Source organism: Streptomyces sp. NPDC021096, from assembly GCF_040641275.1.
Lineage (GTDB): Bacteria > Actinomycetota > Actinomycetes > Streptomycetales > Streptomycetaceae > Streptomyces.
The window spans coordinates 1-112,488 of sequence record NZ_JBFADG010000019.1; the positions used below are offsets into that span (position 1 = coordinate 1).

A 112,488-nucleotide genomic window follows, 5' to 3' on the forward strand; every position below is an offset into this window, starting at 1 on the left:
CCGGCGCGGGCGCCGCGCGCCCCCCTGTCCGCGGGGGTGGGGCGACCCCCCCCTCGAGGGGGACGGGCCCACACCCATATGCCCCGCAAAACGGTTCATAGGCATATTTCCTGCCATACAAGCGACACGACGGTCAATTGCTAGCTACCGGCATGAAAGCCGTGTTATTGGCAGCATGGCCCCGTGAGCCAATACGCCGATCACGGTCCGTCGACACCGTCGACGCCGACGCGCCATCGGCCCGCCGTGACCGGGCCGTCGTCCGCGACGAGCACGGTGTTCTTCGGCGGGATGCTGGCCGCCGGGCTGGGGCTGGGTGCCCTCTCCATGGTCGTACTGGCCCTGTGGATCATCTCCCCGTACCCCGACAGCGGCCCCGCGGGGGCGCTGCGCATCGCCGCCGACCTGTGGTTGCTGGCGCACGGCGCGGCGCTCATGCGCACCGAGACGCTGACGGGCGTGCCCGCGCCGATCGGGATGACGCCGCTGCTGCTGTCGGTCGTGCCCTGCACCCTGCTCTACCGCGCGGCCCGGCACGCCCTCGAGCCCCCCGAGCACGCCCCGCCGGACATGCCCGGGCCCCCGCCCCGTACCGCGTTCACCGCCATGCTCGGCGGCTATCTGCTGGTGGGGCTGGCCGCGGCGCTGTACGCGTCGTCCGGCCCGGTACGGGTGGCTCCGCTGAGCGCGCTGCTGCATGTGCCGCTGGTGGCGGCCGCCTTCATCGCCGCCGGCGTGTGGACGGCCGCCGGGCGGCCCGGCGCACCGGCGCCCGCGGCGGTGCGCCGGGTGGTGCCCGGGGTGGTGCGGCGGTGGTTCACGAAGGACCGGCTGGCCGTGGCCGTACGGGCCGGGGCGGCCGCGACCGCGATGCTGCTCGTCGGTGGGGTGCTGCTGGTGGGCGTCTCGCTGGCCCTGCACGCGGACGAGGCGCGGGAGGCGTTCGCCCAGCTGGCCCCGCGCTGGTCGGGCCGCGTGGCGGTGGGGCTGCTGAGCGCGGCCCTGCTGCCGAACGCGGTGGTGTGGGCGGCGGCGTACGGGCTGGGGCCCGGGTTCACGGTGGGGGCGAGCAGCCTCGTCGCACCGCTGGGCGTGGCGGACGGCCGCCCGATGCTGCCGCGCTTCCCGCTGCTCGCCGCGCTGCCGTCGCCCGGGCAGGCGGGACCGCTCGCCCTGGCGGGCGCGGCCGCGCTGACGGCCGGGGCGGGCATCGCGCTCGCCCGGGCCGCCGTGCCGAAGCGCTCCGAGCGGGTGGGGCGCCGGGAGGCGGTGGCCACCGCGCTGGTGGGCGCGGTGCTCTGCGGCGCGCTGCTGACCGTGCTGGCGTACGCCTGTGGGGGCGCGCTCGGCAATGCCGTGCTCGCGGACTTCGGCCCGTCGTGCTGGCGCACGGGCGCGGCGGCCGCGGGCTGGACGGCCGCGCTCGGCGTGCCGGGGGCGCTCGTGGTGCGGTGGCGGCGCGAAGTGGCGGCGCTGCGCCCGGAGCGTACGGAGGAGGGGGACGAGGGGAAGGTGCTCAAGGGGTGGCGGCGGCTGGGGTACGCGCTGGGGCTGGCGGTGGGGCCGGGGGAGGAGGCCTGTGCCTCTGCTGCGGAGGCCATCGAGGCCATCGAGGCGTCCGAGGCCACCGGGCCTGTCGGGAACCCGGAGAGGGACGGCGGACCGTCGCGGTCGTGGTGGCGTGCCGTGGCGGCGTGGTTCGGCTTCGGGGTGCGCGGGGCGGTGGGGCTGGCGCCCGAGAAGGTCGCGTACGAACCGGAGATGCTGCCCGTCATGCCGCAGCCGCACGCGTCGCCGGCTCCGGGGGCGGAGCCGGTCGTTCCGGCGCCGGGTGTGCCCGAGGGCGCGGTGCGGGGTGGCGACCGGCGTCGCCGGTGGCGGCCGCGCCGGCGCAAGGCCGCCCGCCGCGACAAGCCGCGCCACAAATCCCCGCCCCCGTCGCGGGGGCCCGCCTCGCCGGCCCCGTTCGACGCGTCGTCCACGGACGCCTGGCACGACCCGGCCTCCCGCCAGCTGCGCTGGGCCGCCCTCAAGGACTCGGGCGGCGGCCTCATGCCCGACTTCGAACCCCGCGACCTGACACTCCCGGGCGACGACCGCTGACCGTCTTCCGGGACGGGGCGCGGGAAGGGCGAACCCTCAGTCCTGCGTGCTCAGCAAGGGGCGGAGTTGCTTCGGGAGGTGGTTCTCGCAGGCCTGGCGGGAGGTTTGGGTCAGGGCGTCGTCCACGCAGACGTAGTAGTCGCGGTAGACGAGGTGGAAGGCGAACGTCGCCGCCACGATGGCCAGGGCCAGGCCGCCGGTGACCAGGCCGCTGACGGCCGCCGTCGTCTGGGGGCGGAAGCCGCCGGGAGGCGGGGTCGGGGCCGGGACGTCCGGGTCGTGCGGGCGGGGCTTCGCCTTGGCGCGCAGCGAGCTGACGCCCCAGTAGACGGACAGGGCGCCCAGGAGCAGGGCCACCTGCGGGATGCTGAAGAGGGCGAAGAAGAAGCCCCACATGCCCGCGAGCAGCGCATAACGGGCGCGGCGCTGGGCCGGGTCCGTCGGGTCCCAGCGCAGGCCGCCCGGGCCGCCGGGGCCGCCCGAGGGGTTCGGGCCGCCGCCCTGGCCGCCCCCGCCGAAGCCGCCGTCCTGCCGGCCCGGCTGCCGGCTGCTCCACTGGCTGCCCCATGCCGGGGGCTGCTCGCCCCGGCCGTCCTCGCCGCCGTCCTCGCCGTTCCCGGAAGGCCGCTGGGGCTCCTGGGGCTGCCGTGGCTGCCAGGGCCGGTCCGGCTGCCCCTCGGGCGGTGCGGCGAAGGGGTTGTCCCGCTGGTCCTCCGCGGGGGAGGACGACGGCGACCGGCGCTCGCGCAGCGCAGGGGCCGCCGCGGGCAGCGGGAGGCGGTGAGCCGCGTGGCGGCGTCGGTCCGGCATGTGGAGTGTGTCTTCCCCTTGTGTCGTCGTCCTGCACCTCGAGCCTACGGCGACGCGCCCCGAATTCCCGCGTCGTCGTCCGGTCCGGTCCCGACGCTACCTCCCGTGCGCGCCCCCGTCCCGTGGGGGCGGTTCGGTGTGCCGGTATCGTTGCTGGCGGTCGACGGGTTCGTAGAGTCCCCCGTATTCGGCGACCCCTCGGTCTCGTACGACCATACAAACCGCACCACCCGCGAGAAAGGGCCCCGCCGTGGCCGCCCCTCCCCGCCCCGCCCACCCCGCCCGCATCGTCGTGCTCGTCTCCGGCTCGGGCACCAATCTGCAGGCCCTGCTGGACGCCATCGCCGACGATCCGGACGGCTACGGCGCCCGCATCGTGGCCGTCGGCGCCGACCGGGACGCCATCGCCGGGCTGGAGCGCGCCGAGCGCGCCGGGCTGCCGACGTTCGTGTGCCGGGTCAAGGACCACGCCGACCGTGACGCCTGGGACCGCGCGCTGGCCGCGGCCACGGCCGCGTACGAGCCGGACCTGGTGGTCTCGGCGGGCTTCATGAAGATCCTGGGGAAGGAATTCCTCGCGCGGTTCGGCGGGCGGATCGTCAACACCCACCCCGCCCTGCTGCCCAGCTTTCCCGGCGCCCACGGCGTCCGCGACGCGCTCGCGTACGGCGTGAAGGTCACCGGGTGCACCGTCCATTTCGTCGACGAAGGCGTCGACACCGGCCCGATCATCGCCCAGGGAGTGGTCGAGGTCGGGGACGGGGACGACGAAGCCGCTCTGCATGAGCGGATCAAGGAAGTCGAGCGACAGCTGCTCGTCGAAGTCGTGGGGCGTCTGGCCCGGCACGGCTATCGCATTGAGGGACGAAAGGTACGGATCTCGTGACCGCCGAAGGTACGACCTCCGCAGGTACGCACTCCGAGGGCTCGCAGCGGCCCATCCGCCGGGCGCTGATCAGCGTCTACGACAAGGCGGGGCTGGAAGACCTGGCCCGTGGTCTCCACGACGCCGGCGTCGAGCTCGTCTCCACCGGTTCGACGGCCGCCCGGATCGCGGCCGCCGGCGTCCCGGTCACCAAGGTCGAGGAGCTGACCGGCTTCCCCGAGTGCCTGGACGGCCGGGTGAAGACCCTGCACCCCCGCGTGCACGCCGGCATCCTCGCCGACCAGCGGCTCGAGGCCCACCGCGCGCAGCTCGACGAGCTGGGCGTGCGCCCCTTCGAGCTCGTGATCGTCAACCTCTACCCGTTCCGGGAGACCGTCGCCTCGGGCGCCGCGCCCGACGAGTGCGTCGAGCAGATCGACATCGGCGGCCCCTCCATGGTCCGCGCCGCCGCCAAGAACCACCCCTCCGTCGCCGTGGTCGTCAACCCCGCCCGCTACGACGACGTGCTCAAGGCCGTCGCCGACGGCGGCTTCGACCTCGCCGCCCGCAAGCGGCTCGCCGCCGAGGCGTTCCAGCACACGGCCGCGTACGACGTGGCCGTCGCGAACTGGTTCGCCGCGGGCTACGGCGCGGACGAGGGCCCCTGGCCGGACTTCATCGGCGTCTCCTACGAGCGCCAGCAGGTCCTGCGCTACGGCGAGAACCCCCACCAGCCCGCCGCCCTCTACACCGACGGCACGGGCAAGGGCCTCGCCTACGCCGAGCAGCTGCACGGCAAGGAGATGTCGTACAACAACTACGTGGACACCGAGGCCGCCCGCCGCGCCGCGTACGACCACACCGACCCCTGCGTCGCCATCATCAAGCACGCCAACCCGTGCGGCATCGCGACCGGCGCCGACGTCGCCGAGGCGCACCGCAAGGCGCACGCCTGCGACCCGCTGTCCGCGTTCGGCGGCGTGATCGCCGTCAACAGCCCGGTGTCGGTGGCCATGGCCGAGCAGGTCGCCGAGATCTTCACCGAGGTCATCATCGCCCCGGCCTACGAGGACGGCGCCGTCGAGGTGCTGGCCCGCAAGAAGAACATCCGGGTGCTGCGCTGCGCCGACGCCCCCGCGGCGCACGGCGAGTCCCGGCCCGTCGAGGGCGGTCTGCTGGTCCAGGCCAAGGACCGCCTCCAGGCCGAGGGCGACGACCCGGCCAACTGGACGCTCGCCACGGGCGAGGCGCTGTCCGCCGACGAGCTGGCCGAGCTGGCGTTCGCGTGGCGGGCCTGCCGCGCCGTGAAGTCCAACGCGATCCTGCTGGCCAAGGACCGGGCGACCGTCGGCGTCGGCATGGGCCAGGTCAACCGCGTCGACTCCGCCAAGCTGGCCGTCCAGCGCGCGGGCGAGGAGCGCGCCCGGGGCTCGTACGCCGCCTCCGACGCCTTCTTCCCCTTCCCGGACGGGCTGGAGGTGCTGACCGCCGCCGGCGTCAAGGCCGTGGTCCAGCCGGGCGGTTCGGTCCGCGACGAGCAGGTCGTGGAGGCCGCGAAGGCCGCGGGCGTGACGATGTACTTCACCGGTACGCGCCACTTCTTCCACTGACGCGAAAGGGCCGCGCCCCCTCGGGGGCGCGGCCCACGCGCGATGCTCGATGGACGCGCGCGATGCTTCACACGATGCTTCAGCGGACGCGGATGACGACCGTACCGATGATCTTGTCGGCGAACGTCTGCTTCTTCTCGTCCCACAGCGGCCACAGGTAGCCGAGGTAGAAGATGCCGTCGACCATGTGGCAGAGGTTGCGGACGAACGTCATTCCGAAGCCGATCGGCAGCCCGTCCCGCTCACGGACGACGCTGATGCCCAGCGCCTTCTTGCCGGGCGTCTGACCGGTCTTGCCCTGGCGGTACATCATCCAGAAGCCCAGGAACATCGCGACGAGGAGCGAGACGCCCATGACGGCGATGCCGGGAACGAGCGCGGCCGTGTCGGTGTCGCAGACGCTCACGGCCTCGTACGAGGTCGCGGTGTCGTGCGTGGTCGTCACGCAGTCGCCCTCGTCGATCGCGGCGAACATCATCACCGCTCCGATGACCACACCGATGATCGGCAGGACCGAGCCGATCAGCATGTCCAGCAGCGTCGCGCCCACGCGCGAGCCCCAGCCCGCCAGCGGGGGCCGCTGCGCGGCGTAGGGGTCCGGCTGCCCGTAGCCGTACCCCTGCCCCGGCTGCGGGTAGCCGTACGGCTGCTGCTGCTGGGGGAACGGCGGATAGCCCGGACCGGGCTGCTGCGGGTACGCCGGGTACTGGCCGGGCGGGTTCGGATGGGTCACCTGGTGATCCTTCGAGCGGTGGCTGGAAACAAGCGGGGACGGCCGCGGCTGTCACCACGGCGGCGGTCATCGTAGGCATACGGTCGTACCGCCGAACCGCACGCATACCGGCGCGACCGTCACGGGCGCGACCTGAGTGGAACCAACGACACCCGATCCGCGAGGATGGACGACATGACCGCCCAGATTCTCGATGGCAAGGCCACCGCGGCCGCCATCAAGTCCGAACTCACCAGCCGTGTGGAGGCACTGAAGGCCAAGGGCGTCACGCCCGGCCTGGGCACCCTCCTCGTCGGCGAAGACCCCGGCAGCAAGTGGTACGTGGCCGGAAAGCACCGTGACTGTGCGCAGGTCGGCATCGGCTCGATCCAGCGCGAGCTGCCCGAGACCGCCACGCAGGAGGAGATCGAGGCGGTCGTCCGCGAGCTGAACGACAACCCCGAGTGCACGGGCTACATCGTCCAACTGCCGCTGCCCAAGGGCATCGACACCAACCGCGTCCTGGAGCTGATCGACCCGGCCAAGGACGCCGACGGTCTGCACCCGACGAACCTGGGCCGCCTCGTGCTCAACGAGAAGGCGCCGCTGCCCTGCACCCCCAACGGCATCGTCGAGCTGCTGCGCCGCCACGGCGTGCAGATCAACGGCGCGCACGTCGTGGTCGTGGGCCGCGGTGTCACCGTCGGCCGTTCGATCGGGCTGCTGCTGACCCGCAAGTCCGAGAACGCCACCGTCACCCTCTGCCACACCGGCACCCGTGACCTCTCGGCGCAGCTGCGCCAGGCGGACATCATCGTGGCGGCGGCGGGCGTCGCCCACCTGATCAAGCCGGAGGACGTGAAGCCGGGCGCGGCCGTCCTGGACGTCGGCGTCAGCCGCGACGAGAACGGCAAGATCGTCGGCGATGTCCACCCCGGTGTCGCCGAGGTCGCCGGCTGGGTCGCCCCGAACCCGGGCGGCGTGGGCCCGATGACGCGTGCGGAGCTGCTGGTGAACGTCGTGGAGGCCGCCGAGGGCGCTGCCGGAATCGGCGATGCGGGCTGAGTCCGGCACGCCGCTGGACGGCTTCGCCGCAGCGGTGAACGGTGCCCCGGGAAGCGGCGCGTCGGAGAACGGCACGCCCGGACGTGGCTCGTCCGGGGGTGACGCGCCCGGAGCCGACGCGTCCGGGCAGGGCGCTTCGAAGAACGGTGCCTCGAAGAACGGCGCGCAGGCGAACGGCGCGCAGCCGGGCGACGCGGGGCAGGACGGCGGTGCCGGTGCCGGCCCTGCGGCCGGCTCCGGTAAGCCCTCGCGGCGGCCGCCGCGGCTGACGCGGGACACCGCCCGTCCCGAGGGCGGCGGGCGCGCCGCCCCCGGCGACGCGCCGGCGCCCGCACGTCAGTGGCCGCTGCTGGCGGTCCTGGGGGCCACGGGCCTGGGCCTGCTGGTCGTGGCGTTCGACGCGTTCCGGGTGGGGACGATCCTGGTCGGCCTGGCCATGATCGGCGGTGCGGTGCTGCGCTGGGTGCTGCCGGACGTGGGCATGCTGGCCGTGCGGTCACGGTTCACCGACATGCTGACGTACGGCGGGATGGGGCTGGCGATCGTGCTGCTCGCCCTGATGGCCCAGCCGCACCCGTGGCTGAAGATTCCCTTCCTGGACGACGTCCTGCACTTCACCGTGCAGTGAAGTGCGCGGGGACGCCGCCCGGCGGGGCGCGTCCCGTGCGGCTGTCCGCCGGGACGGCCCTGGAGTAGCTTGATGTCGAGATTTCCTTCCCCGGCTCCCGGGCCGCCCACCGAGGGCGCTCCGGGCCGGGGAGGGGCCCTGCCTTCCGGTGGGGGGAGACCCCAGCTGCGCGAGAGGGACGTTCCGGCTCATGACCAAGATCAAGGTTGCCCACCCCGTCGTCGAGCTCGACGGCGACGAGATGACCCGCATCATCTGGTCCTTCATCAAGAACCAGCTGATCCTGCCGTACCTGGACGTCGAGCTGAAGTACTTCGACCTCGGCATCGAGCACCGTGACGCCACCCACGACCAGGTGACCGTCGAGGCGGCCAACGCCATCAAGGAGTACGGCGTCGGCGTCAAGTGCGCCACGATCACGCCGGACGAGGCGCGGGTGGAGGAGTTCGGCCTCAAGGCGATGTACCGCTCGCCGAACGGCACCATCCGCAACATCCTCGGCGGCGTGATCTTCCGCGAGCCGATCATCCTGGGCAATGTCCCGCGCCTGGTCCCGGGCTGGACCGAGCCCATCGTCGTCGGCCGTCACGCCTTCGGCGACCAGTACCGCGCCACCGATCTGAAGGTCCCGGGCGAGGGCACCCTGACCATGACCTTCACCCCGAAGGACGGGTCCGAACCGATCGAGCTCGAGGTCTACGAATTCCCCGGCCCGGGCGTCGCCCTGGCCATGTACAACCTGGACGAGTCCATCCGCGACTTCGCCCGCGCCTCGTTCCGGTACGGCCTGGACCGTGACTACCCCGTCTACATGTCCACCAAGAACACGATCCTCAAGAAGTACGACGGCCGCTTCAAGGACATCTTCCAGGAGGTCTTCGACGCCGAGTTCAGGACGGAGTTCGAGGCGAAGGGCCTGACGTACGAGCACCGGCTGATCGACGACATGGTCGCCTCGGCGCTGAAGTGGTCGGGCGGCTACGTCTGGGCCTGCAAGAACTACGACGGCGACGTCCAGTCCGACATCGTCGCGCAGGGCTTCGGCTCGCTGGGCCTGATGACGTCCGTGCTGATGTCCGCCGACGGCCGTACGGTCGAGGCCGAGGCCGCGCACGGCACGGTCACCCGCCACTACCGCCAGCACCAGGCCGGCAAGGCGACCTCCACCAATCCGATCGCCTCGATCTTCGCCTGGACCCGGGGCCTGGCCCACCGCGGCAAGCTGGACGGCACGCCCGAGGTCACGGCGTTCGCCCATACGCTGGAGCGGGTCTGCGTCGAGACCGTCGAGAGCGGCCGGATGACGAAGGACCTGGCGCTGCTGATCGGCCCGGACCAGCCGTGGCTGACGACGGAGCAGTTCCTGGCGGCGCTGGACGAGAACCTGCGGAAGAAGATCGCGGCGTAGGCGTACCCACATGGGTGACGGCGGCCCGTCCTCTCCCCCGAAAGAGGACGGGCCGCCGCGGTTATTTCAGAGGGTTCCGGTTACGGTGCCGTGCTTACTTGCCGCGCAGCGCCTTCCAGGTCTTCGGCCCGACCTTCCCGTCGGCCTGGCCCCCGCCGTAGTTCTTCTGGAACCACTTCACCGCGGCGAGGGTGTCCTTGCCGAAGTCCCCGTCCACGGCCAGCTTGCCCTTGTACGAGGTGGTGTACTTGATGAGGGCCTGGATCTCCTTCACCTTGGCGCCGCGGTCGCCGAAGTCGGTGTAGGCGGTGCCCTTGTAGTAGCCGCAGTACCAGCCGATGCCGGCCGTCAGGTTGCACTTCGCGGCGACGCCGGCGGACGCCGACTCCTGCGCGGCCGGCTGGGCCGCCTGTGCGGCCGGTGCGATGGCGGCCATGGTGCCGCCGACGAAGGCCGCCGAGACGATGCCCGCTGCGATGCGCTTGCGTACGTTCATGGGTTCGGGTTCCTCCCCTAGTGGTGGCGCGGCGACACGGGGTGGACCGCGTCGCCGTCCGGCTTGCAGGACTGACTTTGATGCGCCACATCCGCAACTGCCAGATATTCGCGGCCACTTGGGTCGACATGGGACGTCCCACACCCTGACCTGCGGGGACGGCGGGTCCCACGACGTCCCGGTGGGACGCCTGGGCCACGCCACGGGTGGCCGGAAGTCGCAGCCCCCGTCGTACGGTGCGGAAATCCTTACGCCCGCATCGCCATCATGTGCGGCACAGGAGGCTCGTTGCCTCGGGGGCTGTTTGACGCGTATGGGGTGGAACATGCCGCGTTGGAAGGAATTACCCGTCTCGTTGGACGAGCGAGTGCGTCAACTCGTCGTCCAGCTCAGGAGACTCAAGGACCGCAGCGGGCTGAGCCTCGCCGCGCTGGCGGCCAAGACCTCCTACAGCCGCTCCTCCTGGGAGCGGTACCTCAACGGCAAGCAGCTGCCGCCGGCCGACGCCGTCGAGCAGCTGGCACTGGTGTGCGGGGCGGACCCGGTCCGCCTGCTGGTGCTGCACGAGGTCGCGACGGACGCGTGGTCCGACGAGGCGCCCGCCGGGGAGGAGGGCGCCCCCGGCGACGAGCCGGAACGGGCGCTGCGCGGCGGGCGGTGGCGGACCCGGGTGCTCGTCGGGGCGGTGGTCGCGCTGTCGGTCGCCCTGGTCGCCACGCTGCTGCTCACGCACCCCTGGCGGGACGACGAGGAGAAGGCGCCCCGCGGCGGGGGCGGCGGCAGTTCCCAGGAGCCGTTCGTCTTCGTCAAGGGCCGCTCCCGCCCGTGCGACGTGAAGCGCCAGGCCGGCGGGCTGACCGCCGGGTACAGCTCGACCCGCGACACGCTGATGGACCTCAAGACCTCGGGCTGGGAGGTCGTGGAGGCCCAGTGCCTGCTGAAGTTCCACCACTTCGACCCCGGCATCACCGACGGCTCCTACGGCCCGCGGAGCAAGGAGGCGGCCAAGGACTTCCAGAAGGAGCGCGGGCTGGTCGTCGACGGCATCGTGGGGCCGGACACCTGGGGGGAGCTGCGCCGGTGAGCACCGCCCGTCCCCTCCCGGTGGAGTGCGGCCGGCTGGCCGCGGGGCTGCGCGAGCTGAAGGACCGTACGGGGCTGAGCCTGGCCGCGCTCGGCGGGCGCACCCCGTACAGCAAGTCGTCCTGGGAGCGCTATCTCAACGGCAAGAAGCTGCCGCCGAGGCAGGCGGTCGAGGCGCTGTGCGCCCTGGCGCACGAGCCGCCCGGGCGGCTGCTGGCGCTGTGGGAGCTGGCGGAGCAGGCGTGGAGCGGACGGTCCGCGTCGCCCGGGACCGGGGCGGCCGGGGAGGCCCCGGGGCCGGGGTCCGGCGACGCGGACGGGCCGGACCCTTCCGGTTCCGCTTCCGGCGGGGGCGGCGGCATGCGGAAGCTGCTCGGCCGGCGTTCCAGGGCGGCGTACGCCCTGTCGGGCGTCGTCACGCTCGTCGCCGCCGTCGCCGCGGCCCTGTTGCTGACGTCCGGCGATCGGGCGTCAGGGGAGCAGGAGCAGGAGCCGGACCGGCTGGCCGCCACCTCCCCGTACGCCCAGCGGTGGGAGCCGGCCTGCGCGGGGGAGCAGTGCGACGGGGAGAAGGCGAAGGACATGGGCTGCGACGTGCCGTCGCCGGCGATGATCGCCCAGCGCCTGGGGGCCGACGGGCAGCGGGTCGAGCTCCGTTACGGCGAGAGGTGTCGCACCGTGTGGGTACGGGCGTGGCACCTGCGCCTCGGCGACCGGGTCGAGCTGTCCGTGCCGGGGGCCGACGTCAAGAGGCTCGAGGCCGTGAGCCGGCAGGACACGATGGACTATCTGGTGACCGGGATGTCGGTGGCGAAGGACCCCCGCAGGGCGCGGGTCTGCCTGTTGCCCGCCGGCGGCGGCCGGCCCGAGTGCTTCACGCCGCCGCCGTCCGGAGGATGAGGCCCGCCCTGGGCCCCGCTTGTCGTATGCCTGTGTCGTATGTCTTTGTGTGTGGGCCGAGTGGGACGCGCGACATAGGGGTAAGAAAGGGGTGGAGAGAGCCGGCGGCCGGTCCTCCACCCCCGTGGGAGGACCGGCCGCCGCTCACTGCTGATGATCATGATCGCGGTGACCCGGATCAAGGGCCGGCGGGCCGCTGTGGCCCGCGTGTGACCGTTCCGGGACCAGGTCCGTTTTCTGTACCGATTTCCCTACCGAGCCGCCGCACGTGACCGGCCCGCGGCGCGGCCCGTGGGCGGACCGGCCGGGCGTGCACCAGGGGCGTGCGCCCACTTGGCTTGATCAACCCCAAGTGCCACCGTGCGCCGCCCTCTTGGGAACTGACATGCTGGTTTCGGGCATCCCCCTGGGTAGCCGAAAGCGAGGCTTTACCGACAGGGGTGGCACGGCGAAGCGCAGCGACACGGGGACGACCACCGTACGAACCGGGGGACTAGGGGGAGGCAATGCCTCGTTGGAGGGCGCTACCGGAGGAACTCGACCCGCAGGTGCGCGAGTTCGCCGAACAGCTGCGCAGACTCGTCGAGCGCAGCGGTATGAGCATCGCCGCCGTGGCCGACCGCACCGGCTACAGCAAGACGTCCTGGGAGCGGTATCTCAACGGCCGGCTGCTGCCCCCGCGCGGGGCGGCGGAGGCGCTGGCCGAGGCGACCGGCACCGACGTCGGCCACCTCGGCACGATGTGGGAGCTGGCCGAGCGCGCGTGGAGCCGCTCGGAGCTGCGGCACGACGTGACGATGGAGGCCGTCCGGGTCGCCGAGGCGCGGGCGGCCCTGGGTGAGTTCGGGCCGCCGCCGGGCGAGCGCCGCGGTGCGGGGGAGCGGGCGGCGCGGGGGGAGGGTGCGCGGGAGGAGGACGGCAAGGTCCGCACCGCGCTGCGCAGCGAGGGGGGCCCGCCGCGGACCGGCCTGCCCCGGTCGCCGGACTCCCCCGACGTACGGGACCGGGCCATCCCCTTCCGGGCGCCCGGGCAGGGCCGGTCGCGCCGCAACACCGTGCTGTTCGCGGTCGGCGCCGTGGGCGCCCTCTTCGTCGCGGTCGCGGGCGTGCTGCTGCTCGGGGCGGACGGCGAGGACGGCAAGGTTCCGCAGGGGGCCGTGGCCACGCCCAGCGTGAGCGGCCCGGCCACCGTGCCCGCCGGGGTCAAGTGCGCCGGGGGCGCGTGCTCCGGCAAGGACCCGGAGGAGATGGGCTGCGGCGGCAGCCACGCCACGACGGCCGGGTCCGCGACGGTCGGCACCTCGTATCTGGAGGTCCGCTACAGCAAGGTCTGCGGCGCCGCCTGGGCCCGCATCACCCAGGCCGTTCCCGGGGACGCGCTGCGGATAAGCGGCACGGGCGCGGGGGCCCGTGCGGAGAGCGGCACGGTCGAGCGGGGCACGGACGGCCACACCCGGATGATCGCGGTGGGGGAGCCGGGGCAGGCGTCGGCGTGCGCGACGCTGATGTCCGGCCGCAAGGGCTGCACGCTGCCGCGCGCCTCGGCCCCGGCGCAGCCGGGACCCACCGGCTGAGGGAGGGGCCCGGTGGGGCGACGGTGAGGCGTCCCACACCGGGTAGGGGCTTCGAGGGGGGCCCGGTCGGATAGCCTGACGCCGGATCTCTTGACACCAAGAGAGGTCCTCGTACATGGGCAGGGACACCCACCTCAGTTCGCAGCAGGAGATCGCCATGACCCGCACTCCCGTCAATGTCACCGTTACCGGCGCGGCCGGTCAGATCGGCTACGCGCTGCTCTTCCGCATCGCCTCCGGTCACCTCCTCGGCGCGGACGTGCCGGTCAAGCTGCGCCTGCTGGAGATCCCGCAGGGCCTGAAGGCCGCCGAGGGCACCGCCATGGAGCTCGACGACTGCGCGTTCCCGCTGCTGCGCGGCATCGAGATCACCGACAACCCGAACGTCGCGTTCGACGGTGCCAACGTCGCGCTGCTGGTCGGCGCCCGCCCGCGCACCAAGGACATGGAGCGCAGCGACCTGCTCGGTGCCAACGGCGGCATCTTCAAGCCGCAGGGCAAGGCCATCAACGACCACGCCGCGGACGACATCAAGGTCCTCGTCGTGGGCAACCCGGCCAACACCAACGCCCTCATCGCCCAGGCCGCCGCGCCGGACGTCCCGGCCGAGCGCTTCACCGCGATGACCCGCCTGGACCACAACCGCGCGATCTCGCAGCTGTCGAAGAAGACCGGTGTCGCGGTCTCCGAGATCCGCCGCCTGACGATCTGGGGCAACCACTCCGCCACCCAGTACCCGGACATCTTCCACGCCGAGGTCGCGGGCAAGAACGCCGCCGAGGTCGTGAACGACGAGCAGTGGCTGGCCGACGACTTCATCCCGACCGTCGCCAAGCGCGGTGCGGCGATCATCGAGGCCCGTGGCGCGTCCTCGGCCGCCTCGGCCGCCAACGCCGCCATCGACCACGTCCACACCTGGGTCAACGGCACCGCCGAGGGTGACTGGACCTCCATGGGCATCCCCTCGGACGGCTCCTACGGCGTCCCCGCCGGCCTCATCTCCTCCTTCCCCGTCACCTGCAAGGACGGCAAGTACGAGATCGTCCAGGGCCTGGAGATCAACGACTTCTCCCGCGCCCGCATCGACGCCTCGGTCAAGGAGCTGGCGGAGGAGCGCGACGCCGTCCGCAGCCTCGGCCTGATCTGACCCGTTTCGTCTTCTTCGGGACGCCATCCGGCCCCCTCGGCCGGTCGTCGTTCGTACGGGCGTGCTGCTGTACGCCCGTACGGGACGAATTCAGGCCCGTCATCCGCCTCCTGTCGGGGTCGGTGACGGGCCTTTCGGCTTATTCTGAGTTCTTCCGAAAGTACGTCAACTCATGTAATTCGCAGATGAGTTCGACGGATCGGGGGACCCGAAATGAGTCAGTCCGCTCAAGGGTCCCCGACAGAGGCCACCCGGTTACTCTGCGCGGGGACCTACCTCGACATCGACTTCCGCCGCCGTGTCATCGAGGAGCTGGTGGAACATGAGGAAAGACCCATCGCCCCCTCACTGGGCGTGGACGTGGTGCCGGTGCTCACCCACGCACTGCGCGCCCGCGGCCAGGACACCCTGACCGCGTTACTCCTGCTCGTCCTCTGGACGGGCTTCTTCGCCGTCGACAAGGCCTCCGCCCCCGAGGGCGCGGAAGTGCCGGTGCCGATCTGGTCGACCGCCTACGCCGTCGTCTGCTTCGTCCACTGGAGCGCACACGCCGCCGCCGGGCGCGGCTCGGCCGCCTACGTCGTCGACAAACGCACGCTCCGCCAGGCCCTGCGGGGCAGTGGCAGCCCCCGCGCCCTGCGCGTCCTGCTTCCCGTGGGCGTCCCCTTGCTGACGCTCTCCTACTGGGCGTTCACCTTCTGGGGCCTCAGCCAGGGCGCGAACAACTGGGTCGGCATCATCTTCCCGCTGCTGCTCGCGGTGCCCGTGTGGATGCACCGCGCCCGGGTGGCCGCCGTGATGCGCGCGGAGCTGGGCCAGGAGGTCTTCGCGCAGTTGCCCAGGCCCTTCCCCAACTCCCCCTACCACCTGCGGATCGCCCAGGCCATCGACCGCGAGCAGTACGCGGGCCTGACCATCTACGATCCGTCCCGGCCCTTCATCGGCATGGGCTTCCCCTACGAGCCCTGGTCCTTCGCCCTGGAGCTCAAGCGGCGCAAGGGCGCGGAGGACGACATCGGGGGCAGCCTCGCACCGTTCACCGGCCGGACGATCGTGGAGCTGATCCGCCCCCGGCTGGAGGCCCTGCGCGAGGCGGCCGCCGCGACCAGCCGGGACCGGCTGAAGGACCTGGAGATCGAGGAGTTCGTCTATCTGCCGGTCGGCCCGCAGCGGCCCATGGTCGCCTACGACGACCACACCGTCCGCCGGCACCTGGCCGAGTCCGTCAACGAGGGCGGCGAGGCGCGCCGCTACTTCCTGCGCGTGCGCGTCGGCGCCTGGGACGAGCAGGTCGTCGTCTCCGTGCTGGTCCGCGTCCACACCCAGGGCGGCATGCTGGTCCTGGAGGTCGTACCGCACGTACTGACCCCGGTCCGGCCGGAGTTCCGGGCCGTCGACGTCATCGCGGCACGCGGCGAGGACGACCTGCTGCGCGACGGCGTCCGCGCCCTGCTGACCGCGCCCGCCGCCGGGTTCGCCTCGGCGGTCTCCATGGTCCGCTCGGCCGTCTCCGGCTTCCGCACCTGGCTCGCCGACCCGCGACGGGCCGTGCCGGACGGGCCGGCCGACTCCGTACGGGAGCTGGCCGCGGCCAAGGAGGTCTCGCTTTTCCAGGAGATGGACGTCAGCCGCTATGTGAAGACGGTCCAGGACCGCATCGCCAGCGGCGTCCGGGACGCGCTGCGCTCCCAGGGCTACGAGACGGACCAGTTCGAGCAGCAGATCGTGCAGATCAACGAGGGCGGCATCTACATCGGCGCGATGAGCGGCGGCGCGGTCGCCCAGGGCGCGGGTGCCGAGGCCAAGCACCTCTCGGGAACCGGAGGCGGGGGACGATGACCGACGGACACGACGACCAGCGCGAGGACGACGCCCCACGCAAGGGCGGCGGCATGTTCATCGGCCGGATGACGGGCGGTGCGGCCACCTCCGGCAAGGGCTCCAGGGCCGAGGACCGCTCCGAGCGGGCCGGCACGCCCGCCGGGGCCGGACAGGGCGCGCCGGTGCACGTCCCGGACGGACTGCGGATGCCGGAGGACGGCATGGCCATCCTCGACATGAGCGGCGGCGCGGCCGCCGTCGGCGAGAACGCCGAGGCGGTGGACGCCTCGCGGCGGCTGCTGTCCGTCACGCCCGAGCTGCTCACGGCCGTCCGCGAGCTCAGGCTGGACCTGCCGCGCTTCGCCCGCACCGAGGAGATCGACGCCCTCGACGTGGAGCTGACCGGCCTGGAGGAGGACGCCCGGCAGGACGGGCGGACCCGCTCCGGGCGGCTGACGCGGCTGCGCGAGCTGCTCACCGGTGGCGCGACGCTCGTCGGAGGACTGGCGTCCGCCGCCGCCGTCGTCCAGGCGATCAGCCAGTTACTGGCCTGAGGCGGCGGTACGCATGCGCTACTGGGACGCCGACCTTCAGAAATGGGTGGCCGAGCCGCCACCCGGACAGCACACCCCGCCCACCCCGGACGACGGCGGCACCCCCGAGGTGGTCCTCGGGCCGCCGCCCCCGCCCGGCACACCGCCCGAAGCCCCCGCCGGGCCCTCGCACGCCTCGGTCCTCGCCGCGATCCTGACCGGCGTGGTGCTCGCGGGCGGCATCGGCACGGGCATCTGGGCGCTCGTGCAGGACGACGGGGACGACCAGGAAGGGGGCTACGGGCTGCCGAGCGCGAGCGCCCCGGCGACCCCCGGCCCCACCGCCACCCTGGGCGGCGGCACGAGCGGCTCCGGCGGCTCCGGGACCACCGGGGGCTTCACCTTCGGCCCGAGCCCCACGCCCAGCACCTTCGCGGGCACGGGCTTCCCCACCCGCTTCGTACGCACCCTGGACCCGGCGGGCTTCCGGCTGGACGTACCGGTGGGCTGGCTGCGCAGCAGCGAGCGCACCAGCGTCTTCTACCGGTCCCCGGGCGGCCGGAGCCTGATCCAGGTCTTCGCCCTCGAGCCGCCCGGGGCCACGCCGTACGACTCGCTGGTGCAGACCCAGACGTACGTCTCGCAGTACAAGGACTACCGCAGGCTGGGGCTCGCCAGGGTCCTCGGCCAGGGGGACCCCGCCGAATTCGAGTACACCTACACGCTCAGTGACGGCACCACCCGCCAGGTGGTCATCCACGCCTACACCGCGCCCGACCGGAAGCAGTACGCACTGCTGGTGGCCGGGCCCCCGTCCGAGCGGCTCACCTCGGCCCAGGTCCTGCGGACGCTGGTGGGCTCCTTCTGCCCCACCACCTCCTGCACGAGCTGATCCGCCGGGGGACGACGCTGAGTGACTCGGGTCACTCTTTGTGAAGAAGGAGGCATAGGTTTCCGCCTTCTGGTTATGGGCGTCCCGTTGCCGGTCCGGCCGTCGTGCCGACCGGTGACGGGACCGTTCAGAACCGGAAGGCAGAGAGTGATGTCGTCAGTCGAGACCATCCACGTCGACGGGGTGTGGCGTGGCGCCGCGTCCGGCGCGCAGCGGGAGGTGCTCGACCCCGCCGACGCCACGATCCTCGCGGTCGTCTCCGAAGGCGGTGCGGACGACACCGACGCGGCCGTCGCCGCCGCCCGCCGCGCGTTCGACGGGGGAGCGGGCCCCTGGCCGCTGACCCCCGTGGCCGAACGGGCCGCGCTGCTGCGGCACGTGGCCGAACTGCTGCAGCGCGACCGCGAGAGCATCGCGCTGACCGAGAGCCGCGACACGGGCAAGACCCTCGAAGAGGGCCGGATCGACGTCGACTGCGTGAGCGATGCCTTCCGTTACTTCGCCGACCTGGTGACCAACGAGGGCGGCGGGCGCGTCGTGGACGCGGGTTCCGCGAGCATCCACAGCGTGGTCGTGCACGAGCCGGTCGGCGTCTGCGCGCTGATCACCCCGTGGAACTACCCGCTGCTGCAGGCGAGCTGGAAGATCGCCCCGGCGCTGGCCGCGGGCAACACCTTCGTCATCAAGCCCAGCGAGGTCACCCCGCTGTCGACCGTGCACCTGGTCCGGCTGCTGGCCGAGGCGGGCCTGCCCGACGGCGTCGCCAACCTCGTCACCGGCGCCGGCGACCCGGTCGGCGCCCGGCTCGCCGAGCACCCCGACGTCGACCTCGTCTCCTTCACCGGCGGCCTCGCCAGCGGCACCAAGGTGGCCGCGGCCGCCGCGCCCACCGTCAAGAAGGTCGCCCTCGAACTCGGCGGCAAGAACCCCAACGTCGTCTTCGCCGACGCCTGCGTGAGCGAGGAGGACTTCGACACCGCCGTCGACCAGGCCCTCAACGCCGCCTTCATCCACAGCGGCCAGGTCTGCTCGGCCGGCTCCCGCCTCATCATCGAGGAGTCCGTCCGCGACCGCTTCGTCTCCGAACTCGCCCGCCGCGCCGAGCGCATCAAGCTCGGCCGCGGCACCGAGAAGGGCGTCGAGTGCGGCCCGCTCGTCTCCGCGCAGCAGCTCGCCAAGACCGAGGCGTACGTCGCCTCCGCCCTCGCCGAGGGCGCGGCCCTGCGCTGCGGCGGCAAGCGCCCCGAGTCCGCCGGACACCGCCCGGAGACCGGCTACTTCTACGCGCCGACCGTCCTGGACCTGTGCCACGGCGAGATGAAGGTCGTCCGCGAGGAGACCTTCGGCCCCATCCTCACCGTCGAGACCTTCCACACCGAGGACGAGGCCGTGGCGCTGGCCAACGACACCGAGTACGGCCTGGCCGGCGCGGTCTGGACGAAGGACGCGGGCCGGGCACGACGCGTGGCGGGGCGCATGCGCCACGGCACGGTATGGATCAACGACTACCACCCCTACCTCCCGCAGGCCGAATGGGGAGGCTTCGGCAAGTCCGGAGTCGGCCGGGAACTGGGTCCCACGGGTCTTGCCGAGTACCGCGAGGCCAAGCACATTTACCAGAACCTGGACCCGAAGCCGGTGCGCTGGTTCGCGGGCTGACGCCCCGGCGCCCTACCGCACCCCGCCCGCTCGTCAGCGAAGAACATTCCTTGCCGCAGAAGGAGTTCACCCCCATCATGCCTGTCTACGACTACGTCGTCATCGGCGGTGGCACCGCCGGCTCCGTCATCGCCTCCCGCCTCACCGAGGACCCCTCCGTGACCGTCGCCGTCATCGAGGGCGGCCCCACCGACGTCGACCGCGAGGACGTCCTGACCCTGCGCCGCTGGCTCGGCCTGCTCGGCGGCGACCTGGACTACGACTACCCCACCACCGAGCAGCCGCGCGGCAACTCCCACATCCGGCACAGCCGGGCGCGCGTGCTGGGCGGCTGTTCCTCGCACAACACCCTCATCTCCTTCAAGCCGCTGCCCGGCGACTGGGACGAGTGGGCCGAGGCCGGCGCCGAGGGCTGGGACGCGGAGTCGATGGACCCCTACTTCGCCCGGCTGCGCAACAACATCGTGGCCGTGGACGAGAAGGACCGCAACGCCATCGCCCGCGACTTCGTCGAGGCGGCGCGCAAGACCGTGGACGTACCGCGGGTCGAGGGCTTCAACAAGCAGCCGTTCCACGAGGGCGTGGGCTTCTTCGACCTCGCCTACCACCCCGAGAACAACAAGCGCTCCTCCGCCTCGGTCGCCTACCTCCACCCCTTCCTGGACCGCCCCAACCTCCACCTCATGCTGGAGACCTGGGCGCACCGGCTGGAGCTGGAGGGCACCCGCGCCAAGGGCGTGCACGTACGCACCAAGGACGGCGAGGAGATCTACGTCGAGGCCGCGCGCGAGGTGCTCGTGTGCGCCGGCGCCGTCGACACCCCCCGGCTGCTGCTGCACTCCGGCATAGGCCCCAAGGCCGACCTCGAGGAGCTCGGCATCCCCGTCGTCCACGACCTGCCGGGCGTCGGCGAGAACCTCCTCGACCACCCCGAGTCGGTCATCGTGTGGGAGACGGACGGCCCCATCCCCGAGAACTCGGCGATGGACTCCGACGCGGGCCTGTTCGTACGCCGCGACCCGGCCTCGAACGGCCCGGACCTGATGTTCCACTTCTACCAGATCCCCTTCACCGACAACCCCGAGCGCCTGGGCTACGAAAAGCCCGAGCACGGCGTGTCGATGACCCCCAACATCCCCAAGCCGCGCAGCCGCGGCCGGCTCTACCTCACCAGCGCCGACCCGGCCGTCAAGCCCGCCCTCGACTTCCGGTACTTCACGGACGAGGAGGACTACGACGGCCGCACCCTCGTCGACGGCATCAAGATCGCCCGCGAGATCGCCAAGGCCGAGCCGCTCGCCGGCTGGCTCAAGCGCGAGGTCTGCCCCGGCCCGGAGATCACCTCCGACGAGGAGATCAGCGAGTACGCCCGCAAGGTCGCGCACACCGTCTACCACCCGGCCGGCACCTGCCGGATGGGCGCCTCCGACGACACCGATGCCGTCGTCGACCCGCAGCTGCGCATCCGCGGCCTGGAGGGCATCCGCATCGCCGACGCGTCGGTCTTCCCGACGATGCCGGCCGTCAACCCGATGATCGGCGTGCTGATGGTGGGGGAGAAGTGCGCGGAACTGCTCGTCGGGGCCACGACGCAAGGAGGTGAGGCATAAAGATGCCTGCCGTCGATACGAACACCGCGACCGAGCCCACCGGGGCCCCCTCCGCTCCCGCCGCGCCCGTCTTCTCCGTCCGCAACCTGTGGAAGGTCTTCGGGCCGAAGGCCGAGCGCGTCCCGGGCGGCGCGCTGGCCGACCTCACCACCGAGGAACTGCGCGAACGCACCGGCTGCACGGTCGCCGTGCGCGACGTCTCCTTCGACGTCCGCAAGGGCGAGTGCTTCGTGGTCATGGGCCTGTCCGGCTCCGGAAAGTCCACGCTCGTACGCTGCCTGACCCGCCTGATCGAGCCCACCAGCGGCACCGTCGCCATCGACGGCGAGGACGTGTGCGGCATGGACAAGAACGCCCTGCGCGAGCTGCGCCGCCACCGCGCCGCCATGGTCTTCCAGCACTTCGGGCTGCTCCCGCACCGCACCGTCCTCGACAACGTCGCCTACGGCCTGGAGATCCAGGGCGTCGGCAAGGCCGAGCGCCGCGCCACGGCCGCCGCGATGGTCGAGAAGGTGGGCCTGGCCGGCATGGAGGACCGCCGCCCCGCCCAGCTCTCCGGCGGCCAGCAGCAGCGCGTCGGCCTGGCCCGCGCCCTCGCCGCCGACCCCGAAGTCCTGCTGTTCGACGAGCCGTTCAGCGCCCTCGACCCGCTCATCCGCCGCGACATGCAGGAGGAGGTCGTCCGCCTGCACCGCGACGAGGGCCGCACCATGGTCTTCATCACCCACGACCTGAGCGAGGCGCTGCGCGTCGGCGACCGCATCGCGCTGATGCGCGGCGGCCGGGTCGTGCAGTGCGGCACCCCCGAGGAGATCGTCGGCTCCCCGGCCGACGACTACGTACGCGACTTCGTGCGGGACGTGCCCCGGGAGCAGGTCCTGACCGTGCGCCGCGCCATGCGCCCCGTCCGCACCTCCGGCGAGGCCCAGGACGGCCCCGCCCTCACCCCCGCCACCACCGTCGCCGACGCCATCGAGGCCGTGGCCCGCACCGGCGGCCCGGCCCGCGTGGTCGACGCCGGGCGGTGCCTGGGCATCGTCGACTTCAAGAGCCTGCTGGGCATCGTCGCCGGCCTGGACCGGGTGCAGCCCCTCAAGAAGGCCGTCGCATGAGCACCGTCACCACCCCCGCCCCCGCACAGGCGGCCGCTCCGCCGGGCGCGCTGCGCATGGCCCTGCGCCGCCCGGCCGCCCGCAAGCTCCTGCTGCTCGGCGCGGTCACCGCCGCCCTGGCGCCGTTCGCCACCGCCCACTGGGGCGGCGGCGCATGGCCCTCGGAGCTCACGGTCGGCCTGGACGGCCCGCTCGGCAAGGCCAACGACTGGATCATCGACAACCGCGACAGCCACTGGTTGTTCCTGTACTTCTTCGGCCACATCAGCGACGCGATCATCTCCGCGGTGCGCGGCGTGTACGTGGTGCTGCTCGCCCTCGGCTGGGCGGGCGTCACCGCGGGCGCCTCCCTGCTGGCCTGGCGGCTGGCGGGCGTGCGCGCGGCCGGCACGGCACTGGCCTCGTTCGCCGTGTGCGGCGCACTGGGCATGTGGGTACCGACCATGCGCACCCTCGCGCTGATGATCGTCGCCGTCGCGGCGTCGGTCGTCGTGGGCGCCCTGCTCGGCCTCGCGGGCGGCCTGTCCGACCGCATGTTCCGCGCGATGCGCCCGGTCCTGGACACGATGCAGGCCCTGCCGGCCTTCGCCTACCTGCTGCCCGTCGTCCTCGTCTTCGGTATCGGCGTGGCCCCGGCCGTCCTGGCCACCGTCGTCTACGCCGCCCCGCCGATGGCCCGGCTCACCGCCCTCGGCCTGCGCGGCACGGACAAGGGCGTCCTGGAGGCCGTCGACTCCCTCGGCGCCACCGGCCGCCAGCGACTGCTGACGGCACGACTGCCGCTGGCCCGGCGCGAGCTGCTGCTCGGCGTCAACCAGACCATCATGATGGCCCTGTCCATGGCCGTCATCGCCTCCGTCATCGGCGCCGACGGCCTGGGCGACCGCGTCTACCAGGCCCTGTCGACGGTAGACGTGGGCAGCGCCCTGGCAGCAGGCATCCCGATCGTCCTCCTGGCGATAGTCCTGGACCGCATCACCGCTGGACGCGGGTCGTGGGCAGGCGTTCCGCAGGGCGGAACGGGTGGGCACGACCGGAAGCGGACCCGCACCCGAACGGCCACCACATGGGCAGCCGCCATTGCCGCGACCGTAGCCCTGGGCCGCATCGCCGGCACGACGTGGCCGGACACCTGGACGGTGGCCATCGCAGGCCCCGTCAACACCGCCAAGGACTGGATCGTCGACCACCTCTACTCCGGCATCCCCGGCATCGGCGGCACCGCCGACTGGGCCGCCCACTACACCGGCTGGGTCCTCGACCCGCTGCGCGACGGCCTCCAGGCCCTCCCCTGGTGGGGCGCCCTGGCGATCGTCGCCGCCCTGGCCTGGCTCATCGGCACCTGGCGCACGGCCCTGACCGCCGTGCTCTCCCTGGCCGCCATCGGTGTGCTGGGCCGCTGGGAGCCCGCCATGGACACCCTCTCGCAGGTGCTGGCGGCCGTCGCCGTCACCCTCGTGCTGGGCTTCGCCGTCGCGGTCGTCGCGGCCCGCAGCCCCCGCGTGGAGCGGCTGCTGCGGCCCGTCCTGGACGTCTGCCAGACCATGCCGCAGTTCGTGTACCTGATCCCGGTCGTCGCCCTCTTCGGCATCGGCCGCGCCCCGGCCGCCGCGGCCGCGATCGTCTACGCGCTGCCCGCCGTCGTCCGCATCGTCAGCCAGGGCCTGCGCCAGGCCGACCCCGCGGCCCTGGAGTCCGCCCGCTCGCTGGGCGCGACGGGCGGCCAGCAGCTGCGCCAGGTCCAGTTCCCGCTGGCCCGCGCCGAGTTGCTGCTGGCCGTGAACCAGGCCGTGGTGCTGGTGCTGTCGGTCGTCATCATCGGCGCCCTCGTCGGCGGCGGCGCGCTCGGCTACGAGGTCGTCTTCGGCCTCGCCCAGGGCGACCTGGCCACGGGCCTGATGGCCGGCACGGCCATCGCCTGTCTGGGGCTGATGCTCGACCGGGTGACACAGCCGACGAAGGCGAAGGAGGCGAACTGACATGACGCGCAAGGCACTGACCGTTCTGGCCGCCGCAGGCCTGCTGGCGACCGCCACGGGCTGCGGGGCGGCCGACATGACCAAGCAGTCCTCCCCGTACGCCAACGCGGCGGGCGACGGCAAGACCGTCACGCTGTCCGTGCAGTCGTGGGTCGGCGCGCGGGCGAACACGTCCGTCGCCCAGTACCTGCTGGAGCACGAGCTGGGGTACCGCGTCGACACCGTCCAGGTGGACGAGGTACCGGCGTGGGACGCCCTCAGCCAGGGCCGCGTCGACGCGATCCTCGAGGACTGGGGCCACCCGGACCAGGAGAAGCGCTACGTCGCGGACAAGAAGACCGTCACCGACGCCGGCGAGCTCGGGGTCACCGGCCACATCGGCTGGTGGGTCCCCAAGTACTTCGCCGACGCCCACCCCGACGTCCTGGACTGGCGCAACCTCAACAAGTACGCCTCCCAGCTGCGCACCCCCGAGAGCGGCAGCAAGGGCCAGCTCCTGGACGGCTCCCCGTCCTACGTCACCAACGACAAGGCGCTGGTGAACAACCTGAAGCTCGACTACCAGGTCGTCTTCGCCGGCTCGGAGGCCGCCCAGATCACACAGCTCAAGCAGTTCGCCAAGGACAAGAAGCCCTTCCTGACCTACTGGTACGAGCCCCAGTGGCTCTTCAACCAGGTCCCGATGGTCGAGGTCAAGCTGCCCGAGTACACGGAGGCGTGCGCGACGAAGGGCGCGGAGGACCCGTCGACGTTCGACTGCGCGTACCCGACGACGCCGCTGAAGAAGTTCCTCAACACCGACTTCGCGCACAAGGGCGGGAAGGCGGCCCGGTTCCTGAAGAACTTCCGCTGGACGAAGGACGACCAGAACGAGGTCGCCCAGATGATCGCCGAGGACAAGCTGTCCGCGGACGAGGCCGCGAAGCGGTGGGTGAAGCGTCACCCGGACGTCTGGAAGGGCTGGCTGCGGTAGCGGGTGAAGGGGGGGCCGTCACCGGTCCTTGAGGGGGCGTGTACGCGGCTTCGGCGGGGGCACGGCCCAGATGCGGACGGTGCCGTCGGCGCTGTGGGTGGCCAGGTATTCACCGTCTTCGGTGAAGGCCGCGCTGGTTACCCTCTGCCGGTGACCGACGAGAGGGTCGCCGCGACGACCACCGGTGCGGGTGTCCCACAGCTCGACGACGTCCATGCCGTCGGCGGTGGCGAGCACACTGCCGTCGTGGCTGAGCGCCAGGGTGTCCGTGAAGGCGCGGAACCGTCGCCGCAGCCGGTACGGGGTGGTTTCCCGTACCTCGATCGCAAAGTCCTCATGACCGAGGTAGATGCTCTTGGCCAGCACGCCTCCGTCACCGCTGAGCGTCCAGTAGTCAGGTGCCTCGAACGTCTTGACCGGCCGCATTGCGTGGTCCCGGACGTGCCAGACGCTGCGGGTGGAATCCGGAGTGTCGATGGTCTCCTCGATGATGACCGTGCCTGTCTGGCTGACGGTCACGATGTCGATGGAGCCCGACATTTTGGCATGTCCGATGAGGTGCCCGGCCTCGCCGTCCCAAAGGCAGACCGTGCCGTCGTCGTTGGCGACCGCGAGGTAGCGCCCCCCGTAGGAGAGCGCGCAAGCGGTGAACGTGCCGGTGCCCGTCTCCTTCGTGCCGCTTCGTGGTCCTTGGGCCCGCCGGTCCTCACGCACGTCCCAGAGGGTGATCGACCGGTCGGAGTCGGCAATCGCCACGACGCGTCCGTTGCCGCTGGTCGCCCCGTACCCGAGGGGAGAGAAGCCGACCGTTCCGGCGCTGCGGCCGTCGGCGGCCCTCCACAGGCTCACGCTTCGCCGACTGCTCTGCTGGGTCTGGCAGTTGACGACAAGGCGCCGGTCATCGGGGCTGAAGGTCACGCTCTGGACGTCCACCGCCCGGCCGGGGCGGATGCTGGCGGTGACGCGTGCGGTGCGTCGGCTGTGGAGCCTGATGGTTCCCTTGCCGTCGACCGTGGCGACGGTGCGGCCGTCGTGGCTGAAGACCACGGATTTCATCACGTCATCGGGGGGTTCGACGTCGGAGAGCACGGCCAGTGATCGGTCCGCCGGCAGTGCCGCCGCCCCGCGGGCCAGGACACCGGCGGTGGCGATCGCCGAAGCCCCGACCAGGACCTTCCGGCGTGTGGTGGTGGCCGCGGGAGCGGGGTGCTCACCCGCCGCGTTCGCCGTGGACGCAGGGGCGTTCCTGGCGAGTTGCTCCTGCAGACGGATGTGCCGGAACTGGTACGAGCCGCCGGACTGCCGCAGCAGCCCCCGGTCGCGGGCGTCGGAGAGGAAACCCATCAGCCGCCACGGCAGATGGCCCCGCACGGCGAGCAGACCGCGAGTGATCAGGAACCGCGTCCAGGCCCTGCTGAGCAGGACGAGGAGCGCGGTGACGACACCGGGAAGGACGAAGGCCTGGCCGACCCGCACCGCCGTCGAGCGGGAGAGCATGCCGGTGATGTACTCGTCACTGTCCGCGCCGAGGCTGGAGAGGGTCGGGCTGCCGGCCCAGTCCCAGTGCGCCCAGCGCGTGAAGAACTGGACCCCGAAGCAGCCCAGGGCCATGCCGACGGTCAGCGACAGCAGGAGCGTCGCGGCAACCACGACGCCGGCCGCGAGGGCCCCCGCCAGCGAGGACAGCCGGTCCTGCCGGATGAAGGCGAGCGGGCTGGCCTGCGTGGACCGGGCCGGCGGGGCGTCGAGCCAGTTGTGCGCGGCCATGGCGAGGCCGAGGACCGCCGCCAGTCCGGCGCACAGCGAGACGAGCACCGTGAAGTACAGGTCGTCCTCGAGGGACCACTTTCCGCCCAGCGAGGTGTAGACGTAGGTGCCGGTGATGAAGGGAAGCGCCGGGATCGCGGCGAGGACCGAGCCGGTGGCGAATCCCCGGCGCAGGCGGCCGAGGGAGCCCCGCAGCGCCAGGGACAGCTGACCGGGCGAACGGCCGGACGTGGCGTACCAGATGACAATGGCGACGACTGCGAAGCCGCTGCCGACGACGGCGCCGAAGAGAAGGGCTTCCTCCGGGCCCTGCCGGGGCTCGCCCGCAGCCGACGCCCACGCCAGTACCGCCACCATCAGCACCGCGCCGACCCCGATGCCGATCCCCGGCGCGACCCAGGGCGAGAGCAGGCGATGGCTCATCTGCCACCAGGCCAGGTCGCGTTCGCGGTGCTGGTGGAGGTACTGGGCCAGGTAGGTGAGCCACCGCCGGGCCTTGTCCGGCGCCCAGCGCGGCGAGCCGTCCTCCACGGGATGGCCGGAGGGCAGCCGCTCCGGTGCGTACGCGGCGTCGATCACCCGCCCCAGCACCTCGTCCTCGACGGCGTGCCGGCAGTCGAACCGTGCCGCGTCGAGCAGGGCGCCCGGGTCGCCGCCCCCGCGCTCGTACACCAGCCGCGTCAGCGACACCATCAGGGGCGTGGACAGCGCCGTCGTCACCGCGCCGGCCGCGTTGGCGGGCTCGCGGAGGTGGGCGAAGACCTCGCTCCAGTCGGTGCCGTCGGGCCAGTCGATGTCCCCGAGATAGGCGATGACGTCGTCGACCGCGACCGGGTCGACCTCCACGACCGGCGCCCTGCGCAGCACCGGCGCCCCGCCCTCGATCACGTCCTCGTACTCGGCCGAGCGGCACGTGACCACGATCGGACGGTCCCCGCCGAGCGCGCGGTTGATCGCCCGGATGGCGCTGCGGCGCGCGGACTCGGGGATCTCGTCGAGCCCGTCCAGGATCGGCAGCAGCAATCCGCGGTCCAGGAGCCTGCGCGGGATCTCGCGGCGGCCGCTGTAGTGGGAGGACGCCAAGGTGTGCACGATCCACTCGTCCAGCGGCTCGCACACCGGGTCCCAGGACGAGGCGGCCAGCAGCACCGGGACCGGGCCGCCGGGCTCGCGCGCCTTGAGCAGGCCCAAGGCGAGCAGGATGGCCAGGACCGTCTTCCCGGCGCCCGGTTCGCCGAGGACGACCAGCCGTCCGCTGTGCACCCGCCCGTATCCCTCGGCCAGCTGGGCGACGGCCTGGTCGAGCCGCCCGTCCAGGCGGCCGTCGAGCCGCAGCCGTACGACCTGGCCCGCCGTGGTCCCGGCGACCTGCGAGGGCGCGTCGGCCACCGCGCGGGTGCTGGCCGACCAGCTCAGCGGCAGGACCCGGGGGTCGCGGAGGTTGCGGGCGTCGGCCTCCTCCGACCACTGGTCCTCGACCGTGCCGGCCAGGTCGTCCGCGAGCGCACCCGGATCGTCAGGGGCGCCCCGCGGGCGGAAGCGGTCGAGGATCGCCAGCGCCAGCGCCGCGACAGCCACCAGCAGTCCGAAGACGTCGACGACCTTGTCGGCCGGCACGTACGCCCAGATTCCGCCGGCCACGCACAGCACGGCCAGGCCGGTCAGGCAGGCGTTGCGGACGGTGCGGCGGCGCGGTTGATTCAGCGGTGGGGACATCGCCTCCATCGTCGGGGGCGGCCGCCCGCGCCCTCCAGCGAACGGACGGGCTTCACTCCAAGTGACGAACCCGGCCGCGTCCTGGGTGTCAGACCGAGTAGGCGCCCGGGGCGAGGCGGGTGGTCACGCCGATGCGGTTCCAGGCGTTGATCGTGATGATCATGGCGAGGAGCTGGGCCAGCTCCTGCTCGGGGAAGTGGCGGGCGGCGCGCTCGTAGACCTCGTCCGGCACGAAGCCGTCGGTGAGGACGGTGACGGCCTCGGTGAGGGCGAGGGCGGCCCGCTCCTTCTCGGTGTAGTAGCCGACGGCCTCCTCCCAGGCGCTGAGGAGGTAGATGCGCTCTTCGGTCTCGCCCGCCTTGCGGGCGTCCTTGGCGTGCATGTCGAGGCAGAAGGCGCAGTGGTTGAGCTGGGAGGCGCGGAGCTTGACCAGCTCGATGAGGACCGGGTCGAGGCCCTGGCGGGACGCCTTCTCCAGGGCGAACATCGCCTTGGAGACCTCGGGGGCGAGCTTGTGGAAGTGCATGCGGGGACCGTGCTGGTGCGTGGCTTCGGTTGTCATGCGGTCGACACTACGGCCGGGATAGCCCAGCAGTATGGTCCATTTCCATGGAAAGAACGTGGGCCACTTCGGGCCCGTACGGGGACGGGGACGCTGCGGCGGTCGCACCGGTGGGCGAGGGGGCCGGCACCGCGACGGCCGCGGACATGGCGGCGGCGGTCGGCGCCGACCTGCACCTGGACCTCGCGGGGCAGGGCGGGCGAGGGGTCCGGGCCGCGCTCACGCGGGCCCTGCGCGAGGCCGTGCGGTCCGGGCGGCTGGCCCCGGGCGTCCGGCTGCCGTCGTCGCGCTCCCTCGCCGTGGACCTCGGGCTGGCCCGCAACACCGTCGCCGAGGCCTACGGCGAGCTCGTCGCCGAAGGCTGGCTCACCGCCCGGCAGGGCTCGGGCACGCGCGTCGCACAGCGCAGTGCACCCGCACCCCGGCGGGCGGGAGAGCGGCGCAGCACGCCGCCGCGCGTGCCGGCGCGCCCCCTGCACGACCTGCGCTGCGGCGCCGCCGACGTGTCCGTCTTCCCGCGCGCCGCCTGGCTCTCCGCGGCCCGCCGCGCCATGGCCGCCGCCCCGCACGAGGCCTTCGGCTACGGCGACGGGCGGGGGCGCCCGGAGCTGCGCGCGGCCCTCGCCGACTACCTCGCCCGGGCGCGCGGGGTGCGTGCCGACCCCGAACGGATCGTGGTGTGCGCGGGGTTCACCCAGGGGCTCGCCCTGCTGGGCGAGGTGCTGCGGCGGCGCGGAGTGCGCGCGATGGGCGTCGAGTCGTACGGGCTCTGGGTGCACCAGGGGATCGTGGAGCGCTCGGGCCTGCGGCCGGTGCCCATGGCGCTGGACGCGTACGGCGCGGTGATCGGCGAGCTGGACGGGATGGAGGAGGGGGCGGGGGTCGGCGAGGGGGACGGCGCTGTGGGCGCCGCTCTCCTCACCCCCGCCCATCAGTTCCCCACGGGCGTTTCCCTGCACCCCGACCGCCGTGCCGCGGCCGTCGACTGGGCGTCGCGCACCGGAGGGCTGATCGTGGAGGACGACTACGACGGCGAGTTCCGCTACGACCGGCAGCCCGTGGGCGCGCTCCAGAACCTGGCCCCCGAACACGTCGTCTACTGCGGCACGGCCAGCAAGGCCCTGGCCCCCGGGGTGCGCCTGGCCTGGCTCGTCCTTCCGGAGCACCTGCTCGGCGACGTGCTGGAGCTCAAGCGCACGGGGGAGTGGGGCCTGAGCGCCCTCGACCAGCTCACCCTCGCCGAGTTCATCGAAACCGGAGCGTACGACCGACACGTGCGCGCCATGCGCCTGCGCTACCGGCGCCGCCGCGACCAACTCGTCGACGCCCTCGCCGAGCACGCCCCGCACGTCCGCGTCACCGGCATCGCGGCCGGGCTGCACGCCGTCCTCGAACTCCCCCCGGGCACCGAGCGCACCACCGTCCAGGCCGCCGCCTGGCGGGGCCTGGCCCTGGAGGGCCTGAGCCGCTTCCGCCACCCGGCGGCGCCGCCGTCCCAGGCAGCCCCCGCCCGCGACGGCCTGACCGTCGCCTACGGCACGCCGCCGGACCACGCTTTCCCCGGCGCCCTGGAGGCACTGCTGAGCGTGCTGCCCCCGGCCGAGTGAGGCCCGTGGTCTGACGGGCCTGTGGCGCCGCTCCGCCGCGCGGCGGAGGGGGATACGCCGCGGGCGCGACGTGCGCGGGTGCCGCCGCGGCCAGGGTGGCCGTATGCGGATGGCGACGATGAGGGCGACCTGGCCCGCGTGGGCGGGCCGGGCGGCACTGGTGTGGTCGGCCGGCTATGCGGCGGGGGCGGTGATCGCGGCGCTGTGCCCGGGCCTCGCGTTCGGCTACGCGGTCGGCGGCACGTGGCGCGGCACCGCCGCGGAGTGGACGCTGGCGGCCGCGTACGCGCTCGCGGCGCTGCTCGCCTGCGCCATGCTGCGGCGGCCGGCGTCGAGATGGCCCCCGGCGGCCGCCTGGGGCGTGGCCCTGCTGGCCCTCATGTCGGGGTTCGGATTCCTCTTCAGCCCCGCGCACGTCCTCGACCTGGTCTCGCGCAACCAGCCGCCCATGGACTGGGCCGGCTGGGCCAATTCGGGCGCGGCGACGCTCGGCGCCGTGCTGTGGGGCTGCGCCGCCCTCGCCCACCGGCGGCACCGGCGCGGCGTCTGCGGCCACTGCGGCGGACGCGGCCGGCGCGCCGCGGTGGAGCGGCACACCCGAGCCGGATATCTGGCGGTGGCGGCCCTCGTCCCGTACACGGCCCTCAAGACGGCGTGGGCGCTGGGCGCGCACGTGGGCTACCACGGCCACAAGCAGCGGCCCGGCATGGACGAGTACTACGCCGGCGACGCGCTGATCTGGCTCTACGACCACGGCGTCGACACCACCGCCGTGCTGGCGCTCATCGGCATGCTGCTCGCCCTCGCCCTGACCCTGCCGTGGGGGCGGCGGCTGCCCCGGTGGCCGCTGCTGGGCCTCGGCTGGACGGGCGCGGGCGCCCTGGCGCCCTTCGGTGTCTACCTCCTCGTCTACGGCTCGCTCGTGTGGGCCGGTGTCGTGGACCAGGGGATGAAGTCCATCGACGGCTGGGTCGTGGCCGTCGCCTACGGCGGCTTCTCCGCCTACGGCCTGGCCCTGGGCGCGGCCACCCGCGCCTACCAGCAGGCCACCCGCCGGAGCTGCGCCCACTGCCCCGGCGGCACGGCCCGCACGGACGTCCTCAGCAGCACTGCCACGTGAACATCGCGCGGTCGAAGCGGAGTTCGGCCAGGTCCTGGGGGCGTATGAGCCAGTAGAGGGCGCCGGTGTCGCCCCACATCATGTCGGCGGCGCTGTCGGTGTCGATCTGCGCGAGCAGCGTCCAGTGCTTCGCCTCCTCGGCGACGCGCGGGTCGTGCCAGTCGGTGTCCCTGCCCAGGAGGCCGTGGGCGATCTCGTACTCCACGGGGTTCTGCACCGGGTTGGGGTGGCCGCCGATGAGGTGGTCCGCCTCGCGGTCGAGCTCCCACAGCTTCTCGAGGAACTCCTCGGCCTCCTTCGGGTGGCTGCTGCTGTCCTTCACCACACCGCCGGGCGAGAGGGCCGCCATGACGTCCGGGTGCCAGGCGTCGGGCGCGGTCAGCTCCACGCGCGCGGTGAGCGGCACCTCGGGGTACGCCTCGAACTCGACGTCCTCGTCGTCGACCACGGGCAGCGCGCGCTCGGCGACCGGCACCCCGGCGGGGACGTGGATCACGCGGGCCCCCGCCTGGGACCCGGGATCGCCCACCTCCACCAGGGCGTCACCGTCGTCGATCTGGCCGTCGAAGTAGAAGAAGGCCAGCGTGCCGTCGGCAGGCAGCGCTATGTCCAGGGCACCGGCCGGCAGCGCGGCACAGTCCACGGAAGCGACGAACGACAGCGGCCCGTGCCCCTCCCACACCGGCCACGCCACATCCTCCGGCAGCAAGGGCAGCCCCCCGAGCCGGCCGACCACCACATCGCCCGGCCCCGGCTCCGCCACCGCCACCAGGCGCACGGCCGGCCGCAGCAGGCCGTTCCACCGCTCGGCGGCGTCGAGGGGGAGATACGTGCGGGCGAGGTCGCGCAGGGGCGATGCGGACGCGTTCTGAGTCATGCCGATGATGATGCCGGGTACCACTGACAATCGGTCCGGCACGGGCCGACCTGCCGGGTCTGCTGACGCGCGGGCCGCTCAGGCGGCGTGCGGCACGAAGGAAACGTGCGTCTCTTCCGTGTCGACGGACAGGTCGAGCTTCGCATCGAGGGCCACTGCGAGGGCGCGCAGGAGCGGAAGCGTGGGGGCGGTTCCCCCGCCCTCGATCCGGTCCACCTCATCCACGCTCAGCCCCGCCCGCTCGGCCAGCTCGACCTGGTCGATCCCCAGCGCCATGCGCCGGTCGTACACGGCCTGGCCCATCGCGATGGCGTCGCCGGCTTCGATGTACGCCGGATCGACCCGGTGCTCCTCGGGGATCCTCCACGAGGCGTGGCGTCCCATGCTCACGGCGACTCCTCGAACGTCCGGTCGTAAATGGTCTCGGCATGAGGGTGCGATTCCTCGCACTCCTTATATGGCTCCTCCACCGCTGGGACGCTAGAGACGCAGATCGCGCAGCGAGGCCACTTCACGGGCCGATCGCCCGAACGGGTGGCTCAGCCCTCAACTCAGCTCGGTGCGGCGGTCCGGACACCCACGAAAGTCGCTCTGACCGCGGCTGCGCCGCGTTTGGTGGCCGAGACGGCCCCCGAGACGTCGGCCTCCGCGCGCTGCGTGCGGCAGTCGCGGCAGGCCGTCTCGTCCGCCACCGGCCGGAGGGTGCGGCCGCAGCCGCCCGAGCAGTCGCGGAGCGGATTCGGGCGGGGCACCGGCTCGGGGAGCGGATCCGGCATCTTGCGGACGAGCCGGTCGCGGGCGATGCCCGCGGGGGAGTGGACGGTGTCCGGAAGGCCCGAGGTCAGGGCCTCGCGGAGGTCCGTGAGGGTGGCCCCTCGCTCGAACCACGTCGCCGCCAGCGGCGCGAGCGCCCGGATGTCCCGCCCCGACAGGCGCAGCCGCCGCTCGCTGTGCGACACGGCCGCGAGCGCATCGGCGCCGCGCTCGGTGAGCGGGTGGGGAGGGTGGGGAGTCTTCGCCCCGGTCTTTTCCTGGGAGCGGCCGACCGCCCGACACGTCGGCTCACCGACGGCCGGAACGGCGACCGTCGGCGGCCGGTTCTCCTGACCGTCCCGCACCGCCAGCGCCTCCGCCTCGGTCAGCGGGACGTTCGACACCAGCTGCGTCGTGAACCACCGCCCCCGGAGGCCCGAGCGCTGCCACTCGTGCACGTAGCCCTACGCCTTCAGCTCACCCTTGGCACGGCCGAACGCCGTCTTCTTGATCCCGGCACGCCGGGCGGACTCGGACAACGGTTCGTCGGCGCCGGGCGGAAGCGAAAGCTGCCACATCAGCAGGCATTTGGCGTCCGAGGACAGGCGGGGATGGCGGATGATGTCGTTCGAGATCTGGGTGAAGAAGCGCGTGGGCGCGATAGCATGCCGGAACATTTGCGGGAGTCCTGCCGGATCCTCTCGCGGGTGCAGACCCCCGGCCCGGTGTTCGTAGCACCGCCGGGGGTCGCTTCGCATGCGGTACGAAGCAACCCGATGCGCCGCAACGTACGCGATACGGATGCGTGGACGGGGCCACTCCGTGCCTCCAACACCCGTACGGTGACGAATAGATCAGGCGTGCGCCATCCGCTGGTGAATGCCCATGACGGCGGCCATCACCTCCCCCGTCCCACTTTCCCGTTCCGGAAACCGGAGCCTCTTGCGCCTCACCCCGCGAGGTCGGAAGCATCGAACCGGACACGGCGGAGCAGCCTGGGGAGGAACCACGTGAAGGTCACCAAGCTCGTGAGTACGTGCGACATCAAGGACTGCCCGACCATCTACGCCACAGACAGGGACACCCTCTTGGTGCAGGGGGAGACGCCCACCGACCACGGGCTGGAGCTTCCGGCACACGAGACCCTCGTGGAGATCCCGATGCAGCTTGTGTTCGACCTGATCCGGAAGGGCCTTCGTGACGCTTAAAACTCTCGGGGAGCTGTTCGACACCTTTGAGCGAGAAGCCTTCAGGCTGGAGACTCTCGCCGACTACAGCGGGTCGGGCAACGTGGACGCCTACGAAGCCTTCCTCTCCGGGCAGCCACAGCCCGACGACTACAACGAAACATGGGTGTCGGAGCTCCGGACCCACACAGGCCTCGGTAAGCGCGTCTACCGCGTGCACATTCTGTCGCGCCCTCTCACACCGTATCTGCGGTTCGAACTGGGCTGGGGGTACCGGAAGAATGCGACCGGGGGAGAAGAGTTCTTCATCCTCGACACAACGGACAAGCCCAACCCGCTTGAAGGGACGGAAGACTTCTGGCTCTTTGATGAGAGGACGGCAGTCGTCATGCATTACGACGACCAGGGAGCCGTCACAGGGCGGGAGACGATGCCCTACAGCCGGGCACAGGACTTCGTCACCATCCGGGATACAGCGCTTGCACACGCCGAGCCATTCTCTTCCTGGTGGGAGGAGCACGTCGGCGCGTGAACAGAGGGCAGCTAGGGGCAGCGCTGCGGGCGCTTCGGCAGGCATCCGGAAAGGAAGCCAAGACCGTCGCCCGCAGCGCTGTGATGTCCACGAGCAAGCTCAGCAAGATTGAAACAGGGAAGGCCGCACCGTCCCCAGCGGACGTCGAGCGCATCCTTGCGGCCATCGGAGTCTCGGACGAGGTCAAGGCCGAGTACCTGGAGGTCGCCCGGGCGGCGTCCACGGAAGCCCCGGCTTGGCGCCTGATCCGCCGCATGGGGGTGCACAAGGCGCAGGAGCAGACGAGATCGCTGGAGGCTCAGATGGCCGTGCTGCGCCTCTTCCAGCCGGCCCTGGTCCCGGGACTGCTGCAGACGCCCGAGTACATACGAGCCATTCTTGCTCGGCACAACCTTGGTGAGGAGGTTCTCGCACGCACCATCAGTGCGAGGATCGACCGTCAGCAGGTGCTCTACGACTCGACCAAGCAGCTTCACTTCATCATTACTGAGTCCGTGCTTCGGTGGCGGATCGTGTCGTCCGCCAGGATGGCGGAACAACTGGACCGACTCGTTTCCCTCTCACGCCTTCCCAACATTGACATCCGGACCGTTCCCCTGTCGGTGCCACAGCAGGACATCGCCAACCATGCCTTCGTCATTCGGGACGACAGGACAGTGACGGTCGAGACGGTCCACGCCGAGATCGTAGCGCCCACCTTCAAAGCTTCCGTCCGCTGCGGGCGGAGGACGGCCTCCAACGGCCGTCAGGCAGATCAGGAAGGACACGACGATGACCGACCTGTACGGGCTTCCCATCGAAGGAGCCGAGTTCTCGAAGGCGTGCGGCGGCAACGCGCATCCGGACGGCGAGGCGTGCGTGACCCTCGCGAAGATCGGGCCGGACGCGTGGGCCATGGGCGACAGCAAGCGCCCCGAGGCCGAGCCGCTGCGCTTCACCACGGCGGAGCTGAACGCGGCGGGCATCGACCCCGCGCGCTTCGCGCTGTCCGCCTGAACCACCGGCCCCACCTGAACCGACGGCCCTGCCCCTCGCGTCGACGGGCGGGGCCGTCGCCATTCCATGGAACGGAGCAGCAGTGCACCAGCACGGTTACGCATGGCTGGGGGAGAAGAAGACGTTCGACAAGGAGAGCATCCGCAGACCGCCCGGCCAGATCCCGACTGCGGGCAGTGAGAAGGATGTGGTCGACCGGTACCGGGAAGCTGTCGCTGTGTTCCCGACGTCCGATGTGCCGCCGATCCAGACGGCGCACTGGCTCATGAAACCACCCTCGATGATCCGGGGGACATGGGAGGAGCCCAAGGACGCCGGTCAATGGCTCGGCCTCCAGCTCACCGAGTTCGCCCCCCGCTTCGCCTCCGAGAAGACCGGGTGGTGGCCAGGCTTGTTCTCTTGGTGAAGGCTGCAGTCGAGCGGCTCACGTGGGGAGGGGACGTATCCCTGGGCCACTACCTCGGTGGCACGGTCTTCCACTCCGTCGCCCTCGTGACCTGCTCCCCCAATCGTGCTGCTCCCGACCTCCCCTGTCCAGCCAGGCAGACTCACGCGTGACTAACGCGGTGCATCACCGCTGATCCTCCGCCGGGAGGGCGACCCGGTCGCGGAAGCCCTCGCAGTGTTCGAGCGCATCGTCGCGAGGGCATGTGAGCAGGCCGCGCAGGTAGCTGCGTGCGGTGTCCAGTTGGGTCATCTGGGCTTCGATGGCGGCGATTCGAACGGTGACGGTGTCGCGCCAGTCGGCAGTGTCCGCGTGCTCGGAAAGGACCGCGGCGATCTCGTTGAGGGACATCTGTCCGGTGGTTCGCCACAGACGGATCAGGGCGATCCGGTAGATCTGATCGGCGTCGTAGTAGCGATGGCCGAAGCGTCGGTGGGGCGTGATGAGTCCGCGGCGCTCCCAGTAGTGCAGCGTCGAGACGGGCAGATCGAAATGGTCGGCGACGCGCCGGATCGAAGCCGGATCGTTCATCGGACCAGTTGAACTCAACCCCGGTTGAGCGGGCAAGGTCGGCCTCACCCATCGCCCCCACGGGAAAGGACCCGACATGCCGGTCAACCTTGGTGTCTGTCTGCCGACCTTCGGCGAGCGCGGCGATGAGGGCATGGGGGAGATACCCTCCCTGGCCCGGCACGCCGAGCAGGTCGGGCTGGACATGGTGTGGGCGGGCGACCGCCTGTGTGCGCGTACCCCGTTCCTGGAGAGCGTGGTCGCGCTGAGCGCGGCGGCCGCGGTCACCGAGCGCGTGCGGATCGGCTTCGGGGTCATGCAGCTGGCGCTGCGGCAGCAGGCGTGGGCGGCGAAGCAGCTGTCGTCGTTGCAGTACCTGTCGGGGAACCGCGTGGTCCTGGGGGTCGGCGCGGGCGTACACCCGGAGGACTGGCAGGTCGGCGGGGTTCCGTTCGCCGGGCGGGGGCGCCGGACCGAGGAGGTGCTGCGGGCGTTGCCCGACCTGTTCGCGGGTCGGCCGACGGCGTTGCTGACCGTGCCGGGTGAGCCGGTCATGACGCTCGAGCCCGCCGTTCCCGCGCCACCGGTGTGGGTGGGCGGCATGTCCGACCGCGCGTTGCGGCGCGTCCTCGACCACGGCGTCGGATGGCTTGCCTCGCTGCTCGAACCCGCACAACTGGGCGAGAAGGCGGCCGAACTGGCGGCGCTGGCAGCCGAAGCGGGCACGCGGACACCCGAGGTCGGCACCACGGTGTTCGCCGCACTGAGCACCGATCCCGAGGAGAGCCGCCGGCATCACCGGCGCCTGGTTCGCTTTCTGCGCTCGCTGACCGGTGAACAGGGGCTGTCCGAGCAGCAGGCGTCCCGCCTGGTGGTCAGCGGACCGCCCGAGAAGCTGGCCGAGCGACTCGATCAATACCTTCGAGCGGGTGCAACCACTTTCGTCGTCAACCTGTCGGGCGACGGCCTGCGCCGGCAGTACGACCTGCTCGCCCGTACCCGCGAGCTACTGGCGTGGCCGCCGTCACATTCGAACGAAAGGTGTCACGCCTGACGCCGCCGCGGTGTCCATACGGCGGAAGCGAGAGAAGGGATCATGAGGATGAAGGCCGTCATCGTGTGCGTCTCCGTGTCGCACGGCAATACGCGTCGTGTCGCCGACAGCATGGCCCAGGTGCTGGGTGCGAAGGTCGTCTCCCCCGAGCAGGCCGACCCGGCGGAGCTGGCTGACGCCGAGCTCGTGGGATTCGGCTCGGGCGTCTTCAACCACAGGCTCCACCCGAGCCTGACCGAATTCGTCAAGGCACTTCCCGCCGGGCGGGGCCGGGCGTTCGTGTTCGCCACCAGCGGGCTCCCCGAGATACCGCTGGCGCCTTTCACCCGCCCGCTGGTCCAGCTCCTCGAAGGCAAGGGCTTCGCGGTGGACGGGCGCTTCTCGTGCCGGGCGTTCGACACCTGGGCGCCGTTCAAGCCCGTCGGCGGTATCAACAAGCAGCGGCCGAACGCCGGGGACCTGGCTGCCGCGCGGGCGTTCGCCGAGCGGCTGCGGGACGGGCGAGGGACGGTGTCCTGATATACGCCGACCGGACGTCCCCCTCTGGTCTTGATCTTGAAGCCCCCGGTTTAGGGTGTATGAACTTTCGAACGCAACGGGGGCGTCAGAAATGGAAAAGAAAACGCGACGGCGTTTGCGGTCCAGCACGGTCATATTGGGCGGAATGGGCGTTCTCGCCACCGCCCTGACGTCCTGCGGCTCAGAGCCCGACAAGCGCTGCGTCGACCGCAACAGCTACGAGGCCGGCAAGGGCTACAAGGTCCTCGACAACAAGGCCTGCAAAAAGGGTGGCAACGGCAGCAGCACCACCGGTAGCGGCGGTTCTTCTTCCGGCACCTGGTACTACAGCTCCGGCAAGGGCACCCACGCCAACTCCGGCACCTTCGACAAGGCCAAGGCCGTCGACCGCGGCGGCTTCGGCTGCTCCTCCTCCAAGAGCCACTCCGGCTCGAGCGGCGGCTGACCGCGCCCATGCAGCGCCACCGCACCACCCCGCGCCCGGACTGGCAGGCCACCGTCGAGGAGCAGGGCCTCATCTACCCGCTCGCCCGCCACCCCGACGGCTCGCTGCGCCCGTACTGGGACGAGAGCGCGTACTACTCCTTCGGCCTCCCCGAGATCGAGGCGCTGGAGGAGGTCGTCGAGGAACTCCACGAGATGTGCCTGGCCGCGGCCGCGCACATCGTCGAGAAGGACCGCTTCGCCGACCTCGGCATCACCGACCCGCACCTCGCGGCCCTCATCGCCGAGTCCTGGCACCGGCGCGCCGAACTGCCCTCCCTCTACGGGCGCTTCGACCTGCGCTACGACGGGCGCGGTGGCCCGGCGAAGATGCTGGAGTACAACGCCGACACGCCCACCTCCCTCGTGGAGGCCGCCGGTCCGCAGTGGTTCTGGATGGAGGAGCGCTTCGCGGACGTACCGCACGCCGATCAGTGGAACTCGCTGCACGAGCGGCTGGTCGACGCCTGGAAGCGCCAGGCGCACCTGCTGCCGCCCGGGGCGCCCGTGCACTTCGCGCACTCCATCGGCGACGAGCTGGGCGAGGACCTGATGACGGTCGCCTACCTGCGCGAGACGGCCGAACAGGCCGGGCTCGCCACGGACGTCATCTCCATGGAGGACATCGGCTGGGACCGGCTCGCGGGCCGGTTCGTCGACAAGAAACTGCGCTTCATACGGGCCTGCTTCAAGCTCTACCCGTGGGAGTGGCTGGCCGACGACGACTTCGGGCCGCGCGCCCTGGAGACCCTCGACAACGGCGGCGGCACGGGGTCCACGCTGTGGATCGAGCCCGCGTGGAAGATGCTGCTGTCCAACAAGGCGCTGCTGGCGATCCTGTGGGAGCTCTACCCGGGCCACCCGAACCTGCTGCCGTCGTATCTGGACGGCCCGCGCGAACTGGCCGCCGCGGGCGGCGCCGGCTATGTGGCCAAGCCCCTGCTGGGCCGCGAGGGCGCGGGCGTCACCCTCCACCCGCCGGGCGGCGACCCCGTCGTCCGGGACGAGCCCTGCTGCTACCAAGAGCTCGCCCCGCTGCCCGACTTCGACGGCAACCACGTGGTCCTGGGCGCCTGGGTGGTCGAGGGCGAGGCCGCGGGCCTCGGCATCCGCGAGTCGGCGGGACTGGTCACGGACGAGTACGCGCGCTTCATCCCCCATGTGATCCTCTAGGGCGCCAACCCATCGCTATCCGGACTTTATGCCGAATATACGATGACCGGAGTAGCGCTCTGTGAGCGACCATCACACGCGCTGCTCCTGAATTCTTTCGGACCCGAGAGGTCTCCTGTGAAGATCCGCCATGCTCTGGTCACGGCCGCCGTGGCCGCCGCGACGGTCCCCGCCGCCCTGCTGACCGCCGCTCCCGCGTTCGCGGAGACCGCGCCGGTGTCCCAGGCGCAGAGCAAGCCCACCGTCGCGCAGCTCGAGAAGACCCTCGCCGAGGCGAAGAAGGCGTACGACGAGGCCTACGCCGCCGAGCGCGCCTCCTACAAGAAGTTCAGGGAGGACGGCTTCCCCGGCCGCGCGAAGGTCCGCGCCGCCGACCAGGAGGCCAAGGCCGCGGAGGCCGCCAAGACCGCCGCGGACAAGGCGCTGACCGGTGCCGAGGCGGCGCTCGCGGCCCTGCCCGCCACCGCCACTGAGGCGGAGAAGACGGCCGCGCAGAAGACCGTCGCCGAGGCCCGGGCCGCCGTCGCCTCGGCCGCCGCCGCCAAGTCCGCCGCCGACGCGAAGGAAAAGGCGGAGTTCGAGGCGCTGACCGAGGAGCTGATCGCTGCCAGCCGCCACCACGACGGGCTGCAGACCGACCTCAAGAAGGCCCTCGCCGCCAAGACCGCCGCCGAGAAGGCCCTCGCCGACGCCAAGGCCGCCGCCGCAACCGGCAGCGACAAGAAGGACGGCGCCTCCGAGAGCAAGAAGGACGACAAGAAGGCCGGCCAGACGGGCGGTTCCACCGCCAACGGCCAGTCCTCCCCGGCCCCCTCCGCCCGTCCCACCAAGGCCGCGGGCGAGGCCAAGGCCAAGGCCGGCGCGTCGCAGACCGCCGCCACCACCACCGCGTCCGGCACGGGCCAGAGCCAGGGCCAGAGCGCCTCGACGGTCACTCTCGCCCAGACCGGCAACTCCTCCCCGCTCCCGCAGATCGCCGTCGTGGGCGGCGCGGCCGTGGCGCTGGGCGCCGGCACGGTGTTCGCCGTGCGCCGCCGCCGCACGGGCGGCTCCGCCCTCTAGACGCAGCCGCAGGGAAGTCGACATACGCGTGTGCCGCGCCCCTCGGGGCGCGGCACACGCGTATGTGCATACGTCAGGCCCCTGGCCACGGCCCGTAGTTGCCGGACTCCGGCCTGCCGTCATCCATCGTCGTTTTTCAGCCGCGATGTCTGAAAGTGATGCAGGACACGGCAAGTTGATGGCTGGATATCACGTGTTCTGCCCCCGCTTGCCCCGGTCCCCTGGAATCTGGTCCTCCGTTACGCTCCGCGCTCGACGGGCCGCTACGGCCCGGGACTTGGAGAGACACCATGCGTCGACGCATTTCCGCCATCGCCCTGACCGCGGCGCTGGCCGGAGGGGCCCTGTTCGCCGCCCTTCCCGCGCAGACGGCCACCGCGGCCCCCGCGAAGACCTGCAAGCCGGCCGAGATGCGCCACGACATCTCCGCCCTGCGCAACAAGGCCCAGAAGCTCAAGCACCTGGGCGAGCCCGAGGCGGCCCGCCGCGCCAACGCGCAGGCGGACGCGCTCCAGCGCCGGCTCAACGCGTGCGAGAACAGCGAGCGGACCGCCGCGAAGCGCTGGTCGTAGTCCCCGCAGCCGGCACCGCCCCGGCCCGTGCGTACGGGCCGGAGCGGTACCCGGCAGGGCGGTACCCGGCCGGGTCGTGGATCAGCCGCTCAGCACCGCCCGCAGCTGGTCCAGCCCCCAGTCCAGGTCCTCCTTGGCGATCACCAGCGGCGGGGCGATCCGGATGGTCGAGCCGTGGGTGTCCTTGACCAGCACCCCGCGCTCCATCAGCCGCTCCGAGATCTCCCGGCCCGTGCCGTGCTCGGGGGCGATGTCGACGCCCGCCCACAGGCCCCGGCCGCGGACCGCCGTGACCGCGCCGGCACCGGTCATCAGGCCCAGCTCGTGGTGGAGGTGCTCACCCAGCTCCGTGGCCCGTTCCTGGTATTCGCCCGAACGGAGGATCGCGATGACCTCCAGGGCCACCGCACACGCCAGGGGGTTGCCGCCGAAGGTGGAGCCGTGCTCGCCGGGGCGGTAGACGCCCAGGACGTCGCGGGAGGAGACCACCGCCGACACCGGCACGACCCCGCCGCCCAGAGCCTTGCCCAGCACGTACATGTCCGGGACCACGCCCTCGTGCTCGCACGCGAACGTTCTGCCGGTGCGGCCCAGGCCGGACTGGATCTCGTCGGCGATGAAGAGGACGTTCCGCTCGCTCGTCAGCCGCCGCACGCCCGCCAGATAGCCCGCCGGCGGGACGAGGACGCCCGCCTCGCCCTGGATCGGCTCCAGCAGCACGGCCACCGTGTCGTCGTCCACAGCGGCCTCCAGGGCCGCCAGGTCGCCGTAGGGGACGATCTCGAAGCCGGGGGTGTACGGGCCGAAGTCCGCCCGGGCCTCCTGGTCGGTCGAGAAGCTGACGATCGTCGTCGTCCGGCCGTGGAAGTTGTTCTCGGCCACCACGATCTTCGCCCGGCCGTCCGGCACGCCCTTGACGCGGTAGCCCCACTTGCGGGCGGTCTTCACGGCCGTCTCGACCGCCTCCGCGCCGGTGTTCATCGGCAGCACCATCTCCATGCCGCACAGCTCCGTCAGCGCGGCGCAGAACTCCGCGAAGCGGTCGTGGTGGAAGGCGCGCGAGGTCAGGGTCACCCGGTCCAGCTGCTGCTTGGCCGCGTTGATCAGCCGGCGGTTGCCGTGGCCGAAGTTCAGCGCCGAGTACCCGGCGAGCATGTCGAGGTAGCGGCGTCCCTCGACATCGGTCAGCCACGCGCCCTCGCCGGTCGCGATCACGACCGGAAGCGGATGGTAGTTGTGCGCGCTGTGCTCGTCGGCGGCGGAAATGCTGCGTTCCGTGGCGGTCAACGTGTGCTCCGTTCGTGTCGGGGCATGCTGCTGACGCCTTTCTACACCCCGACTCGCACCACGGGCCCGAGTCCGGTTCCGCACCTGAGAGAATGTGTGCATGGCCCTTGATCGCCCGCGCGCACTCTCCGGTATCCAGCCCACCGCAGGCTCGTTCCACCTCGGGAACTACCTCGGTGCCGTCCGTCAGTACGTGGCCCTGCAGGAGACCCACGACGCCTTCTACATGGTCGTCGACCTGCACGCGATCACGGTGCCGCAGGATCCGAAGGAGCTGCGCGCCAACACCCGCGTCGCCGCCGCGCAGCTGCTGGCCGCGGGCCTGGACCCGGAGCGCTGCACCCTGTTCATCCAGAGCCACGTGCCCGAGCACGCGCAGCTCGCCTGGGTGATGAACTGCCTCACCGGGTTCGGCGAGGCGTCGCGGATGACGCAGTTCAAGGACAAGTCCGCCAAGCAGGGCGCGGGCGCGACCACGGTCGGCCTCTTCACCTACCCGATCCTCCAGGTCGCCGACATCCTCCTCTACCAGGCGAACGCCGTCCCGGTGGGCGAGGACCAGCGCCAGCACGTCGAGCTGACGCGCGACATCGCCGAGCGCTTCAACGGCCGCTTCGGCGACACCTTCACCATCCCCTCCGCCCACATCGTCCGCGAGACGGCGAAGATCTACGACCTGCAGGACCCGACGGCGAAGATGAGCAAGTCGGCGGCGAACCCCAAGGGCCTGATCAACCTGCTCGACGAGCCCAAGGCCTCGGCGAAGAAGATCAAGAGCGCGGTCACCGACACCGACACGGTCGTCCGCTTCGACGCCGAGCACAAGCCGGGCGTCAGCAACCTCCTGACCATCTACTCCACGCTCACCGGCACCACCGTCGCCGAGCTGGAGCAGAAGTACGAGGGCAAGGGCTACGGCGCGCTCAAGACCGACCTCGCCGAGGTCATGGTCGAGTGGGTCACCCCCTTCCGCTCCCGTACGCAGGAATACCTCGACGACCCGGAGACGCTGGACTCGATCCTGGCCAAGGGCGCCGAGAAGGCCCGCGCCGTCGCCGCCGAGACGCTGGCCCAGGCGTACGACAAGGTGGGCTTCCTGCCCGCCAAGCACTGAGCCATCCGGATACGGTTCGGATGCGTCCGCGCACGTCGGGCCCATGGTCCCGGCCGCGCGGGACCAGGGGACCTGGCAGTGGGTGCGGCGCAGCCGTCACACTGACCACGGGGACGTACAGGCGCACAGGAGGGAGAACGCAGTGGGGACCGTAACGCTCGGCGTTTCGATCGCGGTCCCGGAGCCGTACGGCAGCTTCCTCCAGAAGCGCCGCGAGGGCTTCGGAGACCCGCACGCCCACGGCATTCCCACGCACGTCACCCTGCTGCCGCCCACCGAGGTGGACGCCTCGTCACTGCCCGCGATCGAACGTCACCTGGCCGAGGTCGCGGCGGCCGGCCGGCCCTTCCGGATGCGCCTGTCCGGGACCGGCACGTTCCGCCCGCTGTCGCCCGTGGTCTTCGTCAACGTCGTCGAGGGCTCCTCGGCCTGCGCCTGGCTGCAGAAGCGGGTGCGGGACGCCTCCGGGCCCGTGGCCCGCGAGCTGCAGTTCCCGTACCACCCGCACGTCACCGTGGCGCACGGCATCGCCGAGGAGGCCATGGACCGGGCCTTCGAGGAGCTCGCGGACTACGAGGCGGCGTGGACGATCGAGGGCTTCGCGCTGTACGAGCAGGGAGAGGACGGTATCTGGCGCCTCGAGCGCGACTTTCCCTTTGGGACGGACGTGACGCCCGAGGTCCCCCGTCAGAGTGGTGTCTCCCCCCTGACCCGGCCCTCCCCGTAACCCGGGGGGCGCCGCCCCCGGGCCCTCGGGAAATGGGGTATCCGTAGATCATGGACTGGCTGACGCGCCTCCCCTTGATCGGAGAGCCCCTCGCGAAGGCGATGCGCACGCACGCGTGGCGCTCGTACGAGACCCTCGAACGGGTGAAGTGGACCCGGCTGGCCGCGGCCATCACCTTCACGAGTTTCATCGCGCTGTTCCCCCTGCTGACCCTCGGCGCGGCCGTCGCCGCGGCCCTGCTCAGCGAGGGCCAGACCCTGGAGCTGGAGAAGAAGGTCAACGAGCAGGTGCCCGGTGTCTCCGCCGGCCTCGACCTGCGCGGCTTCACCGAGAACGCGGGCACCGTCGGGCTCGTCGCCGGCGCCCTGCTGCTGTTCACCGGCGTGAGCTGGGTGGGCTCGCTGCGCGAGTGCCTGCGCGCGGTGTGGGAGGTGGAGGAGGCCCCCGGCAACGTCTTCCTGCTCAAGCTCAAGGACGCGGCGGTCCTGATCGGCCTGGGCGGGGTGGCGCTGCTGTCGGTGGGCTCCTCGGCCTTCGCGTCGGCGGCCGTGGGCTGGGTGGTCGAGAAGACCGGGCTGGACGGGGTCGGCGGGCTGCTGACGGCGGCCGGCTTCTGCATCGCCGTCCTCGCCGACTTCCTGATGCTGCTCTACGTGCTCTCGCGGCTGCCCGGCGTCTGGCCCCGGCGGCGCCGGCTGGTGATCGCCGCCCTGATAGGCGCGGTCGGCTTCGAGGTGCTCAAGCTCGTGCTGAGCGGCTATCTGCAGGGCGTGGCGGCGAAGAGCATGTACGGCGCGTTCGGCACGCCCATCGCCCTGCTGCTGTGGATCAACTTCACGGCCAAGCTCACGCTCTACTGCGCCGCGTGGACGGCGACCGACGGGGCCGGGAAGGCCCCTTCGGCGCCGACCGCGCGGCGCGGTGGGGAGTCGTAGCCGTCACTCCTTGGGGCGGCGGTGGTCCACCCGCTGGGCGCGCTGCGGCAGCGGGTGGCGGCGGTTGACGACGTAGCCGGCCACGGCCAGCACGGCCAGCGCCGCGCCGGTGAGGCCGAGCGCGGTCCACATGCCGCCTCCGCCGCCCGTGACCGCCGCCTGGGCGCTCTGGCCGGCGTTGCCGCCCCCGGAGACCCCGCCGGCCTTGTTCGCGCCGGCTGTGGGCGGCACGAGCACGCCGACCGGCTTGACGTGGCCGGCCGCCTCGAAGCCCCAGTTCAGGAGGGCCGCGCTCTCCTTGTAGACCTGGTAGGGCTCCTTGATCTCCGGGTTCATGACCGTGACCAGCAGCTTCTTGCCGTCGTGCTGGGCGACGCCGGTGAAGGTGTTGCCGGCGTTGGTCGTCGAGCCGTTCTTCACGCCCGCCATGCCCTTGTAGGCCTCGATGCCCTGGCCGGTGAGCAGGCGGTTGGTGTTGACGATCTCCTTGAACTTGCCCGGGTGGTCCTCGTCCGGGAACCGCGTCCTGGCCGTCGAGCAGTACTCGCGGAAGTCCGCCTTCTGCAGCCCTGAGCGTGCGAAGAGCGTGAGGTCGTACGCGCTGGAGACCTGGTCGTCCGCGTCGTAGCCGTCGGGCGTGACGACGTGGGTGTCGCGTGCCTGGAGCGCGTCGGCGTGCTCCTGCATGTCCTTGACAGTCTGTCGGACGCCACCGTTCATCGCGGACAGCACGTGCACCGCGTCGTTGCCGGACTTCAGGAAGACGCCCATCCACATGTCGTGGACGGAGTAGGTCAGGCCCTCCTTCATCCCGACCTGGCTGCTGCCCTCGCCCATGCCCTCGAGATCGGACGGCTTCACCTTGCGCTGCTGGTTCTTGGAGAACCTCGGCAGCAGCGTGTCGGCGAAGAGCATCTTCAGGGTGGAGGCGGGCGGCAGCTCCCAGTGCGCGTTGTTCGCGGCCAGGATGTCGCCGGACTCGGCGTCGGCGATGAGCCAGGAGTTCCCGCTGAGATCCCTGGGCAGGGCCGGCGCGCCCGGGCCCAGCTTCACCTGGACGCCGGGCCTGCCCAGCAGCTCGCCGCCCACCGTGGACATCTTGGCGGGCGGTCGCTTCGGCGGCTTGGCCTTGCCGTCGGCCGCGGGGGTCGCGGAGGCGGCGGGGGAGGGGGGTGCGGCCAGGGCCGGGGCGGCGGTCGCCAGCGGCAGCAGCAGCGAGGCGCCGGCCGCCAGCAGGGTCGCGGAACGGCGTGCTGTGCGCGCTGCGGAGTACCGCGTGCGGTGCGCGGAGTACCGCGGGGGATGTGATGTCGTCGTCGGCACGCTGGTGAACGTACCTCCACGCGCTGTGAACGTGGACGGTGCCTCACGGCGGGCGTCTGTCGAGGACCCGATAGGACCAGTGCGAGAACCGAAACGCATACTGAAACCCATGGTGAAGTCTTCCGGGGAAGCGGCCCCCCGAACCCCCGCGACCCTCTCGCGTCCCGTGTCGTGGTTCCTGCTCGCCTTCGGCGCGTGGAGCTGGGTCATCTGGTCCACTTTCGTGAAAAATCTCTGGAAGGACGGCAGCGGGCTGGCCTTCGACGACGCGGGTTCCCCTACCGCGTACTTCTGGGTCCACCTGACGCTCGCGATCACATCGTTTCTTCTGGGGACGGCTGTAGGGCTCATCGGGTTGCGTGGCGTCAGGGCGTTGCGGCGCAGCTCATAACGGACAAGTCCCTGCCCCGCCCCGACCGCGGGCGATCACTTGCCCCATTCCCGGGACGTACGCGCGTTCGCCTGTTTACGGTGATGCGCATCACTGGGCGGGAGGGGCGCAGGGGATGCGTGGTGTCCGATTACGAGTGGCCGTGCTGCCGGTACTGGCGTGCCTGGCCCTGTCGGTGTCCGGCTGCGGGCTCACGGCGGGGGACGACGGCGGCGGGCCGGTCAGGGTGGGCACGACCGACACGGTCAGCACGCTGGACCCGGCGGGCGCGTACGACGCGGGCTCCTGGGCGCTGTACGGCAACGTCTACCAGTCGCTGCTGACCTTCGGGCCGGGCTCCGGCACCCCGGTGCCCGACGCGGCGCGCCGCTGCTCCTTCCGGGGCGACGACCTGCGCACGTACGTGTGCGAGCTGCGCCCGGGGCTGAGGTTCGCCAACGGCCACGAGCTGACGGCGGAGGACGTGAAGTTCTCCTTCGACCGCATCGGGCGGATCGACTCCCCGCAGGGGCCGAGGTCGCTGCTGGAGACGCTGGGGTCGGTGGAGGCGTCCGCCGACGGGACGACGGTGACCTTCCGGCTGAAGGTGCCGGACGCCACCTTCCCGCTCAAGATCGCCACGGGGGCGGGGTCGATCGTCGACGGCGAGCTCTACCCCGCCGACCGGCTCCGCCGGGGCGAGGAGGCGGACGGTTCGGGCCCGTACGTCCTGGCCGTCTACGAGCCCGGCGCCAGCGCCGAGCTGGAGCGCAACAAGCACTACAAGGGCGCCGTGAAGAAGGTCGGCGGCGATGTGACGGTGCGCTACTTCGCCGACCCGGGCCGGATGAGCGACGCCTGGAAGCGCCGGGCCGTCGACGTGGCCGCCCGGCAGATGCCGCCCGCCGACCTGGCCGGGCTGTCGTCCGCCGACTCCGGCGTCCGGGTGAGCGAGAATGCCGCCGCCAACACCCGCTTCCTGGTCTTCAACCAGCGCGAGGGTTCACCCCTGCGGGCGCCGGCCGTGCGCCGGGCGATCGCCGCCGTCGTCGACCGCGAGGCGCTCGCCCGGGACGTGCACCTGCGCACGGTGGAGCCGCTGTACTCCCTCGTTCCGCAGGGCCTCACGGGCCACGCCACGTCCTTCTTCGACGCCTACCCCAGGCCGGACCCCGGCCGGGCCGCGCAGCTGCTGAAGCAGGCGGGCGTCACGACGCCGGTCGCCTTCCGGATCGCCTACTCGCAGGGCGCGGTGACGGACCAGGAGGCGGCGCTGCTCAAGCGGCAGCTGGAGGCGACGGGGCTGTTCCGGGTGAGCACCCTGCGGGTCGCGTGGCAGGAGTTCCAGGAGGGCTATGCCAAGGGGGAGTACGACGCGTACTGCGTCAGCTGGGTCGCCGACTTCCCCGACCCCGACACCTTCACCAGCCCCCTGGTCGGCGCCGACAACGCCTTCCACTCCGGCTACTCCAGCACCCGCGTGGAGGACCTCATCCGGGTGACGCGGCGGAACCCGCAGCGCAACCGGGTGGCGGCCGAGGTCCGCAGCATCCAGAAGATCGTGGCCGAGGACGTGCCCCTGGTGCCGCTGTGGCAGAAGAAGGACTACGTCCTCGGCCGGTCCGCCGTCTCCGGGACCCAGTACCTCTCCGACGGCACGGGCATCTGGCGGCTGTGGATGCTGGGGCGGATCTGAAAGGGCCCGCCCCGCCCCCTCACAGGCCGTGGCGGCCGAGGAAGTCCGTGATCAGCTTCTGCCACTCCTCGGGCCGCTCGGCCATGGGGACGTGGCCCGTGGCGATCTCGGCGTACTCGGCACCGGCGATGCGGTCGGCCAGCAGGCGGGAGTGGGCGGGGGAGACCAGGGTGTCCTGCGCCGTGGCGATGACCAGGGTGGGCACCGAGATGCCCGGCAGGTCGCCGGAGGTGTCGGCGACCTCGACGAGGGCCGCCTGGTCGGCGGCGCCGGCCGGCACGCCCCCGGCGATCATGTCGTAGAAGGCCCCGAGCTCCTCCCGCGGCACGGCGTTGAAGAAGTCCTCGCCGAAGCCGCTGAGGGCGACGAAGCGGGCGAAGGCCTGCAGGTCCCCCTCCGCGAGCAGCTTGCGCCACAGGTCCAGGGAGGCCAGCAGCCGGTTGTCGGGCCGGGCCAGACCGGCCGTCAGCACCAGGCCCCGCACCCGCTCGGGATGCCGGGCGGCGGCCCGTACGGAGACCAGCGTGCCCAGCGAGTAGCCGACGAGGGTGAAGGTCTCCAGCCCCGCCCCGTCCGCCGCGGCCACGACCGCGTCGGCCAGCCCGTCCAGGCTCATGCCGTCGGTCGCGCGCGGCGTGGCGCCGGAGCCGGGGTAGTCGGGGGCCACCACGGTGTGGTGCTCGGCGAGGGCCGGGAGGATGGGTGCGTAGTTGCCCTCGATGCTGCCGCCCGCGCCGTGCGCGAGCAGGAGGCCGGGGCCGGATCCGGTGACGGTCGTGGAAAGTGCGGCGATCTGTGTCATGACCCAGAGGCTGCCGTATGACACCAGTGTGAAGGTCAAGCACTTACAGCCTGTCTGGGGGCACCTCCCAGCGGTAGCTGGGGGAGTTTGAGGACCGGGGTCCGGGGCGGAGCCCCGAAAAAACGCCGTGGGCCCCGCTCCCGAAAATCGGGAGCGGGGCCCACGGCACTGCGAGCCGGACCGGAGGTCAGAAGCGGCGCGTGATGAGCGCCCGCTTCACCTCCTGGATCGCCTTGGTGACCTCGATGCCACGCGGGCACGCGTCGGTGCAGTTGAAGGTCGTGCGGCAGCGCCACACGCCGTCCTTGTCGTTCAGGATCTCCAGGCGCTGCTCCCCGGCCTCGTCACGCGAGTCGAAGATGAAGCGGTGCGCGTTGACGATCGCCGCCGGGCCGAAGTACTGGCCGTCGTTCCAGAACACCGGGCACGAGGACGTGCACGCGGCGCACAGGATGCACTTGGTGGTGTCGTCGAAGCGCTCGCGGTCCTCGGCGGACTGCAGGCGCTCACGCGTCGGCTCGTTGCCCTTGGTGATCAGGAAGGGCATGACGTCGCGGTACGCCTGGAAGAACGGCTCCATGTCGACCACGAGGTCCTTCAGGACCGTCAGGCCCTTGATGGGCTCGATCGTGATCGGCTTGGCCGGGTTGAGGTCCTTGATCAGCGTCTTGCACGCCAGGCGGTTGCGGCCGTTGATGCGCATCGCGTCGGAGCCGCAGATGCCGTGCGCGCAGGAGCGACGGAAGGTCAGCGAGCCGTCCAGGTCCCACTTGATCTTGTGGAGACCGTCGAGCACGCGCTCCTTCGGGTCGATCTCCACCTCGAAGTCTTCCCAGGTGGCGTCGGCCGAGACCTCGGGGTTGAACCGGCGGATCCGGAAGGTGACCGTGATGTACGGCGACACGTCGTTCGCCGCGGTCCCGGTCTTCTCGAGAGTCGGAGTAGCCATCAGTACTTACGCTCCATCGGCTGGTAGCGGGTCTGGACGACCGGCTTGTAGTCGAGGCGGATCGAGTCCTTGCCGTCCGCGTCGACCTCTCGGTACGCCATGGTGTGGCGCATGAAGTTGACGTCGTCGCGGTTGGGGTAGTCCTCGCGGTAGTGACCACCGCGCGACTCCTTGCGCGCCAGCGCGGACACGGCCATGACCTCGGCCAGGTCGAGCAGGTTGCCCAGCTCGATGGCCTCCAGCAGGTCCGTGTTGAAGCGCTTGCCCTTGTCCTGGACGGACACGTTCTTGTAGCGCTCGCGCAGCTCGGCGATCTTCTCGACGGCCGTCTTGATGGTCTGCTCGGTGCGGAAGACCATGACGTTGGCGTCCATGGTCTCCTGCAGCTCCTTGCGGATCTCCGCGACCCGCTCGGTGCCGGTGGAGTTGCGCAGCCGCTCGACCTGGTCGGCGACGAGCTGCGCCGGGTCCTCCGGCAGCTCGACGTAGTCGGCCTTCGCGGAGTACTCCGCGGCGGCGATGCCCGCGCGGCGGCCGAAGACGTTGATGTCGAGCAGCGAGTTGGTGCCCAGGCGGTTGGCGCCGTGGACCGACACGCAGGCGACCTCGCCGGCGGCGTACAGGCCGGGGACGACGGTGTCGTTGTCGGCCAGCACCTCGCCCTCGACGTTGGTCGGGATGCCGCCCATGGCGTAGTGCGCGGTGGGCTGGATCGGGATCGGGTCCGTGTAGGGCTCGATGCCCAGGTACGTCCGCGCGAACTCGGTGATGTCCGGGAGCTTGGCGTCCAGCTGCTCCGGCGGCAGGTGGGTGAGGTCGAGGTAGACGTGGTCGCCCTCGGGACCGCAGCCACGGCCCTCGCGGATCTCCGTGTAGATGGAGCGCGAGACGACGTCACGGGACGCGAGGTCCTTCATGACCGGCGCGTACTTCTCCATGAAGCGCTCGCCGTCCTTGTTGCGGAGGATGCCGCCCTCACCGCGGGCGCCCTCCGTCAGCAGGATGCCCATGCGCCAGATGCCGGTCGGGTGGAACTGGAAGAACTCCATGTCCTCCAGCGGCAGGCCGCGGCGGTAGCAGGCCGCCTGGCCGTCACCCGTGAGGGTGTGCGCGTTGGAGGTCACCTTGAAGAACTTGCCGGTGCCGCCGGAGGCGTAGATGACGGCCTTCGCCTGGAAGACGTGGATCTCGCCGGTGGCCAGCTCGTAGGCGACCACACCGGCCGACTTCTTGACGCCGTCGACCTCGGTGATCAGCTGGTCGAGGACGTAGAACTCGTTGAAGAACTCCACGCCCTCCTTGACGCAGTTCTGGTACAGCGTCTGGAGGATCATGTGGCCGGTGCGGTCCGCGGCGTAGCAGGACCGGCGGACCGGGGCCTCGCCGTGGTTACGGCTGTGACCGCCGAAGCGGCGCTGGTCGATGGTGCCGTCCGGGGTGCGGTTGAACGGCAGGCCCATCTTCTCGAGGTCGAGGACCGCGTCGATGGCCTCCTTCGCCAGGATCTCGGCGGCGTCCTGGTCGACCAGGTAGTCGCCACCCTTGATCGTGTCGAAGGTGTGCCACTCCCAGTTGTCCTCCTCGACGTTCGCGAGGGCGGCGGCCATGCCGCCCTGGGCGGCGCCGGTGTGGGAGCGGGTCGGGTACAGCTTGGTGAGCACCGCGGTGCGGCTGCGCTTGGTCGCCTCGATGGCCGCACGCATGCCGGCGCCACCGGCGCCGACGATGACGGTGTCGTACTTGTGGATCTTCATGGTCGCGTCAGCCCCGGGCTCTAGCGGATGTTCGGGTCGAAGGTGAAGATCACCAGCGTGCCCAGCAGGACGGTGAACACCGTGGCGGTGTACAGCAGCATCTTCAGCCAGAAGCGGGTGTTGTCCCGCTCCGCGTAGTCGTTGATGACCGTGCGGAGGCCATTCGCACCGTGCAGCATCGCGAGCCACAGCATGACGAGGTCCCAGGCCTGCCAGAACGGCGAGGCCCAGCGGCCGGCCACGAAGGCGAAGCCGATCTTGCTGACGCCGCCGTCCAGCACGAGCTGGATCAGCAGGTGGCCGAGGACCAGGACGACCAGCACGATGCCGGACAGCCGCATGAACAGCCAGCCGTACAGCTCGAAGTTGGTGCGCGTGGACTTCGGGGTCTTCTTGGTGCGCTTGCGCGGCGCCTCGATGACCGGGGCCGGGTTGTCGACGTCGTACAGGGACACGTCGCTCACGGCAGCGGGGGTGGTTTCAGCGGACATCTGGCGCCTCAGCTCCCGAACAGTTCACGTGCGGCATGCCCGAGCACGGGGTAGATCGCCCCCGCCATCAGGAGGGCCCAGACGCCCACGACGGACCAGAGCATCTGCTTCTGGTAGCGCGGGCCCTTGGACCAGAAGTCCACCGCGATGACCCGAAGGCCATTGAGCGCGTGGAAGAGGATGGCGGCGACCAGGCCGTATTCCAGGCAGGCCACGATCGGGGTCTTGTACGTCGCGACCACGTCGTCGTAGGCCTCAGGGGAGACGCGAACGAGAGCGGTGTCGAGGACGTGCACGAACAGGAAGAAGAAAATGAGGACGCCGGTGACTCGATGAGCCACCCAGGACCACATGCCTTCCCGGCCGCGGTACAGCGTTCCAGCCGGCACGGAAAACCCTCCGGGAGCGGGGATTGGGGCCTGCCGGCTTCTCTGTCGGTCGGGCCCGGCCGGGTACGGTCCACCGGCCCTGGCCATCGTAGCGACGCTCTGTCGGTTCGGTCCCCCGGGGTATGTCAGGTGTGATCAAAGAGGCACGTACGGCCTAGGCCCTTCGGCAACCAGAGCCCGGGTTGTCCGATCTGCCCCGGCGTGTCCGGGGCGCGAGGCGCAGCACAACGGACGAAAAGCAATATCTTCGCCGCAAAGCACCACATAGGAGGTTTGCTCCATGGGACGCTCTGTCAGGCTCTCGCGTGCGTCGGCCGTCCGGGGGACCGTGGCGAGTTTCGCCCTCCTCGCGACCATGACCCTCATGGGCTGTCCCCGGGACGGTTCGGCCGACCGCCCGGCCGACGGCGACTCGCGCTCCCCCCACGGAACGTCGGCGCGTCCGACCTCGCCGGCCGGCACCACCGCCGCGCCCGGGCCGCCGCCCGTGCCCGGCGCCCTTCCGCGTACGGTCCCGGCCGTCCGCTCGTTCTCCCCGGCCGGCGGCCCCGGCTGGCGGCCCGCACCCGGCGCCCGCGTGGTGGCCCCGGACGGCCCGCTGGCCGACGAGGGCCGCAGGCTCGCCGCCGACCTCAAGCTCCCCTTCGCCACCGGCCCCGCCCACTCGGGTGACGTCGAGCTGATGCTCCGTCCGGGTCAGAGCGGCGGCCCGGAGTCCTACCGGGTGGAGACCCGGGGCCGCAAGGCCACCGTCACCGCCCCCGACGAGGCGGGCGTCTTCTACGGCACCCGCACCGTCCTGCAGGCCGTCCGCACCGGCGGCGGCATCCCCGAGGGCACGCTGAGCGACCGGCCCGACCGCCCGCAGCGCGGGCTCAACCTCGACATCGCCCGCAAGCACTTCCCCGCCGACTGGATCGAGGCCCGGCTGCGCGAGATGGCCGACCTCAAGCTCAATCAGCTCGGCCTGCACTTCTCCGACGACCAGGGCTTCCGCATCGAGAGCACCTCGCACCCGGAGATCGTCTCCCCGCAGCACCTGACCAAGGCCGAGATCCGCCGCATCATCGACCTCGCCTCGACCCTGCACATCACCGTCGTCCCCGAGATCGACTCGCCGGGCCACCTGGGCGCCGTCATGAACTCCCACCCCGCCCTGCAGCTCCGCAACGCCTCCGGGACGGTCGCCCGGGGCGCCGTCGACATCGCCAACGCCGGCTCCGCCGCCATCGTCGACGACCTCATCCGCGAGTACGCGGCCCTCTTCCCCGGCCCGTACTTCCACCTCGGCGCCGACGAGTACCGCGCCCTGATGGCGAAGGACCCCGAGGCCTCCTACCCCCGCCTGGCCGAGGCGGCCCGGCAGAAGTACGGGCCCAAGGCCCGGGTCCAGGACCTGGCGACGGGCTGGCTCAACGACCGGGCGGCGGTCGTGCGGAGCCTCGGCAAGACGCCCAAGGCGTGGAACGACGGCTTCTTCACGGGCGGCGTCGTCACGCCCGACAAATCCATCGAAGTCGAGTACTGGACCGGCAAGGAGATCGGCGCCCGTCCGCCGCAGGAGTACCTGAACGAGGGACGCACGCTGGTCAACCTGAACGACGAATACCTCTATTACGTGCTCGGTCAGCCGAACCAGTTCGTCTACCCGACCGGCGAGCGGATCTACCGGCAGTGGTCGCCGGCCGTGCTGCGCGGCACGGCGCCCGTGCCGACCGGGCCGACGGGCCCGGACCGCATCCCGGGCGGCCGCCTGGCGGTGTGGTGCGACCGGCCGGAGGCCCAGACGGCGGACCAGGTGGCGGCGGGGATCCGGCTGCCGCTGGCGGCGGTGGCGCAGCGGCTGTGGGACCCACGGGTGCCACGACGCACGTGGCCGGACTTCACGGCCCTGGTGGGCCAGGTGCGGCGCTGAGCGAGTCCAGCCCGTCTGGGGGCACCTCCCAGCGGTAGCTGGGGGAGTTTGAGGACCGGGGGCCCGGGGGCGGAGCCCCCGGTACCCTCGCCGCAAGCACCGCGCACCGTAACGAGGGCCCGATGAAGATCGAATTCCTGCTGCACAACGCCTACGGCATCGGCGGCACCATCCGCTCCACCGTCAACCTCGCCTCCGCCCTCGCCGACCGCCACGACGTGCGGATCATCAGCGTGAACCGCCCGGTGGACGAGCCCGAGCTGAGCATCGACCCCCGCGTGCGCGTGACGCCCCTCGTCGACCTGCGCGAAGGCACCGAGCACGACGAGTACGAGGCCCCGCTCAACCAGCGGCCCAGCGAGATCTTCCGGGACGAGCGCATCGACAACGGCCGCATGGCCGCCACCGCCCTCACCGACGAGCGCGTCGCCGCCCACCTCGCCGCGACCGACGCGGACGTCGTCATCGCCACCCGGCCCAAGCTCATCGGCTACCTCGCGCGGTACGGCGCCGACCGCCCCTACCTGCGGCTGGGCCAGGAGCACCTCACCCACGAGGCGCACGTCGCGGAGCTGCACGCCGTGATGGACCCGGCCATCGCCGCGCTGGACGCCTTCGCCACCGTCTCCGAGGCGGACGCCGGGCACTACCGCGAGGCCCTTCCCGACGCCGGCGCCCGCATCCTGTCCATCCCCAACGCCGTCCCCGCCCCGGCCGCCGCCCCCTCCGACGGCACGTCCCGGACGATCGTCTCCGCCGGCCGCCTCGTCGGCGTCAAGCGCTACGACCGCCTCATCGCCGCCTTCGGCAAGATCGCCGACGAGCGCCCGGACTGGAACCTGCGCATCTACGGACGCGGCCCGGCCAAGGCCAAGCTGCGCAAGCAGATCGAGGAACTGGGCCTGTACGAGCGCGTCACCCTCATGGGTGCCCGCTCGCCCATCGAGACCGAGTGGTCCAAGGGCGCCGTCGCGGCCGTGGCCTCCGACGCCGAGTCCTTCGGCATGACCATCGTCGAGGCCATGCACGCCGGCCTGCCGGTCGTCGCCACCGACTGCCCGTACGGCCCCCGCGAGATCCTCACGGACGGCACCGACGGCCTGCTGGTGCCGCTGGCCGGCCCGGAGGCGGACGGGCACGACGCCGTCGACGCCTACGCCGAGGCCCTGTTGAAGGTGACCGGGGACGCCGCCCTGCGGGTCCGGCTGGGCGACGCCGCCCGGACGGCCGCACACCGCTACGAACCCTCCGCCGTCGCCCGGCGCTACGAGGAGCTCTTCGAGGAACTGCGGCCGGGCTGCACCGCCGAGCGGCCGAAGAAGGGCGGCGGCCTGCTGCGCGGTCTCTTCGGCGGCGGCCGCAAGCAGCAGCCGGCCGCGCCGCGCCCGCAGGAGAGCGCCGCCCATCCGGAGGCCCGCTGCACGGTCGACGCCGACGGCTCCCTGCTCGTACGCGTCCGGGCCGGCGAGCTGACCGGCGCCGACACGCACGTCCTGCTGCGGCACCGGGGCAGCAAGGGCAAGGAGACGGTCCGGGTGCCGCTGCCGGAGCGCGGCCGGGAGACGGGGGAGTGGGTGGAGGCCCGCATCGGGCGGACCGCGCACATGATGTCCGAAGGGCGCTGGGACACCTACGTCGAGCGCTCCGGCGACTCCTCCCGGCGCCGGCTGCGCGCCGCGCTCGTCGAGCAGAAGACGCTGCTGGACCTTCCCCTTCAGCCGAGCGCCAAGGGCGTCACGGCGTGGGTGCCGTACGGGACGAGCGACGGCTTCCTCGCCGTACGGACCTGGCTGCGGCCCGAGCACGCCGAGGCGACGGAGGTACGGATGGGGGCCGACGGGGTGAGCGTCTCCTTCGCCCTGTCCGGGACCGCCCCGGGCGAGGGCGCCGAGCTCGTCGCCCGGCTGCGCGGCGCCGACGGCGCGGTGGGCGACGTCCGCACGCCCGCCGAAGGGGGCGCCGGCACCCTGCCGTACGGGCCGATGAGCCGGCGCGTCGGCGAGGAGCAGGACCTGTGGGACCTGTACGTGCGCCCGGCGGCCGGGGCCGCCCTGGTGCGGGTGGGCCGGCTCGCCGGCGACTTCGCCGACCGCAAGGGCATCGACACCTTCCCGGCCGCGAACCGCGGGGACGTCCGGCTGCGGCCGTACTTCACCGTCACCAACGATCTGACGATCTCGGTGAAGGACGCGGTGGGCGAAGACGCCTGAGACCGCGTGATGCCGGTGTGACGGAGGAGGAGTTCCCCGCGCTGTAAGACCCAGAGCCGTTTGTTTTCGCGGACGGAAACAGACAGAGGGAGAACGCTCATGGGCTTCTGGGGCTACTTACTCGTCGGCCGTGCCGGCGACGGGGCACTCGCCGAGTGCCCCGTCCTCGCCACGGGCCGCGACCGACCGGTGCCGGCCCGGACCTTCGCCGGCGGCTGGCGGCTGTGGGAGCGACCCGGCCCGCCCGACCCGGCCGGCACGGACGCCCTGGTCCGCGCCCTGGCCGACGCCACGGACGCACCGGCCCTGGCCGCGTACGTGATGGAGAGCGACTGCGCCGTCATCGGCGGCGCGCGCCCCGGCGGCCCCTGCTGGTCGGCCTGTCTGGGCCGCACGGCACTGGCCCGCCACATGGCCGACACCGGACTCGGCCTCGACGAACTCTTCCCCGCCCCGCCCGTGGCGGCGGCGCACTGCGCGGCGTGGGCGGCGGCGGTCGGACGCGCGGCGGACGCGGCGGAACTGGCCCGGGTGCTGGCCGCGGAGCCCGGTCCCCTCGTGGAGGACCTCTTCCGGGACCTGCTCGCCCGGCTCGGCATGGTGGAGCGACGGCTCGCCGGGCGGTGAAAGCGGTGACGGAACGAAGGACGGCCGGAGCCGCCACCCCCCACAGGAGAGGCTCCGGCCGCCGTTCCGTTGCGGACCCTGGTGGGGTACGCACTTCCTACAGCGCCGGGAATCGAAAATTCGTCACACCCCGGGCCCCGGGCGCGGGCCGCGTAGTATCTCCCGCTCATAGCCGTTTTCCCGTGGCCTTGGCCGGGCCACAACCCAGGGGGTCTGAGAGATGTATCCGTGCGGTCACTGCCGCGCAGTCGCGGTGGGCCACGACGGCCGCTGCGCCGCGTGCGGGGCGTACCAGCAGCCGGCGGCGCCGATGGCCGCCGCCGTGCCGCCGTACCCGTACCCGGCGGCGCCGGGCGCGATGCCGGTCGGCGGCGTGGACCTGCGCCGCGGCGTACGGATCTCGCTGACGGTGCTGCTGTCGGTGGCGATGGCGGTGCTGCTGCTCCTGATAGCCGCGCGCGGCCAGCAGCGCGAGGCCGTCGACATGCTGCTGCGCGACGGCGCCACGTCCGCCGCGCTGGACAAGGCGGACGACGCGGACGGCTTCTACGCCGCGATGCTGTTCGTCTACATCCTGACGCTCGCGGTCACGGGCGTGCTGTGGGTCATCTGGTTCCGCCGGATGCGGCTCAACGCCGAGGCCTTCGCGCCCGGAACGCACCGTTTCGGCAGCGGCTGGGCGGTCGGTTCGTGGTTCACGCCGGTCGTCAACCTCTGGTTCCCCAAGCAGATGGCCAACGACATCTACCGGGCCAGCGCCCCGGGGGGCCCGCAGAGCGCGCCCAAGGGCCTGCTCAACGCCTGGTGGGTGCTCTGGCTGGTGGCGGGCGGCATCAGCATGGTCGGCAACGCCATGTACTCGGTGGCCGAGCGGAAGCTCAAGACCCGCCACACCAGCCTGGACTCCGTGCGCGACGACATCGAGACGCTGAAGACCGCGCTCTCGATCAGCACGCTCGCCCTGCTGCTGTACGTCGTGGCCGCGCTCCTCGCGCTGCTGGTCGTCCGGCAGCTGACGCGGATGCAGGAGCAGCGCGCCCTGGCCGGCCCGCAGGCCGTGCCGCCCATGGGCGGGATGCCGATGGGCGCGATGCCCGCGGCGGGGATGCCGTATGGCGCCCCGGCGGCTCCGGCCGCCGGCTGGGGGCCGCAGCAGCAGCCCCAGCAGCCTCCCGCGCAGCCCTACGGACAGCCTCCGTACGGTCCTCCGGGCACGGGTCCGCAGAATCCTTTCGGCAACGGTACGCAGGGCTACTGAACCGCAGGTATGGCGCGTGGTGCAGGATGAGAGCGTGCAGGGGGACGACGCTGAGCTGACCGCCGCGGTGTGCGCGGCACAGGGCGGGGACGAAACGGCATTCCGTACGGTCTACCGGACCGTGCATCCCCGCCTGCTCGGGTACGTACGCACGCTCGTGGGCGACTCGGACGCGGAGGACGTGGCCTCGGAGGCGTGGCTGCAGATAGCCCGCGACCTCGAGCGGTTCACCGGCGACGCCGACCGCTTCCGCGGCTGGGCGGCCCGGATCGCCCGCAACCGTGCGCTCGATCACATACGGATGCGCGGCCGGCGCCCGGCCATTGGCGGGGACGAGAGCGAACTCGCCGGCCGCGCCGCCGACGCGGACACCGCCGGGGAGGCCCTCGAGGCCCTCGGCACGGGGCAGACCCTCGCCCTGATCGCCCAGCTCCCGCAGGACCAGGCCGAGGCCGTCGTGCTGCGCGTGGTCGTCGGCCTCGATGCCAAGAGCGCCGCCGGAGTGCTGGGCAAGCGCCCCGGCGCCGTGCGCACCGCCGCACACCGCGGCCTTCGGCGGCTGGCCGAGCTCGTGACGGCGGGGGGCGGCCGGCAGGTCGCCGACGCCACCCCCGGACAGCGCCAGTCACACACCGGAACGGGCGGAGCCAACGCTTCTGCCGGTGTGACGCAATTGCGCGCGCGGACGCAGAAGGACATGTGATGGCGGACGACCACCGGTACGACTGGCTGGATGACGACGCCGTGGAGCGAGTGCTGCGCGGCGAATCCGTCGTCGCCGGATGCGTGGCGGACACGGACACGAGCACGGACGACGGCCCCGGCAAGGCCGCCCGGCTCGCGGCCGAACGGCTCGACGCGGCGCTGCGCTCTCTCACCGCCCCCCTGCCCGACGGCCCGCTGCCCGGCGAAGAGGCGGCGCTGGCCGCCTTCCGCGAGGCCCGCGCCGCCGGTGCCGCGCCGGCCGCCGCGCCGCCCGCGGCGCACCGCGCCAGACCCTCGGGCGTGGTCCGATCCTTCCTGCGCCGCCGCCCCCTCAACGCTGCCCTCGCCCTGGCCCTGGCCGGCTGCGCGGTGGGCGGCGTCGCCGTCGCCGCCGGCACGGGCGTCCTGCCCGTCCCCTTCGGCCGCGGCGCCAAGGAGCCCACGCCCGCCACCAGCGTGACCGTGGCCGGCGGCGCCGAGACCGAGACCCTCGCCCCCGCCGCCCCCGGCCCCCGCGTCACCCCCTCGCCCGGTGCGAGCGGCGGCCGGCACAGCGCCGAGCCCGACGCGTACGGCACCCGCCGGCCCGGCAGCGCCACCCCCGGCGACCCGACGGACGCACCGGGCCGCAGCCCCTCGGCGACCCCCTCCGACGCCACCGGCGACGACAAGGCCGACAAGGGGAAGGACCGCGACAAGAACAGCGACGCCGACGCCCTGGGCAGCCGTGCCTGGGCGGCCAGGATCTGCCGTGAGTTCCTCACCAACGGCAAGAAGCGCGGCGCCTCCGGCAAGGGCGTCGGCGAGGAGGAGATGCGCAGCCTCGAGCGCAGCGCCGGCGGCACGGGCGCCGTGGACCTGCGCACGTACTGCGAAGAGGTCCTCAGCCTCTTCGACTCCTCCGGCGATGCCACGGCCGGTGCCACGGGCGGCTCGCTGACGGGCGGCACGCGGACCGTGCCGCGCACCCGCAGCCTCCCCCGCACGAGCGTTCCGCTGCCGGTCCCGACGCCCGGTGTGACACTTTCGGACGCCACGGCGCTGTAGGTAGTGAAGCCGACTGGTCATCGGCTGCGCAGGAGCCGGAGTTCCCCCCATACCGTCGGCTCCGCGCATCGGCGCGGGCGGGGCTCTTCCCCCGGTCCTGCCCGCGCCGCCCCTCTTCCCGCCGCCCCGCACCGCTACAGTCCGGATGAGGACCCTCCGAAACGGAGAGCGGGAGGCATCCCATGACCCGGTCGAGCGAATCCGGACTGCCCATCCAGCCCGTCTACGGCCCCGGCGCCCTCACCGGCTGGGACCCCGCCGACAAGCTCGGCGACCCGGGCGCCTACCCCTACACCCGCGGCGTGTACCCCACGATGTACACCGGCCGCCCCTGGACGATGCGTCAGTACGCGGGCTTCGGCACCGCCGCCGAGTCCAACGCCCGCTACCGCCGGCTCATCGCCCACGGCTCGCACGGCCTGTCCGTCGCCTTCGACCTGCCCACCCAGATGGGCCACGACTCCGACGCCCCCCTCGCGAGCGGCGAGGTCGGCAAGGTCGGCGTCGCCGTCGACTCCGTCGAGGACATGCGGGTGCTCTTCGACGGCATCCCCCTCGGCGAGGTCTCCACCTCCATGACCATCAACGCCCCCGCGGCGCTGCTGCTGTTGCTGTACCAGCTGGTGGCGGAGGAACAGGGCGTACCGGCCGACCGCCTGACGGGCACCATCCAGAACGATGTGCTGAAGGAGTACATCGCCCGCGGGACGTACATCTTCCCGCCCAAGCCCTCGCTGCGCCTGACCGCCGACATCTTCCGCTACTGCGGCGCCGAGATCCCCCGCTGGAACACCATCTCCATCTCCGGCTACCACATGGCCGAGGCCGGCGCCTCGCCCGTGCAGGAGATCGCCTTCACCCTGGCCGACGGCATCGAGTACGTACGCACGGCCGTGGCGGCGGGCATGGAGGTGGACGACTTCGCGCCGAGGCTGTCGTTCTTCTTCGTCTCCCGCACGACGCTGCTGGAGGAGGTCGCCAAGTTCCGGGCGGCGCGCCGGATCTGGGCGCGGGTGATGCGCGAGGAGTTCGGCGCGCGCGACCCCAAGTCGCTGATGCTGCGCTTCCACACCCAGACCGCGGGCGTCCAGCTCACCGCCCAGCAACCGGAGACCAACCTCGTGCGCGTCGCGGTGCAGGGCCTCGCGGCGGTCCTGGGCGGCACGCAGTCGCTGCACACCAACTCCTTCGACGAGGCCATCGCCCTGCCCACCGACAAGGCCGCCCGCCTGGCGCTGCGCACACAGCAGGTGCTGGCGTACGAGACGGACGTGACGGCGACCGTCGACCCCTTCGCGGGCTCGTACGTGGTGGAGTCGATGACGGACGAGGTCGAGGAGGCCGCGGTGGCGCTGATGCGGCGCGTCGAGGACCTGGGCGGGGCGGTGGCCGCCATCGAGCACGGCTTCCAGAAGAGCGAGATCGAACGCAACGCCTACCGCATCGCCCAGGAGACGGAGAGCGGCGAGCGGGTCGTCGTGGGCGTCAACCGCTTCCAGCTGGACGAGGAGGAGCCGTACGAGCCGCTGCGCGTCGACCCGGAGATCGAGGCCCGGCAGCGGGAGCGGCTCGCACGGCTGCGGGCGGAACGGGACGGGCGAGCCGTGGCGGCGGCGCTGGCCGCCCTGAAGAAGGCGGCCGAGGGCACCACGGACAACGTCCTCCACCCGATGAAGGACGCGCTGCGGGCCCGGGCGACGGTCGGCGAGGTGTGCGGGGCGCTGCGCGAGGTGTGGGGTTCGCACGTGCCGACGGAGGCGTTCTGACCTCCTCCCGGGCTGAGGGACACTGAGAGGTATGTCCTCACCCCGCCGCGCCTGCCCCGTATGCACCCGCGAGATCGCCGTCGTCGGCGGCCGCTACGCCCGCCACGACCCGCCGGGCCGCCGCCCCGCGTTCTCCTACGAGCTGGTGTCCTGCCCCGGCTCGCGCCGCTCGGCGCCGCTGCTGGCCACGGAACCGCGGCTGTTCGACCCGGAGGAGCCGCCGATGGACGGCCAGCAGCAGCTCTTCTGACCTATCTGCCTTATTTGCACAGCATGTCCTGGGCAGGCCGCTTCCCGGTGGTGAGGAAGGCGGTGACGGCGCGGTCACCGCAGGCGTTGCCGGAGCGGAGGTAGGCGCCGTGGCCTCCGGAGTCGACGGCGACCATGCGCGCCCGGTCGCCGAACGCCTGGCGCATCTTCAGCGCGCCGCGGTACGGGGTGGCGTGGTCGCGCAGGTTCTGCACCATGAGGACGTTGGACGGCCCGTCCGGGGTGATGCGGGTGGGCTTGTCGGCGGGCCCGTCCGGCCAGAACGCGCACGGCATCACGCCGACGGGCATCCCGCCGGTCAGCGGATGCCGGACGCGGTCGACGGCCACGTCGCGCGCGTAGTCGGGCAGTGAGCGGGGCCAGCGCACGTCGTTGCAGATGACGCCGACCATGACGGCGGCCTCGGTGGAGGTCGCGCGCGGGGGCTCGTAGGGCACGGGCGCCTGCCCGGCGTCGCGGGCCGACACGATCAGCTCGGCGAGCCGCTCGAAGTCACGGTCGGCGTAGAGCCCCTGCTGGAGCTCCTGCCGCAGCCGGTTCCCGGTGAGCAGCTGCTTGCCGCCGGCCTCCTCCGGCACCCGGTCGAGCCTGGCGGCGAGGGAGAGGAACAGTGGCCGTACGTCCTCGGCCCGCTCGGCGACCCGGTGCTTGCCGTCGCGGGCCGGATCGGCGGCCCACTTCGCGAAGTCCGGGAACCGGTCGTCCGCCGCCGCCGACATGTTCGCCAGCCAGCCGCGCGCGACGCGCTCGGGATCGGGGTCGCCACTGCTGTCGAGCACCCAGCGGTCGGTGCGCTCCGGGTACTTCTGCGCGTACACGGCGCCCACGTACGTGCCGTACGAGGTGCCCCACGCCGACAGCTTGTCTTCGCCGAGGGCCTGGCGCAGCCGGTCGATGTCCCGCACCTCGTTGGCGGTGGAGAACGACCGGATCAGCTCCCCGCCGTTGCGGGTGCACGCCTCGGCGATGCGGCGGCCCCGGACGACGCTGGGCCCGATGTCCCCGCCGGGCCCCGGCCAGGGCCGCAGGTGCGCCACTTCGAGATCGTCCTCGCCGAGCCTGCAATCGGCCTGTGTGCTCCCGCCGACGCCGCGCGGATCGAAACTGACGATGTCGTACACCCCCCGCGTCTCCTTGCGCAGCTCGTCCCCCACGACGGCGAGCTTCCCCGTCCCCGAACCACCGGGCCCGCCCGGTATGACGAGCAACGTCCCCCGCCGGGCCTCCGGTCGGTCGGTGCGCAGCCGCGAGACGGCGAGGCTGATGTGCCGGCCCCCGGGCTTGCGGTAGTCGAGGGGGACGGAGAGGTCGGCGCACTCCTGCCCGGGGGCGGCGGCGCAGGGTTTCCAGGAGAGGGTGGGCGGTCTGGGGCCGGAGTCCTTGGCGGTAGCTGTGGGGGCGGCGAGGCCGGTGGCGACGACGGCGGAGGAGAGGGCGAGCAGGAGTGCATGGCGGGTCCGAAGTGTCATGTGCACCATGGTGGTTGACGCGGGGTACGCCTGCCTATCGGGGAACCCACCCAGGGGTAGGGGGGATGTCCTCACCTCACCCCGCCCTTTCACCGTTTCTTGTCCTCAATCGCCGGACGGGCTGAATCTCAGCCCGTCTGGGGGCACCTCCCAGCGGTAGCTGGGGGAGATTGAGGACCGGGGTCCGGGGCGGAGCCCCGGTTACCGCGCGCGGCTCGGTACCACCATCAGCCGGTGGTAGTGGCCCGCCCGGTGCGGTTCGCCGATCGGCTGGCCGTCGACCTCCACCCAGGCATGGGCGCGGAACGGCGCCGTGCGCACCCCGGTGCACCAGTCCGGCCAGACGCCGCGCATCCGGCACAACAGGGCCGTGGCCACCGAGCGTTGCAGACAGCCCTCGCCGGCGCAGCGTGTGCTCACCGCGACGACCGCGCGGCGGGCGGCGAGGGCCTGTTCAGTCGTGGCGGGGGCGGCGCCGCGGCGGATGAGGGTCAGGACGCGGCGGATGCGGTGGGGCTTGAGCAGGACGAGGAGGCGGGCCGCCGCGGTGGCCAGGAGCGCCGGCGGGCGGTGGCGGAGGGGCAGGGACTCCCGGGCGGCCGGCGCCATGGGCTGGCTCATGCGCTCACCACCAGCCGCGCCGCGCGCAGGGAGTCGATGAGCGCGGCCGTGTCGCCGGCGGCGCGTTCGGCGGTGAGCTGGGGGTAGGCCTCGAGGAGCCGGCGGGCGGCGTCCTGCGGTGTGGCGCCGCCGAGCAGGGCGCGCAGGACGGTGCGGGCGGTGCCGTTGAGCTGCCAGTAACGGCCGGTGAGTTCGTCGAGGAGCACCATGCCGTCCTCGGTGTCCGTCGCGCAGACGTCATGGCGCAGGGCGAGACTCACGGTGCTCCTCCGGTGGTCGCGACGTTCAGTGAGCGCAGCCAGGTCTCGCTGCCCAGGGTGGAGCCCAAGGGACGCAGTGCGTTCGGGGTCGGGTGGACCCCGAGCAGGCTCGTACGGATGGCCGAGGCGTCGATGAGGCCGGTGCGGGCGAGCCGGGAGTCGTCGAACAACTCGACCAGCGTGGCCCGGTTCCGGCGCAGGGCGTCGTGGAAGTCGGCGCTGTACTCGCCCTTGGTGGAGCGCCGCAGGACGGCGTCGGGCGCGATGCCGCGCATCGCCTCGGCGAGGACCGGCTTGTACCGGACGGGCGTGCTGCGTTCGGCCACGCGGACGGCCAGCGCCGCCTCGAGCACGCCGTCGTCGAGGAAGGGCGCGGCGTAGTCCAGCCCCAGGCGGGAGAACACCTGCTCCAGCAGACGGAAGCCGCGCCCGCCGGCCCGTACCAACGTCAGCGCGGTGTGTTGTCCGCGCCGGGGTGCGAGGGGTTCGGCGGTGTCGGCGGCCTCGCGGAGCAGGCGCTGCACCGTCCGGACGGCGTCCGGGGTCGCCCAGGAGGGCATGCGCACGTCGACGCCCCACGCGGTGGAGGGGGCCGGGCGACCGGCGGTCGCCGGAGGGGGTTCGGGACCGGTGAGGTCCTCCGCCCAGGCGGCCAGCCACTGGCGGTACGTGCTGCGGTCGGCCAGTTGGCGCAGCACCGGCCACAACGGCCAGTGCTGGGAGTCGCGGTGGCGGCGGATGCGGGCGAACGCCGCCAGCGGGTGGCTGCGGACGTAGTCGTGCAGGTGCGGGGGGAACGCCGTGAACAGTTCGTCCCCGCCGCCGCCCATCATGTGCAGCCGCGAGCCCCGGGCGGTCATCAGCTCGGCGGTCGCCGCGATTCTGGCGCTGTCGCGGACCCAGGCGCCGGGTTCCTCCGTGGGGACGGCGCCGAGACCCGTCGGATCGCTGTACCACAGGGGCCACTGGTCGCGGGGCGGCGTCACATGCTCGGCAGCGGGGAGCGCGGCGGCCGCGCGTGCGGCCCAGGCGGTGTCGTCGTTGGCGGGGTCGAGGCTCTCCCAGCGCAGCGTCACCAGCTTGGCCCGGTCCCGGGCCGCTTCCCGCGCGGCCAGGAAGCACAGGCTGGTGGAGTCCATGCCGCCGGACAGATCCGAGCTGACCGTGCCGCCCCCGGCGATGCACGCGTCCACCGCGGCGGACAGCGCATCGCGCACCGCCGCCGCCCCCTGTGCCGCCGGTAGCTCCGGCTCCGGAGGGCTCCACCAGCGCTGTGCACGGCCCCGTCCATCAGCCTCGAGCAGCAGGCAGTCATGGGGGCGCAGCCCCTGCACGCCCTGCCACAGGCAGTGGTCGTCCAGCGGATACGGAGGAGGCGAGGCCAGCAGGTGAAGAGCCAGGATCCGCTCGTCCACGACCGCCCCTGTCACCGAGGCGAGCCGGTCCGCCCGGTCGGCGGCCACCGTCGCACCGCCGACGCGCGCGTGGAAGATCCGCCGCACCCCGGACGCGCTGCCCCGGACGCGGATCCGCCCGTCCACCGAGGCCAGGAGGTGGAAGCTGCCGGTCAGGCCCCGGGCCGCCCGCTCCGCGTCCGCGACGTCCCGGAGGCGGCCCGCGCGCGCCGCCAGCGCGTCGGCGGTGACCGGGCAGCGCCCGATCACCGCCAGCCGCCGCGGCCCCGCGACGCCCACCGTCACATGTCCCTCCGGCCAACTGCCGAGCAGCCAGGGCCGGCCCGAAGGATGGGCGACGACCTCGGTCGCCCGGGGCCGCAGCAGCCGCGCCGCGGCCGCGCCCGCTTCGCCGTCCGGGAGGACCGCGAACCACACGTCACCCGTCATGAACCGGCGGCCTCAGCTCGGGCCGAGGTACCACTCGTAGGGCGGGAACCCGCCTTCGTAGTGCGCCCCGATCGCCTCGCCGCGCGTCAGCTCGGCGAAGTCGCCGACTTCCGCCATCGCCGGCGGTTCGTACAGCTCGTGCTGGTCCATGAGGAGACCCCTTCCCACCCCTGCTTCCGGTGCGGAATCTGCACCGTGGTGCGGAATGCCCAGAGCATCCCGGACTAGGCCCACTGGGGGCGTTCATTCACTCGAAGGAGTGAGCAACGGCGGTGGGAGCCGTCGTAAAACGGTTCGCGTCAACAGGCCTGCCACCGGCAGGGTTTCGTCATGGGAATCCACTACTGGCCCCTGTACGGGCTGCGCATCACCACGCCTCGACTCGAACTGAGACTGCCCGACCTGCCCCTGCTCGACGGCCTCTCGGCCGTGGGGGCGGACGGTGTGCACGAACCGGGCGAGATGCCCTTCCTGATCCCCTGGACCGACGGCACTCCCGTCGAGCGCGGCCGGGCGACGTTCCAGCACCTGCTCGGCACCGTCGCCGACTGGCGCCCGGAGAAGTGGACGCTGAGCCTGGCCGTCCTGTGCGACGGCGAGCCGGTGGGCCGGCAGGATCTCACCGCCGTCGACTACGCGGTGACCCGGGAGATCGAGACCGGCTCATGGCTGGGCCTGGCCCACCAGGGCCGCGGCATCGGCACCGAGATGCGGGCGGCGGTGGCCCACCTGGCGTTCGAGGGGCTGGGCGCCCGGTTCATGACGTCGGCCGCCATGCCGGACAACCCCCGCTCCCTCGGCGTCTCCCGCAGACTCGGCTACCGCCCCGACGGCCTGCTCGTCGCCTCCGTGCGCGGCCGGCCCCGGACCTTCCGGCGCCTGCGCCTCGACCGCGAGGCATGGCAGGCGCACCGCGCCGTCCCCGTCGGGATCCACGGCCTGGAACCCTGCCTCCCGCTGTTCCTGGGGGACAGCGTCGCCCCGTGAGGCCTGGTGGTCCTGCAACTCCTGTGCCGTTAACGTGTGTTCGAGTGGGGGAAGGGGGATCGGTGTGACCGGTTTCAGCGGCGAAGAACACGAAGGGCTCCAGGAGCAGACACGGGCCCTGGCCGGGCGGCAGGTCTCCTCGCGGGAGCTGGTGGAGCGGTCGCTGCGGCGCATCGAGGCGACGCAGCCGACGCTCAACGCGTTCCGGCGGGTCCGCGCGGAAGCGGCGCTGCGCGAGGCGGAGGCCGCCGACCGGCGGCTCGCCGCGGGCGAGCGCGCACCGCTGCTGGGCGTGCCCGTCGCCGTCAAGGACGACATGGACGTGGCCGGCGAGCCGACCGCCTTCGGCTGCCCCGGCGACTTCCCGGCGAAGAAGGCCGACAGCGAGGCCGTGCGCCGATTACGGGCCGCCGGCGCGGTGATCGTCGGCAAGACCAACACGCCCGAACTGGGCCAGTGGCCCGTCACCGACGGGCCCGCCTTCGGCGTGACGCGCAACCCCTGGAGCCTGCGCCACACCCCCGGCGGCTCCTCCGGAGGCTCCGCCGCGGCCGTCGCCGCCGGGCTCGTACCGGCCGCGCTCGGCTCGGACGGCGCGGGCTCGATCCGGATACCCGCCGCCTGGACGCACCTGGTCGGCATCAAACCCCAGCGGGGGCGGATCTCGACGTGGCCGCAGCGGGAGTCGTTCCGGGGCATCACCGCCGACGGGCCGTTCGCCCGCACGGTCGGCGACGCCGCGCTGCTGCTGCACGTGGCGAGCGGCTCGCACGAGGGCGACCTGCACCGGCCGCCGGCCGTCGACATCCTCGCCGCCGCCGGGCACGGGCCGCGGCGCCGGCTGCGGATCGCGCTGTCGCTGCGGCCCGCCTTCGCCGCCGTCCGGCACTGGCTGGACCCGGCCGTCCGGACCGCGACGCTGCGCATCGCCGAACGGCTGGAGGTGCTCGGGCACGAGGTCGTGGAGGAGGACCCGCGCTACGGACCGATCGGCCTCGCCTTCGTGCCCCGCTCGATGGCCGGGGTGCGCGACTGGTCCGCCCGTGTGCCCGACCGCGCGGCGCTCGATCCCCGCACGCACGCGAACGTACGCGGCGGACTGCTGCTCGGCGGCGGGCTGCTGCGCGCGGCACGGGCCGCGGAGGCGCCGCTGCGACGCAGGATCGGGGAGATGTTCTGGCGCTTCGACGCCGTGCTGACGCCCACCACGGCCGTACCGCCGCTGCGCACCGGCGACCTGGCCGGCCTCGGCGGCCGCGAGACCAACTCCCGCATGATCGCGGCCTGTCCGTACGCCTGGCCCTGGAACGTCCTGGGCTGGCCCGCCCTGAGCGTGCCCTCCGGCCTCACCGAGGCCGGGCTGCCGATGGGCGCACAGCTGCTGGGACCGTCGAACAGCGAGCCGCTGCTGATCTCGCTGGCCGCCCAGCTGGAGGCGGACCGGCGGTGGTACGAACTGCGGCCGCTGCCGGGGGATCCGGCGAAGTGAGCGCCGGGGCGCCCCTCCTCAGGGTGCCCGGACTCAGGGCATCGGCCCTCAGGGCACCAGGACGTCCAGCTCCGCCATCGCCCCCGTCGCGATCTCCCTGGTCAGCGCCTCCGCCCGGGCCGCGTCCCGCTCCCGTACGGCCTCGGCGACGCGCACGTGCAGGGTCACCGCGGCCGGGTCGGGGTCGGTGAACATCACCTGGTGGTGGGTGCGGCCCGTGAGGACCTCCGCGACGACATCGCCCAGCCGCGCGAACATCTCATTGCCCGAGGCCCGCAGGATCACCCGGTGGAAGGCGATGTCGTGGACCAGATAGCGCTCCAGCTGCTGGCCGCGCGAGGTGGCCACCATGCCCAGGGCGTGCTCGGTCAGTTCGGCGCACTGCTCGGGCGTGGCGAGGCGGGCGGCGAGGCCGGCCGCGACGGGTTCGATCGCCGAGCGCAGCACCGTCAGGGAGCGCAGCTGGCGGGGCCGGTCGGGGCCGGCCAGGCGCCAGCGGATGACGCGGGGGTCGTAGACGTTCCACTCGTCGGCCGGGAGCACGGTCACGCCGACGCGGCGCCGGGAGGCGACCAGGTGCATGGACTCCAGGACGCGTATCACCTCGCGGACGACCGTGCGCGAGACGTCGAAGCGCTCCTCGAGCTCGTCGGTGCGCAGCACGCTGCCCGGCGGGTAGGCGCCCCCGGTGATCGCGGGCCCGAGGGAGTCGAGCACGCGCTCGTGCTGGCCCTGTGCTCTGTCCATGGGGTCAGCCTACGGGGCCCCTCCGGATGACAGGCGTGAGGGAATAAGTATGACGTTTTAGTTACGCCCCCTTGAATACGTCGTACATGTGGGTTTCAGTGAGGCCGCACAACCGATGGCGTCGGCGACAGGGACAGCGAGGTACGGCACAGATGGTCGTCGTGGTGATGGGCGTATCCGGCACGGGCAAGACCACGGTCGGGCCCCTGGTCGCGGAGGCGCTCGGCGTCCCGTACGCCGAGGGCGACGACTTCCACCCGCCCGCCAACATCGCCAAGATGTCGGCGGGCACCCCCCTGGACGACGCCGACCGCGCCCCCTGGCTCGACGCCATCGGCGACTGGGCCCGCGGCCGGGCGGAGGCGGGGGCGGGCGGCGTGGTCAGCTGCTCCGCCCTCAAGCGCGCCTACCGCGACCGGCTGCGCGCCGCCGCACCCGGCACGGTCGTCTTTCTGCACCTCACCGGCGACCGCGAGCTGATCGCCGATCGCATGGCCGCCCGCAAGGGGCACTTCATGACCACCCGGCTGCTGGACTCCCAGTTCGCCACCCTCGAACCGCTCGAGGCCGACGAGGTGGGCGTCGTCGTCGACGTCGCGCCCGAGGCGGCCGTCATCGCCGAGCGGGCGGTCGCCGCGCTGCGGCGGCTCTGAACACCTCCCCCCTCCCCCCTTCTCAAGGAAGCCCCGTGAGCACTCTCAGCGTCGAGATGCTGGCCGCGGCCCCCACCGCACCGATCACTTCGGCAGGTCACGCACAGCTGGGCACCGCCGTCCTCATCGGCATCGCCGTCATCGTCCTCCTCATCACCCGCTTCAAACTGCACGCGTTTCTCTCGCTGACCATCGGCTCGCTGGTCCTCGGCGCGGTGGCGGGCGCGCCGCTCGACAAGGTCATCGCCAGCTTCACCGGCGGCCTGGGCGCCACCGTGGCGGGGGTGGGTGTGCTCATCGCGCTCGGCGCGATCCTGGGCAAGCTGCTGGCCGACTCCGGCGGCGCCGACCAGATCGTCGACACGATCCTGGCCAGGGCGGGCACACGCTCGATGCCCTGGGCCATCGTGCTGATCGCCGGCGTCATCGGCCTGCCGCTGTTCTTCGAGGTCGGGATCGTGCTGCTGATCCCGGTGGTGCTGCTGGTCGCCAAGCGCGGCCACCACTCGCTGATGCGGATCGGCATCCCCGCCCTCGCCGGCCTGTCGGTGATGCACGGGCTGGTGCCCCCGCACCCCGGCCCGCTGGCCGCCATCGACGCCATCCACGCCGACCTCGGCGTCACCCTGGCCCTGGGCGTGCTCGTGGCGATACCCACCGCGGTGATCGCGGGTCCGCTGTTCTCCCGCTACGCCGCCCGCTGGGTCGACATCGCCCCGCCCGAGAAGCTCATCCCGCAGCGTCCCTCGGAGGACCTGGCCCGCCGCCCCGGCTTCGGCGTCACCGTGGGCACGGTCATGCTGCCCGTGCTGCTGATGCTCGCCAAGGCGCTCGTCGACATCGTCGTGGACGACCCGAAGAACCACCTCCAGCGCGTCACCGACGTCGTCGGCTCCCCGCTGATCGCCCTCCTCGCCGCCGTCCTGGTGGGGCTGTTCACCCTCGGCCGGGCCGCCGGCTTCGGCCGCGACCGGCTCGCCGGGACCGTGGAGAAGTCGCTCGTGCCGATCGCCGGCATCCTGCTCATCGTCGGCGCGGGCGGCGGTTTCAAGCAGACCCTGATCGACGTGGGCGTCGGCCGGATGATCCTGGACATCTCCGAGGACTGGTCCGTCTCCGCCCTCCTCCTCGCCTGGCTGATCGCCGTCGGCATCCGGCTGGCGACCGGGTCGGCGACGGTGGCCACCATCTCCGCCGCCGGGCTCGTCGCACCGCTGGCCGCGGACATGAGCACGACCCACTCGGCCCTGCTCGTCCTGGCCGTCGGCGCGGGATCGCTGTTCTTCTCCCACGTCAACGACGCCGGCTTCTGGATGGTCAAGGAGTACTTCGGCATGAGCGTCGGCCAGACCATCAAGACCTGGTCGCTCATGGAGACCGTGATCTCGGTCGTCGGGATCGGCTTCGTCCTCCTCCTCTCGCTCGTGCTGTAGCGAGCCCCGGCGGGCGGGCGGGCGGGGGCGGCCGGCCGGAGGGGTCAGCCCTGGCCGGTGATCTCCCTCAGATACGCGCTCACATCCGACGGGTCGTCGGTCGCCAGACCGATGTACCCGTCGGGGCGTATCAGGAACAGCCCGCTCCCGTATGCCGCTCGCGCATGGCCGTCGGGGTCGCGCAGGTCCGGCGTCGGACCCTCGACGCGGTACGTCCGCGCCAGGCCGCCCTCGAAGCTCGGCAGATCGGCCTCGTACCCGACGGCCAGCAGGGTGAACTGCGGGCCGCAGAAGGCATCGAAGAGCCGGACCGTGGCGCCCGAGGGGTCCTTGCACGGCGCGTCCGGCGCCCGGTCCCCGGCCCGCAGGGCGCCCTCCGGGATGTCCTGGCGCAGCTCGCGCGTCAGCGGGCTGGTGGGGTAGCCGATGCCGAGCTGGTGGGTCTCGGTGCCGCGCCGCGGGTTCTCCCCCTGGTCGGCGCGGTGGACGCGGGTGCTCAGCCCCAGCACGCCGGCCGCCACCTCCATCCGCTCGGCCTCATAGGTGTCGAGCAGGGTGTCCGGGGCGTTCAGCCGCAGCACCGCGTCGAGCTTCCAGCCGAGGTTGTAGGCGTCCTGCAGGCTGGTGTTGAGGCCCTGGCCGCCGGCGGGGGAGTGCACGTGCGCGGCGTCCCCGGCGAGGAGGACCCGGTCCGAGCGGAACCGCCCGGCCATCGCTGCCCGCGCCCGGAACGTCGAGGACCACGTCACCTCGCCCACCCGCAGGTCCGTGCGGCCCGTGCGCTCCTCGAGCAGGCGCTGGAGGGCCTCGGGAGTGGCGTCCCGTTCGGCGTCCGGCGTGTGGCCGGTGTCCTCGAATCGGGCGAGGAACTGGAAGGACTCGGTGCCCTCCAGGGGGCGCATCATCACCATTCCGCCCGGCGCCTGGGGCCAGATGTGCCAGTGCGTGCGCTCCAGCCCCTCGAGGGAGAAGTCGGCCAGGAGGACGGGGCGGGGGTCGACGAAGTCGCCCTCGAAGTCGATGCCGAGCGCCTTGCGCACGGTGCTGCGACCGCCGTCGGCGCCGACCAGATAGTCCACCCGCACGGTCTCGCGCTCACCGTCGGCGTGCGTGAGCGTGGCCGTGACGCCGTCCGCGTCCTGGCTGAAGTCCGTCAGCTCGGTGTCGAAGTCGACGTGGCCGCCGAGCTCGGCCAGGCGGGCGCCCAGGATCTCGACCGTGCGCCACTGGGGCAGCATCAGCACTTCGCCGTACGGCGCGGCGGGCGTGGGGTCGGTGCGCTCGACCAGCTCCCACTCGCCGAGCTGCCGGGGGCCGTCCCAGTTCATCATCGGCGGGCAGGGTCCGCCGTCCGCCAGGAACGCGGGCAGGACGCCCAGATCCTCGAAGACCTCCAGCGTGCGCGGCTGCAGGCCCGTGCCGCGCGAGCCGGGGAAGCCGCGGGGCGCGCGGTCTATGACGCGGTGGCGGATGCCGCGCCGGGCGAGGTCGATGGCCAGGACGAGCCCGGTCGGGCCGGACCCCACGATCAGCACCTCGGTGCCGGTGGATGTGCTGGTGCACGTGTCGATGCTCATGCAAGCCCCCTTAACGACGTTAAGTTCACGCTACCCAGCGTGGCCTGAACACCGTTAAGCTGTCAAGGTGGGAACTCGACCGAAAAAACTGGACCGCTCACGCGTGGCCGACACGGCGCTGCGGGTGCTGAACGACGTGGGCCTCGAAGGGCTGGCCCTGCGGCGGATCGCCAACGAGCTCGACGTCCAGGCGCCCGCCCTGTACTGGCACTTCAAGAACAAGCAGGAACTGCTCGACGAGATGGCCACCGAGATGATGCGGCGCATGCTCGAGCCGCTGGAGGGCATCGAGGCCGCCACGTGGCAGGAGCACCTGACCGCGGCCACCCGCGTCACGCGCCGCACCCTGCTCGGCTACCGCGACGGGGCGAAGGTCTTCAGCGGCACGCGGTTCACCGAGAACCACTTCGCGGTCCCGCTGGAGAGGTTCCTGGGCGTCTGGCTCGACTCGGGCGCCTGTGTGCGCACCGGCGCCCGTGCCTGGTTCACCGCCCACACCTACGCGGTCGGCTATGTCATCGAGGAGCAGTCCGTGCACCCGCTGCCCGGCGACGAGCGCGACTCCACGCACATGCTGACCGACCACGTCCGCCTGACGGAGGACTTTCCGCTCGCCGCCGAAGCCGGCAAGGAGTTCTTCGGGGACCTCGAGCAGGGCTTCGAGGAGGGCCTGTCCGCGGTCGTCGCGGGCATCGGCGTCACCCTAATGAGGCGCGGCCCCGGCTCCCGCACCGTCCCCGCCGCGCCCGCGGACCCCGCCCAGTGAGGCGCGCAGCAGGGGTGTGAGCCGCCGCTCCACGCAGCGGTGCAGCACCCAGGCCAGCAGCAGCATCAGCGCCACCGTCAGCGCGAACGTCGCGTAGGAGGGTAGCCCCAGCCCGCGGTGCAGCCCGCCGATCGCCACCCACCCCAGGTGCTCGTGCACCAGATAGAAGGGGTACGTCAGCGCGCCCGCGAACGGCAGCCAACGCCAGTTCAGCCGGCGCGCCTTGCCCAGCGCCACCGCCGCGACGGCCGCGTAGCCCAGGGCCAGGACGGCGATGATGACGTAGGGGGAGCGGTAGGAGAAGTAGTGCGGGTTCGGCGGGTGCCACAGCCCCACCACCGCGTAGTGCTGGCCCAGCAGGAAGCTCACCGCCACGATGCCCCAGGACAGCGCGTCGTGGCCGAAGCGGTGGATCAGGTACAGGCCGACGCCGCCGATGAAGAACGACGCGTACTCCGGCATGAACACCACCCGCAGGAACTCCACATGGGACGCCGTCGTGACCACCGTCATCAGCGTCCACACCGCGCAGAACAGCACCACCCGCCGCCGCGTCGCCCCCGGCAGCACCACGAACAGCGCGAACAGCGCGTAGAAACGCACCTCCGCCCACAGCGTCCAGCACACCCCCAGCACCCGCTCGGCCCCGGCCGGCTGCTGCAGCATGGTCAGGTTCACCAGCGCGTCGCTGGCCGACACCGGCCGGTACGTCACCCACGGCAGCGCGAAGACCAGCGTGACCAGCACGATCGCCGCCCAGTAGGCGGGGTAGAGGCGGGCCGCACGCGAGGCGAAGAACGAGCGCAGAGGGCGGCCCCAGCCGCTCATGCAGATCACGAAGCCGCTGATGACGAAGAAGATCTGCACCCCCAGACAGCCGTAGGCGAAGACCGCCGACAGATGCGGGAACTCGTGCCGCGGCGAGGCGCCCCACGCCCGGCTCACGTCACCGTCCCGCCCGCCGTAGTGGTACGCCGCCACCATCAGCGCGGCGATCAGCCGCAGACCGTCCAGGGCCCGCAGCCGCCCGGACGGCCCGGTCCTGCCCGCCTTCCCCGCCGGCGGGCGGATGCGGGTGCCGGGCAGGACCGGGGTCGTGGCGCTCATGCGGTGGTCACCGTTTTCCGCGTCTTCCTGTTGACCAGCCTTCTGCGCAGCGCCCGCGCCCGGCGCGCCACCGTGCGCACGGCCGGGCTGCGCGGCAGGAAGGCCAGCTGGGAGGGGACCGCGCCGGGCAGCGCCAGCGAGGTCAGGCGGCGCCGCTTGAAGTAGCGCCGGGTACGGGCGTCGAGGTGCGCGGCCAGATAGCGCTCGGCGGCCGGCCGCAGCCCCGGGTTGACCTGCGGCTGCATCGCGAAGCCGACGGCCGCGAGCAGCCCGCCCAACCGCTCCGGGTCGCCGCACAGGCGCACCGGGTCGTCGAGATCGGGCAGCAGCGCGTCGACGATGGTCACCGGCACGCGATTGCTGTTCTGGTACGGCGTGAGCCGCTCCAGCAGCAGATCGGTCCCGCACCGGGCGACGGGCAGCCCGTAGAAGGTGTTCGCGGTCAGCAGGGCGGTGGAGAAGCAGGCGACGACGAGCGCGGGCCGCAGCCGCTGGTAGACGACCTCCGCCAGCACGGGCGCGTCCACGACCGTCAGCTCCGCGCCGAGCCGGGCCGCCTCCTCCTCCAGCATCCGCGACCAGCGGGCCGGCGCCGAGGGGTGCGGCTTGAAGACCACGTCGCGGTGGCCGCGCCCGACCGCGCCGCGCAGCATCCGCACGTGCAGCCGCTCCTCCTCCTCGGGCGAGAGGATGTCCAGCGCCGACAGGTACTGGCCCAGCAGCAGCGCCGCCCCCTCCGGGGCCGGCGGCAGGCTGCCGTCGGCCGCGTCGGCGAGCTCGGCCAGCACCTTGGTGAAGACCTCGCCCGGCACGATGTGCGGCTCGACCCCGAACTCCCGCAGCAGCAACGGCTCCAGGCCGGGCACCAGGTCGAGGTGCAGGAGGCGGGCCACGCGCGTGCCGATCAGCGGGTCGAGCTTGCTGCGCGTGGGCCCGTAGCTCATCAGCCCGTCGGCGTAGACCTCCAGCGGCGCGTCGGGGAAGAGCTGGACCAGGGCGAGGGCGGGGTTGACCTGGATGGACTCCAGGGCGATCGTCACCTCGTCCTCGCCGAGCCCCCACAGCAGCCGCAGGTGGCGCTCCCACAGCGGGACGTCGTCCGGGCGCGGGGACCAGGCGGTGGGGTGGAAGGGGCGGATCGTCTCGTTCCACGACAGCACCCCGTCGAAGCGGGTGCGCAGCTGCTCGAAGCCGGGCGCCTCGTCGAAGGCGGGTGTGGTCTCCGGGACCGCGGCGGTGTTGGCGACGAGCAGCAGCCTGCGGTCGGCCTGCCCCAGGAGCCCCGCGTCGAGCGCGGCGGCGAGCGTGGCGGCCCCGTAGAGCGTCGAGGCGAGCAGGATCTGGGTGCGGCGGCGTGCGGTCATCGGGCGCTCACCTGCGCCGGTACGGACGCCACCGGCCGGCGGCGCAGCCTGCGCAGCCGGGCGGCCCGGTCCGCGTCCATGGAATTCAGGGCGTCCTTGAGAAGATCCTGCGGCAGCCTCTTCATGGCCGCCGCACACATCGAACGCAATGTTCTCGCGACCGCGGGTTCGAATCTCTCGATGGAGCCCAGATGGTGCGCCATAATCGCGCAATACGTACGGACCGCCTTCGGCAGGAGTTTCTCCGCATCCACATCCCGCGCCGTTTCCTCGATTACCTGGTCGAACGCGCGAATGAAATCCAGCTGCCGTACGTCACCGATTTGAGTGAGCGACGTCGCCACCCCGCGCCGGTAAAAGACGCCGAGCATTCCGGCGACGGCGAAGGAATCCGCCTCGCGGTGCAGCCGCCAGATCCACGGCCGGTCCTCGGCGGTCCGCAGCCCGTGCCGGAAGTGCAGCAGCCCCGCGTCCAGCAGCCGGCGGTGGTAGATGCCCGCCCACGCGTACGGATAGTCCACCGACGTGGAACGCTCGGCGGGCAGTATGGCCTCGCGCGGCCGCAGCGCCACGCCGCGCCGGCCGATCGGCACCCGGTGGATCGTGCGGCTGCGGCCCACGCACTGGACGTGGTCGGTACGGACGAAGTCCACGCCCAGCTCCTCGATCACCGCCAGCAGCCGGGCGAGGTGCCCGGGCGCGAGCCAGTCGTCGCCGTCGAGGAAGGTGACGAACTGCCCGCGCGCCGCCTCCAGGCCCGTGTTGCGGGCGGTGGCCAGCCCCTCGTTCGTCCCGTGGCGGACCACCACCGCCCCCGGCACCTCGCGGCCGGCGCGCTCCAGGAGGGCGGGCGTGCCGTCCGTCGAGCAGTCGTCGACGAGAATGAATTCGAAGTCCTCACGTGCGTTCGCACCCAGACTTCTCAGTGTGTCGGGGGCGTATGTCTGCACGTTGAAGAACGGCACGATGACGGAGAGCTTGACCACGCGCGTGACGCTATGTGGCGCCCCGGCATTCGTTCTGACGCAGGGCATAAGGAGAGGTGAACGAAGCACGGCGGATCGATGAACCACCTTTGCGCGTCAACCGCTTCGCCGACCGTCGGTGTGCTGTTTACCGGCTGTTGAAGTCCCGTTGGGCAACGAAACGGAATGGATTTCTATCGTCGGCGACGTGCCATCACGTGCTGAATGCCCGTCGCCCCCACCGCGGGTCGCCGTGCTCGCGGACTCCGACACCCGGTGGAAATGGGGGGCGCTCACCGCGCACCGGCTCGCCCCCGGCGGCCCCCTCGACGGCTACCTCCTGCGCGGGCGCGCGACCCCCACGGTCCGCCAGCTCGCCGAGGTCGGCGTCCGCGCGGACGCGCTGCGCGAGGTCACCGGCGCGGAGTTCGTCGCCGCGGCCGGGCGGGAGCGGTACGACGTCGTCGTGCTGGCCTGCGTCGGCGGCGCGGTCCAGGCCATGCTGCACGGACTGGGCCACGCCTGGTCGGCCGCTCCCGCTCGGCCGGTGGTCGTCACCGGCTATGTCGGCGTCGTCTACGAGAAGTTGGCGGACGGCCTGCTGCTGCGGCACGGCGCGGACGTGGTCCTCGCCAACTCCCGCCACGACGCCGAGCGTTTCCGCGCCGTCTACGCGGGCGCCGGCGCCCCGGACGACAGCGTCACCGAATGCGCGCTGCCGTTCCTGGGCGGCGAACGCTACGCCGGAGCCGCCCAAGACCGCCCGTACACCGTGGTGTTCGCCGCCCAGCCCTCCGTCCCGGAGGGCCGCGCCGACCGCATCTACCTCCTCGAACGCGCCGCCCGCCACGCCCGTCTGCACCCGGAACGTGACGTCCTCATCAAACTGCGCAGCAGACCTGGGGAACACACCACCCACATCGAGGAACACCCCTACCAGAAGCTGGCGGCCAGAGTCCCCGGCGGCCTCCCGCCCAACTGCCGCCTGGTCTACGGCCACATGGGCGACGTGCTCGACCGCACCGACCTCCTGGTGACCGTCAGCTCCACGGCCGCCCTCGAATCCCTCCACCGTGCCGTGCCCACCGCCGTCCTCACCGACCTCGGCATCCGCGAGCCCCTGGGCAACCACCACTTCCTCGGCTCCGGCTGCCTCGCCTCCTGGGACGAGCTCGACGCCGGCCACCTGCCCGAACCCGACCCCCGGTGGACGGCGCGCCAGGGCGTCGCGGCGGACGGAACGTACGAGCACGCCTTCGACGCAGCCCGCGAGCGCATCGCGGACCTCACCGCGCGCAGCGCCCTGCCGCCGCTCGCCCCCTACTACACCGCGCGGACCGCGCCCGGCTATCTGCCCGCGATCCTCGCCCGCCACGGCTTCGACCCCCAGGGCGGCCCGCTGCCCGGGCGCGCGGCCCCGGCACGCGAGGAGAGCGCCCTGCGCCGCGCCACGCGCAGCGCCCTGCGCGACGCCGCCCGCGGCGCGTACCGGCACGGCGTGCAGCGCGTGGCGCCCGTCATCCGCCGGATGGGCGAGCTGTGACGGCGCCCCCGACCACACCGGACCCCGAGGAGCCCACCATGTCCGCCCCACCGGCCGTCCTGGCCGTCATCCCCGCCCGCGGCGGCTCCAAGGGGGTGCCCTCCAAGAACCTCGCCGCCGTCGGGGGCGTACCGCTCGTCGTCCGGGCGGTGCACCAGTGCAGGGCCTCGCGCCTGGTCACGGACGTCGTCGTGTCCACCGACGACCCCGCCATCGCCCAGGCGGCGCGCGGCGCGGGCGCGGTGGTCGTCCGCCGCCCGCCGGCGATCGCGGGGGACACCGCGACGAGCGAGGCGGCGGTGCTGCATGCCATGGACGCTTACGAGGCGATGTGCGACCGCACGGTGGGCACGGTCCTGCTGGTGCAGTGCACGAGTCCGTTCCTGACGCGTGAGGACGTGGACGGGGTGGCTGCGGCCGTGGTCGAGGAGGGGGCGGATACGGCCCTGACGGTGGCGCCGTTCCACGGGTTCGTTTGGCGGAACGGTGGCTCGGGCGGGGCGGTTCCCGCCGGTGGTTCCGTTGTGCCCACCCGTTCCGCCTTGCGGAACGATTGCCCACAACCTTTCGGTGTCAACCACGACGCTGCCCATCGGCCCCGGCGGCAGGACCGGCCTCAGGATCTTCTCGAGACCGGTGCCGCCTACGCCATGCGGGCCGACGGGTTCCGGGCCGCACGGCATCGGTTCTTCGGGCGGACCGAGCTCGTACGGACCGAGGCCGCCCGCGTGCTGGAGATCGACGAGCCGCACGACCTCGAGCGGGCCCGGGCGCTCGCGCCGCTGCTCGACACCGACGGCGGCGCCCTGCCCACCCGGGAGGACGTCGACGCCGTCGTCCTCGACTTCGACGGCACCCAGACCGACGACCGCGTGCTCATCGACGCCGACGGGCGCGAGTTCGTCGCCGTCCACCGCGGCGACGGGCTCGGCGTCGCCGCGCTGCGCCGGGCGGGGCTGGAGCTGCTGATCCTCTCCACCGAGACCAACCCCGTCGTCGCCGCGCGCGGCCGCAAGCTGGGCGTGCCCGTCATCCACGGCACCGACCGCAAGGACATCGCCCTCAAGCGGTGGTGCGAGGAGCGCGGCATCGCCCCCGAGCGGGTGCTCTACGCCGGCAACGACGTCAACGACCTGCCCTGCTTCGGCCTCGTCGGCTGGCCCGTGGCCGTCGCCGACGCCCACGGCTCCGTACGCGGCGCCGCCCGCGCCGTGACCGCTTCTCCCGGCGGCAGCGGCGCCGTCCGCGAGATCGCCACCTGGCTCCTCGGCCCCTCGCTCTCCGCCCTCTGACAGTCCCCTCCACCTAAGGAACCGCCTCGCATGAGTCCCGCCAGCACTGCCCCGCACACCGGCATCGGCACCCGCACCCGCGTCCTCGGCAACCGCCCCGTGGGCCCCGGCCACCCCGTCTACATCACCGGTGAAATCGGCATCAACCACAACGGCGACCTCGCCAACGCCTTCGCCCTCATCGACGCCGCCGCCGACGCCGGCTGCGACGCCGTGAAGTTCCAGAAGCGCACCCCCGAGGTCTGCACCCCGCGTGACCAGTGGGACCTCGAGCGCGACACGCCGTGGGGCCGGATGACGTACATCGACTACCGCCACCGCGTCGAGTTCGGCGAGGACGACTACCGCGCCATCGACGAGCACTGCCGGGCGCGCGGCATCGACTGGTTCGCCTCCCCGTGGGACACCGAGTCCGTCGCCTTCCTGGAGAAGTTCGACGTCCCGGCCCACAAGGTCGCCTCCGCCTCCCTCACCGACGACGAACTGCTGCGCACCCTGCGCGCCACCGGCCGCACGGTCGTCCTGTCGACCGGGATGTCCACCCCCAAGCAGATCCGGCACGCCGTCGAGGTCCTCGGCAGCGAGAACATCGTGCTCTGCCACGCCACCTCGACCTACCCGGCCCGGGCCGCCGAGCTCAACCTGCGGGTCGTCAACACCCTCATGGCCGAGTACCCCAATGTCCCCATCGGCTACTCCGGCCACGAGACCGGCCTGCAGACCACCCTCGCCGCCGTCGCCCTCGGCGCCGCCTTCGTCGAGCGGCACATCACCCTCGACCGCGCCATGTGGGGCTCCGACCAGGCCGCCTCCGTCGAACCCGGCGGCCTGCAGCGGCTCGTGCGCGACATCCGCGTCGTCGAGGAGTCGCTGGGCGACGGAGTGAAGCGGGTGTACGACAGCGAGCTGGGTCCCATGCGCAAACTGCGCCGCGTGCCCGGCGTCGTCGCCGAGGCGGGCGACCGCGAACCCGTCGCGGTCTGACGGGCGGCTCCCCGGTGACCTCACCCCAGGGGCCGTCCCCCGGCCCACCCCCCGGGGCGGCGGCCCCCACCCTGGCCTTCGTCGAGAGCCCGGTGCAGCTGCTGAACGTCCTCGAATGGGCGTACTCCACGGCCCGGCGCGACTGCGGCACGCCCGCCCCGCGCGCCGAACCGCCTGCGCTGTGCGACGGAGTGCCGCGCCAGCCGGACCACCGGGACATCACCCCGCTCGCCGGCGACCTCCTCGTCGTCGTCCTGGCCCCGCACGACCCGATGACCCGCGGCCAGCTGCGCCGGATGGCTGAACTGGCCCGCGACCAGGGCCACCGGGTGCGCTGGGAGGAGGCCCGGGGCGGCCCCGGCGCGCCCTTCGGCACCGTCGGCTCGCTGGCCGGGCCGCTGCGCCGGGCCCGCCGCGTCGTCATCGGCGACCCCTTCTCGCGGTACGTCCAACTGCTGCTGACCCTCACCCGCGCCCGGGAGCTGGTCGTGGTGGACGACGGCACGGCGACCATGGAGTTCGTCTCCCAACTCGCCCGGGGGGAACGCCTCGTACGATGGCACCGGCGCTCCGCCCTGGGGGCGCGCGGAATCATCTTCGCGCCGGTGGCTGCATCAGCGCGCCGGAAACTCACCCCGAACAACCGCCGTTCGGTAGAGGTCTTCACCTCGATGCCCGTCGAACCGCCACCCGGAGTGACGGTCACGGCCAACGACTTCGCCTGGACCCGCGCCACATACGGCCCGCCGCGCCTCACCCGTGGCACCGACCTCGTGGGCACCTCCCTGGTCGAGACCGGTGTAGTCGACCCCGGGCGCTACCTCGACGCCGTCGCCGCCCTCGCCCGGGCCCACGGCGCCACCCGCTACTTCGCCCACCGCCGCGAGAGCGCCGACAAGCTGCGCCGGATAGCCGCCGCGGTGGGCCTGGAGATCGTGCGGCCCGAGCTGCCCCTGGAGCTGGTCGCCCGGCGCGGCCCCATCGGCCGCACCGTCCTCAGCTTCCCCTCCACTGTCGTGCACACCCTGCCGCTGGCCCTGGCAGGCGCGGGGGTGAGCGTCGCCGTCTGCGACATCGACCCCACCTGGCTCACCGAGCACGCCTCGCCCCGCGCCGAGGGCTTCCTGGCCGGAGTCACCGGCAGCGCCCGCGACGTACGCCGGCTGTCCCGGATGCCCGTTCCGACGCCGCGTGTCGTCGAAGGTACGCCGTAAATACGGGTCATACCCGTCGGCAGACCCATCCATGCGGCTGAACTTTTCTTGATTGAGGGACAGTTGCCCCATTCGGGGCTCTAACCTTCGCAGGGTGAATCATCTGATGCCCTGCGAAGCCGACCCCGAAACCGTCGAAGGTGATCTGCCCGGCGTGCTCCCCTCCGGACTGCGTGCCGAACTCATCGCGTTCCGGCGGGACTTGCATATGCACCCCGAGCTGGGGAACCGCGAGTTCCGCACCACCGCGGCGGTTCGGGCGAGGCTCGAGAAGGCAGGGCTCAGACCGCGCACGCTCACCGGTGGCACCGGGCTCATCTGTGACATCGGCCGGGACGGCGCCTCGTACGCCACCGCCGGCCGGCCGGTGCTCGCCCTGCGCGCGGACCTCGACGCGCTGCCCATCCCGGACACCAAGACCGTCCCGTACCGCTCGACGATCCCCAAGATGGCCCACGCCTGCGGCCACGACGTGCACACCACCGTCGTCCTGGGCGCGGGCCTGGTCCTGGCGGACCTGGCCGCGCAGGGGCTGCTGCCCCACCCCGTCCGGCTGATCTTCCAGCCCGCCGAGGAGGTGCTGCCCGGCGGTGCGCTGGACGCCATCGAGTGCGGGGCGCTGGACGGGGTGGGCCGGATCCTCGCGCTGCACTGCGACCCCAAGGTCGAGGTCGGCAGGATCGGGCTGCGCACGGGCGCCATCACCTCCGCCTGCGACCGGCTGGAGGTCGCCCTGGCCGGGCCCGGCGGCCACACCGCCCGCCCGCACCTGACCACCGACCTGGTGACGGCCGCCGCCCGGGTCGCCACCGACGTCCCCGCGCTGATCGCCCGGCGTGCCGACGCCCGCTCGGGGCTCTCGGTCACCTGGGGACGGCTGGAAACCGGCCACGCCCCCAATGTGATCCCGCAGCATGCCGAGCTCTCCGGCACGGTCCGCTGCCTCGACCTGCACACCTGGCGCGAGGCGCCCGACCTGGTGCACGCCGCGGTCGACGAGATCGCCACCCTGCACCGCGCCAAATCGGAGATCAACTACATCCGCGGCGTGCCGCCCGTCGTCAACGACGCCGAGGTCACCGGACTGCTGCGACGTGCCATGACGGCGCGCCGGGGGCGGTACGCGGTGGAGGGCACCGAGCAGAGCCTGGGTGGCGAAGACTTTTCGTGGTACCTGGAGCACGTGCCGGGTGCGATGGCCCGGCTCGGGGTGCGGCCCGTGGGGGATACGACCCCCCGTGACCTGCATTGCGGTGATTTCGACGTCGACGAGGAGGCCATCGAGGTCGGGGTGGAGCTGTTTACGGCCGCCGCACTGCTGGATGGCAACCGAATGTAGGCAATGTGGTCAAGTCTGGTTAACGACGAATCGATAACGGCTTGCAGGCACCCCTTTTATCTGCATCTACGCGCGTTACGATTCCGGCGACCAGCGCCAACGGAGGCGCTTCGAGTGAAGGGGCCCCCTCGTGCGCCGGGTATCCACTATCGCTGTCGCGGGCATCAGCACCGCGGCTCTCGCATTCACTCTCACCGCTTGTGGTGAGTCCTCCACCGAGTCGGGCGACTCGGGCGCCAAGGGCGTCGGTCTCGCCTTCGACGTCGGCGGCCGTGACGACCACTCCTTCAACGAGTCCGCCGCCCGCGGCGTCGACAAGGCGGAGAAGGAGCTGGGCGTCAAGTCCAAGATGATGACCGCCAAGAACGGCGAGACCGAGGCCGACCGCGAGCAGCGGCTGAACTCCCTCGCCGAGGCGGGCTACAACCCGGTCATCGGTGTGGGCTTCAACTACTCCAAGTCGATCGAGAAGGTCGCCAAGGACTTCCCGAAGACCACCTTCGCGGTCGTCGACTCGGTTGCCCCGGGCAAGAACATCGACAGCATCACCTTCGGTGAGCACGAGGGCTCCTACCTCGCCGGTGTCGCCGCGGCCCTGAAGTCCAAGAGCCACAAGGTCGGCTTCATCGGTGGCGTGAACAACGCCCTGATCCAGAAGTTCCAGGCCGGCTTCGAGCAGGGCGCCAAGGACACCGACTCCAGCGTCGAGGTGTTCTCGGAGTACCTGTACGCCAACAACGACAAGGGCTTCAACGACCCGGCGGCAGCCAAGGAGAAGGCCAAGGGCATGCTGGACCGCGGCGCCGACGTGATCTACACCGCGGCCGGCCTCTCCGGCAACGGCTCGATCGAGGCCATCTCGGGCCAGAAGGGCGCCTGGGCGATCGGCGTCGACTCCGACCAGTACCAGCAGCCGGGTCTGGACAAGTACAAGGCCTCCATCCTCACCTCCGTGGTGAAGAACGTGGACGTGTCGGTCTTCGACCTCATCAAGAGCGTCAAGGACGGCAAGCCGCTCACGGGCCCGCACGCCTACCTGCTCAAGGACGGCGGCGTGTCGCTGGCCACCTCCGGTGGTCAGATCGACGACATCAAGGAAAAGATCGAGGCCGCCAAGAAGAAGATCGCGGACGGCGAGGTCAAGGTTCGCACCTCCCCGTGATATCAGGCCGGTGCTGACCGGCCCGTAAGACCTGCGGGCCCGGCGGCAAGGGAACTCCTTGCCGCCGGGCCCGCACATACGCGGTCAACGCTACGCGCGTAGCGTTCCATTGACGCGTGTAGCGTCGCCTCCTGCCCAGCCGGACCCCTCCGTTCCCCCGCACGGCCCAATCCGGCCCCCGCTCCCTTCTTCTCCGAGGAGAGTGCGCCATCAAAGCGTCCACCAAAGAGTCCAGCAGTACCGCCCACGCGGTGGAACTCGCGGGAATCACCAAGCGGTTCCCCGGCGTCGTGGCCAACCACGACATCCACCTCACCGTGCGCCGCGGCACCGTCCACGCCCTCTGCGGCGAGAACGGTGCCGGCAAGTCGACCCTGATGAAGATCCTCTACGGCATGCAGAAGCCGGACGAGGGCACCATCACGCTCGACGGCGAGCAGGTCACCCTGCACACGCCCGCCGACGCCATCTCCCGCGGCATCGGCATGGTGCACCAGCACTTCATGCTCGCCGACAACCTCACGGTCCTCGAGAACGTCGTCCTCGGCGCCGAGAAGCTGTACGGCATCGGCAACAAGGCCCGCGCGAAGATCAAGGAGATCTCCGACGCGTACGGCCTGGGCGTCCGTCCCGACGTCCTCGTGGAGGACCTCGGCGTCGCCGACCGCCAGCGCGTGGAGATCCTGAAGGTTCTCTACCGCGGCGCCCGCACGCTGATCCTCGACGAGCCGACCGCCGTCCTGGTCCCGCAGGAGGTCGACGCGCTGTTCGACAACCTGCGCGAGCTCAAGGCCGAGGGCCTGACGGTCATCTTCATCTCGCACAAGCTCGGCGAGGTGCTCTCCGTCGCCGACGACATCACCGTCATCCGCCGCGGCACCACCGTCGGCACGGCGATCCCCAGCGAGACCACGCCCAAGCAGCTCGCCGAGCTGATGGTCGGCGAGGAGCTGCCCTCGCCGGAGACCCGTGAGTCCACGGTCACCGACGTGCCGATGCTCACCGTCGAGGGCCTGCACCTGTCGGCCACCGACCCCGACGGCGTCGTGCGCGCGGTGCTCGACGGCATCGCCTTCACCATCCACAAGGGCGAGGTCCTCGGCCTCGCGGGCGTGGAGGGCAACGGCCAGGCCGAGCTCGTCGAGGCCATCATGGGCATGCGCACCCCCGACGGCGGCACCGTCACCCTCGACGGCGCCGACATCACCGACGCCCCGACGCGCAAGCGCCGCGAGGACGGCATCGGGTACATCCCCGAGGACCGCCACCGCCACGCCCTGCTGCTCGAGGCGCCGCTGTGGGAGAACCGCATCCTCGGCCACGTCACCGAGAAGCCCAACAGCAAGAAGGGCCTCATCGACATCAAGGCCGCCCGCGCCGACACCGAGCGGATCGTGCGCGAGTACGACGTGCGCACGCCCGGCATCGACGTCACCGCGGCCTCGCTGTCCGGCGGCAACCAGCAGAAGCTGATCGTCGGCCGCGAGATGAGCCACCTGCCCAAGCTGCTCATCGCCGCGCACCCCACCCGCGGCGTGGACGTCGGCGCGCAGGCGCAGATCTGGGACCAGATCCGCGAGGCGCGCCGCGAGGGTCTCGCGGTCCTGCTGATCTCCGCGGACCTGGACGAGCTGATCGGGCTCTCCGACACCCTGCGGGTGATGTTCCGCGGCCGCCTGGTCGCCGACGCCGACCCCGCGACGATCACGCCGGAGGAGCTGGGCTCGGCGATGACCGGTGCCGCGTCCGGCCACCTGGAGCACCAGGAGGGGGCCGAGGCCCCCGAGGACTCCACGGAGGAGTCCACCGAGGAGTCCGCGTCGGACGAGGCGTCCGACAAGAAGGCCGACAAGCCCGAGGCCGACAAGACCGACAAGAAGTCCGAGAAGAAGGAAGGCGGTGACGCGAAGTGAAGAAGTTCGACAAGGACAAGCTGATCCTGGGTCTGGCCGCCCCGGTCCTGGCGATCGTGGCCGCACTGGCCATCACCTCGATCATCATCGCCGCCACCGGCCAGGACCCGTTCCACGCCTACGAGGTCATGGTCGACTTCGGCTCGAAGGCGGACAGCCAGGTCTGGATCATCAACAAGGCGACGCCGTACTACCTGTCGGCGCTGGCGGTGGCCATCGGCTTCCGCATGAACCTGTTCAACATCGGCGTCGACGGCCAGTACCGCATCGCGGCGTTCTTCGCCGCCGTCGTCGGTGGCGCGCTGGCGCTGCCCGGCATCATCCAGATCCCGGTGATGATCATCGTCGCGATGATCGTCGGCTCCATCTGGGCGGGCATCGCGGGTCTGCTCAAGACCACCCGCGGCGTCAACGAGGTCATCAGCACCATCATGCTGAACGCCATCGGCGCCTCGATCATCGGTTACCTCCTGCAGGACGGGCGGCTCGCGGAGAAGGAGGGCAACCTGATCCACACGCCCTACCTGCCCGACTCCGCGCACTTCTTCGAGATCCCGACCACGCCCAAGCCCATCTACGGCTTCGTCGTCGTCGCGGCCCTCGCGGGTGTCGCCTACTGGTTCGTCCTCAACCGCACGCGCTTCGGCTTCGACCTGCGCACCGTCGGCCGCTCCGAGTCCGCGGCCCAGGCCAGCGGCGTCAGCGTCAAGCGCATGGTGATCACCGCGATGGTGCTCTCCGGCGCCATGGCCGGCCTCGTCGGCATGCCGACCCTGCTCGGTGTCTCGTACAACTACGGCACCGACTTCCCCACCGGCATCGGCTTCACCGGTATCGCCATCGCGCTGCTCGGCCGCAACAACCCCATCGGCATGGCCCTGGCGGCCCTGCTCTGGGGCTTCCTGGAGCGCACCGGCACCCAGCTGGAGTTCGAGGGCTACGCCCAGGAGATCGTCGGCGTGATCCAGGGCGTCATCGTCCTGTGCGTCGTCATCGCCTACGAGATCGTGCGCCGCTACGGCCTCAAGGTCCAGCAGCGCAAGGTCGGCGAGGAGCTCGCCGCCCAGGCCCGTAAGAGCGACAAGGCGGAGGCCTCCGCATGAGTACGACCTTCACCGCTGCGCTCGCCGACCGGCTGAGCGGCAAGAACAAGGACACCAAGGGGCGCCGCAAGCTCTCCTACCCCGTCGTCCTGCTGATCATCGCGGGCGCGCTGCTGCTGCTGTCCGCGCTGCGCGTCATCACGGACGCCGGTGACCTCACCTCGTCCGGCCAGTGGAGCGGCGCCCTCGGCGCCGCCGTGCCGATCGGCCTCGCCGGCCTCGGCGGTCTGTGGGCCGAGCGCGCGGGCATCGTCAACATCGGCCTCGAAGGCATGATGATGCTCGGCACCTTCAGCGCCGGCTGGATCGGCTGGCAGCACGGCCCGTGGGCGGCCGCCCTGGCGGGCGTCGTCGGCGGCGCCCTCGGCGGTCTCATCCACGCCATCGCCACCGTCACCTTCAACGTCGACCACATCATCTCCGGTGTGGCCATCAACATCCTGGCGCTGGGCTTCACCCAGTACCTGGCCAAGATGTGGTTCGGTGCCGAGGGCAGCGCGGCGCAGCAGGCGGGCGGCAACGACAAGCAGTCGCCGGTCATGGAGAACATGGGGCACTTCTCGGTCCCCGGCCTCTCCGACTGGCTGAACTCGATCGAGAAGCACCACTGGTTCTTCATCTCCGACGTCGCGGGCATCCTCGACGGCCTCGTCTCCGACGTCTCCTGGCTGACGATCGTCGCCGCGCTGCTGTTCGTCGGCACGTTCTTCGTGCTGTGGCGCTCCGCGTTCGGTCTGCGCCTGCGTTCCTGCGGTGAGAGCCCGGTGGCCGCCGAGTCCCTCGGCGTCAACGTCTACACCTACAAGTACGCGGCCGTGCTCGTCTCCGGCGCCCTCGCGGGCCTGGGCGGCGCGTTCCTGGCCATCGGTACGCACATGTACTCCGACGGCCAGACCGGTGGCCGCGGCTACATCGGTCTCGCCACGATGATCTTCGGTAACTGGCGGCCGGGCGGCGTGGCCATGGGTGCCGGCCTGTTCGGCTTCATGGACAGCCTCCAGCTGCGTGCGGGCGGTCCGACCGTCCACGCGCTGCTGCTGCTCGTCGCGGTGCTGCTGGCCGGTCTGGCCCTGTGGCGCCTGAAGGCCGGCAAGAAGAAGGCGGCCATCCTCAGCGGTGTCGTCGCCGTGGCGCTCGTCGCCTGGTACGCGCTCACCACGACCGTGCCGCTGGAGTTCGTCGACGCCACGCCGTACGTCGCGACGCTGCTGGTCCTCTCGCTCTCCGCGCAGCGCCTGAGGCCGCCGAAGGCCGACGGACAGCCCTACCGGAAGGGTCAGGGCAAGTAGTGAGCTCTTCCGTGAACTGGGAAGACCTCCGTGCGCAGGCCCGGGACGCCATGTCCCGGGCCTACGCCCCGTACTCGGGCTTCCCCGTCGGTTCCGCGGCCCTCGTCGACGACGGCCGCACCGTGACCGGCTGCAACGTGGAGAACGCCGCCTACGGCGTCGCCCTGTGCGCCGAGTGCGGCATGGTCTCCGAGCTGATCGCCACCGGCGGTGGCCGGCTGACGCACTTCACCTGCTGCGACCGCCACGGCAACATCCTGATGCCGTGCGGCCGCTGCCGTCAGCTGCTGTGGGAGCACGGCGGCCCGGAGCTGGAAGTGGACACCACGACGGGCGTCCGCCCGCTGTCGGAGCTGTTGCCGGACGCGTTTGGGCCCGCCGACCTGAATCGTTGAAGATGTCCCTAAGCGCCGGACGGGCTGAAGTTTCAGCCCGTCCGGGTCACTTTCCGGACCCGGGAAGACCTGAGGACTACGAACCTAAGGAAAATGTGCTGATGGACGCCATTTCCGTTATCCGCACCAAGCGCGACCGCGGCCGTCTGACCGACGAGCAGATCGACTGGATCATCGACGCCTACACCCGCGGTGAGGTCGCCGACGAGCAGATGTCCTCGCTCGCGATGGCGATCCTCCTCAACGGCATGGACCGTGCGGAGATCGCCCGCTGGACCGCCGCGATGATCAAGTCCGGCGAGCGCATGGACTTCTCGTCCCTGCCCATGCCGACCTCGGACAAGCACTCCACCGGTGGCGTCGGCGACAAGATCACCCTGCCGCTGGCCCCGCTCGTCGCCGCGTGCGGCGCGGCCGTGCCGCAGCTGTCGGGCCGCGGCCTCGGCCACACGGGCGGCACGCTCGACAAGCTCGAGTCCATCCCGGGCTGGCGCGCCCTGCTCTCGAACGACGAGATGATGGACGTCCTGCGCAACGTCGGCTCCGTCATCTGCGCGGCCGGCGACGGCCTGGCCCCGGCCGACAAGAAGCTCTACGCGCTGCGCGACGTCACGGGCACCGTCGAGGCGATCCCGCTGATCGCCTCCTCGATCATGTCGAAGAAGATCGCGGAGGGCACCGGCTCGCTGGTGCTGGACGTGAAGGTCGGCTCCGGCGCGTTCATGAAGAACATCGCCGACGCCCGCGAGCTCGCCTCCACCATGGTCGGCCTCGGCACGGACCACGGCGTCAAGACCGTGGCCCTGCTCACCGACATGTCCACCCCGCTGGGCCTGACCGCGGGCAACGCCCTCGAGGTCCGCGAGTCGGTGGAGGTCCTGGCGGGCGGCGGCCCGGCGGACGTCGTCGAGCTCACCATCGCCCTGGCCCGCGAGATGCTCGACGCGGCCGGCATCAAGGACGCCGACCCGGCGAAGGCCCTCGCCGACGGCTCCGCCATGGACCACTGGCGCCGCATGATCATCGCGCAGGGCGGCGACCCGGACGCGACCCTGCCGGTGGCCCGCGAGCAGCACGTCGTCACGGCCTCGGCCTCCGGTGTCCTCACCGCGCTCGACGCCTACGCCGTGGGCGTCTCCGCCTGGCGCCTGGGCGCCGGCCGGGCGCGCAAGGAGGACCCGGTGCAGGCCGGTGCGGGCATCGAGCTGCACGCCAAGCCGGGCGACACGGTCACCGCGGGCCAGCCGCTGATGACCCTCCACACGGACACCCCGGAGAAGTTCGACTACGCCCTGGCCGCGCTGGACGGCGGCGTCGAGATCTCCCCGGCGGGCACGGAGTTCACCCCGAACCCGATCGTGCTGGACCGCATCGCGTAAGCGAAGCAGCCCCCGAGGAAAGCCCCCGCCCCCCGCGCGGGGGCTTTCCCCTTTTCCGGAGTTCCTCAACCTTCCGGCGCTCTTCCTCAGCCGAAGATGTCGGCGATCAGGTCCGTGTCGAACGTGACCGGCGCCAGGCGGTAGCCCTCGGGCGGCTCGACGCCCAGCAGGTTGCGGACCAGGAAGTCCCACCGGCGCCGGGTGACGTAGTGCCCGTAGCCCATGAATATGTGCTCGGCACCGGGGACGATCAGCATCTCGAAGTCCTTGTCGGCGGCTATGAGCCGGTCGACGAGCCGCATCGTCAGATGGGGGTGGACGTTGTCGTCCATGCCGCCGTGGACCAGCAGCAGCTTCCCCTCCAGCCGGTCGGCGATCTCCACGTTGGACGAGCGGGCCCAGGCGTCCTTGTCCTGGCCGTCGTAGCACTCCGCCCACCACATGAGGTAGTTCCGGTTCTCGTGGTTGCCGGCCTCGGAGACGCCCACCTTGAAGACCTCGGGGAAGTCGCACATGGCCCGTACGGTCGCGTAGCCGCCGCCCGAGAGGCCGAAGATCCCCACCCGGTCGAGGTCCATCCAGGGCCGGTCCGCGGCGAGCTGCCGCAGCGCCGCCACGTGGTCCGCCATGCCGCCCGCATCGCTCAGGTGCCCGAACGAGGCATCGTGGAAGGCCTTGTCACGGCCGGGCGTCCCGCGCCCGTCGAGGGCGACGACGACGAACCCGAGCGCGGCCACCGCCTCGGCCTCGGGGCCGAAGACCCCGGGGTCGAAGGACGGGGTGACCCGCCGCATGTGCGGGCCGGGGTAGGGGTGGTCGATGACGGGGTAGCTCTTGTCGGGGTCGAAGCCGTGCGGCCGGTACAGCACCCCGTAGACGTCGGTCACGCCGTCGGCGGCCTTGACGCGGAACCGCTCCGGCGGCGTCCAGCCCGTGGCGGTCAGCCGGCTGATGTCGGCGTGCTCCAGCTCCACCAGCACCCGCCCGTCCCAGCCCCGGACGGTGATCACCGGCGGGGTGTCCGTGGTGGACGCCGAGTCGATGAAGTACCGCCCGTTCTCCGGCACGGTCACGACGTGGTCCAGGTCGTCGTCGGTCAGCCGGACGAAGCCGGAGCCGTCGAGGCCGACGCGGCACACCGAGCGGCGGTACGGATCCTCCTCGACCAGCCCGGAGGCGACGAAGTACACCTGCCGCCGGTCCTCGTCGACGCGCAGGACCTCCTGCACCGCCCACGCCCCCGACGTCACCTGCCCGCGCGTCTCGCCGGTACGGGCGTCGTAGAGGTACAGGTGCCCCCAGCCGTCACGCTGCGAGTACCAGAGCACTTCCCGCCCGCCGGCCAGGACCTTGACCATCGGCGCCTGCGACTGCTGCTGCGCCGGCTCCACGCGCGTGTCGCCGCTCTCGGTCAGCACCGTGCTCACCTCGCCGGTCGTGGCGTCGAGCCGGTGCAGGCTCAGGGTGCGTACGTCGCGCGGCTGGCTCAGGTAGTACACCGCCGAGCCGTCCTCGGCCCACCAGGCCCACTTCGTCGTGATCGGCGACATGAGCGGTATCGGCTGGGGCTCGGTCCGCGCCGGCACGGCCTCGCCTGTCGCGACGTCGACGATGACGAACTCCCCGAGCGGAAGCCGCTCGTCACCGGGGAACGCGTACCGCTGCGTGAGCAGCCTCGGTGCGCCGCCGTCCTCCGGCGCGGCCTCCACCAGGTGTGTCGTACGGACCTCGCGCATGTCGGTGCGGTGGGTGAGGACACGCGTCGAGTCGGGCGACCAGGCCACGGCGGGCGGCAGGTGGGCTATCCCCAGCTTCCGCAGCAGGACGGTGGGGCTGAACGGGCTGGTCCCGTAGGCGTGATCGGCCTCGCCGTCGGTCGTCAGGGCCCGCTCCCGCCCGTCCGCCGTCGAACGCACCCACAGGTCGTGGCCGTTGAGGAACACCGCCTGCTTCCCGTCGGGCGAGGCGATGTCCAGGAAGCCGCCGGTCTGCCCCGGGGCCTCGGTCTCCTCGCACACGTAGCCGTCCAGCGGGCACCGCCAGCGGGTGTCGAAGGCGTCGAACTCCACGCTGCGGTCGCCCGGTTCGATGGCCGCGAACGGCAGCTCCGCCGCGTCCACGTCCCGGCCGGACGCGGCGGCCAGGGCGGTGGCGAGCCGCTCGTGGTCGAACGCCGGCTCCCGGATGCCGGCCGCCGGGTCGACGAGGACGAACCGCCGACCCGCCGCGGTGTCCACCGTGTACCAGAGGCGATCGCCGCCCTCCAGCCACTGCGGCCGGACCCGGCCCCCGTGCACGAGTCGAGAGCGGTTGTGCCCCAGCAGCTTCTCCGCCGCGCGGTAGGCGTCGGCGTCCAGGCGTGCGGTCGTGCTCATCAGGATCCCCCCGGGAGTGATGCGTACAGCGTTGATGCGTACATCGTGCGCTTCCTTGCGAACACTGTACGCAGGCCGGAACGATGTGCGCAAGGATTGAACGGCGTGCGCTACGCTGACGCGACAGAGATCGGGCAAGCGGGGAGAGCTCATGACGGCCGACGACCAGCCGATTCCCTCGGTCTGGACCCGTCCGCAGCGCGGGCGGCGCGACCAGCCGGCGCTGAGCCGGGACCAGATCGTGGCCGAGGCCATCCGACTGCTCGACGCCGAGGGCATCGACGCGCTGAGCATGCGCAAGCTCGGCACCCGCCTGGGCGCCGGCGCCACCTCGCTCTACCGGCACGTGACCAACAAGGACGAGCTGATCGAGCTGGTCCTGGACGAGGTCTACGGCGAGCTGCGGGTCCCGACCGTCGACGACTCGGCCGCCTGGCGCGAGGCCGTCGCCCAATCCGCCCACAGCGTACGCACGATGATCCTCCGCCACCCCTGGACGGCCTCCGTGCTCGGCGCCGCCGGCACGGCCTACCTCGGCCCGAACCTGATGCGGCTGAGCGAGGACATGCTGGCCATGCTCGAATCGGCGGGCTTCACCCTCGAAGAGGCCAACCACGCCCTGACCACCGTCACCGCGTACGTCATCGGCATGACGACCGCCGAGGCCGCCATGCTCACGATGCTCACGCGCAGCGGCCGGACCGAGACCGAGTGGGCCGAGCAGGTCCTGGAAGCCGGCCGGCAGGCCGTCGCGACCTACCCCCGCCTGAGCGCGCTGTACGCCGCCCACATCGGCAAGGACCCCCAGCGCACCCGCGAAGAGGACTTCGACCACGGCCTCGACCGCATCCTCGACGGCCTGGCCGCCGCCCGCGGCGACAAGGGCTGAGCACCCCTCCGCACCCGACCGAGTCCGCACCCGACCGGGCCGGGCACAGGATGTCGGGTCGGGCAGGGCGCTCCCTTCCTAACGTGGTGATCGAAAGGAAGGAGTCCGCAGTGCTGGAACGGCTGAACCAGGCCATGGACCACATCGACGCGCGCCTCGACGGGCAGATCGAGGTGTCCGACCTGGCGCGGATCGCGGTGACGTCGGAGTACCACTTCCGGCGGCTGTTCTCCGCGCTGGCCGGGATGCCGCTGTCGGAGTACATCCGTCGCAGGCGGCTGACCGTCGCCGGTGCCGAAGTGCTCGCCGGCGAGCGGACACTGCTGGAGATCGCGGTGCGCTACGGCTACGCCTCGGGGGAGGCGTTCGCCCGGGCGTTCCGCACCCTCCACGGCGTCGGTCCCGGCGAGGCCCGGCGGACCGGCGCGGCCCTGCGGTCCCAGCCGCGGATGTCCTTCCGCCTCATCGTCGAAGGGAGCAGCAGCATGCGATACCGGGTAGTACAGAAGGAAGAGTTCCGCGTGGTCGGCAAGAAGGCCCGCGTCCCCCTCGTCCACAACGGCGCCAACCCCGCGATCGTCGAGTTCGTCAAGGGCATCGACGAGGAGACCATAGGGCGCATCACGGCACTGTCCGACCAGCAGCCGGAGGGCATCGTCGGGGTGAGCGACGACCTCGACCCCAGCCGGGCCGAGGGCACCGAACTCACCTACTACCACGGCGTGGTGACGTCCACCGCGACGTCCGACCTTCCCGGTGACCTGGACGCGCTCGCCGTTCCCGCGGGCACGTGGGCCGTCTTCGAGAACTCCGGCCCGTTCCCGCAGGAACTCCAGAACCTGTGGCGCGACGTGTTCACCCAGTGGTTCCCCTCCAACCCGTACCGCAGCAGGCCGGGCCCCGAGATCCTGCGCGTCCGCCCGTCACAGGACTGGACAGAAGCAGCAGCGGAGCTGTGGATTCCGGTGGAGCGGACCGCAGCCTAATCCCCCAGGGCATCGGACGATGACGCCCGTCGGACGGTCACGGGGCCGCCCGACGGGCATCACCTAGGCTTTGACCGACCCAGGGGGAGGTTCACGCCTTGTTGTCCGACGGCATGTGGAGCATCGGCGAGCTCGCCGAGCATGCGGGCGTCACCGTCAAGACCGTCCGCTTCTACTCCGACCGCGGCCTGCTGCCCGAGGCCGTCCGCAGCTCCGGCGGCCACCGCCGGTACGGGCCCGAGGCGCTCGATCGGCTCCGCCTGATCCGTTCGCTGCGCGGCCTCGACCTGCCGGTCCCGGACGTGGGCCGGGTCCTCGAACAGGAGGACGCGCTGGAGGACGTCATCGCGGGGCAACTGCGGGAGCTCGGCTCACAGCTGGCCGCCCTGCGCTGGCGGGAAGCAGCCCTGCATCTGCTGCAGGACTGCACCCCCGCCGAGCGCGCCGACCGGCTGCGTCTGATCGGTGGCATCACCACTCCGCCCAGTACGGCACCGCTGGCGCGCTTCTGGCGGGGCTGGCTGCCCGCGCGGCTGCCGGCCCGGGTGGTCTCCTCGATCATCGAACTGGCCGTTCCGCAGCCCCCGTCGGATCCGACCCCCGCCCAAGTCCTGGCCTTCGCCCGGTTGCACGCCTTCGCCTCCACCCCCTGCCCCGGCGTCGTCCAGCCCCAGCCCGCCATCCACCAGCCCGACACGGGCTACCGCCCCGCCCTCGTCTACGAAGGTCTCATCGAGGCCTACGCACTGGCATCGGCCCACATGCGGGCGCAGCGGGCACCGCACGAGGGAGAGGCGCTCGACTGCTTCGTCTCCGTCTACGCCCAGTCGTGCGGCACCCGGGACACCCCCGCCTTCCGCAGCCGGCTCAGCGGCCAGCTCGCCGCCGACCCCCGCCTCGACCACTACTGGCAGCTCACCGCCGAAGTGACCGCGTCCACGGATCCGACCCCCGGCGCTGCCCACGACTGGCTCTGCGCCGCCCTGGACGCCCAGACCGCCCTCTGACGCCCGAGGCGTTTCACCCGGTGGCCGCCCGGGCATGCGCCGCCCGTTCCGCAGCACTCGGCGCGGCGAGCGCCAGACGGCGGTGGGTGCGCCGCAGCATCAGGCGGGCCATGAACGGGTGGACGCGGGAGACGGCCGCCCAGTAGAGCCGTCCGCGCAGCTTCGGGTGCACGCGTACGACCGAACTCAGCGTGACGCGTCGGGCGTCCCCGTCCACCAGGAGCGACGCGCGGAAGTCCAGGTGCCCGGCGTCCTCGCCCAGCACGACCTCGCGCTCCGCCCGGTCCGTGACGGGTATGCCCCGCAGCACGCCCTCCCAGGCCGCCGGGTCGAGCGGCATGCCCGGCGGCAGGTCCATCGCGTACGCGTCTCGGTAGTCGGCCTCCTCGAACCAGTCGACGGCCGTACGGACCAGCCGGGCGTTCTCGGGGAACGCGACCGTGACGGGCTTGTCCCACAGGAGCCGGTTGAGCAGCCGGACGCGGGGCGACCAGCGGACCGGGTGGGCCAGTGCGCCCGTCGCCGCCCGTTCGAAGTTGTCGAACATCTCCTCGACCACTGTGTCGTGCAACGGACGCACGACGGCGTGCCACCGGAGCCGCCTCGCTCCGCGCATGTCCGCCTCCAGGACGTGGCGCACCCGGCAGCGTTCGTCGTCGAGCGGCTCGACCGTCATCTCGTGAAAGCCGGTGCTCGGCGGCGTGAAGTCGAAGCGGACGCGCCGCCCGGGCTCGTACGCCGTGACGCCGTAGCGGATCGGGCCGTGGCCGCCGGTCGCCCCCACGCCCAGCGGCCGGTCGAAGCGCATCGGCGGCCAGGCGGGCACCGGGAAGACCGGGTCGTCGTCGGCCGACAGGCGGTCGAGCAGCGCGCCGACCGCGGCGGCCGGGGCGTGGACGGTACGCACGTGGACATTGCGGATCACGCTCATGACGTCCTCCAAGGAGGTCCATACGCTGACGTACGGTCAACCATACGCCTGCGTACGGAGGCGGCCGCGGCCCGGTCCGCCGCTTCCCGGTCCCGCGCGGACGGGGTCACGGCGTGGGGCAGGCCCGCGGGCCGTACGGCGCCGTAGTCCGTGAAGCGCCGGGTCCCACAGCGGTCGCAGTGCGCCTCGCCTGCCGCGTGGGTCCAACCCGCCGTGTGCGCACAGTGGTTCACCAGGCGCCCCGCCGCGTAGCCGGTCACCGTGGCCGCCTGAGCAGGTGGGCGTCGCGGAAGTGGCTGCGTACGGCTACGGTCGCGTCCACCACGGCGTCCTTGTCTCCCCCGGTCACGGCTTTGCGCCGCGCCGATTCGAGTGCCGCGCACTCGTTGCAGGCAGCCGGCGAGCGGTCCTTCGCGGGGCGCGCGCCCAGCAGGAACCACATGGCCTTGCCGGGCCCGGGACCGTGCGTGCACACGCCCCACGCATCCGCGCCGCGATCGATGAGCAGCAGGCCGCGCCCGCCTTCGTCCTCGGGCGGGGGCGTCGCGTGCTGCCGTACGGGGAGGCCGGAGGCGCCGTCGTGTACGAGTACGCGCAGGTGGCCGCGGCCCGTCCACTCCGCGCAGAGGGTGACCGGGGTCGTACAGCCCTTTGCCAGGCAGGCGTTGACCGCGTTCGTCACCGCCTCGGAGGTCAGCGCCACGGCGGTATCGGTCAGCTCGGTCCTGCGGGCCGCCGCCAGCATGGTCCGCACCGTTTCGCGTGCCGCGCGGACCCATGCGGGGTGGGGTGGGAAGACGAGGGAGCAGGTTGTCGTCATGGCGACTCCTGGGGTGGGGGTGCCGTGGCGGCGCGACCGGGTTGCGGTGTCATTGCTCGCGCCAACTGGCGTTGGGGCGAGTGCACTTCAACGTCGCAGTCGGTGCCGGGTGAGGTGGTGAAACCGTAAGAGCAGTCTTGAACTGGTAGCAATCTTGTCCGCCGGATTTCCCACTCAAGGGTGACGCTCGCGTGACTCGGTGGACCAGCCTCCGGCCTGCGCGACACACTGCGCACGGCCACAAGGAGGGACCATGCCACCGAGGACCGCCCCAAGCGAGAGGCAGCGTCGACTCGGCGCGGAGCTGCGTAAATTGCGAACCCGCGCCCGGATGTCCGGCGATGCGGTCGCGGCACTGCTCGACGCCGACCGGCCCCGAGTCAGTCACATCGAGGCCGGGCGCGTGGATGTGCCGCGAAACGGCCTGTACAAGTTGCTACGCGCCTACGGTTGCAAGGAGGGCCCTTACTTCGACGCATTGATGGCGATGGCCCATGACCGAGGCAGGGGATGGTGGGACGATTACGAGGGTGTGCTAGCCCGCAGGGCGCTTGACCTGGCGGAACTGGAGTCGCGGACCACCACTGTCCGCGCCCATGAGGCATCGCTCATCCCGGGCATGCTCCAGACTGAGGACTACGCGCGCGCCATGATCTCAAGCGTCGGTGCCGATCACGAACTCCTGGACGCCGGGGTGAAATTCAGGCTCCAACGGCAGCGCATCCTGGCCGGATTGCAGAGTTATCACGCGATCATCCCCGAATCGGGGCTGCGCATGCGAATCGGTGATGCAAAGGTCATGCGCAAGCAACTGCTGAGACTCATCGAGCTCGCCCGTCTGCCCCAAGTGACCGTGCAGATCTTCCCATTCGAGAAGGGCGGCTACTCCACCTTCGTTCGGTCCTTCGTGCTTCTTGGGGGGCCAACGCCGGAGCTGGATACCTTGTATCGAGAGCACCCGACCAGCGCAGACTTCATCGGGGATGGAGAAAGCATCGCCGAGTACGCCACAATGTTCGAGCGTCTCGCCTCCCTGGCCCTCTCCCCTGTCGACCCTGCGGCTGCGCCTGAGAGCCAGGAGCCCCAGGGCTCGTTGAGCCTGATCCAACACGTGCTGTATGAACTGCGATAGGTGAGGATATGTCTCAGATCGCGTGGCGTAAGTCCTCCTTCAGCGCTGGACCAGAAGGCTCCTGCGTCGAAGTGGCCCCCGGGCTTGGCGGCCGAATACACCTCCGCGAGAGTGACCACCCCGCCGACGTCTTAACCACCGCCCCGGTCACCCTCGCCGCCCTCCTCGCCGAGATCAAGGCGGGACGGCTCGACGGCTAGGGCCCGCCCCCCACCGACTCGGGGAGCGGGCCCAACAGGCCAGGACGATCGGGGATCAGGCGCGGACCATCCACCACGCGCCGATGCCGTTGCAACCACCCGCACTGAAGTTGATGCTGCGGTAGCCGGGCGGGATCGGGGACCCGGAGCAGGTCCAGATGCCGTTGCGGACGAGCTGGTGGTACCAGGAGCCGATGCCGTTGCAACCGGTGCGGTTGTAGCCCGTGGTGACGTAGCCGGGCGGGATCGGCGAGCCCGCGCAGGTCCAGCGGCCGTCACGGGCGAGCTCGTGGTACCAGCCGCCGACGCCGTTGCAACCGCTGCGGTTGTAGTTGGTGATCACGTAGCCGGCCACGATCGGCGAACCGCCGCAGGTCCAGATGCCGTCGCGCACGGGCTCCTGGTACCAGGCGCCGGCGCCGTTGCAGCCGCCGCGGCTGTAGTTGGTGATGACGTACCCGTCCGGAACGGGCGCCCCGGAGCAGGACCACCCGCCGGCCGTCGCCCCGCTGGTCGCGGCGGTGGCCGTGCCGGTGGCGGCGCCGGTGAGGGCGGCGGCGATCAGTGCGACTGTTCCCACGACGGCGGCGAGCCGGGTGCGGACGGCAGTCAGCAGGCGACCGAAATATCTGTCCAATTCACACCAGTCCTATCGACATGATCACTTCAGGTCTGTCGACGGCCAAGAACACCGGATGGCGCAATAAAAGTCACCCCACCCGGCGCCGATTGTGAGAAGCGCGTCACTGTGCGTAAACGCCAACCCTGAGCTTGTGGAGCTGGTATGAGGGAACGTCAGATTCCGGGTGCCGTTGCGGTACTCGTACGGGTGAACGAGGTCGGTGGACCATCCGTAGGGTCGTTCGGCATGCTGGACTGTGGTGACATCGATCGAGGGGATCGCCATGAGCGCACTCACTGTCGACCAGGGGCCGGACAACGGCTTCGGCTGGGATGAGCTCGTCCGCGCCTGGGAGGAGCTCGATCCTCCCGAGGGCTGGAAGGCGGAGATCATTGAGGGGCTCATCACCTTGTCACCTGCGCCTGCCAGAAGGCACAACAGCATCGCCTGGAAGCTTCAGCGTCAGCTAGGGAAGATCATTCCTGATGACTGGGGGATCTATCAGACCCAGGCCGTCGTTATCCCATCGCGTAATGGCCTCTACATCCCCGACCTGATTGTGGCGCCTGAGGCGGTGGTGGACGGAGTGCCAGGAGAGACGGGCGGGTCCGAGCACGTCATCCAGGCCACGGAAGTCGAGCTGGTCGTGGAGATCACCTCGAAGTCCACTGCTCGCCACGACCGGGTCAGCAAGCCTGCCGGGTACGCCCATGCTGGAGTACCGCTCTACCTCCTTGCCGACAGGTGGACGCCTGGGGGCCCGACCTTCACTCTCTACGGCGAGCCCAAGGATGACGTCTACCGAACCCTGCAGACAGGGAAATTCGGCGACGAGCTGCATCTCCCGGCGCCGTTCGACATCGCGATCGACACGGGCATCTTTCCCACCAGCTGACCGCGAACGGCCCGCCCCGCCAGGGCACCTGGCAGGACGGGCCGTTCACGTACGGGCTCGCGTCAGCGACGGGCGGACATCGCCACCACGCGCTGCTGGGCGATCGCCTTGCGGGTCGCGTACAGGGTGATCGACGCGGCGCCGACCATGGCCAGCAGGCCCAGGACCACCGTGCCGTCCCAGCCGGCCGAGCGGAAGGCGACGGCGCCGAGCGTGCCGCCCACCGAGCTGCCCAGGTAGTACGCCGTCTGGTAGAGGGCCGACGCCTGGGCGCGGCCCGTCTTCGCGGCGCGGCTGACGGAGGACGAGGCCACCGCGTGGCCGGCGAAGAAGCCGGCGGTGATGAGGACCAGGCCCAGCAGGACCGCCGTCAGCGAGGACGTCAGCGTCAGGAGCAGGCCGGCCGTCGTCGTGCCGACCGCCAGGTACAGCGCGCCGCGGCGGCCCAGCCGGCCCACGAGCCGGCCGGCCGCGGCCGACGAGACCGTGCCGACGAGGTAGATGAGGAAGATCGAGCCGACCACGCCCTGCGGGAGCGAGAACGGCGCGTCCGCCAGCCGGTAGCCGATGACCGTGTACACCGCGCCGAAGACGGTCATGAAGAGCAGGCCGATGCCGTACAGGCGGCGCAGCAGCGGGTCCGAGAGGTGGGTGCCCAGCGTCCGGCCGAGGGACTTCACCGAGACCGCCGCCGGCGTGAAGTGGCGGGCCCGCGGGACCATGGCGCGGAAGACCACCGCGCACACCACCGCCAGCACGCCGACCGCGGCGAGACCCGCGCGCCAGCCCCAGGCCTGTGCCACCCAGCCGGCCAGGATCCGGCCGACCATGCCGCCGATGCTGTTGCCCGCGACGAACAGACCGATCGCGCCGATCAGCGCCTTCGGGCGTACCTCCTCCGCCAGGTACGCCATCGCCGACGCCGGTACGCCGGCCAGTGCGGCACCCTGCACCGTACGCAGGGCGACCAGCCAGCCCAGGCTCGGGGCGAACGGCACGAGCAGCGCCACGAACGCGGCGACGCACAGCGCGGCCGTCATCGTGGCCCGCCGCCCGTAGCGCTCGGAGAGCGCGCTGAGCGGGACGACCGCGAGGGCCAGGCCGCCGGTCGCGGCGGAAACGGTCCAGCTGGCCTGATCGGGCGTCACGCCGAGGTCGTCGGTGATCGCGGGGAGCAGGGCCTGCGTGGAGTAGAGGAGGGCGAAGGTGGCGACACCCGCGGCGAAGAGCGCGAAGCTCATCCGGCGGTAGCCGGGCCCGCCGGGGACCAGCCGGGTGTCGGCGGCGGCGGTGTCGGCGGAGGCAAGGGACGACGAGGTGGAGGCACCCGATCGCATGATGACGACGGATGCCCCGGTATCGGCAGGAGGCATGCGGAAACCGTATGCAGCCTGCATCTGATGCGTCCAATGCACAGAATGCCGATAATCGATCACATGCAGCATGAGCGCAGGTCACGGCCGTCACTGTCACCAAGTGGCAACAGGAGTGTTACCCAAAACTTTGACGGTACGCCAACGGCCGAGCTGGAAGAGGGCTCGTGGGCGACGACCCTCACGCCGCGCCTCGCCCAGTTCGTCGCCGTGGCCCGCCACGAGCACGTCACGCGCGCCGCCCAGCAGCTCGGCATGCCGCAGTCCACGCTGAGCCGGTCCATGGCCCGCCTCGAACACGACCTGGGCGTCGCGCTCTTCGCCCGCCACGGCCGTACGGTCTCGCTCACCGCGGCCGGGCGGACGTTCCTCGGCACGGTCGAGCGCGCCCTGTCCGAGGTCGACCGCGCGGCGGAGTCCGTACGGGCCGACGCCGACCCCGCCACCGGGAAGGTCGCGTTCGGCTTCCTGCACACCATGGGCTCGGAGACCGTACCCGAGCTCATCCGCGCCTTCCGAACCGATCATCCGCGCGTCCGCTTCCAGCTCGTCCAGAACTACGGCGAGGCCATGATCGAACGGCTGCGCGACGGCGACCTCGACCTGTGCCTGACCTCGCCCGTGCCGGACGAGCCGGACCTGGTCGCCCGCCGGCTCGACGAGCAGCGGCTGCGGCTGGTCGTGCCGGACGACCATCCGCTGGCGGTACGCAAGCGGATCCGCCTCGCGGAGGCGGCCGGGGAGCTGTTCGTCACGCTCGAACCGGGCTACGGGCTGCGGCGCATCACCGACGCGCTGTGCGCGGAGGCGGGGTTCACGCCGAAGATCGCCTTCGAGGGGGAGGACCCCGAGACGCTGCGCGGGCTGGTGGCGGCGGGCCTCGGCGTGGGCCTGCTGCCCCCGCCGGCCGTGCCGCGGCCGGGGGTCGTCGAGCTGACGGTGACGGCGCCGCGGCCGGTGCGGGAGATTGGGGTGGCGTGGCTGGACGGGCATCCGGACACGCCTCCGGTGGCGGCCTTCAAGCGGTTCTTGCTCTCGCGGCGGGGGCAGTTGCTGCTGCACCGGTGAGGCGGGTGGGGATTTTGCCCCTGCCCCGCCCTTTCACCGTTTCTTGTCCTCAAACGCCGGACGGGCTTGAATTGCGCCGGACGGGCTGGAAAATCCAGCCTGTCCGGCGTTTGAGGACCGGGGTCCGGGGCGGAGCCCCGTTCAGTGACAGAGGCTCGACCCGAAGCCCGAAGCCAGCGGCATGCGGAGGCCCAGTGGCGGGGGTGCCGCCAGGGCGTCCGCGACCGGGCGGGCGTAGTGGTGGCCGAAGAGCGCGCCGCGGACGAAGTCGGCGGCCAGGGCCAGGACTTCCGGCCGGTGCTGCCGCAGCGCGTGCCCGTCGGAGTGGACCTCGAAGCGGCAGACGTCGCGGTTGACCTTCTTGGCCCGCTCCGCGAGCCGGTAGGACAGGTCCGGGTCCGTCCGCTCGTCATTGGTGCCGTGTACGAGCATCACCTGTCTGCCCGCGAGCTGACGCACCGGTTCCGGGTCCAGGACCGCCTCCGGCTCGGGCAGCCAGGGCGCGAGCGCCAGGACGGAGGTGACGGCCGGGTGCCCGGCGGCCCGCAGCGCGGCGCGGGCGCCCATGCCCGTACCGATCAGACAGACCGGCACGTCGCCGTAGCGCCGCACCACTTCGTCCGCCGCCCACTGCGCGTCCCGCACCGGATGCGCGGCGGAACCGTTCCATCCGCGGTGGCGGTAGCCCACCACGTGGACGACCAGGCCGTCGTCGGCGCCCGCCCGGGTCAGCCGGCGGGCCAGCGGCCGCTGCGCGGCCGACGTCAGGAAGGAGGGGCGGCGTATTCCGGTGGCGCCGCCCTCGGGGAGCAGCAGGGCCACTCCGTGCACGGCGCTCATGGTGTCCCCGGCACCGAGCGGCTTGCCGAGGCGAGCCGATTCCGGCGGGTCCGCCGGGCCTTCTGGATCTTGCTGCGGCAACGCTTGCTGCACCATGGCAGACAACGATGGCAGAAGGATGGGTGGTGTCCACCCCACCGATGGGTCACCGTTCCGTATCGTTCGCCGACATCTACGCGCGTAGGGGCTAGAGTGCCGAAATGACGAGCGAGACCCTCTCCCAGCCGGCCACCCAGCCCACCTCCGATCAGATCCGGCGCGCGCCCAAGGTGCTGCTCCACGACCACCTCGACGGCGGTCTGCGTCCCGGAACGATCGTGGACCTCGCCGCCGCGGTCGGCTACGACAAGCTCCCCGAGACCGACCCGGACAAGCTGGGGATCTGGTTCCGCGAGGCGGCGGACTCCGGCTCGCTGGAGCGCTACCTGGAGACCTTCGCGCACACCTGTGCCGTCATGCAGACCCGCGAGGCGCTGGTCCGCGTCGCCGCCGAGTGCGCCGAGGACCTGGCCGAGGACGGCGTCGTCTACGCGGAGGTGCGCTACGCCCCCGAGCAGCACCTGGAGGCCGGGCTCACCCTCGAGCAGGTCGTCGAGGCCGTGAACGAGGGCTTCCGTGAAGGCGAGCGGCGGGCGAAGGCCAACGGTCACCGCATCCGCGTCGGCGCCCTGCTGACCGCCATGCGGCACGCCGCCCGCGCCCTGGAGATCGCCGAACTGGCGAACCGCTACCGCGACTCCGGCGTCGCCGGCTTCGACATCGCGGGCGCCGAGGCGGGCTTCCCTCCCACCCGCCACCTGGACGCGTTCGAGTACCTCAAGCGCGAGAACAACCACTTCACGATCCACGCGGGCGAGGCCTTCGGCCTGCCGTCGATCTGGCAGGCCCTGCAGTGGTGCGGCGCGGACCGGCTCGGCCACGGCGTGCGCATCATCGACGACATCGAGATCGCCGAGGACGGCACGGTCAAGCTCGGCCGGCTGGCCTCGTACGTGCGGGACAAGCGCATTCCGCTGGAAATGTGCCCGACCTCCAATCTCCAGACCGCTGCGGCGAGTTCATATGAAGAGCACCCGATCGGTCTTCTTCGTAAGCTGCACTTCCGGCTGACGGTGAACACCGATAATCGTCTGATGAGCGGTACCAGCATGAGCCTGGAATTCGAGCACCTGGTCAAGGCGTTCGGCTATTCCCTGGACGACATGCAGTGGTTCACCGTCAACGCGATGAAGTCGGCCTTCATCCCATTCGATGAACGTCTCGCCATGATCAACGACGTGATCAAGCCGGGTTACGCGGAGCTGAAGTCCGAGTGGCTGTTCCGCCAGACGGCGACCGGCACGGTCTGACCAGCAATTCCCCTTCGGGGTGACTCCGCCGGTCGGCAGACGGGGGAATTCGGTGAATACGGCCGGGGCTTCGCGCCCCGGCCGTGTCATTGATTGCGGGCCGGGTGGACTCGTGGCTAGGTTGCAGAGCCGCTCGGCTTTTCCCCGTCATCCCCGTCACGAGGACTGATCAGATGAAGCAGGCATCCCTCAAGGCCCTCGGCGTCGCCGCTGTCGGTGCCGTCATCGCCGTCGGTGCGGCGGGTACCGCCTCCGCCGGCACGCTCGAGTCCGTCACCACCACCGCCACGGGCGTGGAGAAGGCGCTTCCCGTCGAGTCGGTCGGCCAGTTGGCCCCGGCCGGCGGGCCGGTCGCGATCGCTGCGGACCGGGCGGTGAAGTCGGGGTTGCTGGAGCAGACCGCACACGCCCTCGACACCGCCCTCGCCCCCCACCTGCCCACCGAGAAGCTGATGCACGCCCCTGCCGACAACAAGGGCAACGCCGGCCTGCTCGGCGGCCTGCCCACCAAGGCCATCGCCCCCAACGGCCTCTCCCTGCCGGGCCTGGGCACCCCCAACATGCGCTGACGGCGCCGCGCGGGACGAGAGGAACAGCGCGAACGGGCCGCGCACCCCCGTCCGGGGTGCGCGGCCCGCGTGGTCCCGGGCGGGTCCGTGGCGTCACCAGCCCTTGGCGGCGGCCCGGGAAGTGCCCTCGGCGGGCATCAGGATCCACAGCGCGATGTAGAGCACGAACTGCGGGCCGGGCAGCAGGCACGACAGCAGGAAGATCACCCGCATCGTCGTCCGGGAGGTGCCGAAGCGCTCGGCCAGACCCGCGCAGACTCCGGCGATCATCTTGTGGTTGCGGGGGCGGACCAGCGGAGCGGACATGGCAGCGACTCCTTCACGTCAAGGTGCCATCGGTGCGGGAACGTTTTCCCGATGACCTCAACGCTACGACCGCCACCCCCGGCGGAGCGTCACTCTACGGAGCGATCCCGACCCTGGGGATCGTCGGGGTCAACCCCCGCTCCGTCTCCTCCCGGCGGACGGTCCGGGTAGGGCCCACATCGGACCTGCGACGGAGCCGGGCCCGTACCGCGGGGACGACGGCCAGGTGCGCCATCGTCACGCCGGTGACGTTCAGCAGCAGGGCGTCCACGTCCAGGACCTGGCCCACCACACCGCTCTGCACCACCTGCAGCAGCAGCGAGATCATCGCCGCGGTGAAGACCGTCCGGGCCAGCGAGACCGGCGTCGACGCCACGATCCGGCCTCCCGCCCAGGGCAGCAGTACCCCCAGCGGCGCGAACGGCAGCACCCCGGCCGCCAGCGACCGCGTCGCACCCCACGGACCCAGCGCCAGATCGGCCCGGATCGTGGCCAGCGGCTCCAGGTGCGCGGCGGACACCCACGGGGCGGTCAGCGGTCGCAGGGCGAGCCAGCCGACCACCAGGAGGTGGGCAACCAGGAGGACACAGCCCGCCACGCGGTAGCGGTATCGGAGGGCGGGCGTACCGCCGTAGCCATGACGCTGCACGCCCCCCATGACGCGGTGCGCGGGGCGCGCGGTTCCGCAGCCGGGTACAGAGAGTCAGCGCCCGTTGTCGTCAGACGGCGCCAGGGGTGCTGTGCACCGTCTCCGGGTGGGTGCGCGTCTCCTCCGTGCACGTGTAACCGCGGGGCTTGTCCTCGCCGGGACCGCCCAGGACCACCGTGCTGCGCCCGTCGGCCGCGGCCGTACCGGCGTAGGTGCACACGACCTGCGCCAAGGCCAGCGGAGGCAGCTCCTCCGGCGCCGTGTTCAGGCGCAGCGTCCGGTCGGGGTCGCCCTTGCGCGGCCCGCTCACGGTCAGCCGCTGGGGGACGTCCGTGGAGAAACCGGCCTCCTCCTCGACGGGGGCCGGCTGCCGCCGCAGCTCGTCCAGCAGCGCGCGGGCGAGCGAGACGGCCTGGTCGTCCTCCTGGACGGGGACCACCCGGGTCACGGGGAGTAGCTGTGAGGTACACACGAGCTGGACGGAGATGGTGATGCTGCCCGGGGGCGGCGCACTCTGCGGGCCGGGGCGCGAGACGCACGTCGCACGCGAGGGCGCGCTCCCGGCGTCCACGGGCACGGCCGTGCCCCTGATGCCGCAGCCGGCGACCGTGGACATGACCGCCAGGCCCGTCGCCAGGACCGCCGTGCGGGTGATGGCGCGTCTCACTCCGCGCTCCCTTCCGCCGGACCACCGGACGGGGCGCCGCCGTCGTTCTCGGAGCCGGAGTCGATGCGGGGGAGGGTGAGGGTGAACACGGCGCCGCCTTCCGCGGAGTTCGCCGCGGTGATCTCGCCCCCGTGGATGTGGGCGTTCTCCAGCGCGATGGACAGGCCCAGGCCGCTGCCCTCGGAGCGCGGGCGCGAGGCGCTCGCCTTGTAGAACCGGTCGAAGACGTGCGGCAGCACGTCCTCGGGGATGCCGGGGCCGTGGTCGCGCACCGCGATCACCAGGGCCTCGTCCGTCTGCCGCACGGACACCCGCACCGGGGAGCCGCCGTGCTTGAGGGCGTTGCCGATGAGGTTGGCGAGTATGACGTCCAGGCGGCGCGGGTCGAGCCGCGCCATGATGCCGCGCTCCGCGTCCAGTTCGACGGCGTCCAGCCAGGCCCGCGCGTCGATGCACGCCGTGATCTGGTCGGCGATGTCCACGTCGTCCAGGACCAGCCGGGCCGTGCCGGCGTCGAAGCGGGTGACCTCCATCAGGTTCTCCACCAGGTCGTTCAGCCGACGGGTCTCGCTGACCACGAGCTGGACGACGGGCGCGATCATCGGGTCGAGGGACTCCGCCTCCTCCTCCAGCACCTCCGTCACCGCGGTGATCGCCGTGAGCGGGGTCCGCAGCTCGTGCGACATGTCGGCGACGAAGCGCCGGCTCGCCGCCTCCCGCGAGCTCAGGTCCTCCACCCGCTTCTGCAGCGACTCCGCCGTCTTGTTGAAGGTCCGCGACAGGTCGGCCAGCTCGTCCGTGCCGGAGACCTGCAGCCGGGTGTCCAGCTTCCCCTCGCCGAGCCTTCGCGCCGCGTCGCCGAGCCGCTGCACGGGCCGCAGCACCGTCGAGGCGGCGGCCTGGGCGAGCAGCGCGGAGCCGATCAGGGCCAGGCCCGTGGCGATGCCCAGCGACCAGGCGAGCGAGTTGAGGTCGGCCCGCTCGTTGTCCAGGGACTTCAGCAGATAGCCCGTGGGCCCGCCGCCGATCACCTTCGCGCCGCCGACCAGGTACGGCTTGCCGTCGAGCGTGATCCGCTGCCAGTACAGGTGGTACGGGAAGGGGTTGGAGTCGTCGACCTTCCGCTCCCGGTTGACGGCCGTCACCAGCGTCTTCGGCACCACGGCGAGCGTGAACAGATCCCGGTCCGAGGGCGCCGCGCAGTCGCCGCCGCCCTTGACCTTGCCGATCAGCAGCACCTCGTACTTCTGCGAGGTGGCCGCCATCCGGTCCGCGGCCTCCTGCAGCTCCGGACAGGTCGGGGTCAGCGGCAGCGATCCGGTGTTGTCCTGCAGCGACTTGCGGAAGTCGTCGAGAGCGGCGTTCTGCGTACGGGTGAGGACCGCGTCGCGGTTGAGCCAGTACGCGATGGCGGACGCCGACACGGCGGCGGCGAGGGCCACCAGCGCGAAGACGAGCATGAGCCGCAGCCGCAGGCTGATCCACCGCATGCTCAGCTTCATGACGTTCGTGGCCGCCGCCCAGCCCCGCACCCGACCGGGCTCTTCTGTCACTGTGGGCTCTCTGTCCTTCGCACTACGGATGAACTACGACGTGATCGCCTTGCCGCGTACGCCCTACTGCGGGGCGTCCAGGCGGTAGCCGACCCCACGGACCGTACGGATCAGCGTCGGCGACGACGGCACGTCCTCGACCTTGGCGCGCAGCCGCTGCACACAGGCGTCCACCAGCCGGGAGTCGCCGAGGTAGTCGTGCTCCCACACCAGCCGCAGCAGCTGCTGCCGCGACAGCGCCTGCCCCGGCCGGCGGCTGAGCTCCAGCAGCAGCCGCAGCTCGGTCGGCGTCAGCTGCAGGTCCTGGCCGTTCTTGGTGACCGTCATCGCGGACCGGTCGATGACCAGCGAACCGAACGACGCCGAGTCGCTCGACTCCCGCTCCCCACGGCGCAGCACGGCCCGGATGCGGGCGTCCAGCACCCGGCCCTGCACGGGCTTGACCACATAGTCGTCCGCACCCGACTCCAGGCCGACCACGACGTCGATGTCGTCGTTGCGTGCGGTAAGCAGAATGATCGGCAGCTGGTCGGTGCGCCGGATACGGCGGCACACCTCGAAGCCGTCGATACCGGGCAGCATCACGTCCAGCACGATCAGGTCCGGCCGCTGCTCGCGCAGCATCTTCAGGCCGTCCTCGCCCGTCGCCGCGGTCACCACACGGTGACCCTGGCGGGACAGGGAGAATTCGAGAGCCGTGCGGATGGCGTCGTCGTCCTCGATCAGCAACAGGAAAGGCACGGTGGTCATTCTGGCCTAAGACTGGCCGGTAGTTCGACAGAAGGACGCCGCAGCGACTCCCCGCGGTCCGGCAACAGCGGCGGCACGGCCTGTTGCAGGGCTGTGACAGTCGGCGGACAGCGCCATGAAACTGGCCCGGCAGGCTTCTCTTCACCGGGCAGTTCCCAGGGTCCGGGTCACTGACGGACCGAGCTGGCTCCACCGACGGGGGGCGCGAGATGAACACACTGCACAGCACCACGAACAGCGCAGTTCGCACGCGCCTTCACGACGCCGGCCGGAGCACGGAGAAGTCCGGTGCCGTGGGCGGGCGGGGGTGCGCTCGCGGCACCGGACGTGTACGGCCGCCTTACATGGTGGCCATCGACGCGATCGCGTACGGGGAGCCCACTTCAGGCGCGGGGGGCGCCTTGGGGGCCACGGGGGAGAAGACCGGCGGCGTGTCCCGGAGCGAGGCGGAGTTCACCGCCTACGTCCAGGAGCGCCGGGCCTCCCTGTACGCGACCGCGTACCACCTCACCGGGGACCGCCACGAGGCGGAGGACCTGCTGCAGAGCGCGCTGTTCTCCACCTACCGCGCCTGGGACAGGATCACCGACAAGGCAGCGGTCGGCGGCTACCTGCGCCGCACCATGACCAACCTGCACATCAGCGCCTGGCGGCGCCGCAAGCTCAACGAGTACCCGACCGAGGAGCTGCCGGAGACGGTCGGCGAGACGGACGCCATGCGCGGCACCGAACTGCGCGCCGTCCTGTGGCAGGCCCTCGCCCGGCTGCCCGAGCTCCAGCGCACCATGCTCGTCCTCCGCTACTACGAGGGCCGTACGGACCCGGAGATCGCGGAGATCCTCGACATCAGCGTCGGCACCGTCAAGAGCAGCATCTGGCGCTCGCTGCGCCGGCTGCGCGAGGACGAGGTCATCGGCTCCGGCCGGGGCGTACGGGAGTCCTTCGGGGAACTCGTCGCCTAGCCGGTGACGGGGGCTCGGGGGAGCCCCCGGGGAACCAACGGGGGGAACACGGGGGAAAGAGAGCGGGCGGGCAGCCGGGGGGACTGCCTCGCCCGCTCTC

107 protein-coding genes and 2 pseudogenes are annotated in these 112,488 nt (G+C 71.9%); 70 read left to right on the forward strand and 39 right to left on the reverse strand.

The window, feature by feature from the left end; all coding sequences use genetic code 11:
• The first annotated feature begins 183 nt into the window (after positions 1–183).
• Complete coding sequence (locus AB0G59_RS21655; protein ID WP_360913921.1) at positions 184–2,103, forward strand: DUF6350 family protein; 1,920 nt, start codon at positions 184–186, stop codon at positions 2,101–2,103.
• 36 nt (positions 2,104–2,139) lie between these two features.
• On the opposite strand, the gene AB0G59_RS21660 is transcribed toward AB0G59_RS21655, so the two are convergent.
• Positions 2,140–2,913, reverse strand: a complete 774-nt coding sequence (locus AB0G59_RS21660; protein ID WP_360913924.1) for a hypothetical protein — start codon at positions 2,911–2,913, stop codon at positions 2,140–2,142.
• Positions 2,914–3,163: 250 nt separating this feature from the next.
• Between AB0G59_RS21660 and purN the strand changes: the two genes are divergently transcribed.
• Both purN and purH read left to right on the forward strand, forming a co-directional pair.
• Entirely contained in the window at positions 3,164–3,799 is a 636-nt protein-coding gene (purN, locus tag AB0G59_RS21665) for a phosphoribosylglycinamide formyltransferase (protein ID WP_071965126.1), read from the forward strand.
• The gene (gene purH, locus AB0G59_RS21670) at positions 3,796–5,388 is read left to right on the forward strand and encodes a bifunctional phosphoribosylaminoimidazolecarboxamide formyltransferase/IMP cyclohydrolase (RefSeq protein WP_360913926.1); all 1,593 of its coding nucleotides are present in this window, start codon (positions 3,796–3,798) and stop codon (positions 5,386–5,388) included. Before purN ends, purH begins: the two co-directional genes overlap by 4 nt.
• Positions 5,389–5,467: 79 nt before the next feature.
• Here the strand turns inward: purH and AB0G59_RS21675 are convergent, their stop codons facing one another.
• Positions 5,468–6,121, reverse strand: a complete 654-nt coding sequence (locus tag AB0G59_RS21675; RefSeq protein ID WP_360913928.1) for an RDD family protein — start codon at positions 6,119–6,121, stop codon at positions 5,468–5,470.
• Between the two features lie 174 nt (positions 6,122–6,295).
• Between AB0G59_RS21675 and AB0G59_RS21680 the strand changes: the two genes are divergently transcribed.
• The 3 genes from AB0G59_RS21680 to AB0G59_RS21690 all read left to right on the forward strand — a co-directional run bounded on the left by AB0G59_RS21680 (position 6,296) and on the right by AB0G59_RS21690 (position 9,201).
• Positions 6,296–7,165 (forward strand): bifunctional methylenetetrahydrofolate dehydrogenase/methenyltetrahydrofolate cyclohydrolase, encoded by an 870-nt coding sequence (locus AB0G59_RS21680; RefSeq protein ID WP_360913930.1) that lies wholly within the window; start codon positions 6,296–6,298, stop codon positions 7,163–7,165.
• Positions 7,155–7,793 (forward strand): DUF3017 domain-containing protein, encoded by a 639-nt coding sequence (locus AB0G59_RS21685; RefSeq protein WP_360913932.1) that lies wholly within the window; start codon positions 7,155–7,157, stop codon positions 7,791–7,793. Before AB0G59_RS21680 ends, AB0G59_RS21685 begins: the two co-directional genes overlap by 11 nt.
• 190 nt (positions 7,794–7,983) lie before the next feature.
• A complete protein-coding gene (locus AB0G59_RS21690; RefSeq protein ID WP_360913934.1) occupies positions 7,984–9,201 on the forward strand; it encodes an NADP-dependent isocitrate dehydrogenase in 1,218 nt (405 codons plus the stop codon).
• A gap of 94 nt (positions 9,202–9,295) precedes the next feature.
• Here AB0G59_RS21690 and AB0G59_RS21695 read toward each other — a convergent pair whose 3' ends face one another.
• On the reverse strand, positions 9,296–9,697 hold the full coding sequence (locus tag AB0G59_RS21695; protein WP_360913936.1) for a peptidoglycan-binding domain-containing protein: 402 nt from the start codon (positions 9,695–9,697) through the stop codon (positions 9,296–9,298).
• Between the two features lie 355 nt (positions 9,698–10,052).
• Between AB0G59_RS21695 and AB0G59_RS21700 the strand changes: the two genes are divergently transcribed.
• The 12 genes from AB0G59_RS21700 (at position 10,053) to AB0G59_RS21755 (ending at position 24,980) form a co-directional block, all read left to right on the forward strand.
• Complete coding sequence (locus tag AB0G59_RS21700; protein ID WP_360913938.1) at positions 10,053–10,781, forward strand: helix-turn-helix domain-containing protein; 729 nt, start codon at positions 10,053–10,055, stop codon at positions 10,779–10,781.
• A complete protein-coding gene (locus AB0G59_RS21705; RefSeq protein WP_360913940.1) occupies positions 10,778–11,680 on the forward strand; it encodes a helix-turn-helix domain-containing protein in 903 nt (300 codons plus the stop codon). The genes AB0G59_RS21700 and AB0G59_RS21705 overlap by 4 nt, the downstream gene beginning before the upstream one ends.
• Positions 11,681–12,186: 506 nt before the next feature.
• Complete coding sequence (locus AB0G59_RS21710; protein WP_360913942.1) at positions 12,187–13,254, forward strand: DUF2690 domain-containing protein; 1,068 nt, start codon at positions 12,187–12,189, stop codon at positions 13,252–13,254.
• A 157-nt stretch (positions 13,255–13,411) separates the two neighbouring features.
• Entirely contained in the window at positions 13,412–14,401 is a 990-nt protein-coding gene (locus AB0G59_RS21715; RefSeq protein ID WP_360913944.1) for a malate dehydrogenase, read from the forward strand.
• A 213-nt stretch (positions 14,402–14,614) separates the two neighbouring features.
• Positions 14,615–16,240, forward strand: a complete 1,626-nt coding sequence (locus tag AB0G59_RS21720) for a hypothetical protein (RefSeq protein ID WP_360913946.1) — start codon at positions 14,615–14,617, stop codon at positions 16,238–16,240.
• On the forward strand, positions 16,237–16,776 hold the full coding sequence (locus AB0G59_RS21725) for a hypothetical protein (RefSeq protein WP_360913948.1): 540 nt from the start codon (positions 16,237–16,239) through the stop codon (positions 16,774–16,776). Before AB0G59_RS21720 ends, AB0G59_RS21725 begins: the two co-directional genes overlap by 4 nt.
• A 13-nt stretch (positions 16,777–16,789) precedes the next feature.
• The gene (locus AB0G59_RS21730; RefSeq protein WP_360913950.1) at positions 16,790–17,647 is read left to right on the forward strand and encodes a hypothetical protein; all 858 of its coding nucleotides are present in this window, start codon (positions 16,790–16,792) and stop codon (positions 17,645–17,647) included.
• Positions 17,648–17,797: 150 nt separating this feature from the next.
• Positions 17,798–19,306: an aldehyde dehydrogenase family protein gene (locus tag AB0G59_RS21735; RefSeq protein WP_360913952.1), complete on the forward strand. Its 1,509-nt coding sequence runs from the start codon at positions 17,798–17,800 to the stop codon at positions 19,304–19,306.
• Between the two features lie 77 nt (positions 19,307–19,383).
• Positions 19,384–20,916, forward strand: coding sequence for a GMC oxidoreductase (locus AB0G59_RS21740; RefSeq protein WP_360913954.1), 1,533 nt, complete (start codon positions 19,384–19,386; stop codon positions 20,914–20,916).
• A 2-nt stretch (positions 20,917–20,918) separates the two neighbouring features.
• Entirely contained in the window at positions 20,919–22,028 is a 1,110-nt protein-coding gene (locus tag AB0G59_RS21745; RefSeq protein ID WP_360913956.1) for a glycine betaine/L-proline ABC transporter ATP-binding protein, read from the forward strand.
• Positions 22,025–24,007 carry an ABC transporter permease subunit gene (locus AB0G59_RS21750; RefSeq protein WP_360913958.1) on the forward strand — a complete coding sequence of 661 codons (1,983 nt, stop codon included), beginning with the start codon at positions 22,025–22,027 and terminating at the stop codon, positions 24,005–24,007. The genes AB0G59_RS21745 and AB0G59_RS21750 overlap by 4 nt, the downstream gene beginning before the upstream one ends.
• Position 24,008: 1 nt before the next feature.
• Positions 24,009–24,980 (forward strand): ABC transporter substrate-binding protein, encoded by a 972-nt coding sequence (locus AB0G59_RS21755; protein WP_071965734.1) that lies wholly within the window; start codon positions 24,009–24,011, stop codon positions 24,978–24,980.
• A gap of 18 nt (positions 24,981–24,998) precedes the next feature.
• Here the strand turns inward: AB0G59_RS21755 and AB0G59_RS21760 are convergent, their stop codons facing one another.
• Both AB0G59_RS21760 and AB0G59_RS21765 read right to left on the reverse strand, forming a co-directional pair.
• Positions 24,999–28,463 (reverse strand): hypothetical protein, encoded by a 3,465-nt coding sequence (locus AB0G59_RS21760; protein WP_360913959.1) that lies wholly within the window; start codon positions 28,461–28,463, stop codon positions 24,999–25,001.
• An 88-nt stretch (positions 28,464–28,551) separates the two neighbouring features.
• A complete protein-coding gene (locus AB0G59_RS21765) occupies positions 28,552–29,025 on the reverse strand; it encodes a carboxymuconolactone decarboxylase family protein (RefSeq protein WP_071965732.1) in 474 nt (157 codons plus the stop codon).
• Between the two features lie 146 nt (positions 29,026–29,171).
• On the opposite strand from AB0G59_RS21765, the gene AB0G59_RS21770 reads away from it, so the two are divergent.
• Positions 29,172–30,632 (forward strand): PLP-dependent aminotransferase family protein, encoded by a 1,461-nt coding sequence (locus tag AB0G59_RS21770; RefSeq protein ID WP_360914136.1) that lies wholly within the window; start codon positions 29,172–29,174, stop codon positions 30,630–30,632.
• 109 nt (positions 30,633–30,741) lie between these two features.
• Positions 30,742–31,752: a hypothetical protein gene (locus AB0G59_RS21775; RefSeq protein ID WP_360913961.1), complete on the forward strand. Its 1,011-nt coding sequence runs from the start codon at positions 30,742–30,744 to the stop codon at positions 31,750–31,752.
• On the opposite strand, the gene AB0G59_RS21780 is transcribed toward AB0G59_RS21775, so the two are convergent.
• The 4 genes from AB0G59_RS21780 to AB0G59_RS21795 form a co-directional block, all read right to left on the reverse strand.
• Complete coding sequence (locus AB0G59_RS21780; protein WP_360913963.1) at positions 31,733–32,629, reverse strand: YwqG family protein; 897 nt, start codon at positions 32,627–32,629, stop codon at positions 31,733–31,735. The genes AB0G59_RS21775 and AB0G59_RS21780 overlap by 20 nt on opposite strands.
• A 78-nt stretch (positions 32,630–32,707) precedes the next feature.
• Positions 32,708–33,013, reverse strand: coding sequence for a helix-turn-helix transcriptional regulator (locus tag AB0G59_RS21785; protein WP_360914139.1), 306 nt, complete (start codon positions 33,011–33,013; stop codon positions 32,708–32,710).
• Between the two features lie 167 nt (positions 33,014–33,180).
• A complete protein-coding gene (locus tag AB0G59_RS21790; RefSeq protein WP_360913965.1) occupies positions 33,181–33,840 on the reverse strand; it encodes a hypothetical protein in 660 nt (219 codons plus the stop codon).
• A 6-nt stretch (positions 33,841–33,846) separates the two neighbouring features.
• Entirely contained in the window at positions 33,847–34,059 is a 213-nt protein-coding gene (locus tag AB0G59_RS21795) for a hypothetical protein (RefSeq protein WP_360913966.1), read from the reverse strand.
• A 333-nt stretch (positions 34,060–34,392) separates the two neighbouring features.
• Here AB0G59_RS21795 and AB0G59_RS21800 point away from each other — a divergent pair, with 333 nt between their 5' ends.
• The 5 genes and pseudogenes from AB0G59_RS21800 to AB0G59_RS21820 all read left to right on the forward strand — a co-directional run bounded on the left by AB0G59_RS21800 (position 34,393) and on the right by AB0G59_RS21820 (position 36,655).
• Positions 34,393–34,590, forward strand: coding sequence for a hypothetical protein (locus AB0G59_RS21800; RefSeq protein ID WP_360913968.1), 198 nt, complete (start codon positions 34,393–34,395; stop codon positions 34,588–34,590).
• Complete coding sequence (locus tag AB0G59_RS21805) at positions 34,580–35,101, forward strand: DUF6879 family protein (protein ID WP_360913970.1); 522 nt, start codon at positions 34,580–34,582, stop codon at positions 35,099–35,101. The genes AB0G59_RS21800 and AB0G59_RS21805 overlap by 11 nt, the downstream gene beginning before the upstream one ends.
• Positions 35,098–35,790: pseudogene (locus tag AB0G59_RS21810) on the forward strand (helix-turn-helix transcriptional regulator); the annotation flags it as partial. The gene AB0G59_RS21805 and the pseudogene AB0G59_RS21810, both read left to right, overlap by 4 nt.
• Positions 35,791–35,872: 82 nt before the next feature.
• Complete coding sequence (locus AB0G59_RS21815) at positions 35,873–36,097, forward strand: DUF397 domain-containing protein (protein WP_360913972.1); 225 nt, start codon at positions 35,873–35,875, stop codon at positions 36,095–36,097.
• Positions 36,098–36,179: 82 nt separating this feature from the next.
• Positions 36,180–36,655: pseudogene (locus AB0G59_RS21820) on the forward strand (hypothetical protein).
• 13 nt (positions 36,656–36,668) lie between these two features.
• Here AB0G59_RS21820 and AB0G59_RS21825 read toward each other — a convergent pair.
• On the reverse strand, positions 36,669–37,073 hold the full coding sequence (locus tag AB0G59_RS21825; RefSeq protein WP_360913974.1) for a MerR family transcriptional regulator: 405 nt from the start codon (positions 37,071–37,073) through the stop codon (positions 36,669–36,671).
• Positions 37,074–37,149: 76 nt separating this feature from the next.
• Between AB0G59_RS21825 and AB0G59_RS21830 the strand changes: the two genes are divergently transcribed.
• The 6 genes from AB0G59_RS21830 (at position 37,150) to AB0G59_RS21855 (ending at position 41,915) form a co-directional block, all read left to right on the forward strand.
• Positions 37,150–38,106: an LLM class flavin-dependent oxidoreductase gene (locus AB0G59_RS21830; RefSeq protein WP_360913976.1), complete on the forward strand. Its 957-nt coding sequence runs from the start codon at positions 37,150–37,152 to the stop codon at positions 38,104–38,106.
• Positions 38,107–38,148: 42 nt separating this feature from the next.
• Positions 38,149–38,625, forward strand: coding sequence for a flavodoxin family protein (locus AB0G59_RS21835; RefSeq protein ID WP_360913978.1), 477 nt, complete (start codon positions 38,149–38,151; stop codon positions 38,623–38,625).
• A gap of 145 nt (positions 38,626–38,770) precedes the next feature.
• Positions 38,771–39,070: a hypothetical protein gene (locus AB0G59_RS21840; protein WP_360913980.1), complete on the forward strand. Its 300-nt coding sequence runs from the start codon at positions 38,771–38,773 to the stop codon at positions 39,068–39,070.
• Positions 39,071–39,078: 8 nt separating this feature from the next.
• The gene (locus tag AB0G59_RS21845) at positions 39,079–40,281 is read left to right on the forward strand and encodes a glutathionylspermidine synthase family protein (protein WP_360913982.1); all 1,203 of its coding nucleotides are present in this window, start codon (positions 39,079–39,081) and stop codon (positions 40,279–40,281) included.
• A 117-nt stretch (positions 40,282–40,398) separates the two neighbouring features.
• Entirely contained in the window at positions 40,399–41,343 is a 945-nt protein-coding gene (locus AB0G59_RS21850; protein ID WP_360913984.1) for an LPXTG cell wall anchor domain-containing protein, read from the forward strand.
• A gap of 290 nt (positions 41,344–41,633) precedes the next feature.
• Positions 41,634–41,915 (forward strand): hypothetical protein, encoded by a 282-nt coding sequence (locus AB0G59_RS21855; protein ID WP_360913985.1) that lies wholly within the window; start codon positions 41,634–41,636, stop codon positions 41,913–41,915.
• A gap of 81 nt (positions 41,916–41,996) precedes the next feature.
• Here the strand turns inward: AB0G59_RS21855 and rocD are convergent, their stop codons facing one another.
• The gene (gene rocD / locus AB0G59_RS21860; RefSeq protein ID WP_360913987.1) at positions 41,997–43,202 is read right to left on the reverse strand and encodes an ornithine--oxo-acid transaminase; all 1,206 of its coding nucleotides are present in this window, start codon (positions 43,200–43,202) and stop codon (positions 41,997–41,999) included.
• 100 nt (positions 43,203–43,302) lie between these two features.
• Here rocD and trpS point away from each other — a divergent pair, with 100 nt between their 5' ends.
• The 3 genes from trpS (at position 43,303) to AB0G59_RS21875 (ending at position 45,978) form a co-directional block, all read left to right on the forward strand.
• Complete coding sequence (gene trpS / locus AB0G59_RS21865) at positions 43,303–44,316, forward strand: tryptophan--tRNA ligase (protein WP_360913989.1); 1,014 nt, start codon at positions 43,303–43,305, stop codon at positions 44,314–44,316.
• A 142-nt stretch (positions 44,317–44,458) separates the two neighbouring features.
• Positions 44,459–45,043 (forward strand): 2'-5' RNA ligase family protein, encoded by a 585-nt coding sequence (locus tag AB0G59_RS21870; RefSeq protein WP_071962166.1) that lies wholly within the window; start codon positions 44,459–44,461, stop codon positions 45,041–45,043.
• Positions 45,044–45,093: 50 nt separating this feature from the next.
• Positions 45,094–45,978: a YihY/virulence factor BrkB family protein gene (locus AB0G59_RS21875; protein WP_360913992.1), complete on the forward strand. Its 885-nt coding sequence runs from the start codon at positions 45,094–45,096 to the stop codon at positions 45,976–45,978.
• A gap of 3 nt (positions 45,979–45,981) precedes the next feature.
• On the opposite strand, the gene AB0G59_RS21880 is transcribed toward AB0G59_RS21875, so the two are convergent.
• Positions 45,982–47,511 carry a D-alanyl-D-alanine carboxypeptidase gene (locus AB0G59_RS21880; RefSeq protein WP_360913994.1) on the reverse strand — a complete coding sequence of 510 codons (1,530 nt, stop codon included), beginning with the start codon at positions 47,509–47,511 and terminating at the stop codon, positions 45,982–45,984.
• On the opposite strand from AB0G59_RS21880, the gene AB0G59_RS21885 reads away from it, so the two are divergent.
• Entirely contained in the window at positions 47,411–47,692 is a 282-nt protein-coding gene (locus AB0G59_RS21885; RefSeq protein WP_360913996.1) for a hypothetical protein, read from the forward strand. The genes AB0G59_RS21880 and AB0G59_RS21885 overlap by 101 nt on opposite strands.
• Before the next feature lie 115 nt (positions 47,693–47,807).
• Positions 47,808–49,367 (forward strand): ABC transporter substrate-binding protein, encoded by a 1,560-nt coding sequence (locus AB0G59_RS21890; protein ID WP_360913998.1) that lies wholly within the window; start codon positions 47,808–47,810, stop codon positions 49,365–49,367.
• A gap of 19 nt (positions 49,368–49,386) precedes the next feature.
• Here the strand turns inward: AB0G59_RS21890 and AB0G59_RS21895 are convergent, their stop codons facing one another.
• From AB0G59_RS21895 to sdhC, 5 genes are all read right to left on the reverse strand, one after another.
• The gene (locus AB0G59_RS21895) at positions 49,387–50,169 is read right to left on the reverse strand and encodes an alpha/beta hydrolase (RefSeq protein ID WP_360914000.1); all 783 of its coding nucleotides are present in this window, start codon (positions 50,167–50,169) and stop codon (positions 49,387–49,389) included.
• Positions 50,170–50,356: 187 nt separating this feature from the next.
• Positions 50,357–51,118, reverse strand: a complete 762-nt coding sequence (locus tag AB0G59_RS21900; protein WP_360914002.1) for a succinate dehydrogenase iron-sulfur subunit — start codon at positions 51,116–51,118, stop codon at positions 50,357–50,359.
• The gene (gene sdhA / locus AB0G59_RS21905; protein ID WP_360914004.1) at positions 51,118–52,872 is read right to left on the reverse strand and encodes a succinate dehydrogenase flavoprotein subunit; all 1,755 of its coding nucleotides are present in this window, start codon (positions 52,870–52,872) and stop codon (positions 51,118–51,120) included. Before sdhA ends, AB0G59_RS21900 begins: the two co-directional genes overlap by 1 nt.
• A 20-nt stretch (positions 52,873–52,892) precedes the next feature.
• Positions 52,893–53,363: a succinate dehydrogenase hydrophobic membrane anchor subunit gene (locus AB0G59_RS21910; RefSeq protein WP_360914006.1), complete on the reverse strand. Its 471-nt coding sequence runs from the start codon at positions 53,361–53,363 to the stop codon at positions 52,893–52,895.
• An 8-nt stretch (positions 53,364–53,371) separates the two neighbouring features.
• Entirely contained in the window at positions 53,372–53,752 is a 381-nt protein-coding gene (gene sdhC / locus AB0G59_RS21915; RefSeq protein ID WP_360914008.1) for a succinate dehydrogenase, cytochrome b556 subunit, read from the reverse strand.
• Positions 53,753–54,032: 280 nt separating this feature from the next.
• On the opposite strand from sdhC, the gene AB0G59_RS21920 reads away from it, so the two are divergent.
• From AB0G59_RS21920 to AB0G59_RS21955, 8 genes are all read left to right on the forward strand, one after another.
• A complete protein-coding gene (locus AB0G59_RS21920; protein ID WP_360914010.1) occupies positions 54,033–55,667 on the forward strand; it encodes a glycoside hydrolase family 20 protein in 1,635 nt (544 codons plus the stop codon).
• A gap of 122 nt (positions 55,668–55,789) precedes the next feature.
• Positions 55,790–57,877, forward strand: coding sequence for a glycosyltransferase (locus AB0G59_RS21925; RefSeq protein WP_360914012.1), 2,088 nt, complete (start codon positions 55,790–55,792; stop codon positions 57,875–57,877).
• Positions 57,878–57,976: 99 nt separating this feature from the next.
• Complete coding sequence (locus AB0G59_RS21930) at positions 57,977–58,504, forward strand: hypothetical protein (protein ID WP_360914014.1); 528 nt, start codon at positions 57,977–57,979, stop codon at positions 58,502–58,504.
• Positions 58,505–58,724: 220 nt separating this feature from the next.
• On the forward strand, positions 58,725–59,762 hold the full coding sequence (locus tag AB0G59_RS21935; RefSeq protein ID WP_360914016.1) for a DUF4328 domain-containing protein: 1,038 nt from the start codon (positions 58,725–58,727) through the stop codon (positions 59,760–59,762).
• A gap of 34 nt (positions 59,763–59,796) precedes the next feature.
• Positions 59,797–60,465: an RNA polymerase sigma factor gene (locus tag AB0G59_RS21940; RefSeq protein ID WP_071965164.1), complete on the forward strand. Its 669-nt coding sequence runs from the start codon at positions 59,797–59,799 to the stop codon at positions 60,463–60,465.
• Positions 60,465–61,514 carry a hypothetical protein gene (locus tag AB0G59_RS21945; protein ID WP_360914018.1) on the forward strand — a complete coding sequence of 350 codons (1,050 nt, stop codon included), beginning with the start codon at positions 60,465–60,467 and terminating at the stop codon, positions 61,512–61,514. Before AB0G59_RS21940 ends, AB0G59_RS21945 begins: the two co-directional genes overlap by 1 nt.
• A 182-nt stretch (positions 61,515–61,696) precedes the next feature.
• Positions 61,697–63,280 carry a methylmalonyl-CoA mutase family protein gene (locus tag AB0G59_RS21950; RefSeq protein ID WP_360914020.1) on the forward strand — a complete coding sequence of 528 codons (1,584 nt, stop codon included), beginning with the start codon at positions 61,697–61,699 and terminating at the stop codon, positions 63,278–63,280.
• Positions 63,281–63,311: 31 nt separating this feature from the next.
• Complete coding sequence (locus AB0G59_RS21955; RefSeq protein WP_190064718.1) at positions 63,312–63,530, forward strand: hypothetical protein; 219 nt, start codon at positions 63,312–63,314, stop codon at positions 63,528–63,530.
• 10 nt (positions 63,531–63,540) lie between these two features.
• On the opposite strand, the gene AB0G59_RS21960 is transcribed toward AB0G59_RS21955, so the two are convergent.
• The 5 genes from AB0G59_RS21960 to AB0G59_RS21980 form a co-directional block, all read right to left on the reverse strand.
• Positions 63,541–65,019, reverse strand: coding sequence for an alpha/beta hydrolase (locus AB0G59_RS21960; protein ID WP_360914022.1), 1,479 nt, complete (start codon positions 65,017–65,019; stop codon positions 63,541–63,543).
• A 201-nt stretch (positions 65,020–65,220) separates the two neighbouring features.
• Complete coding sequence (locus AB0G59_RS21965; protein ID WP_360914024.1) at positions 65,221–65,640, reverse strand: lasso peptide biosynthesis B2 protein; 420 nt, start codon at positions 65,638–65,640, stop codon at positions 65,221–65,223.
• Positions 65,637–65,900 carry a lasso peptide biosynthesis PqqD family chaperone gene (locus AB0G59_RS21970; RefSeq protein WP_360914026.1) on the reverse strand — a complete coding sequence of 88 codons (264 nt, stop codon included), beginning with the start codon at positions 65,898–65,900 and terminating at the stop codon, positions 65,637–65,639. Before AB0G59_RS21970 ends, AB0G59_RS21965 begins: the two co-directional genes overlap by 4 nt.
• Positions 65,897–67,744, reverse strand: a complete 1,848-nt coding sequence (locus AB0G59_RS21975; protein WP_360914028.1) for an asparagine synthase-related protein — start codon at positions 67,742–67,744, stop codon at positions 65,897–65,899. Before AB0G59_RS21975 ends, AB0G59_RS21970 begins: the two co-directional genes overlap by 4 nt.
• Before the next feature lie 12 nt (positions 67,745–67,756).
• Positions 67,757–67,894, reverse strand: coding sequence for a lasso RiPP family leader peptide-containing protein (locus tag AB0G59_RS21980; protein ID WP_360914030.1), 138 nt, complete (start codon positions 67,892–67,894; stop codon positions 67,757–67,759).
• A 180-nt stretch (positions 67,895–68,074) separates the two neighbouring features.
• Between AB0G59_RS21980 and AB0G59_RS21985 the strand changes: the two genes are divergently transcribed.
• Positions 68,075–68,731 carry a GNAT family protein gene (locus tag AB0G59_RS21985; RefSeq protein WP_360914032.1) on the forward strand — a complete coding sequence of 219 codons (657 nt, stop codon included), beginning with the start codon at positions 68,075–68,077 and terminating at the stop codon, positions 68,729–68,731.
• A gap of 64 nt (positions 68,732–68,795) precedes the next feature.
• Positions 68,796–70,220, forward strand: coding sequence for an amidase (locus AB0G59_RS21990; protein WP_360914034.1), 1,425 nt, complete (start codon positions 68,796–68,798; stop codon positions 70,218–70,220).
• A 48-nt stretch (positions 70,221–70,268) separates the two neighbouring features.
• On the opposite strand, the gene AB0G59_RS21995 is transcribed toward AB0G59_RS21990, so the two are convergent.
• Positions 70,269–70,967, reverse strand: a complete 699-nt coding sequence (locus AB0G59_RS21995) for a FadR/GntR family transcriptional regulator (protein ID WP_360914036.1) — start codon at positions 70,965–70,967, stop codon at positions 70,269–70,271.
• A gap of 152 nt (positions 70,968–71,119) precedes the next feature.
• Here AB0G59_RS21995 and AB0G59_RS22000 point away from each other — a divergent pair, with 152 nt between their 5' ends.
• Both AB0G59_RS22000 and AB0G59_RS22005 read left to right on the forward strand, forming a co-directional pair.
• Positions 71,120–71,620, forward strand: a complete 501-nt coding sequence (locus tag AB0G59_RS22000) for a gluconokinase (RefSeq protein WP_360914038.1) — start codon at positions 71,120–71,122, stop codon at positions 71,618–71,620.
• 35 nt (positions 71,621–71,655) lie between these two features.
• Positions 71,656–73,053 carry a gluconate:H+ symporter gene (locus AB0G59_RS22005; protein WP_071964981.1) on the forward strand — a complete coding sequence of 466 codons (1,398 nt, stop codon included), beginning with the start codon at positions 71,656–71,658 and terminating at the stop codon, positions 73,051–73,053.
• A gap of 44 nt (positions 73,054–73,097) precedes the next feature.
• On the opposite strand, the gene AB0G59_RS22010 is transcribed toward AB0G59_RS22005, so the two are convergent.
• Positions 73,098–74,630, reverse strand: coding sequence for an FAD-dependent monooxygenase (locus tag AB0G59_RS22010; protein WP_360914040.1), 1,533 nt, complete (start codon positions 74,628–74,630; stop codon positions 73,098–73,100).
• 67 nt (positions 74,631–74,697) lie between these two features.
• On the opposite strand from AB0G59_RS22010, the gene AB0G59_RS22015 reads away from it, so the two are divergent.
• Positions 74,698–75,396, forward strand: a complete 699-nt coding sequence (locus tag AB0G59_RS22015; RefSeq protein WP_360914042.1) for a TetR/AcrR family transcriptional regulator C-terminal domain-containing protein — start codon at positions 74,698–74,700, stop codon at positions 75,394–75,396.
• On the opposite strand, the gene AB0G59_RS22020 is transcribed toward AB0G59_RS22015, so the two are convergent.
• The 3 genes from AB0G59_RS22020 to AB0G59_RS22030 are packed head-to-tail and all read right to left on the reverse strand — an operon-like array spanning position 75,334 to position 78,853.
• The gene (locus tag AB0G59_RS22020) at positions 75,334–76,503 is read right to left on the reverse strand and encodes an acyltransferase (protein ID WP_360914045.1); all 1,170 of its coding nucleotides are present in this window, start codon (positions 76,501–76,503) and stop codon (positions 75,334–75,336) included. The genes AB0G59_RS22015 and AB0G59_RS22020 overlap by 63 nt on opposite strands.
• Positions 76,500–77,867: a polysialyltransferase family glycosyltransferase gene (locus tag AB0G59_RS22025; protein ID WP_360914049.1), complete on the reverse strand. Its 1,368-nt coding sequence runs from the start codon at positions 77,865–77,867 to the stop codon at positions 76,500–76,502. The genes AB0G59_RS22020 and AB0G59_RS22025 overlap by 4 nt, the downstream gene beginning before the upstream one ends.
• Positions 77,864–78,853 (reverse strand): glycosyltransferase family 2 protein, encoded by a 990-nt coding sequence (locus tag AB0G59_RS22030; protein ID WP_360914052.1) that lies wholly within the window; start codon positions 78,851–78,853, stop codon positions 77,864–77,866. The genes AB0G59_RS22025 and AB0G59_RS22030 overlap by 4 nt, the downstream gene beginning before the upstream one ends.
• 232 nt (positions 78,854–79,085) lie before the next feature.
• On the opposite strand from AB0G59_RS22030, the gene AB0G59_RS22035 reads away from it, so the two are divergent.
• The 11 genes from AB0G59_RS22035 to AB0G59_RS22085 all read left to right on the forward strand — a co-directional run bounded on the left by AB0G59_RS22035 (position 79,086) and on the right by AB0G59_RS22085 (position 92,445).
• Positions 79,086–80,375 (forward strand): DUF6716 putative glycosyltransferase, encoded by a 1,290-nt coding sequence (locus AB0G59_RS22035; RefSeq protein ID WP_360914143.1) that lies wholly within the window; start codon positions 79,086–79,088, stop codon positions 80,373–80,375.
• A gap of 38 nt (positions 80,376–80,413) precedes the next feature.
• On the forward strand, positions 80,414–81,667 hold the full coding sequence (locus AB0G59_RS22040) for an acylneuraminate cytidylyltransferase (protein WP_360914055.1): 1,254 nt from the start codon (positions 80,414–80,416) through the stop codon (positions 81,665–81,667).
• Positions 81,668–81,697: 30 nt separating this feature from the next.
• Entirely contained in the window at positions 81,698–82,651 is a 954-nt protein-coding gene (locus tag AB0G59_RS22045) for an N-acetylneuraminate synthase family protein (protein ID WP_360914058.1), read from the forward strand.
• 14 nt (positions 82,652–82,665) lie between these two features.
• Positions 82,666–83,865 carry a hypothetical protein gene (locus AB0G59_RS22050; RefSeq protein ID WP_360914061.1) on the forward strand — a complete coding sequence of 400 codons (1,200 nt, stop codon included), beginning with the start codon at positions 82,666–82,668 and terminating at the stop codon, positions 83,863–83,865.
• Positions 83,866–83,971: 106 nt separating this feature from the next.
• Positions 83,972–85,204: an amidohydrolase gene (locus tag AB0G59_RS22055; RefSeq protein WP_360914145.1), complete on the forward strand. Its 1,233-nt coding sequence runs from the start codon at positions 83,972–83,974 to the stop codon at positions 85,202–85,204.
• Positions 85,205–85,334: 130 nt separating this feature from the next.
• The gene (locus tag AB0G59_RS22060) at positions 85,335–86,366 is read left to right on the forward strand and encodes a BMP family ABC transporter substrate-binding protein (RefSeq protein ID WP_360914064.1); all 1,032 of its coding nucleotides are present in this window, start codon (positions 85,335–85,337) and stop codon (positions 86,364–86,366) included.
• A gap of 251 nt (positions 86,367–86,617) precedes the next feature.
• Positions 86,618–88,279 carry an ABC transporter ATP-binding protein gene (locus tag AB0G59_RS22065; RefSeq protein ID WP_360914067.1) on the forward strand — a complete coding sequence of 554 codons (1,662 nt, stop codon included), beginning with the start codon at positions 86,618–86,620 and terminating at the stop codon, positions 88,277–88,279.
• Positions 88,276–89,382 (forward strand): ABC transporter permease, encoded by a 1,107-nt coding sequence (locus tag AB0G59_RS22070; RefSeq protein WP_360914070.1) that lies wholly within the window; start codon positions 88,276–88,278, stop codon positions 89,380–89,382. Before AB0G59_RS22065 ends, AB0G59_RS22070 begins: the two co-directional genes overlap by 4 nt.
• On the forward strand, positions 89,379–90,671 hold the full coding sequence (locus tag AB0G59_RS22075; protein ID WP_360914073.1) for an ABC transporter permease: 1,293 nt from the start codon (positions 89,379–89,381) through the stop codon (positions 90,669–90,671). The genes AB0G59_RS22070 and AB0G59_RS22075 overlap by 4 nt, the downstream gene beginning before the upstream one ends.
• An 11-nt stretch (positions 90,672–90,682) precedes the next feature.
• The gene (locus AB0G59_RS22080; protein ID WP_360914076.1) at positions 90,683–91,066 is read left to right on the forward strand and encodes a cytidine deaminase; all 384 of its coding nucleotides are present in this window, start codon (positions 90,683–90,685) and stop codon (positions 91,064–91,066) included.
• 95 nt (positions 91,067–91,161) lie between these two features.
• On the forward strand, positions 91,162–92,445 hold the full coding sequence (locus tag AB0G59_RS22085) for a thymidine phosphorylase (protein WP_360914079.1): 1,284 nt from the start codon (positions 91,162–91,164) through the stop codon (positions 92,443–92,445).
• Positions 92,446–92,531: 86 nt separating this feature from the next.
• On the opposite strand, the gene AB0G59_RS22090 is transcribed toward AB0G59_RS22085, so the two are convergent.
• Entirely contained in the window at positions 92,532–94,820 is a 2,289-nt protein-coding gene (locus AB0G59_RS22090) for a DPP IV N-terminal domain-containing protein (RefSeq protein WP_360914082.1), read from the reverse strand.
• 151 nt (positions 94,821–94,971) lie between these two features.
• On the opposite strand from AB0G59_RS22090, the gene AB0G59_RS22095 reads away from it, so the two are divergent.
• From AB0G59_RS22095 to AB0G59_RS22105, 3 genes are all read left to right on the forward strand, one after another.
• On the forward strand, positions 94,972–95,709 hold the full coding sequence (locus AB0G59_RS22095; RefSeq protein ID WP_360914085.1) for a TetR/AcrR family transcriptional regulator: 738 nt from the start codon (positions 94,972–94,974) through the stop codon (positions 95,707–95,709).
• A gap of 110 nt (positions 95,710–95,819) precedes the next feature.
• Entirely contained in the window at positions 95,820–96,695 is an 876-nt protein-coding gene (locus AB0G59_RS22100; RefSeq protein WP_360914088.1) for an AraC family transcriptional regulator, read from the forward strand.
• A gap of 113 nt (positions 96,696–96,808) precedes the next feature.
• Complete coding sequence (locus AB0G59_RS22105; protein ID WP_360914148.1) at positions 96,809–97,702, forward strand: MerR family transcriptional regulator; 894 nt, start codon at positions 96,809–96,811, stop codon at positions 97,700–97,702.
• A gap of 13 nt (positions 97,703–97,715) precedes the next feature.
• Here AB0G59_RS22105 and AB0G59_RS22110 read toward each other — a convergent pair whose 3' ends face one another.
• The 3 genes from AB0G59_RS22110 to AB0G59_RS22120 are packed head-to-tail and all read right to left on the reverse strand — an operon-like array spanning position 97,716 to position 99,453.
• Positions 97,716–98,633, reverse strand: a complete 918-nt coding sequence (locus AB0G59_RS22110) for a DUF2867 domain-containing protein (protein WP_360914091.1) — start codon at positions 98,631–98,633, stop codon at positions 97,716–97,718.
• The gene (locus AB0G59_RS22115; protein WP_360914094.1) at positions 98,630–98,893 is read right to left on the reverse strand and encodes a DUF6255 family natural product biosynthesis protein; all 264 of its coding nucleotides are present in this window, start codon (positions 98,891–98,893) and stop codon (positions 98,630–98,632) included. Before AB0G59_RS22115 ends, AB0G59_RS22110 begins: the two co-directional genes overlap by 4 nt.
• Positions 98,890–99,453 (reverse strand): ATP-binding protein, encoded by a 564-nt coding sequence (locus tag AB0G59_RS22120; protein ID WP_360914097.1) that lies wholly within the window; start codon positions 99,451–99,453, stop codon positions 98,890–98,892. Before AB0G59_RS22120 ends, AB0G59_RS22115 begins: the two co-directional genes overlap by 4 nt.
• A gap of 253 nt (positions 99,454–99,706) precedes the next feature.
• On the opposite strand from AB0G59_RS22120, the gene AB0G59_RS22125 reads away from it, so the two are divergent.
• Positions 99,707–100,585, forward strand: a complete 879-nt coding sequence (locus AB0G59_RS22125) for a helix-turn-helix transcriptional regulator (RefSeq protein ID WP_360914100.1) — start codon at positions 99,707–99,709, stop codon at positions 100,583–100,585.
• 8 nt (positions 100,586–100,593) lie between these two features.
• On the forward strand, positions 100,594–100,785 hold the full coding sequence (locus AB0G59_RS22130; RefSeq protein ID WP_360914103.1) for a DUF397 domain-containing protein: 192 nt from the start codon (positions 100,594–100,596) through the stop codon (positions 100,783–100,785).
• Between the two features lie 55 nt (positions 100,786–100,840).
• Here AB0G59_RS22130 and AB0G59_RS22135 read toward each other — a convergent pair whose 3' ends face one another.
• The gene (locus AB0G59_RS22135; RefSeq protein ID WP_360914106.1) at positions 100,841–101,422 is read right to left on the reverse strand and encodes a hypothetical protein; all 582 of its coding nucleotides are present in this window, start codon (positions 101,420–101,422) and stop codon (positions 100,841–100,843) included.
• Positions 101,423–101,690: 268 nt separating this feature from the next.
• Between AB0G59_RS22135 and AB0G59_RS22140 the strand changes: the two genes are divergently transcribed.
• Positions 101,691–102,302, forward strand: coding sequence for a Uma2 family endonuclease (locus AB0G59_RS22140; RefSeq protein ID WP_360914151.1), 612 nt, complete (start codon positions 101,691–101,693; stop codon positions 102,300–102,302).
• Positions 102,303–102,364: 62 nt separating this feature from the next.
• Here the strand turns inward: AB0G59_RS22140 and AB0G59_RS22145 are convergent, their stop codons facing one another.
• Entirely contained in the window at positions 102,365–103,675 is a 1,311-nt protein-coding gene (locus AB0G59_RS22145) for an MFS transporter (RefSeq protein WP_360914109.1), read from the reverse strand.
• A gap of 63 nt (positions 103,676–103,738) precedes the next feature.
• Between AB0G59_RS22145 and AB0G59_RS22150 the strand changes: the two genes are divergently transcribed.
• Positions 103,739–104,743 (forward strand): LysR substrate-binding domain-containing protein, encoded by a 1,005-nt coding sequence (locus tag AB0G59_RS22150; RefSeq protein ID WP_360914112.1) that lies wholly within the window; start codon positions 103,739–103,741, stop codon positions 104,741–104,743.
• Positions 104,744–104,884: 141 nt separating this feature from the next.
• Here AB0G59_RS22150 and AB0G59_RS22155 read toward each other — a convergent pair whose 3' ends face one another.
• Positions 104,885–105,583 (reverse strand): alpha/beta hydrolase, encoded by a 699-nt coding sequence (locus tag AB0G59_RS22155; protein ID WP_360914115.1) that lies wholly within the window; start codon positions 105,581–105,583, stop codon positions 104,885–104,887.
• A gap of 200 nt (positions 105,584–105,783) precedes the next feature.
• Between AB0G59_RS22155 and AB0G59_RS22160 the strand changes: the two genes are divergently transcribed.
• The gene (locus tag AB0G59_RS22160; protein ID WP_360914118.1) at positions 105,784–106,932 is read left to right on the forward strand and encodes an adenosine deaminase; all 1,149 of its coding nucleotides are present in this window, start codon (positions 105,784–105,786) and stop codon (positions 106,930–106,932) included.
• A 173-nt stretch (positions 106,933–107,105) separates the two neighbouring features.
• Positions 107,106–107,501, forward strand: a complete 396-nt coding sequence (locus AB0G59_RS22165; protein WP_360914122.1) for an ATP-binding protein — start codon at positions 107,106–107,108, stop codon at positions 107,499–107,501.
• Positions 107,502–107,594: 93 nt separating this feature from the next.
• Here the strand turns inward: AB0G59_RS22165 and AB0G59_RS22170 are convergent, their stop codons facing one another.
• From AB0G59_RS22170 to afsQ1, 5 genes are all read right to left on the reverse strand, one after another.
• On the reverse strand, positions 107,595–107,807 hold the full coding sequence (locus AB0G59_RS22170) for a PspC domain-containing protein (RefSeq protein WP_071964304.1): 213 nt from the start codon (positions 107,805–107,807) through the stop codon (positions 107,595–107,597).
• Positions 107,808–107,901: 94 nt separating this feature from the next.
• Entirely contained in the window at positions 107,902–108,456 is a 555-nt protein-coding gene (locus AB0G59_RS22175) for a VanZ family protein (RefSeq protein ID WP_360914125.1), read from the reverse strand.
• A gap of 70 nt (positions 108,457–108,526) precedes the next feature.
• Positions 108,527–109,123, reverse strand: coding sequence for a hypothetical protein (locus AB0G59_RS22180; protein WP_360914128.1), 597 nt, complete (start codon positions 109,121–109,123; stop codon positions 108,527–108,529).
• Positions 109,120–110,625, reverse strand: coding sequence for a HAMP domain-containing sensor histidine kinase (locus tag AB0G59_RS22185; protein ID WP_360914154.1), 1,506 nt, complete (start codon positions 110,623–110,625; stop codon positions 109,120–109,122). Before AB0G59_RS22185 ends, AB0G59_RS22180 begins: the two co-directional genes overlap by 4 nt.
• 114 nt (positions 110,626–110,739) lie before the next feature.
• Positions 110,740–111,417: a two-component system response regulator AfsQ1 gene (afsQ1, locus tag AB0G59_RS22190; protein WP_177338123.1), complete on the reverse strand. Its 678-nt coding sequence runs from the start codon at positions 111,415–111,417 to the stop codon at positions 110,740–110,742.
• A 218-nt stretch (positions 111,418–111,635) separates the two neighbouring features.
• Between afsQ1 and AB0G59_RS22195 the strand changes: the two genes are divergently transcribed.
• Positions 111,636–112,388 carry a SigE family RNA polymerase sigma factor gene (locus AB0G59_RS22195; RefSeq protein WP_071964301.1) on the forward strand — a complete coding sequence of 251 codons (753 nt, stop codon included), beginning with the start codon at positions 111,636–111,638 and terminating at the stop codon, positions 112,386–112,388.
• The last annotated feature ends 100 nt before the right edge of the window (positions 112,389–112,488 follow it).

Excerpts from the sequence above, each read along its gene's own strand:
- AB0G59_RS21660 (WP_360913924.1), bottom strand. The coding sequence starts at position 2,913 with ATGCCGGACCGACGCCGCCACGCGGCTCACCGCCTCCCGCTGCCCGCG.
- AB0G59_RS21680 (WP_360913930.1), top strand. The coding sequence starts at position 6,296 with ATGACCGCCCAGATTCTCGATGGCAAGGCCACCGCGGCCGCCATCAAG.
- AB0G59_RS21685 (WP_360913932.1), top strand. The coding sequence starts at position 7,155 with ATGCGGGCTGAGTCCGGCACGCCGCTGGACGGCTTCGCCGCAGCGGTG.
- AB0G59_RS21690 (WP_360913934.1), top strand. The coding sequence starts at position 7,984 with ATGACCAAGATCAAGGTTGCCCACCCCGTCGTCGAGCTCGACGGCGAC.
- AB0G59_RS21695 (WP_360913936.1), bottom strand. The coding sequence starts at position 9,697 with ATGAACGTACGCAAGCGCATCGCAGCGGGCATCGTCTCGGCGGCCTTC.
- AB0G59_RS21710 (WP_360913942.1), top strand. The coding sequence starts at position 12,187 with ATGCCTCGTTGGAGGGCGCTACCGGAGGAACTCGACCCGCAGGTGCGC.
- AB0G59_RS21715 (WP_360913944.1), top strand. The coding sequence starts at position 13,412 with ATGACCCGCACTCCCGTCAATGTCACCGTTACCGGCGCGGCCGGTCAG.
- AB0G59_RS21720 (WP_360913946.1), top strand. The coding sequence starts at position 14,615 with ATGAGTCAGTCCGCTCAAGGGTCCCCGACAGAGGCCACCCGGTTACTC.
- AB0G59_RS21725 (WP_360913948.1), top strand. The coding sequence starts at position 16,237 with ATGACCGACGGACACGACGACCAGCGCGAGGACGACGCCCCACGCAAG.
- AB0G59_RS21730 (WP_360913950.1), top strand. The coding sequence starts at position 16,790 with ATGCGCTACTGGGACGCCGACCTTCAGAAATGGGTGGCCGAGCCGCCA.
- AB0G59_RS21735 (WP_360913952.1), top strand. The coding sequence starts at position 17,798 with ATGTCGTCAGTCGAGACCATCCACGTCGACGGGGTGTGGCGTGGCGCC.
- AB0G59_RS21740 (WP_360913954.1), top strand. The coding sequence starts at position 19,384 with ATGCCTGTCTACGACTACGTCGTCATCGGCGGTGGCACCGCCGGCTCC.
- AB0G59_RS21745 (WP_360913956.1), top strand. The coding sequence starts at position 20,919 with ATGCCTGCCGTCGATACGAACACCGCGACCGAGCCCACCGGGGCCCCC.
- AB0G59_RS21750 (WP_360913958.1), top strand. The coding sequence starts at position 22,025 with ATGAGCACCGTCACCACCCCCGCCCCCGCACAGGCGGCCGCTCCGCCG.
- AB0G59_RS21755 (WP_071965734.1), top strand. The coding sequence starts at position 24,009 with ATGACGCGCAAGGCACTGACCGTTCTGGCCGCCGCAGGCCTGCTGGCG.
- AB0G59_RS21760 (WP_360913959.1), bottom strand. The coding sequence starts at position 28,463 with ATGTCCCCACCGCTGAATCAACCGCGCCGCCGCACCGTCCGCAACGCC.
- AB0G59_RS21765 (WP_071965732.1), bottom strand. The coding sequence starts at position 29,025 with ATGACAACCGAAGCCACGCACCAGCACGGTCCCCGCATGCACTTCCAC.
- AB0G59_RS21770 (WP_360914136.1), top strand. The coding sequence starts at position 29,172 with ATGGCGGCGGCGGTCGGCGCCGACCTGCACCTGGACCTCGCGGGGCAG.
- AB0G59_RS21775 (WP_360913961.1), top strand. The coding sequence starts at position 30,742 with ATGGCGACGATGAGGGCGACCTGGCCCGCGTGGGCGGGCCGGGCGGCA.
- AB0G59_RS21780 (WP_360913963.1), bottom strand. The coding sequence starts at position 32,629 with ATGACTCAGAACGCGTCCGCATCGCCCCTGCGCGACCTCGCCCGCACG.
- AB0G59_RS21785 (WP_360914139.1), bottom strand. The coding sequence starts at position 33,013 with ATGGGACGCCACGCCTCGTGGAGGATCCCCGAGGAGCACCGGGTCGAT.
- AB0G59_RS21795 (WP_360913966.1), bottom strand. The coding sequence starts at position 34,059 with ATGTTCCGGCATGCTATCGCGCCCACGCGCTTCTTCACCCAGATCTCG.
- AB0G59_RS21815 (WP_360913972.1), top strand. The coding sequence starts at position 35,873 with ATGACCGACCTGTACGGGCTTCCCATCGAAGGAGCCGAGTTCTCGAAG.
- AB0G59_RS21825 (WP_360913974.1), bottom strand. The coding sequence starts at position 37,073 with ATGAACGATCCGGCTTCGATCCGGCGCGTCGCCGACCATTTCGATCTG.
- AB0G59_RS21830 (WP_360913976.1), top strand. The coding sequence starts at position 37,150 with ATGCCGGTCAACCTTGGTGTCTGTCTGCCGACCTTCGGCGAGCGCGGC.
- AB0G59_RS21835 (WP_360913978.1), top strand. The coding sequence starts at position 38,149 with ATGAGGATGAAGGCCGTCATCGTGTGCGTCTCCGTGTCGCACGGCAAT.
- AB0G59_RS21840 (WP_360913980.1), top strand. The coding sequence starts at position 38,771 with ATGGGCGTTCTCGCCACCGCCCTGACGTCCTGCGGCTCAGAGCCCGAC.
- AB0G59_RS21845 (WP_360913982.1), top strand. The coding sequence starts at position 39,079 with ATGCAGCGCCACCGCACCACCCCGCGCCCGGACTGGCAGGCCACCGTC.
- AB0G59_RS21855 (WP_360913985.1), top strand. The coding sequence starts at position 41,634 with ATGCGTCGACGCATTTCCGCCATCGCCCTGACCGCGGCGCTGGCCGGA.
- trpS (WP_360913989.1), top strand. The coding sequence starts at position 43,303 with ATGGCCCTTGATCGCCCGCGCGCACTCTCCGGTATCCAGCCCACCGCA.
- AB0G59_RS21875 (WP_360913992.1), top strand. The coding sequence starts at position 45,094 with ATGGACTGGCTGACGCGCCTCCCCTTGATCGGAGAGCCCCTCGCGAAG.
- AB0G59_RS21885 (WP_360913996.1), top strand. The coding sequence starts at position 47,411 with ATGGTGAAGTCTTCCGGGGAAGCGGCCCCCCGAACCCCCGCGACCCTC.
- AB0G59_RS21880 (WP_360913994.1), bottom strand. The coding sequence starts at position 47,511 with ATGACCCAGCTCCACGCGCCGAAGGCGAGCAGGAACCACGACACGGGA.
- AB0G59_RS21890 (WP_360913998.1), top strand. The coding sequence starts at position 47,808 with ATGCGTGGTGTCCGATTACGAGTGGCCGTGCTGCCGGTACTGGCGTGC.
- AB0G59_RS21895 (WP_360914000.1), bottom strand. The coding sequence starts at position 50,169 with ATGACACAGATCGCCGCACTTTCCACGACCGTCACCGGATCCGGCCCC.
- AB0G59_RS21900 (WP_360914002.1), bottom strand. The coding sequence starts at position 51,118 with ATGGCTACTCCGACTCTCGAGAAGACCGGGACCGCGGCGAACGACGTG.
- sdhA (WP_360914004.1), bottom strand. The coding sequence starts at position 52,872 with ATGAAGATCCACAAGTACGACACCGTCATCGTCGGCGCCGGTGGCGCC.
- AB0G59_RS21910 (WP_360914006.1), bottom strand. The coding sequence starts at position 53,363 with ATGTCCGCTGAAACCACCCCCGCTGCCGTGAGCGACGTGTCCCTGTAC.
- AB0G59_RS21920 (WP_360914010.1), top strand. The coding sequence starts at position 54,033 with ATGGGACGCTCTGTCAGGCTCTCGCGTGCGTCGGCCGTCCGGGGGACC.
- AB0G59_RS21925 (WP_360914012.1), top strand. The coding sequence starts at position 55,790 with ATGAAGATCGAATTCCTGCTGCACAACGCCTACGGCATCGGCGGCACC.
- AB0G59_RS21930 (WP_360914014.1), top strand. The coding sequence starts at position 57,977 with ATGGGCTTCTGGGGCTACTTACTCGTCGGCCGTGCCGGCGACGGGGCA.
- AB0G59_RS21935 (WP_360914016.1), top strand. The coding sequence starts at position 58,725 with ATGTATCCGTGCGGTCACTGCCGCGCAGTCGCGGTGGGCCACGACGGC.
- AB0G59_RS21945 (WP_360914018.1), top strand. The coding sequence starts at position 60,465 with ATGGCGGACGACCACCGGTACGACTGGCTGGATGACGACGCCGTGGAG.
- AB0G59_RS21950 (WP_360914020.1), top strand. The coding sequence starts at position 61,697 with ATGACCCGGTCGAGCGAATCCGGACTGCCCATCCAGCCCGTCTACGGC.
- AB0G59_RS21955 (WP_190064718.1), top strand. The coding sequence starts at position 63,312 with ATGTCCTCACCCCGCCGCGCCTGCCCCGTATGCACCCGCGAGATCGCC.
- AB0G59_RS21960 (WP_360914022.1), bottom strand. The coding sequence starts at position 65,019 with ATGACACTTCGGACCCGCCATGCACTCCTGCTCGCCCTCTCCTCCGCC.
- AB0G59_RS21965 (WP_360914024.1), bottom strand. The coding sequence starts at position 65,640 with ATGAGCCAGCCCATGGCGCCGGCCGCCCGGGAGTCCCTGCCCCTCCGC.
- AB0G59_RS21975 (WP_360914028.1), bottom strand. The coding sequence starts at position 67,744 with ATGACGGGTGACGTGTGGTTCGCGGTCCTCCCGGACGGCGAAGCGGGC.
- AB0G59_RS21980 (WP_360914030.1), bottom strand. The coding sequence starts at position 67,894 with ATGGACCAGCACGAGCTGTACGAACCGCCGGCGATGGCGGAAGTCGGC.
- AB0G59_RS21985 (WP_360914032.1), top strand. The coding sequence starts at position 68,075 with ATGGGAATCCACTACTGGCCCCTGTACGGGCTGCGCATCACCACGCCT.
- AB0G59_RS21995 (WP_360914036.1), bottom strand. The coding sequence starts at position 70,967 with ATGGACAGAGCACAGGGCCAGCACGAGCGCGTGCTCGACTCCCTCGGG.
- AB0G59_RS22000 (WP_360914038.1), top strand. The coding sequence starts at position 71,120 with ATGGTCGTCGTGGTGATGGGCGTATCCGGCACGGGCAAGACCACGGTC.
- AB0G59_RS22010 (WP_360914040.1), bottom strand. The coding sequence starts at position 74,630 with ATGAGCATCGACACGTGCACCAGCACATCCACCGGCACCGAGGTGCTG.
- AB0G59_RS22020 (WP_360914045.1), bottom strand. The coding sequence starts at position 76,503 with ATGAGCGCCACGACCCCGGTCCTGCCCGGCACCCGCATCCGCCCGCCG.
- AB0G59_RS22025 (WP_360914049.1), bottom strand. The coding sequence starts at position 77,867 with ATGACCGCACGCCGCCGCACCCAGATCCTGCTCGCCTCGACGCTCTAC.
- AB0G59_RS22040 (WP_360914055.1), top strand. The coding sequence starts at position 80,414 with ATGTCCGCCCCACCGGCCGTCCTGGCCGTCATCCCCGCCCGCGGCGGC.
- AB0G59_RS22045 (WP_360914058.1), top strand. The coding sequence starts at position 81,698 with ATGAGTCCCGCCAGCACTGCCCCGCACACCGGCATCGGCACCCGCACC.
- AB0G59_RS22055 (WP_360914145.1), top strand. The coding sequence starts at position 83,972 with ATGCCCTGCGAAGCCGACCCCGAAACCGTCGAAGGTGATCTGCCCGGC.
- AB0G59_RS22075 (WP_360914073.1), top strand. The coding sequence starts at position 89,379 with ATGAGTACGACCTTCACCGCTGCGCTCGCCGACCGGCTGAGCGGCAAG.
- AB0G59_RS22090 (WP_360914082.1), bottom strand. The coding sequence starts at position 94,820 with ATGAGCACGACCGCACGCCTGGACGCCGACGCCTACCGCGCGGCGGAG.
- AB0G59_RS22095 (WP_360914085.1), top strand. The coding sequence starts at position 94,972 with ATGACGGCCGACGACCAGCCGATTCCCTCGGTCTGGACCCGTCCGCAG.
- AB0G59_RS22105 (WP_360914148.1), top strand. The coding sequence starts at position 96,809 with ATGTGGAGCATCGGCGAGCTCGCCGAGCATGCGGGCGTCACCGTCAAG.
- AB0G59_RS22110 (WP_360914091.1), bottom strand. The coding sequence starts at position 98,633 with ATGAGCGTGATCCGCAATGTCCACGTGCGTACCGTCCACGCCCCGGCC.
- AB0G59_RS22120 (WP_360914097.1), bottom strand. The coding sequence starts at position 99,453 with ATGACGACAACCTGCTCCCTCGTCTTCCCACCCCACCCCGCATGGGTC.
- AB0G59_RS22125 (WP_360914100.1), top strand. The coding sequence starts at position 99,707 with ATGCCACCGAGGACCGCCCCAAGCGAGAGGCAGCGTCGACTCGGCGCG.
- AB0G59_RS22130 (WP_360914103.1), top strand. The coding sequence starts at position 100,594 with ATGTCTCAGATCGCGTGGCGTAAGTCCTCCTTCAGCGCTGGACCAGAA.
- AB0G59_RS22140 (WP_360914151.1), top strand. The coding sequence starts at position 101,691 with ATGAGCGCACTCACTGTCGACCAGGGGCCGGACAACGGCTTCGGCTGG.
- AB0G59_RS22145 (WP_360914109.1), bottom strand. The coding sequence starts at position 103,675 with ATGCCTCCTGCCGATACCGGGGCATCCGTCGTCATCATGCGATCGGGT.
- AB0G59_RS22150 (WP_360914112.1), top strand. The coding sequence starts at position 103,739 with ATGCAGCATGAGCGCAGGTCACGGCCGTCACTGTCACCAAGTGGCAAC.
- AB0G59_RS22155 (WP_360914115.1), bottom strand. The coding sequence starts at position 105,583 with ATGAGCGCCGTGCACGGAGTGGCCCTGCTGCTCCCCGAGGGCGGCGCC.
- AB0G59_RS22160 (WP_360914118.1), top strand. The coding sequence starts at position 105,784 with ATGACGAGCGAGACCCTCTCCCAGCCGGCCACCCAGCCCACCTCCGAT.
- AB0G59_RS22165 (WP_360914122.1), top strand. The coding sequence starts at position 107,106 with ATGAAGCAGGCATCCCTCAAGGCCCTCGGCGTCGCCGCTGTCGGTGCC.
- AB0G59_RS22170 (WP_071964304.1), bottom strand. The coding sequence starts at position 107,807 with ATGTCCGCTCCGCTGGTCCGCCCCCGCAACCACAAGATGATCGCCGGA.
- AB0G59_RS22185 (WP_360914154.1), bottom strand. The coding sequence starts at position 110,625 with ATGAAGCTGAGCATGCGGTGGATCAGCCTGCGGCTGCGGCTCATGCTC.
- AB0G59_RS22195 (WP_071964301.1), top strand. The coding sequence starts at position 111,636 with ATGAACACACTGCACAGCACCACGAACAGCGCAGTTCGCACGCGCCTT.